This is a genomic window from Desulfobacter postgatei 2ac9 (assembly GCF_000233695.2).
Classification (GTDB): domain Bacteria; phylum Desulfobacterota; class Desulfobacteria; order Desulfobacterales; family Desulfobacteraceae; genus Desulfobacter; species Desulfobacter postgatei.
Genome location: NZ_CM001488.1, coordinates 446,595 through 561,937, shown reverse-complemented (window position 1 = coordinate 561,937; position 115,343 = coordinate 446,595). Strand labels below are relative to the sequence as shown.

The following is a 115,343-nucleotide window of genomic DNA, read 5'->3' as shown; positions in this document are numbered from 1 at the left end:
ACCATGCCCGCGCATTCGGTAGGTCAGGGTTTCCATAAATGTCGGCCCCTTTCCTGAACGGCAGTGTTCAAGCAATTCAAGGCTAAGATGGTAAACCGCCTCCACGTCGTTGCCGTCGACACTGTGACCCGGCATGCCGTACCCTTCGGCCCGTTTGTGAATTTGACGTACGGCGGAATGCTCTTCAGGGCGCTGGGCACCGGCCCACCCGTTGTTTTCGCAAACGAACAGAATCGGCAATTTCCAGATGCCGGACAGATTCATTGCTTCGTGCACGCTGCCTTCAGCCGCTGCACCATCTCCGAAAAACACAACGGTCACGCCGTTCAGGGCTTGATATTGCTGGGCAAAGGCAGCCCCAACAGCCAGAGGGGGTCCTGCACCAACCACGGTGGAGGTCATCAGGGCATTGATCTCAGGCACGGATAGATGCAGGGTGCCGGCCTTGCCATGATTTACACCGTCTGATTTGGCCATGATCTCGGCCATCAACGCATTTAAGTCGGCGTCTCTAGCCAACAAATGACCGTGACTGCGGTGATTGCTGACAATAATGTCCTCCGGCTCAAGGGCGGACACGACACCCGCAGCCACAGCTTCCTGGCCGTTAGCCAAAATCTGCATACCCGGCAGTCGGTATTGTTCCCTGCAGAGAGCCACAATCTTTTCCTCGAATTTTCGAATTAAAACCATACGGGTGAGAAGACTGACTTGAACGTCCGGAGTTATTTGTTTTTCTTTCATGGACCTCCCTTCTTTCTCCGAAGAGAACATCTGAATTTGGTTAGATACCAGCACAAGCTTGTATCACGCATTAGGGTGAATTCACCGTCCGGTAGAGTGCGTCAGCGAGACAAAGAATTTGTTCCTGAATTTTAATTTTTACGGGGCGTTACTTTAAGGAGTTGGAAAAAAGTAGATCTTGTGTTTTGATTATCTTTTTATCCCTATTTCTCTACTGACATATTTTGGACTGAATCAGGTCTTGATTTTATAAATCAAGACCTGACCCCATTTTTATTAAATTCTAATTAATATAACGTCACATTTAGCATAATTCGCCACACCATTTGCGGTTGAGCCGATTAAGGCATTAATGCCTTTTTTGGAATGGGTGCCGACAACAATTAAATCGGCATTCTTGTTTTCTGCCAACAAATAAATTTGTTCGTAAGGTTTACCAACTTTTACCGTTATATTTTTCATAGGTATCCCTAAAGAGGAAGCTTTTGATTCAAGTGAAGGTAACGCATTTTCTTTTAATTCCTTTTGGTAATCTTTTGGAAGTATCGCATAAGGAATGATATGAGTTATAAACAACTTAGCATCATACAGTTGTGAAAGCTCATATGCTTTTGAAAGTACTTTGTCACCCTCGTCACTGATCTCTATTGCGCATAGAATAGTTTTATACATTTCATATCCTCCAAATTTTATTAAAAACCATGAAGATTAATTTTCCGGTATATTCTTCATACACGTCATGGCTTTCATGATAAAATAAAATACTCAATAGGTCCATGGTCAAAATAAAGAGTTAAAAAAAAGCTGATCGGGCGTTTCTATACACCCCTGATTTGATTCAATTTTCGACGAACAATCGGCCAAGAGGATATGGGTGGAATACCAGTGGGGTGGAGCCGATAAGAAAACCTATGTCCGGACTACCGCAGGCCGATTAATCGTGGGAAGCGGCTACACGAAATAAAACACGGTTAAAAGCGGCCGGGTTTCACTGACAAAAAAAGCCAGGCGCGGGTCGAATACGCCCCGCGCCTTTTTTACGGTCGCCCTTCCAAGAAAAACCCCAAAAAGGTCAGGCAGATAGTGGGTACAAAGGCGATGTTCGAGCTTCAGACGGGCCGCCGTCCGGATTCAGTGGCGGCTCAGCTCAAGGCGGATAATCACCCTTTTTTCACCATGCTGCCCATGTAGTTGTCCAAGGCAGCCTGGATGGTGCGGGCGGCCAGGGTGGTGCAGTGAAGGTCGTCGTCGGGCAGCCGGCCAATGGCCTCAAGAATTTGGTCTGCGGTGATATCGGTCAACTCCTCCGGGGTTTTGCCCAGGGTCAGTTCGGCGGCAAAGGACCCGCTGACCATGGAAGAGGCGCATCCATCCGTAAAATAGGAGGCGTCGGCGACCCGGTTGCCATTGAATTTAAGATATATTTCCATGGTATCCCCGCACTCTCCGGTTACCCGGCCCCATCCATCAGGGTTTTCCATCCGGCCGTTGTATTTGGGGTTTCTCCAGCGATCAAAGCCCCTTTCACCCAGAGCCTGTTTTGCCTCATCAAATATTTCCTCCTGGAGCTTGTCCAGAAAGGCGTCAAGATTGCTCACTGTCATGTCCTTTCTACTTATGTTCAGATATGCAACCGATATCCTGTTCTTTATCGGGCGCAGGTTACGGAATTTAGCAAAAATAACCTGCTAAAGCAATCTTATATCCCAAACCTGGGATTGGGTTTTACGGCCTACAGGCCAAACTATAACAAACGACTCAATCCAGATGGACCCCTCATGAATGCAATGCCAAATATTTTTGATGAAACTGATCTGTCAGAAATTTTCAAAACTCTTGACGACCAGGAATATTCAGATATATTAAAAAACGGACACAGTGACGGATATTGCCGCAGAATATGGGCTAAATCTCAATCATCTGGTCGATCAGATTAACAGGGCCATTCAAAACACAACCATATCAACCAAGTCAAGAACACAAACCATAAAATAGGAGGGCGCGTATGAAAGCACGAAAGATCAAAGAAGAGGTTTACTGGATGGGGTCAGTGGATTGGGACCGTCGGCTGTTTGACGCCCTTGTTCCCCTTCCGGATGGGACCAGCTACAACGCCTATCTTATTAAAGGAAGTGAGAAAACGGCATTGATTGACACGGTTGATCCCCCCATGGCCAAAGAATTCATGGCTCAGCTTGAAGGGGTCAAAAATATCGATTACATCATCTCAAGCCATGCGGAACAGGACCATTCAGGAACGATCATGCAGGTCCTTGAAAAATATCCCAATGCTAAACTCATATCCACGCCCAAAGCCAAGGACCTTCTCAAGGATCTTCTGAATATCCCGGAAAATTTTTTCGTTTCCATAGAAGACGGGGAGACACTCTCTTTGGGGGATAAAACCCTGAAATTTATTTTTACCCCCTGGGTTCACTGGCCTGAAACCATGGTGACCTTTCTGGAAGAGGACAAAATTCTGTTCAGCTGTGATTTCTTCGGTTCCCATATTGCCTCAAGCGACCTGTTTGTTACGGATCAGGGCCGGGTGTATGAGGCGGCCAAGCGATATTTTGCCGAAATCATGATGCCCTTTAGAAGCATCATTAAAAAAAATATGGAAAAGCTGGCTCCCTATGATATTGAGATGATCGCTCCGGGCCACGGCCAGATTTTTCCCGATGCCGGTTTTATTCTTGATGCATATAAAAAGTGGACCGAGGGTGCCCCCAGGAACACCGTTGTTATCCCCTATGTATCCATGCACGAAAGTACAAGACGCATGGTGGAGCACCTTGTGGGGGCCCTGGTGGACAAGGGGGTCCGGGTGGAACAGTTTAATCTGGCTGTCACCGATATCGGAAAACTGGCCATGGCTCTGATAGACGCCGCCACCATTGTCGTGGGTACTCCCACCATCCTGTCCGGTCCTCATCCTTATGCCGCCTATGCCGCATTTCTGGCCAACGCCCTTCGGCCCAACACAAAGTTCCTCTCTGTGGTGGGCTCCTATGGCTGGGGTGGCAAGACTGTGGATACCCTTGCCGGGATGATTCCCAACCTTAAGGTCGAGGTAATTGATCCGGTTCTCTGCAAAGGCGTCCCAAATGCAAGCGTATTCAATGCTCTGGATGATCTGGCAGGCGCCATCGCCCGAAAACACAAAGAAAACGACTATAGATAAAAGCAACCTGTTTAATTTTATCCAAACCCGTACCATACCCCCCAAAAAGGAGCAATTATCATGTTTTGTTTTCAATGTCAGGAAACCGCCAAAAACATCGGCTGCACCGTAAAAGGTGTCTGCGGAAAACCCGAAGAGACCGCCAACCTTCAGGATTTGTTGATTTTCGTGCTCAAGGGAATCTCCGTTTATAGTGAAAAACTCAAAGAACTGGGCAATCCCGACCGGTCCAATGACGATTTTGCGACACAGGGCCTGTTTGCCACCATTACCAATGCCAACTGGGACGATGCACGATTTGTCAGTATGATCAATGAAGGCCTGAAGCGCAAAAATCTGATCCGGTCAAAGTTTTTGGCCGCATACAAAGAGAAAAACAATACAGCGTTTGACGGTCTATTGCCTGAAGCAGCTACTTGGACCGGGGATGTGTCCGATTTTGCCCAAAAGGCAAAAACCGTAGGCATTCTGGCCACGGAAAACGAGGATGTCCGTTCCCTGCGCGAACTGCTGATTATCGGCCTCAAAGGGGTGGCCGCTTATGCTGACCACGCCGCTGTCCTGGGATGTCAAAAAGATGAGATCAACGATTTTATCATGGAAGCGTTGGCCTCCACCACAAAGGATCTGTCCGTGGATGAGATGATCGCCATGGTCATGAAGGCTGGAGAAATCGCCGTCAATACCATGGCCCTGCTTGATGAAGCCAACACCACAGCCTACGGAAACCCGGAGATTACCGAAGTCAACATCGGTGTGGGTAAAAATCCAGGAATTCTGATCTCGGGCCATGACCTCAAAGACATGGAAGAGCTGCTCAAACAGACCGCCGGCACCGGCATTGATGTATACACCCACGGTGAAATGCTGCCGGCCAACTATTATCCGGCATTTAAAAAATACGATCATTTCGTGGGCAACTACGGGGGTTCATGGTGGCATCAGAACAAAGAATTTGAATCCTTTAACGGTCCCATTCTGCTGACCACCAATTGCCTGGTGCCTCTGAAAAAGAGCAACACCTACCTGGACCGTCTTTTTACCACCGGCGTAGTGGGGTATGAAACCGCGGTACATATCGCAGACCGGCCCGAAGGCGGGGCCAAGGATTTTTCAGCCCTGATTGAAAGGGCCAAAACCTGCGCGCCTCCCGAAGAAATTGAGACCGGCACCATTGTGGGCGGATTTGCCCACAACCAGGTTCTGGCCCTGGCCGACAAGGTCGTTGATGCGGTAAAATCCGGCGCCATTAAACGTTTTGTGGTCATGGCAGGCTGTGACGGCCGGCAGAAAAATCGTAGTTACTATACAGAAGTTGCTGAAAAGCTGCCCAAGGATACGGTGATCCTGACCGCCGGCTGTGCCAAGTACCGGTACAACAAGCTTGACTTAGGCGATATCGGAGGCATTCCCAGGGTACTGGATGCGGGTCAGTGCAACGATTCCTACTCCCTGGCGGTCATTGCCCTGAAACTCAAAGAGGTGTTCGGCCTGGACGACATTAATGATTTACCCATCTCCTACGACATTGCCTGGTATGAGCAGAAAGCCGTGGCTGTGCTCCTGGCCCTGCTTTTCCTCGGTGTCAAGGGCATCCGCCTTGGACCCACACTTCCGGCATTTCTGTCTCCGGCTGTGGCCAAGGTTTTGGTGGAAAAATTTGACATCAAGCCTATTGGTACGGTGGACGAGGATATTGCAGCCATGATGGCCGGCAATTAATCCTGCCCGAACTCGTAAAAAATAGAACCGGTATTGTTTTTTCAGCAACAGAAATGATGCCGGTTTTTTACAAACATATAAACATTTTTTGCCTGACGATAAATTGATCTAAGACTTGCCAAATGTATCCAAATTTTATACATCTTGAGGAGATCATGTAAATATGAACGACGAATTCATGGACAGCCTTATAGAGCAAAATCCCGATGCAATGATATTTGCCGATACAGAAGGGACAATACGTGTATGGAATGTGGCGGCTGAGCGTGTTTTTGGATTTACCAAAGAGGAAGCAATCGGATCAAACTTAGACATCATAGTTCCGCAAAATTTACGAAAGGCCCATTGGCGTGGATATGAACAAGCGATGCAAAGGGGGGAAACAAAGTATGTTGGGAAGTCCTTACCTACGAAATCTTTACATGCAGACGGGTCTGTCATTTACGTTGAACTCAGCTTTTCTATTATTTTAGATTCGGCAAAGAATGTGATTGGAGCGCTGTCAAGCGCGAGAGACATTACCACGAAATATAAGGAAAAACAGGCGTGAGGTTTCAAATGAAAAAAATAATCAAACCCGCAATTTTTGTCTTTATCGGCATTATTATCGCTTTCCCTGTATTTAGCCTGACCTACTATACGATGGTGAGAACATCAACACCCGGATTCTGTGCCTCCTGCCACGAAATTCAACCCGCCTTTAACGCTTGGAAGACCTCTACCCATGTAAACAACGCCCAGGGCTTTGTCGCTGATTGTATGGACTGCCACCTGCCTGCCCCGCAGGACACAATTAATTTCTTTTATACAAAGACGGCCCACGGCATCAAAGACGTATTCGTCCATTTTGCCTATGGGACCTATGATCGGGAAAAGAGTCGTGATCATACCTATGAAACCTTTAAAAATGCACAATGCCAAAAATGTCACCGAAACATTTTGAATATCCCGGATAAAAGGGGAGCCATGCTGGCCCACCGGACAGTTTTATACCCCAAAGAAGGATATGAAAAAAAATGTGTAGACTGCCACAGGAATCTGGTTCATATGGACAGTGAAATTTATAGGTATAAAGAAAAACAGCCGCCGTATAGAGGATTAGGGATTTAGGTTTTAGGTTTTAGGTTTTATAAACCTTGTAACGCTTACAAATAGAATAAGGGGATACCATGAAAAAGAAATTGAGTGCACTGCTGGCAGGTGTATTTATCACCGGTATATCCACATCCACGGTTTTATGTTCGGATGTCCAGATGAATATACCAAAATCAAAAGAGTTTAGAATTGAGCGGTCCATGTCACCGGAAGCCATGGCATGTATCGAATGTCATAAAAAGCAGCAGCCGGGGATCTTTTCTGACTGGGCGGCCAGCCGTCATGCCGCCGCCAATATTACTTGTTACGACTGCCACGCTGCCGAGGCGCATGATCCGGACGTCAGTCAATCCCATTTTAAAGAGTACGAGAAAAACGATACTAAATACGGGCAAAAAAAATACATGGTTCCGGTTTCTGCCGTGGTGACCCCCAAAGACTGCTCCCGCTGTCATCCCGATGAAGCAATGCAATACAGCAAGAGTAAACATGCCAACACCCTTGAGATCATCTGGAAAATAGATCCCTGGCTCAACGATGGCATGAACAGTGAGTTTGAGCGGATAAACGGCTGTTACCATTGCCACGGCACTATTTTAAGCTTAAAAGACAAAGAGCTTGATCCGGCAACCTGGCCCAATGTAGGTGTGGGACGGCTGAATCTTGACGGCAGTAAAGGCAGTTGTACAAGTTGCCATACAAGACATCGTTTTTCTGTTATGGAGGCCAGAAAACCCCAGGCCTGCGGGCAATGCCACCTTGGTCCGGATCATCCCCAGATTGAAATCTTCACAGAATCAAAGCACGGAGACATTTACGATGCCTTTGGAGATGAATACAACTGGACCGCCGCACCTGGTAACTGGAGTCCTGGCGTTGATTTCAGGGGCCCAACCTGTGCCTCGTGTCATATGTCCGGTGCCGGCAGTGTAATGACTTCCCATGACGTCACTGAAAGATTATCCTGGGAGTTGCAAGCCCCATTGACAATCAGGCCTGAAGATTTTAAAGCGTTTCCGGCCCAGACAAATTGGCAGGAGGAACGGACTAAAATGCAGGAAATCTGTATGCAGTGTCACGGAAAAAGGTGGACCGAATCCCACTACAGCCAGATGGATCAAACCATCAAAGAATATAATGAAGTATATTTCATACCTGCTAAGGCCAAACTTGATGAACTCTACACAAAAGGCTTGCTCGACAAAACCCGCTTTTTTGATGAACCCCTTGAGGTGGAGTACTATGAACTATGGCACCATGAAGGGCGCCGGGCAAGGATGGGGGCTGCAATGATGGCCCCTGACTACTCATGGTGGCATGGATTTTATGAATGTAAAAACCGGTTCAATGCGTTTATGGAAGAAGCCAACCATCTGATTGAAACCGGTGAAAAATCCTACAAAGCGGAAAATTATCCAAATGCCACCGGGAATAAGACAAAACCACCTGAACTATTTAAACAATAGTTAGCACCGAAAAGTAAATGCAGCCGTCCAATATTAATTTGAGCGGCTGCATTCTTATTGATTGTAAAGGAAAATTATGAAATGGGCATGGGATGCTGAAAAAGAAATATCAAAAGTTCCGTTTTTTGTAAGAAAGAAGGTTCGGAAACGGGTTGAGAAAGAGGCAACAGAACGCGGATGCTCCATGGTTTCATTGGATCATGTCCATGCAGCACGCAAACGCTTTTTATCCAACATGGAATCGGAAGTTAAAGGATATCAGATAGAGGTCTGTTTCGGCCAGGGGGGATGCCCCAACAGTTGCGTTGAAAAAGATACGTTGACGGCACGGCTTGAAGCACTGCTTGCGGCAGAAGACCTTTTGGGATTTCTGCAAAAAAGCGTTCCGGGCAAGCTCAGATTCCATCATGAATTCCGGATCAGCGTTTCCCATTGTCCCAATGCCTGTTCTCAGCCACAGATAAAGGATATTGGTATCATTGCCGCCATGTATCCCAGGACGGAAGAAACCTTGTGCAGCGGATGCATGGCCTGTGTCAATGTGTGCAAGGAAAAGGCCGTTGCCCTCTCCAACACGCCCTTTCCCCTGATTAATACCCGGGCCTGCCTGGGCTGCGGTGCCTGCGTTCGCGCCTGCCCAGCAGGTTGCATCCTGTCCGGAGAGAGGGGATACCGTGTTCTGCTCGGTGGCAGGTTAGGCCGCCATCCCAGGCTTGCCCGTGAGCTGCCACACCTTTTTACCGAAAGTCAGGTTCTTGAAGTGGTCAGAGCCTGTCTGGCGTATTACAAAAAGAACAGCCGCGCAGGCCAAAGGTTTTCGGCCCTGCTGGGCGACAACGATATCCCCCGGGAGATACTTCAAGCCGTTTTGCCGCAGTAATTTATTTTTCCCGCCGGGCTACTTCATCAGATTGGCGGGGCAATGGTGACGATGATCCGCATTTGGGTCTCTGCCATTACCCCGTGGGGTTCCCTGATTTCCGAAATCAGGATATCCCCCTTGGCGGCTGGAATTTTTGTATCATTCTCCCCGAGAAACCATCCCTTTCCTTCAAGAACCTGTATGGACAACTCCCCGTCCAGATCGTGGGAGTGAACCGGAAACGTCACTCCGGCATCCAGATTAAAATTGATGATTTTGAAAAATTCTGAAGTTTGAACTAAAAAAAATCTCTTCATCGCTCCAGGGGTAAATTCGTTGGTTTCTGTGAGCTTTAAAACTTTCATGGATTTTTCCTTTCACATTCTAAAAAATTTATTTTGCTGTTTGCCGGGTCAATGCATCCAAAACGCCATGCATGATCTTATTGATGTGGGAAAAATTTAATAATGGTGGTGTTTTCATTTGTTAGCCCTGCGTTAATTTATTGGCGCTAACCTTTCTTAACCAAAATCACAGTTTGTTTCATTGACATAGATCAAGTCTTGACTTTTTTTGTAAAAACTTGATCTATGTCAATGCATTACCGGCCGTAATTATCCATATTCTAACAACAAAGGCCAGAAACGTTAAGCAAAAACAGCGAAAGGAGAAATATGAACTTCAGCCGTATCAATGAATGCGTTCAGACCATCACAGACCAGGATGTACTGGAGGCGATGAAGGAAATTCCCGGATATCTGGATATTACGCCGTCTGACTTTATAGCGGTATACCGAATCGCTTTTGATCATGCGGTTAACCGAATTAAGACAGCCATTCTGGCAGAGCATGTGATGACTCGAAAGGTTATTTCCGTCCTTGAAGATGCCCCGCTTTTGGAGATCGCTGTCCAGATGCGGGATCACGACATTTCCGGTGTTCCGGTGCTCAATGAACAGGGCGCTGTGACCGGCGTCATATCGGAAAAAGATTTTTTGTCTAAAATGACTGAGAAAAAAGACCCGTCGTTTATGCAGGTGCTGATTCAGTGTATGGATGAAAGCTGTTGCCTTGCCCGGTCCCTTAAAACGCTGAAGGCCCTGGACATTATGTCTTCGCCGCCCGTTACTGTCCACAAGAGCCTCAAACTGCTGGACGTGGCCAACCTTATGAACCGGAAGAATATTAACCGGGTACCGGTGTGTGATGACCACAACATTCTGGTAGGGATCATTGCCCGGTCAGACCTTGTCCAGGCCATGTGCTGATAAAAAGGAGACTGACAATGATACCTTTTTTTAAAAAAATGGCCGGCGGCGGGCAGCGTCCTCCCAAAGTAAACCTCAGCGAAGTATTCTGGTCCTGGTTAGGGGCTTTTCTGGGAATCACTCCGGTGGCCTATTTGAATTACAATCTGTTATCCGGAAGTGATTTTGTTTATATCATCGGCTCATTCGGTGCGTCAGCAGTGCTGATCTATGGCGCAGTCAGAAGCCCTTTGGCCCAGCCCAGAAATCTTATCGGCGGCCATCTGCTGTCCGCCTTTGTGGGCGTCGCCTGCTGGCAGCTTTTCCATCCCTTTCCCTGGTTTGCGGCAGCTTTTTCCGTTGCAACGGCCATTGCCCTGATGCACGTCACCCAGACCCTTCATCCCCCCGGTGGGGCCACGGCACTGATCGCTGTGATCGGCAGCGAGAAAATACACGAATTGGGCTTCTGGTACATGCTGGTTCCTGTAGGGCTTGGTGTAGTAATCATGCTGATCGTCGCTTTGGCTATCAACAATATGGCAAGCAGAAGAAAGTATCCGGAGTTCTGGTTTTAACTTCAATTTTCTGGTGCGCGAAATTCAGCGGGGGATTCGTATCCAGGGCCCGGGCGGATAGTCCTCCGTGAAACTTGCCGAGAGCAGCATTCAGCATAAAGGATTGAGTAAGGCGGTCATCAACACCGACTTTCTCGTCAACGCCATCACCCTCGCCAGACCTTTTCTCCATTTGGTGATGAAGAAGGACTACGAGCAGATCCTCCAGAACTATCGCGAGGAGATCCGCTCCGGGCGTTGAGCCTCCGATACATCGCCAATGCTTCCGGTAATGCCATTTAAACCGCCGCCCATTGCCTGGTAAAAAACGGCAGTGTTGAGCAGCCGTTTGGCTTGCCCGTCTGTTAGATCAAGTTCGGTCTGAAGCCGTTGCTGTTGTGCAATAAGCAAATCGTAATAGCTGGCGGCTCCAAGCCTATACCGACGCTGTGTTGACTCTAAAAACTTTTCAGAAGCAAAATCAGCGGCAGAAAGAGCCTCCAGCCTTTTTGAATCATTCTCCAGTGCTCGCAATACATCTGCCACGTTGCGAAGCGCTTCCAGAACGACGGACTGGTAGTTTGCCGCAGCCGCATCAAAGGCGGCAAGAGCCGCTCTCTTTTCAGCGGGCAAGCCCGGATTGAACAGGGGTTGTGTAAGCTGCCCCACCAGACGCCAAACAGCAGAACCACCGCCGAACAATGCACCGGTCGTCAGAGCCTGCGATCCAAGATCGGCATTAAGGTTGAGTTGGGGATATAGTTTCGATATTGCAACCCCGTATTCTGCATTAGAGGCATGCAGCAGCGCTTCAGCACCGAGAATATCCGGTCTTGCATGTACCAGTTCAGAGGGAATTAACAGCGGCAACTCCGGCGGCAACGTGAAATCCTCCAGGGTAAACGACGGCAGCAGGCTCTTTCCTGGAGCTTTACCGACAAGAACGGCTAAAAAATGTTCGTTTTTTTCAAGTTGATACTGTAACGACGGTATTTTGGCGCGCGTTTGCTCCAACTGTGTTTGCAAGGCCAACGCATCGTCCGGTTCTTCATGACCAAGACGAATGCGTTCCTGGGTGAGTTCGAGTTGATTTTCCTGCGACTTTAAGATGTTTTCTATAATTTCAGCCTGCTTTTTCAGGCTTGCCTGAGTAATGGCCGTTGTTACGATATTTGCCACCAGTGTCAAGCGAGCGCCTTCTAATTGGAAGTGCTGATAATCGCTTCGGGCGGCCAGAGCTTCCAACGCCCTGCGATTACCTCCGGCCAGGTCAAATGTATATGTGACGCCTACACCGGCGTTGTAAAGACCGAATTCTCTGGCGTCGTCGGTCAGGCCCGATGAATTGGGGTTAAATCGCTGGCGCTGACCGGTGAGGTTGGCTTCGGCCTGGGGATAACGTGTCGAACCAGCCTTCGCCGCATAAATTTCCTGGGCCTGACGCAATGTAGCCTCTGCCGCCATCAGGGTTGGGTTATGTTCCAGGGCTTCACAGATGAGCGTATCTAATTGTTCGATGCCCATCTCTCGCCACCAATATTTATTTAAGCGTTCTTCTTTAATAATGTTTTGTGGATCACCCAGCATGGTGGGGGAGAATTTTAAATTTGCAGCCGGCGGGGTGGAAGTATAACCAGTCACATCAGGGGGCTCCGGACGCTGGAAGTCAGGCCCAACAGTACATCCTGTAAACGTCAGAAGAGACACTCCTATTAAAGCATAATGAACAATCTTATTATTATTTTCCATAAAAATGCTCCTTGAAGGTTTTTCTAAATGGCCTTTCTGGATTAAGCTCATTCGAAGCTACGCCCTTCACCTTCTTCTTCATAGGTTACCCCGTCACGGATATTATAAATGCGTTTAAAGGTGGGAATGATTTTTTCATCGTGGGTGACGACAATAATGGCGGTCTCAAATTTTTTGGCCATATCATTCAATATCCGGATTACAGCCAGGGCGCGCTCACTATCAAGCGGAGCGGTCGGTTCATCGGCCAGTATTACGGGGGGACGATTGACCAATCCCCGTGCAATAGCCACTCGTTGCTGTTCTCCACCAGAGAGTTGAGAAGGCATGGCCTTGGCGCGATGTTCCACATCAAGCGCTTTGAACAATTCTATGGCCCGTTTACGCGCCCCGGCGTTTGGCATTCCCGCCAGCATGGGCAGAAGGGCGACGTTGTCGGTGACGTCAAGGAAAGGAATCAGATAAGGTGCCTGGAATACAAAGCCGATCCGGTCCCGCCGCAAGGCACGAAGATCTTTGACCTTCCACCCGTCGTCATAAATGACGTCATCTCCGAGTATCATTTTTCCGGCGGTCGGCTCAATCACCGCTCCCAAACATTTAAGGAGCGTACTTTTGCCGGATCCAGAAGGACCTATCAGTCCAACGACCTCGCCCGGCGCAACGTGCATGTCTACCGCCTTCAGAGCATCAACGGCGGTATCGCCGCTTCCATAACGTTTTTTTAACCCCTGGATACGAATACCTTTAGCAGTCATGTCAGCCCCCTATGGCCTCGGCCGGGTCGACCCTGAGCGCGGCACGAATGGCGATAATGCTCGATAGTACGCAGATCATGACCACAGCCATAAAACCCATAACGGAGTCGAGTGGTTTCAGCAGGACATATTTGGGAAAAATTGGCGCCATCAATAAAGTTGCCGAGATCTTGCCCACCACAAAGCCGATCAAACCCAGAGCGATGGACTGTTGCATGATCAAGCCGACAATGGTGCTATTCCTGGTGCCAATCAGTTTCAAGACGGCAATTTCACGAATTTTTCCGAGCGTCAGGGTGTAGATGATGAAGGCGACAATGGCGGAGCTGACAATCGAAAGGATCACCAGGAACATGAAGATCTGTCTGGCGGAGGTAGCGATCAGCTTGCCAACCAGAATCTCCTCCATCTGGATGCGGGTGTAGACGGTTAAGCGCTTCCAGCGACGGATCGACTCAGCTACTTCTTCCGGGTCATGGCCTGCTTCAACCTGCACTAAAACAGCGTTGACGTAAGGGTTGGTGGTTTGCGAGGCAATAACCGCATCAAACAGACCCGGCACTTCTGGCCGGTTGAAGGCCGGGTTCTCGGCCGTGCGTCGACGCTGCCCCCGAATGGCGTCATTATCCTTGAGAAACTGGGCTTCCTGAGCATCTTTAAGCGGAATGAACACCATCGGGTCGCCATTGGAAGAGACCATCCTCCTGGTCAGCCCGACTACAGTGTACTGGCTACGGCGGATCTGGATACGGTCACCAAGTTTAAATCCGGAAGCGATGTCGGCGACGGCCTCGTAATGGCTTCGAGTCATCTGACGACCCGCGACGAGATAGGGAGGCCAACCGGGTGTTCCTGGCCCTCCGGGCGTGATGCCGGTAACCATGGCACGCACATCACCCTCTTGTTTGCCCACCTGCATGGTGAGATACGTGATGTTCGCCGCCTGTTCCACCCCCCCCATGCCTCGAATCCCCCGCCAGAGATCATCGTATAGACTTGATGACTCGGCGTAGGGTCCAAGTGTGTCCTTCTGAACCACCCAGAGATCAGCACCGCTATTGTCGAGCAACACTTTGGCATCGTCCACCATGCCACGATAAATCCCTGCCATGGACAGTGTGATGCCGATGAGCAAACCAAGGCCCATACCGGTAAAGACGAACTTTCCCCATGAGTGCATGATGTCTCGTCCTGCCAAACTGATCATGGCGTCACCCCCGGAATATGGTCAACGACGTGAATCCGGCTATGCTCATTCAAGGTGTTTTCGCTGTAGGCCACTACTTGGTCGCCAATCTGGAGCCCTTCTCCTATTTGCACACGGCCCTCCAAGTCTGCAATCCCCAGAGAAACGGGTGTAAAATGAAGAGCGCCATTGGTGACCTGCCATACGCCCAGTTTGCCATCAATGTGGTGGATGGCGGCATTGGGGGCAATCGGCGTTGCCCCAAGAGTCGGCAAGGTGACCGTGACTTCGACCAGTTCGCCGACAGGCGGCAGCGGATCAGGAATTTGATCGAAGACAACCTTGGCAAGGGTTTCCTCCGTTACCGCGTCTGCCAGGGGTTCGACCCTCAGTACACGTCCGGCCTTCTGTTCCCCTGCCTGGGAACGTAATGCGATCTGGGCGGATAGGCTTGGGGCGAGACCTTGCGCACGAATTTGATCGAAGCGGACATTGACCCAGAGCGTGTTCGGATCAATCAGTTCGACGACAGCCTGACCTGCGACCACGGTGGTTCCAGGTTCGGCATCACGCGAAACAACCAGGCCGTCAACTGGGGCAATAAGAGACAGATTACTGCGCTGCGCCGCTAACGCCTCTCGTTGTGCACGTACACGAGATAGCTCCTCCCGTGCCGCAGTCAGCCCTGCTTTTGCAACCAACAGGTCGTGTTGCTTAGTGGCTACCACTTCCTCACTGGTGGACCGCGCCTGAAGTAGCTGCTCGTAACGCAAAGCCTGTGTCTGCGCATAATCCCGACCCACCTGCGCTTGGTTTAATTGAGCGTCTGCTTGTTTCAGCGTGGCATCCTGAGCCCTGATATGTTCATCAAGATCCACCGGGTCCATTTCACCAAGCACTTGGCCAGCCTTAACACGATCACCTACGTGTACGTTCAGGCGCTTGACGCGCCCCGCAACCGTTGGACCAATCTTGTAGGTGTAACGGGCCTCAATGGTTCCAATCCCGAATAGTGCCGGTGAGAGGCTCTTATTCTCGATCGTGGCCAATACAACGGATACCGGAGCAAGCGGCCCGGAACGCAAGGTCACATAGACAAAAAGAGCAAGCAGAGGAACAAGTACAACTGTCAGCGCCAATGTACGTTTTTGGAAAGGCAATTTTTTCATGATGCACTCCTGATGCCTCTTTGATAGATGGCAAAGACTTTTGGGGCATTGCGTCGCATATGGCTCACATCTCCTGCTATCAACGATTGCATGACCAAGCCTTGAATGGTGCCGATGAAGAGCGTGGCCGCAGCCTGGTTATCAAAATTTTCATCAAGCTCACCGCAAATTTTTCCCTGTTCAAACAAACGATTAAGGCGCTCAGCATATCGGTGGATGAGCGTTTGCGTTATTCGTTTGGGCGCGGTTTCTTCAGAGCGTTGCAATTCCCCAAATAACATACGGGGAATACCGGGGTACTCTGTGATAAAATCCACATGCGCCATAAATATGCTTTCAAGTGCGGTAAGAGGAGATAGTTCTGCGTTTATTACTTTTTCGATGAGGGACATTAACCGTTCCGCCACCCATTCCATAACAGCCTGTAATATGGCATCCTTGTTTGGGAAATGACGAAAAAGCGCACCCTGAGTCAATCCCATGCGTTTGGCTATGCCAGCCGTAGTAATTTGGCTCGGGTTCTGTTCACCAGCCAACTCGACCACCGCCTCTATCGTCACCGTCCGTCGTTTCTCAGCCGGAAGATGTTTGTTTGATGAGCGCATTTGAACCCCTATAAAAGATAGTAATTAATTACTATCTTTTATATTCTTTAAACAAAATTTGTCAACCAGTTTTTTTGAAAACCTCTTGATGCTCAAGAAAGAGCCCCTCTGCAGTACCCCCGGGTTTTAAAGTCCAATGGTACGAAAAGTTATTATAAGGATTCCAACCCGGCCTAAAAAAAGGCGAATGAAAAATCCAGTCTATACAGCATACGAGGTAGGTGTCTGAATCCTACCTCCCCGGTTTTACAATCTCTAACTTGAAAACCAGAGCTGTGTCTGCATCAGAGCAGCAAAAACGAATATCTCCCTCTCGGCTTAACGGTAGTTTGCCGCCGTATCTTAAAATGTCAATATATGGGAAGGCGCAGTGCATTGCCATAGGGCATAAATTTCCTCTTTCCGAGTCAAAATCAAAACAATCGCCTAATTTATGTCCTCTGTGGCAACCTTTTTTTCCCAGCCTGTCGATGACTTTAATGAGTATCTTATCCTTCATATAGAACATATCTTTCCGCTCAGTGATGTCCGGTTAGGTTTTTGCATCACGTGATTTTATTGGTTCTTTGAAATTATTGTCCTCAATCGGTTCAGAGTTTCCTTGGCCGTTAAATAACTCATTATAAAAAATATAATTGCCTTCATACCCTGGACTAAATGACGTGCAGATTTATGCTCTTGAAGATGAAAATAGACCAAAGCTTTTAGCTCATCCTCAAAGGTCATTTTTAAAGGAAATGCTTTTAACATGGATTCAGAATTCTTTGCAACAGAACCGTGTAATTACACCCAATATTAGGAAAGCCAAACCCTATGACAGATTTCGTCCCAATGTGCAATTATACCCAAAATATTAATAATTGCGAAGGACAGGTATTAAAAAAAGTACCGCACTCGCAGTTCCAGTTTATTACTGCTCAGCTTCTCTCCATACTCTGAAAAAGAAGATCCTTGAAGATAGGTAAAACGCAGACGCAGTTCCCAGTTAGTGAACCCTGTATATATCATTTCAGGACTCAATGAATAACTGCTATCGTCAAGATTGAAAATGGTTGTGATACCGGGGGTGAAATAAAGAATGTCAAAGGGCTCCTTCTGGGTAAATCGGCCATAGAGATAGTTGCGCCCCGGCTGGGGTTTGCCATATCCTTTCAGGCTCATGTCCCGTGCTTTTTCAAGGAGAGTATCAATGTTTGCACAGTGGTGTTGAGTTTCTCCATCAACAACAAGTTGGAAAAAACGGTCCATCTCCTTTTCGGTGTAACCGGCGTCATTGTGGTAATATTCAACAATGCTGGTAATGTCGTTTTCTGAGAGATAACGCAGGCCAAGAAGATAGGAAAATACTGATTCGGTAATGGTCTGCACGGAATAATCGTCTTGCAGGGTGATCTTTTTGTGGTTCGGCATATATGCGGCCTCTCCGTGGATCTCAAAATTGGTGGCCAGGTTTCGGGAAAAATCAATCCCATATCGCCTTGAGCGGCTGTTGCCCGTATAGAGGATAAAATCAATGTCAGTATTCAAATAAAGAAGATAGAGCTTGGCTGCAATATTTATATTGTTTGTTTCCCCAAAATCATCATTAACATCCTCCGACACCGGCAACATCACAGTCGTTAATGCAGCTATCTGCAATGAACCCGTAAAGCTTCTTATCAGGTCCGCCTCAGTGGTAATGTAGCCCTCCATGGACTCCTCAGGATTGTTTGGGTCTTTGGTGCGGTTAATAAACCCCACGGGATTCCACGCATAGCCTTTACCCCATTTGTATGATTTTTTACCAAAACTGCCGGTGAAAGAAGGTGTGGGCTTAACGGATAAATAGGCTTCATAGACATCCGTCATGTCGTCCCAGCCAATGTTGTCCTGCTGGGCTGCAGCTTTAAGCAGCCAGTTGAAGCTGCTGAGTGCCTTATCATACCTGCCGTCTATCTGCAGACTGCCGGTGTACCGGTCCAGGGTGGACAAAGACTTGGACAGATTGAGTACGGTAAAAGCAGAACCCTGATCTATGTCCATATGTTCCCACTCAAGCTCAGTGTACCCTCCCCATTTGAGAGATTTTTTCTCAAACTCGTTAAGCTCAAAGGAAAACTCCTCTTCAGCGAAAAGAGGAAGGGCAGTAATCATCAGAAAGAGCAGTGACAGGGCTGAAGAAAACTTGCGTCTCTCAGGCATTTTCTTAGCGCAATTCATCGACCTTGGACATGTAATTCAAGGTGAATACCTCGTCGGCAAATTCTTTTTTATGAACTTTGGCAAAGAGCATCACCGAGCGATATCCATTGTGGAGTGGGCTGTCGGTTTCAAGTGTTGACGGTCTGACAAGACCATCGCCGAAATTTTTTATTTTGTCGTAGTGCAAGGTCTTAATCAGCATGCCGCTGACAGCGTAACATTCAATGGTGGTGGGCAGTAAGTTTTTTTTGTCCACCTCCATTTTCAGTCTGGCATAGGCCACTGACGGAGATTTAGCTGAGAGGTATAGCAGGTAGGATTCTCCCTGATCGGTGATTTGATCCGCATTATATTCCACGTTGTAGTCTAACCTGAGAATATCGGAGTTGTTAAAAATTCCACCCACCACTGACTGCAAACTGGTAATGCGCAGGGGTTTGCCCACATTGGGGATGTAGAGCCACATATTATCCCCCAGGCGCAGGGTTGCCCGGCCCTTCTCACTGGCCGGAGAGAGAAAAAGTGCCACCATTTTCTCCTGGCCTTTTTTTACAGTGTAAAGCACGAATTCTTTTTGTTTGCCGTCAGGCTCGATGTTGATCAGTTTGCGGTACATTTCATAGGACTGCGGCTGCATGTTTTCATCAACCTGGCGCAAAATTTCATTGCCATCCAGAGCAAAGGCTGATGGCGTTGCCCAAAAGCATAAGAAAATAATTACCAGTGAGATGATAAGGCTAACGTGTTTGGATGATTGTCTGGACTGCATCTTTTATAACTCCTGTTCTTTTGACATATTTAATATGACGAGCATTTAAAGCCTGTTCCATTTTAGCGCCGATATTATCTGCAATAATAAGGGTTACACCTTTGTCGACCAGCAAAGCGACCACAGTGCGGCTTGCTCCCCCGTATTGGTCTTTGGCAGGGTTTTTAATGGCTTCAATAAGTTGGCCTTTTTCATCAAAAAAGAGAAAGAATGGGGCCCTGCCTGTTTCCGGGCTGATGAGGGAATCTTGCTCCAGTCCCATAGTGGGCACTGCTATCTTCATTGTTTGGGCGGAAACTCCTGTTGCAAGGAAAAAGAACAAAAACAAAAGGGAGCCGACAAGGATGCTTCGTGTGTTTTGCGTTTTCATACATTCCTCCAAAAAGTGTTTATACATGCCTCAGAGCTGTAATCGGGTCCATCTTGGCAGCCTTCCAAGCAGGTTGCAGGCTGGCAAGAACGGCAATGGCAACGACAATGACGCACACGGTGATCACGTCACCAGCGGCAATGGTCGGCGAAAGCAGCAGGCCTTTCTGGCGACCGAAATCAAAACTGATCTGGGACGCATTCATGGTGGCAATGGATACCAGGCTGATGATTACGCCGATAAGTGTGCCGAAGACGCCGAGCAGAAATCCCTCCATCACAAAGAGAGAGAGGATTTTATTCGGAACCGTGCCGATGGCGGCAATGGTGCCGATTTCATTGATTCGTTCATACACTGCCATGATCATTACATTCATAATACTGACCAGCACGATTGCCACCAGCATGGTTTTGATAAATAGGGTCATCAGGTCGATCATCCGGGCGATATTAAAAAACGGTGACAATTTCTGCCAGGTATGCACTTCAAAGACAGGTTTGTCCATCTTGTTTTTAATTGGTCCCAACTGCCCCTGCAGATCGGCAAAAATCCTGTCCATGAATTTTATATCCTGCAGGCGGATGGCAATTTCGCTAATCTCATTGCCTTCAATTCGCAGCAGGCTTTTAGCGTCTTGCAGGTGGATGATGCCGTCGCGACCACCCGGCCCTGAAATCCCTTCGAGCACGCCGCGAACAATAAAGGGTTGACCGTTAACCGAACCTTCTTTGTTGGTTGCGACCAGCACAATGGTGTCGCCGATATTTACATTCATACCCTTGGCGATGAGTTCCGGTACAAGGATTTCACCTTTTGCAAGAAGTCCTTCCTTTTTGCCCTTGATGATACGCTCGGTGAGCATGGGAACGGTTCGCAGTTCCTGCTCAGGATTAACGGCATTTAAGCGAAGGTTGGTGGTTTCGGTGAAATTACTGAACATGGCGCCAAGTTTAATGCGCATGGAGTAGGATTCAATTGCTCTATTTTGATCCAGAATTTCCTTAACCTTGGCAATCTGTTTTTCTTGCAGGTTGCGGTCTAAAGGCAGGCTGTCGATTGAGGCGAGATAACCCTTTTGGTGGACCTGCAGATGCCCCAGCATGGAGTCTGTGATCTGGCCTATCATCAACGCTTTGAACGAGCCGGACACGGAAATAAAGAGGAGTACCGCCACCACGCCCAGGGAGATCAGCACAGAGGTGAGCAAGGTTCTCCGCTGGTAACGTCGGAGATTGCGCATAGCAAGTTTGAATATATTAAGCATTATTTCCTCCTCTGTCTTGCAGCAGTTTGCCGTCTTCTATGGTGAAAATAGTTTCTGCGTTTCCCACAACTTTCGGGTCGTGGGTGGAAAAGATAAAGGTGGTGCCGAACTCGTCACGCATCTCTTTCATCAGGGCAATAATGCGGTTTGCTGTTTTGCTGTCAAGATTGGCTGTGGGCTCGTCGGCCAACACCAGCTTGGCATTTGTCACCAGAGCCCGGGCCACTGCCACGCGTTGTTTCTGGCCTCCTGAGATCTGGCTGGGAAATTTATGGCCCTGGTCCTCCATCCCCACAGCTTTCAACATCTCTTCGACCCGTTCCTGGCGCTTTTGTCTCGGCCAATTTTGGACCATCTGCAAGGGGTATTCAATATTTTCAAAAACAGTAAGTACGGGGATCAAGTTAAAGTCCTGAAAGACAAAACCGATATGCTCGCCCCTGAAAGTAGCCGCCTGATGGCGGGTGAAGTGGGTGATCTCCTGGCCGGCAACCTGTAGGCTGCCGCTCGTTGGTGGATCAAGGCAGCCGATCATGTTCAGCAGGGTGGATTTACCGCTGCCTGATGGGCCGATGAAAGAGACAAAGGAGGCCGGTTCAATGGTAAAATCAACTCCTTGGATGGCTTTGACCGCAATATCACCGGTACTGTAGGTTTTTTTAAGCTGCGTGGCGGAAACAATTGACATAATTTTTCCCCTGATTTTTGAATGCCCGTCCCGTTTGTTGTTTGGTCGCTATTGTAGCCTATCAATTTTTCTAAGAGTATTCGAGCGTTGTTTTTTTCCTGAGTGCATAAAATCACCATAACACTAAAGCGACACTTTCTTTTTATCACACAAAAAGGGGTTTGGGCAGTAATGGAACAAAAAAACCGAGTTAAGGATTTACGCCGAGAACTTGACGGCCATGTTCCCGGAGTTCACCGTTTGGCCCAACATACCGATATAGGGTAGCGCGTGTGGTGGCCAGTTCATTGCATAGATCAGCCACGCTTGTATCTCGCTCTTTCATAGCAGCCTGTGCCAAGCGAACCTGAGCTCTGCTCATCGAAAATTTCCGTCCTCCCTTGCGACCTCGTGCACGACCCGCAACTAGGCCGGCGTTGGTAGGTTCCCGTATCAACTCACGTTCAAATTCGGCCATTTTGAAAAATTCTGACGTTTGAACTAAAAAAAATCTTTTCATAGCTCCAGGTTTAAACTCGTTCGTCTCTGTGTGTTTCAAGACTTTCATGTTTTTTTCTTTCACATTTATTGCCTTTGCTTTAAATTATCATGCTGACTCTTTCTTATCGAAAATACCAGGTTGTTTCATGTCATCCTTATCTTGGGTATTACGCTTTTGCATGATAAAAGTACTTTTAGTGATATAAATTTAATACTGCAAAGCAATGGTGGTAACGCTATCGATACAAAATTTACAGAGTCGTATTTTCAGAAATTTCGTTTGCTTCTGATTTCTGTCTTTATGTTAATTGGATTGGTACCGCTGGTATTTTTTGGGTTTAATGGGTTTTCCAAAGGCAAGCAGATGATTGAAGAGAAAGCGGCGTCCTATTTAGCCAATCAGGCGAAAAGAAACGCTGAAGCCATTAAACTGTTCATGATAGGGCGGGTGAATGATATTCGTCTGATCAGTAGTATTTGGAATATTTCAAAAATAAATTTCAACGATCATATTGGTCAAATAGCCAATGATCAGCATAGACCCTATGTAGACTTTTTCATCATGACTCAATCCGGGCAACTCGTCTTGAGTACAGGAGAAGGAAAGATTGATTCAAAAATTTTAGAGATGTCGGCATGCGAGACACTATCCTGGCAGGGAATAAACATGTCAAAACTATTCAATATTACTAAAAATGATAATTATATCCCTGTATTAATGCTGTCCAAACCCCTGTCATCGGGTAGAGCCACAAAAGATAGGTATTTTTTATATTGCCTGGTCGATTTCACAGCGATAAGTGTATTGCTCAGAGACAATAATATGGAGGCTACCGGTGAAGTCTATTTGGTTAACAACGAAGGATTGTTTTTATCCGCATCCCGATTTGGCGCCAAAACCCTTGAAACCAAGATTTCATTGAAAAAACAATTGCCCGAAGGTAATTTGGCTGCATATCAGGCCATTGACTATCGGGGTAAATCTGTTCTGCAGGCCAGACAGCATGTCGATCCGTTTGGCTGGATCGTAATGGCAGATCAGGACATGGTAGAGATACTGGATAGTATCAAGACGCTGGAAAAAAAAGCATTTTTTTATGCCCTCATAACCGGTGGGCTTGTTTTAGTTTTGGCTTTTTTTATATCAACGTCCATTGCAAATATGGTCAAGGAAAAATATCAGCGTGAAAAGCAAATGGAATTTCAGGCGATTCAGAAAGAAAAATTAGCAGCTATGGGTCTTCTAACCTCCGGCCTTGCCCATGAATTGAACACGCCTTTGGCAAATGCGTTGCTTTATACGCAAATTGCCCTTGAAGAGATGGAAGAGCAACCTTTTGACAAGGAGAGCATATCTCAGCATTTGTTAACTGTAATTGATGAAATTAAGCATGGCAGCAGTGTCATAAAAAATCTTTTGTATTTCTCAAGACACACACAAAGTGACCTGCAAACAGTCAATTGCAATAATCTTCTGACAAAATTGATGGAAATCACTATTCCTCACTGTGACGCAAAAAATATTCATGTTGAAATGACTTTAATGCCTGATATACCCGATGTTCTGGCAGATCCCAGCACCCTGCAGTCGATCGTTACGAATCTTGTGGCAAACGCCATTGAGTCCATGCCTGATGGCGGCATTCTTACATTGAGTACCCGCTATATTCCAGTCTTGAAACTGGTAAAAATTGAGGTGACAGATTCCGGTATAGGCATCTGCCGGGAAGATATGTCAAATATATTTAATCCGTTTTATTCAACCAAAAAACCGGGGGAGGGAACGGGTTTGGGACTTTTTATCAGTTATGAAATGGCAAGGAAACTGGGCGGTGATTTAAAGGTGGTCAGTTCAACCCGGGACGATGCGAGCAAACCCGGGACAAATTTTACCCTTGAACTTCCAACTGGGGATTAGGAAGATATGAGTGTAATTCCGTTTAAAATATTAATCGTAGAAGATGATGTGAATTTAAACAAAGGCTTAATGCATGTCATTAAAAAAATGGGGTACGAGGTATATTCCACAACGTCGGGAGAACAAGCCCTGAAACAGATCAAGCAACATTCATTTGATTTGGTGATTTCAGATTTAAAATTGCCCGGCATTGACGGTAAGCAGGTTTTAAAAGCAGCAAAACAATACGATGCCGGTATCATGTTTATCATGATCACGGCATATGGCACAGTAGATACAGCAGTTTCTGCCATGAAACAAGGCGCTGAAGATTATATTTTGAAACCCTTTGATATGGAAGAATTTAAAGTTGTAGTCAAAAAGACGTTGGAGAAGAAATCCCTGCTCATTGATAATATCCATTTAAAACGTCAGTTAAAACAAAAGTATACCTTTGATAATATCATAGGGAACAGCCCCTCAATGATGGAGGTTTTTAAAACTATCCACCATGTAAAAGATTCCAGAAGCACGGTACTGATTCGTGGCGAAACCGGTACCGGAAAAGAACTGGTGGCAAAAGCCATACATTATAATGGAGACAGGGCGGCAAAACCCTATGTCCCGGTTAATTGTGCCGCAATCAATGAAAATTTGATGAACAGTGAATTATTCGGACACGTTAAAGGTGCATATACCGGAGCGATATCGGATAAGCAGGGCTTTTTTGAAGCTGCCGACGGAGGCACCTTGTTCCTTGATGAAATCGGGGATATTGGCAAAGGGCTTCAACAAACCCTTCTAAGAGCCATTGAGAGTGGAGAAATCCGACCGGTAGGATCATTTAAACGGAAGATCGTTCAGGTTCGAATTATCGCTGCCACGAATAGAAATCTTGAGGATATGGTTGAAAAAGGGCGCTTCAGAGAAGATTTGTACTATAGACTTAATGTTGTCACCATCAGTTTACCGCCATTGCGTGAACGCATTGATGACATTGCGCTGCTGGGCTTTTATTTTTTGAGACGTTATGCTGCCCAGAACAATAAACAGATTGAGGAAATATCCTACGATGCCTTAAAATTAATGGAAAAATACAATTGGCCCGGAAATGTGAGAGAGTTAGAAAATATTATAGAAAGAGCCACTTTATTCGAAGAAAGCCCTGAGTTAACAGTAGCAAGCCTGCCCAGCATTTTCAGACACGCTGTTTCAAGAACCCCTCGCAGGAATATCAATTCATTGGATCAGATGAACAGAACGCACATTGAGGAAGTGCTGGAATCGACCGGAGGTAATAAAACCGAGGCCTCAAAAATTCTGGGTATCAATCGTTCTACACTTTATCGGATTATGAAACGATTCAAAATTCAATGATTATCCCAACGTTGGTTCGATCCCCGTTGGAAATTAATAAAATTATCAGGTCAATCCCCGCTAATGAAAGAAAGCCCACTCATCTAAAGTCAACTACACACCTTTGGGTGCAATATGCATCGGTGTTGCATTCTGCGACACCCATGCAACAGTTTTCAATATTCATATCAATAAAAAAATCTTTTTATTTCAAAATGTTACATAGAATCCAAATTTTGGTACACTCTTTGCTCTTACCATAATCAGAACAGTAAGCAGCGTTTTTATATGAAAGCTAAAATAATTAATTGAATTACTTTGATGCTTCGTTGTGAGTTGAATCTTGGTGCTGATAGACCAGGTCGGCCTATGGCCGTTAATACAAAAAAATCCGGGAGGCTGATAGTCAGTCTGTTTTTTAACTGGAGGGATGATGAAAGATCACATTTTTGGAAATCTAATCGACTGGGGTAGTACGCTGGATACGCTGCACCTTCTGAGAGATTCGGCAACCCTGGACGATCATCAGGAGGAACTGATCCGGCTGCTTCGCTATGACAAAAATTGGCGGCTGCGTGAAGCTGCTGTTGAAGCTGCCGTGACATTAAGAAAACCTTCCATTGAGATGGTAAATCAGATCGTTCAACTGATTAAACGGGATGATCTTTACTATAACATCCGCATTATGGCCACCGAGGTTTTATCAACGCTGCTTCCGGTGATAATGGAGAACAAAGAGCTCAACAAGAACCTTGTCCGCGTGTTCATCAATGAGGCGAACCACGAAGTATCGGCATTATTGTCTTCGCCGGTACCGCCGATTTTCCATGATGTGTTGGACATTACATATGAACAGATTCAAAAGTTTGCTGCAACGGTTTGATTGGCACGCACTTAGCGTTTTAGGGCAAAGGAAGGTGCCAGACGAATAATGATAATTAATGAAGCATTTAAATCAACAGCGTCCCATTCAGCTGGGGCTGAACCCAATTTTATAAACAATTAAAATTACAAGAAAACCTTTTTAGTTACTTAAAAAATAGCGTATAATGCAAGGAAATTGACATGGAAAAAGAACTATTGATAACGGAGTTTGATTTAGATCGTCTGGAAAGCCTTTTGGATATGTGCTGGCACCGTAGCGGTTTTGATGAAAAAAACTTAGAGCTTTTGCAAAAAAAGATATCCAATTGTATTGTTGTGCCACCTGAATTTATTCCGAATAATATTATTACAATGAATTCGACCTTCACAGTTGAAAATGAGGTCACTAATGAGAAAAAGACTTATACTTTGGTTTTTCCGGAGGATGCAGATATCAAAGGGAACAAAATTTCGATCCTGGCTCCCATAGGTGTTGCAATCCTTGGGCATAAAGTGGGGGAGTTCATAGAATGGGTTGCCCCCTCCGGGCTAAAAAAAATGAAATTCATACAGATTCATTACCAACCTGAAACCTGCGGACAGTTCAATTTGTGATCAAGAGGGTCCATAAACCGGGATCAAAACACGGCAGGAACCTCCAAAGTGATTCTGATTAAAAAAAAAGCTAACACAATGATCAAGTTTTTAGGGAATTTGTTCAAATTTTTTCCAACGCCGAAGTTGGGCAAATTAACAAAAACTTGATCATTGTGTCTAAGGAATATAAAAACCGTTTTCAAACAGACAATAAACACGGAGGAGGTTGATAATGACAAAATCCACTTACTGGGCAGATTCCTACATAGATAAACGTTGCAGTGCCCAAGAGGCCCTGAAACATATCCGGCCTGGTCAACGCATCTTTATAGGCTCATCCTGTGCTGAACCCCAGCACCTTGTTCAAGAGTTATCCGAAATCTCCACAAGATTCACCGATCTTGAAATCGTGCGTCTGCTCAGCATTGAAAATGGACCGTTGACGCTTATCGCTAATGAGTCCCCATCACATCAGTTCAAAATCAGGTCCTTTTATTTAGGTTCCTGCGGTTGCAACATTATAAAAAAAAATCAACGGTTTATTACGCCTATAAACCTATCCCAGATCCCGCACCTGTTCAAATCCGGACTCATGCCGTTGAATGCGGCCCTGATCCAGGCCACGCCGCCTGATGACTTTGGATGGATGAGTCTTGGGATTTCCGTGGACATTAATCTTTCGGCCTGCGAAACTGCTGATATTGTCATATGCCAGATTAACCCCAAAATGCCCCGGGTTCTGGGCAGAAGCTTTATCCATGTTAACGATGTTGATTTTATTGTGGAACATGAGGACCCGCTTTTAACCATCCAACCGATCCCTGAACATGAGTCAGGCATTGCTATTGCCAAACTTATTTCACGTCTCATCAAAGACGGTTCAACCATCCAGACAAGTCTTGGCTTAACTACTGAAATAATTAAAATGGCTCTGTCAAATAAAAATGATATTGGGGTTCATTCACAATATCTGTCAGATGCAATCATGCACCTTTTCTCCATGGGGGTGATTACGAATAAAAAGAAAGGATTTAATAACGGAAAGCTTGTTGCCGGCGCAGCCGTAGGCTCCACTCAGCTTTATGAATTTCTTGACGATAATCCCTCCATTGAATTTTACCCCTCAGATTATATCAATAATCCGGGAATCATCGGTCGCCACAATAAAATGGTAACCCTGAACACAGCCATGGCTATTGATCTTAGCGGCCAGGTCGCAGCCGATGCCCTGCCGTTGAATAATTACACAGGGATTAATGGTCTGCTTGATTTCACCCGTGGGGCAGCTATGTCCGAAGAAGGAAAATCCATCTTTGTGATGACATCTACCATGGATCAAGGGCAAAAAAGCCGGATAGTGCCCCTTTTAACAGAACACGCCGTGGTGGTGCCAAGGGGAGATGTCCAGTTTGTGGCTACAGAATACGGGCTGGTGAATCTTTTTGGCAAAACACTTCAGGAACGGGTTATGGCTTTAGTCTCCATTGCCCATCCGGATTTCAGGGATGAATTGTTTGCCAAAGCCAAAGAAATGGGTCTGGTTGACAGTAAACGCAAATTTAATCAGGCCAATAAAGGAGTCTATCCGTTTAAATATGAGGAAACCATTATTATAAAAAATATTCCCATTACCTTCAGACCGGCAAAGCCGGTGGATGAGCGCTTTATCCAGGAGCATTATTACACCATGAATCGTGGAGATATCATTTCCAGATTCTTTCATGAGAAAAAAAGTTTTGCCTATGATCAAATTGAAACCACCTATGACATTGATTATATCAATGACCAGACCATCGTGGCTACGATAGGCGAACTGGGATTTGAAAAAGTTATTGCCGTGGGCGAATATTTCAGAAACACCATCATTAACATGGCTGAAGTTGCCTATTCCGTATCAAAAGAATACCAGGGCATGGGAATTGCCTCTATCTTACAGAAAAAAATCAATCAGGCGGCCATTGACAACGGTATTAAAGGACTGATCGCCTATATTGCTCCGCATAACAAAAGTATGATCAGGCTTTTTCACAAACAGCCATATAAAGTCACAACTGAAAGAAATGAAGACGTGCTTATTTTAACCTGTATGTTCAATGAACCTAAACAAGATGACGATGACGGCGGCAAAGCCCTGGGCGACGCCATTCTATCTATGGGTTAAATTTTAAATTCTTGATTTGTACCTGAACCAAAATCTGTGTTTGGACCCAAATTTGCTCAGATGCAAATTTTTATGCAACGCCGCAGATGGATCGCTTTGGGTCCAAACACTATTTTTTTTGTTTCTTCTGTCGAAATGTAAAAATGGGAATGCACCTCTCGGAAGAAAACAGTTGCCTGAACGGGAAAATTATTCCTCTCTCTTTGTCTGAAAATCGTTAACATGTTGTAAAATTTAATATAATTTTGAAAGGCATGGTTTATGCTTGATGGTTTATGCTTGTAATATAGTTGTGCAGGCTGTTTTTTACTATTTGACAGGGAGAAACCCATGCTCCAGAAAATTTTTCCGGCCGCAGGTATTATCATTTTTATACTGCTGTCAGGAACCGTATCCGAACTATCGTCCATTGTTTTGAATATTAAAAGCAACTTGATCATCCTTAGCGGGGCATTTTTCTGCGCCCTGGTGTCGTATCCCTTGCGGCTGTTTTCAGATCTCTTCCTCAATGTCCGCAAAGCATTTTCCGGAGAGAAGACCGATCTGAACGGACTCATAAAACAGATTGAAGTGCTGGCAGCCATCCGGCGGCGGGACGGAAAACTTGTACTGGATGAAAAATCCAAAAACATTGACAATCCATTCCTGAAAATGGGCATTGAAATGATTGCGGACGGGTTTGACAGATATACGATTTTTAAAACCCTTGAGCGAAGATACGACAATTTCCTGCAGGCCCGGCGCTCCCAGGCTGATTTGATCAATACCTTTATCAAGCTGATGCCGGTGTTCGGTTTTGTGGGCACCATCATCGGCCTGATCAACGTACTGAGCAATATGGGCTCACCGGAACTGATCGGAAAAGGTGTGGCCACAGCACTTTTAACCACATTTTACGGATTGCTGTATGCCAACGTCATTTTTCTTCCCATTGCAAAGAAACTGGCTGAAAAAACCAAACATGACGCCATGGAACTGGCATTGATCATTGAAGGGATTCTGGATATTGCGGACAAAACCAATGCCAAGGCCATCGGGTATCGTTTAAGATACTGTATTGGCGATTATTTCCAGGAGGACTGGACCGTGGAGACAAAATCCCAGGCACCCCCCATGAGACTGCCCCGGCTTCAACCCATCCTAAAAAACAAGAACCCATGACAGGCTGATATCCATGATAATACCGGAAAATCTCATATCTGAGCTTGAAATCTCGGAATTAAAACGGCTGCGATTGAAACGCCAAAGCCTTCTGGAGGGAGATGAACCCGAAGATTCCAGTCTGTGGACCATGCTGGATATCATGACCCTGGTCCTGGCTTTTTTTATCATGCTTTACAGCAACCAGACACATAAGCTCCAAGCCGTAGAAACTAAACATGATCCCAGCCTGGCAGCCCAGACCGTTGAGACCGTTAAGGCACCGGCCAAACCAGCGAAAAAAGCTCACGAATCCGAACTGGATCTTCTGACCATTGAAGACCGGCTGCACCAGGTCATGGAAAAATCCGATATTTCAAATTACTCGATTAAAGTCGCAAATAACAGGCTCGTTCTGACCCTGGGCGAAGAGATCAGTTTTCTTTCCGGCCAGGCCAAACTGCTGGACTATATCAAACCGGCATTAAAGGATATGGCCGTATTTTTTATCACGGAACCCGGATACAGAATCATTGTTGCCGGTCATACGGACAATACCCCCATTCATACTGCCCAGTTCCCCTCCAACTGGGAGCTGTCGGCTGCAAGAGCCATGAGTGTTGCCGAATTCTTAATTGACTGCCGGGTGGCCCCGGAACGAATCAATATCGAAGGATTTGGCCAGTACCGGCCCATTGGGGACAACACCCATTTTCTGGGCAGGGAAGCCAACCGGCGTGTAGAAATCTCCCTGGTCAGGGAAGCGAAAAAATCGCAAAATTATTATGAATCTTTTTAGTTAAAAAACTCGCACCAAAGACACAAAGCGTTTATTTGATTTTATGACCCTTTGTGCCTTTGAGGCTTTGTGCGAGAAAAAAATTAGAATTGCTGTGGGGAGTCATACGTCCTTGACTTCCTGAGCCCGTTTCTTATATTGACGGATCAATAATTGATAAATCAATAACATTGACAGTACCGGGAGGGAGACATTAACAGCAGCAAAAACAGGCCCGGACCCCGAATCTCCACCAGCCACACCATATTTATTGTCTCCGTAGTCCAGTTTCTGGCACCGTTCATGATGTCTGCGGTTGGCGTGGCCCTTCCCACCATTGGCCGGTTTTACGGTGCCAGTGCAGTTTCTCTGGCCCTGGTGGAAATGGTTTATATGCTGGCCGTCACCCTGTTTCTTCTTCCCGTCGGCCGCCTGGCCGACATCACCGGAAGAAAAAAAATATTTGTGTCAGGCGTGGGCTTGTTTGCCCTTGCCACGATCCTGCTGCCCTTTTCTCCCTCCATCGGCATTTTCATTGCCATTCGTTTTCTGCAGGGCATTGGCGTGTCGTGTACGGTCTCCACTTCCGTGGCCATTCTTTCTTCTGTGGTACCAACGGAAAAACGAGGCAAAGCCATGGGTATTATTGTGGCCTGTGTCTATTTAGGACTGTCCGCCGGTCCATCCCTGGCCGGATTCATGATCGCATGGCTGGGCTGGCAGTGGATTTTTTTTGCTTCTGTACCCCTTGCCATGGCAGCCCTGATTTTGACCCTGACCCGGCTTAAGGGGGAATGGAAAGGTGCTGAAGGCGAATCCTTTGACCGGGTGGGCAGCCTCATTTATATGGCAGCGATCTCTTGTCTGATCGTCGGGGTATCCCACCTTAAAAGCGATGCCTGGGCACCAGGCCTGATGGCGGCAGGTATCTTGTGTATGGCGGGTTTTGCAATCTTTGAATACAGGCACCCCTCTCCCATCCTGGATATCCGCCTGCTGTTGGGAAACCGGGTCCTGGCCTTCAGCAACATTGCCACAGGGATCAACTATGCCGCCTCTTTTGGGCTCACATTTTTTTTCTCTTTATACCTTCAAGTGGTCAAAGGCATGTCTGCCCAGGCTACAGGTTTTGTGCTCGTTGTCCAACCAATAATTCAAGCGGTTCTGTCACCTTTGTCAGGCACGCTTTCAGACAAGATTTCACCGGCCAAATTATCCACGGCCGGTATGGTCATCTGCGCCGCAGGGCTTGGGTGTGCAGCCTTTCTCGAACAGGATGCAGGAATCCGGCAGGTGGTGGTGGTGCTGGTTATCATGGGTCTGGGATTTGCTGCATTTTCCACACCCAACATGACCACGGTCATGGGATCTGTGAGGTCAATACATTACGGCATTGCCTCCAGCCTTGTGGCCACCATGCGCAGCATCGGCATGCTCACGGCCATGACCATCACTACCTTGCTGTTAAGTATGTTCATGGGTGATGCTGAAGTCAGCACGGCCACAGCCCCGGCTTTTCTCAACACCATGCACACGGCCTTTATCATTTTCGCCCTGCTCAGTCTGGTGGGAATTATTTTCTCAATGGCCCGGATGGAACAGACACCGGGGCCGAAGCGAAAACGCTGATTATGTTTTTACCCACCACCCGAAAAGAACTTGAGGACCGAGGCGTTGATCGGCTTGACGTGATTCTTGTCACCGGCGATACATACATCGACTCCCCGTTCATTGGGGTCAGCCTGATCGGCCGGGTTCTGGAATCAAAGGGCTTTACCGTGGGCATCATTGCCCAACCGGACACGGACAGCGACAGGGATATCTCCCGTCTGGGGGAACCCCGTCTCTTCTGGGGCATCACCGGCGGAGCCGTGGATTCCATGGTGGCCAATTACACGGCATCAAAAAAACGGCGCAAACAAGATGACTACACGCCTGGCTCCGAAAATAACCGCCGGCCTGACCGGGCAGTCATTGTATACACCAATCTTGTGCGACGCTTTTTTAAACCAACCGTACCCATTGTACTGGGCGGTATTGAAGCAAGCCTGCGGCGTATTGCCCACTATGATTTCTGGTCCAATAAAATACGACGGTCCATCCTGTTTGATGCCAAGGCAGATTATCTTTTGTTCGGCATGGCCCATGCCGGTATCGTGGCACTTGCCCGGGCCCTGGATGACAAGCTGAAAACAGACAACAGGCAAGTAGCAATGCCGGAAGAGACACAAGACCCTGTCACACAGATTCGGGGTCTGGGATATATCGCTAAAACACCCAAGGGCATAGCACTGCCTTCCTATGAAGCGGTCATCAGGGATAAAAGCCTTTATCTCCAAAGTTTTAAAACCTTTTACGACAATACCGACCCCATGCTTGCCCAACCCTTAAGTCAGGCCCATGGGGACCGGTTTCTTGTTCTGAACCCGCCGGCACCTTTCAGCTCCACCCAAGAGATGGATGAAATCCACGATCTGAATTTTAAACGAGATGTTCACCCCTATTACCAGGCCTTGGGCCATGTCCGGGCCATGGATACCATCCGGTTTTCCATTCCCACCCATTACGGCTGCTACGGAGAGTGCAATTTCTGCGCAATCACCGTCCACCAGGGTCGAACGGTCAGATGGCGCAGCAAGGATTCCATCATTGCCGAAGCAAAAAAAATGACCCGGGACAAAGAGTTTAAAGGATATATATTTGACCTGGGTGGTCCCACCGCGAACATGTACGGGTTTGAGTGTGAAAAAAAATTAAAAAAAGGCGCCTGTTCCCACCGACGCTGCCTGTTCCCCACACCCTGCCCATCCCTTTCACCGGATCACGGCCCCCAGATGGCGTTGCTCAAAGAAATCAGCCGCATTGCCGGCGTCAAAAAGGTGTTTCTCAACTCAGGCATTCGCCACGACCTGATCCTTATGGACGAACAAAAAGGCCAGGCATACTTAAAACAGGTAATCGACGCCCATGTTTCCGGTCAGATGAAACTGGCACCGGAGCATTGTGTGCCCCGCGTGCTGGCGCTTATGGGGAAACCGGGCGTGGAGAGCCTTGTTGCATTCAAACACCGGTTTGACAGCATCTGCAAAATGCTCAATAAAAAGCAATACCTCACCTATTACCTGATAGCAGCCCACCCCGGATGCTCCATAAGGGAAATGAATGAACTTAAGGAATTTACCCGAAACCAGCTTCACATAACACCGGAACAGGTCCAGATATTTACGCCCACACCATCCACCTTTTCCACCTTGATGTATTATACCGGTATGGATCCGTTTGCCATGGTGCCCGTGTTTGTGGAAAAAGATCCCCAGGCAAAAGAGAAGCAAAAACAAATCGTCACCCGGAAAAAAGAACACGGAACCAAAGCCCCATCGCGCCAGAACCGGGAATTAAGCAAATTTTCCAAGCAGCCCAAAAAGCGCCTTCACCGAAAAAAATAATATTTTGGTTATCCGGGCGTACCCGGGACATTGGTCTTTTGCGCCCAAATCCTGCCGGCGGCCAGATAAAAAACCACGGACGCCAGAATAAGATATCCAAATATCTGGGTATTTTTAGTTTTTAGGATATAGGCTAAAATCACAATTATGGTCGCAGAAATCAGGAAAAAAATGGGTTTGGGGATCTGTTTGAGAATCACCCGGCCCAAATGGGCAAACCGGATATTGCTGACCATCAAGACCGTGGACACCGCAGTAAAAAACCAGAGCAGTATGGGACCGGACACAAGGGAGGTCCCTAAAACGATCAGGGCGCCGGCCGGACTTGGAAATCCGTTAAAAATACCGGCCGGCAGATCCGTGCGGCCTTTATCCTTGGTGACAAAGCGCACCAGACGGAATGCGACACCCACCACATAAATCACGGCAAAAAACAGGGCAAAGGTTCCGCCCCTCATGATCACCATATAGGCCGGGGCCAGGCCGAAGCTGACAAAATCAGCAATATCGTCCAACCAGGGACCGTACTTGGTACCCCCGTGTTTGAGTGCCATGCGCCCGTCAAACAGGTCAAAAAGCTGGCCCATAATGATGACGCAGATGGCCCAGGCATAAAAATGATGATAGGTCAGAATCAGGCTGGTGACACCGCACATGAAATTGAGCATGGACAGAATATCGGCATAAAGCCGATTGGGAACAAATTTAAAAATCATGGATGCCGCAGAAAGTACGATGCAGGACCAAAGGACCCCGTCACCAATGTTCAGCATTCCGGGATTGGCATCCATCAGGGCGCAAAGAATCACCAGGGCAAAGCAGATAATGGCCTTGATTTTCCCGAAGTTGTTGGCCGCCCCGGACACCTTGAGCCAGGCCAGCATCCTGCGGACAAAAAATTGTCCCACCAGTTCAATCGCCACAAGAATCCAGATCAATTTAGGGGAAAGAATAGGCACGCCTGTGAATGAATTGGGCGTATAAGCAAATCCCACCAGGGGGGGCAGATAGGTGAGTTTGTCGCACATGGGGTCCAGCCACTCTCCCAACCGGGACACCAGATTGCACCCCCTTGCCACAACCCCGTCAACCCCGTCAAGAATAGCAGCAAATGTGAAAATAAAGATGGCCAAAGATTGATAGGGCGAAAAAAAATAGAAAAAGAAACCCAAGAAAGCAAGACCTGTACGCCAGTAGCAGATGGCGTTGGGATGCATCAGCCACAAATGGGATTCAATAAACTGCCTGACGGACGCCTTTTTCTTCACGCTATGGGAAAACCAGAAAAAAAACAGGGAGCCCAAAGCACCGGATGCCATGATAATCAGAATTCGTTCCATGATTCGGCCTTAATATCAGTTAAAAAATTGCGGGTGAGATATCATTGCGATGCAATTTATCATCTTCACTCTATCCTGGAAATAAAAAATACGTTTGATTTCCAATTAAATCCACCGGAGGTATATCTTAAGAAAAGCATCATCCATAAATTCCATAGGACAGCAGGTTTGGCTATTATCGGGCGCCCTGATTTTTAATTTTGGCTTTTACGCAATATTAATGATAGCATAAAGGTACAAAACTGATTGAGACGCTGTAAACATAGAACCAGTCATGGATAAAACCTTAGAAACTCGTCAAATATTTAAAATTGCAGGCCTGGCATTTTTACTGAACCTAATTTTAACGCTTGTAAAGGTACCCCTTGCTATTCTTACCGGTAGCTTAGCCATTACAGCCAGTGCCATTGATTCTGGAACAGATGCCGTGGCATCTTTGGTTATTTACGGCGGCATCAAGCTCTCTACCCGCAAAACCCGGTCCTTTCCCCTTGGGCTTTACAAACTCGAAAATGTAGCTTCGGTAGCCATTTCCCTTTTTATTTTTATTGCCGGCTATGAAATCGTTAAACAGATCTTCTCTGCGAGCGACAGCCTTGTGAAAATCACGCCGATTTCCATTTATCTTTTGGCCGGCAGCAGCCTTTCAATATTCCTGTTTGGACAATATGCCCTCCGCGTCGGAAAAAAGACCCGGTCTCCGGTCCTTATTGCTGAAGGCCGCCATCGCCAGGTGGATGTCCTGTCATCCATTGTGGTCCTGGTATCTGTCCTGTTCAGCTATTTTGATCTGCAGACCGAGATTATGGGAATATCCATTGACCGACTTGGCGCAGCATTGATTATTCTTTTCATTGCAAAAACCGGAGGGGCCCTTTTGTCTGACGGCATGCGGGTCCTTCTGGATGCATCTATTGATTTTCCCACCCTGGAAAAAATACGCAGCCTGATCCGTGAAGAACCGGCTGTGGATGAGATCAAATCTCTGATCGGACGCAATGCCGGGCGATATCGGTTTATCCAGGCAGAGATCATTTTAAATATCAGCGATCTTGAAGCGGCACACAAAATCAGTGAGGCAATCGAAAATCGGATTATAGCTCAGATTCCGAATATCGAGAAAATAACCATTCATTATGAACCCAAAGTTCGGACCCATGATATTTGGGCGTTGCCCCTGTCGGATAAAAGCGGTCATATCAGCGCCCATTTCGGAGAAGCCCCGTATTTTGTCGTACTCCACCTTCGCACAGATAATCATACCATTGATTCACAAAAGTTCATGCACAATCCTTATTGCACCGTTTCCACGGCAAAGGGAATCCGTGTGGCAGAGTGGCTGGTTGATCAAAAAATCACCCATGCGGGAATCAAAGAGGATGTTTCCCACAAAGGCCCGGGATATGTGTTGTCCAGCGCAGGGATAAAAATCAGGCAGATTTCATCCAAAAACCTGAGTGGCGCGGTGCAGGAAATAACAGCCATGGGCTGAAGCACGGTGAAAAAAAACAGGTCAGCCCATGATTAATAATCATATCGACCGGCCCGCTTCTTCAGCCTCGGCAACGCAAAACATTAAATGCCTGGGTGTTTTGGCATCTCCGATCATATGGAATTTTGCCCGGCTTTGTTTTTCCAAGTGTTTGGCATCCCTGACCGGCTGATGTTTTTCCGAAATGACAACAGTATCAAACCCTTCAAGGGTTACGGGTTCTCCCTTGGATGTAAAGCTTACGCCATGATCGGTAAAGGATTTAACCGTCACCATCTTATATAAAACTACGCCGCAGGCCTTCAGGCGTTCACGCAGATAATACCGGTCATTGGAGGACATCTCTTCGGCAAAACTTTTTTTGCGGTTCAGGACCACTACCTCTTTTCCCATATCGCCCAATTTATGGGCCGTGATCAGTCCGGTGAACCCGCCGCCGAGCACAATCACCCTGTCACCGGCAGCGTGTGCATCGGTGAAGACATCCACACTGGTGATAAGCTTCATCTTGCTTTTAAACAGCCCCTTGATCACGGGCATATCCGGCATGGAACCCGTGGCCAGAATCACATGATCAGGATCAAAGAAGTTAAGAACTTCCGATGACAACGGAGTATTGTAATCCACGGCCACACCAAGACGCTCAAGCTCATTTCTAAAAAACCGTAAAATATCGCCCAACTCCTCCCTGCCGGGTGCAGTGGCAGCCAGGGCCAACAAACCGCCCTGCTCGGAACCTTTTTCCAATATTTTCACCTCATGCCCCCTTTGGGCAAACATCCTTGCGGCAGCAAGCCCGGAAGGCCCGGCCCCGGCCACAAGAATTTTCTGACTTTTTTCCGGTGCCTTTTCTTGGGCCAGTTTATATTCCCGACCCACATCGGGATTGACCACACAGGAACCTGGTTCCTTGGCAAGCACGGCATGGATACACCCCAGGCAGCACCCCACACAGGGCCGGATAAGGGAGGCTTTTCCGGATTTGGCCTTATTCGGATATTCCGGATCTGCAATAATGGAACGTCCCAATGCCACCATATCCGCTTTCCCATCCCTGATGACGGCATTGGCCATCTCAGGGTCCTTGATCCGTCCTACGGTGATTACAGGCACATTGACCACCTGCTTGACCGCCTCAGCCATATGAATAAAACACCCCTGGGGCGTATACATGGACGGGATAGTCAACTCCGTGGATCCATAAACACCGCCGGACACATGGATATAGGCCACCCCGGCCTTTTCCAAGAGGGGGGCAATGCGCAGGGTATCTTTAAGTTCCCACCCGTTTTCAATATAATCGTTGCCATTGATGCGGATTCCCACAGGATAGTCCTTACCTGCGGTATGCTTTACCGCATCAATCACCTCAAACAAAAATCGGGTGCGATTCTCGAAACTGCCGCCATATTGATCGGTGCGGATATTGGAATTTGGTGCCAGGAACTGGTTGATCAGATATCCATGGGCACCGTGCAATTCTATAAAATCAAACCCGGCCTCCCGACACCGCCGGGCCGCCTGTCCAAAGCAAATGGCAAGGTTTTTTATCTCCTCTATTTCCAGGGCACGAACGGGGCCCTTAACCACGGCAGGCGCCGGTATAGCCGAAGGTGCCACTTTTTCCGGCAGATAGGACTGCCGGCCGCCGTGAAGCAACTGAACCCCGAAACAGACATCATATTCCTTAATCCGGTTCACCATTCTTTTCAGGGAAGGAATACAAGAATCTTCATACATCTGGGGAAGATCCGGCAGTTCCTGGCCGCTGGGGTGAACCCCGCCACCGCCCACAAGTATCATGCCGACACCGCCTTTGGCCCGGGTCGCGAAGTATTCCGTAAGCTGGTCCGTGACATGGCAATTCTCATCCACGCCGAAATTAATACTCATGGCCGACATAAGCAGCCGATTTTTCACTTCCATGTGCTGGATTCGGATGGGACTGAAAAGTTCTGACAGCATAAGCACACTCCTATGATTTGAGACGGTTAAAATCCGGCCCCTATTTAATGTCAGACATTTAGGTTCAAAACAAGAGAATTTATACCAACGGCGTGAATAAGGAACACCGGCTCAATGATCTGGGGATAGCCATCGAAGACCTTGACATGTTTGAAAAAAAAATTGTTGAAAGCAGTTGTGAAGCCAACACCGGAATCGAAAACCTCGGAAAGAAGCTGACGCAGGTCTGACCAATACAGAAACATCCGCATTTATTAATTGGATAATTTAATTTTTATAATTTCGCCTTTTTGGTTTACATAAGCAACCCCTTGACCAAGGGGTTCTCCGGAGGAGGAGTCAACGATAACGATTTGTTTTTCATCCAATCCGTTCGTTAATAATTCTTTTTTACGGGCAAGCCTCTCTGAAGCATCTTTGGAGACAGAATCAATGCTTTGATTCGATGCTTCTGTTTTGCCTTTATTGTTTCCTGTTTCTTCAGCCAGCTGATAGCGCATCTTATTTCTATCAGCGATGAGCTTACCGACACCGGAGTAATTGTCGTCCTCGCTGTTACAGGCAGTCAATACAGCCATGAGAGAAACCAGAAAAGGGATCAAAAAAAAACGCATTGAGCTATCCTGCCTTTGAGACTATTAAGCCGCTTCCACGGTAAAACGGCGGTTCAGCCTCATGGTTGAAAATAGACCGTAAATATCCTGTGCAACATTGATGACCTTTAACTTACGATTGGAATGGCTCAGGGAATTATGGGCAGCAATAATCACGCCAATACCAACGGAATCGACCATGTTCACGCCGTCAAGATCAATAACCAAAGTACCCTGGGAGGAATCGACGGCGGAAAGCAGTTCCCCCTTAAAAGCTTCAGCCATGGACGCCACCACATCTTCGCCGGGCTTCACTATAGTCTGGTCCGCGCTATTGACTATTTCACTCATCTTTCTCTCCTTTTAAAATGACGAAGTTGACTTAAATTTACATACTAACTTAAAATCTATTTTTGTTCAAATCCAAAAATTATCTTCAAATTTAAAACCAATTAAAAATTTCACATTTATTTTCACCTTGAATTTTAATTTAAAACCACGTATAAAATAAAACTTCCCGACTGATCAAGTCGGGCGGATAATTCTGATCGGTCGCCTCGTAACCGAAGGCCATGAACCTCGTCAGGTCCGGAAGGAAGCAGCGATAAGTGATACCTTCAGTGTCGTGGATCGATCCCGGTCACGCAATTATCCGTCCTATTTGGTCAGCCGGGTTTTCTTTTTTTACCTCCCTTTTATATCTTGACATGTTTTCAAACAGACTTATTTTTCAGCCATAATTTATCATTCAATTAACTTTTAAACACTTAAAATAAGGGATTTTGGAGCAAATACATTGGTACTCAAAGAGAATAAAAACAAAGCTGACGGGAAAGAGGAAAAAACAGATTCCCCGGATACTCCTGAGACAGACGAGCAAAAAAATTCCGATGAAGGAAATAACCCGGAAGGAAAGGATGATCACAAAGGGGTTGAAGATCAATTAAATGCGGAAAAAGATAAGGTGCTCAGATTATCTGCTGAATTTGAAAATTTCAAGAAACGCAAGCAAAGAGAAATTGATGATTTCAAGAAATTTGCCAATGAAACCGTTTTTAGACAGCTTCTCTCAGTGGTGGATAACCTTGAGAGGGCCATTGGCTCGGCAACGGATGCCGTGGAGGAAACCAGCCTGCTTGAAGGCGTAAAACTGACGCACAAAGAACTCCTCAAGCTGTTTGAATCCTTCAGCGTAAAGCCGGTTGAGGCAGAAAATCAACCCTTTGACCCCAATTTTCATCAGGCCGTCACCCATGCACAGAATAATGATGTTCCGGACAATACCGTCACCGATGTCCTGCAAAAAGGATATCTGCTGCATGACAGACTGCTCAGACCAGCCATGGTGGTTGTCTCAAAAAGAGTTGAAACGCAGACTCAAGAACCTACTGAAGAAGAATAAAGATATTTAGAAAGGAATTGTTATGGGTAAAATTATTGGAATCGACCTTGGCACAACCAATTCATGTGTCGCGGTTATGGAACCCGGTGGAGAGGTAAAAATTATTACCAATGCCGAAGGCGGCAGAACAACACCGTCCATTGTGGCTGTCACTGAAAGCGGGGAGCGTATTGTAGGCCAGACTGCCAAGCGCCAGGCCGTAACAAACCCGGAAAATACAATTTTCGGTGTAAAACGTCTCATCGGCAGGAAATTCAACTCAAAGGAAGTCCAGAATGACATTCCCATACTGCCATATATAATAGAGGCAGCCGCCAACGGCGATACTCGGATCAACATCAGGGGCAAGCAGTACAGCCCTGCCGAAATTTCCTCGTTTATTCTTGCCAATATCAAGAAAACTGCCGAGGATTACCTTGGAGAGGCCGTAACCGAGGCCGTTATTACTGTCCCGGCCTACTTTAACGACAGCCAGCGTCAGGCAACCAAGGATGCCGGTAAAATCGCAGGCCTGGAAGTCAAACGTATTATCAATGAACCCACAGCCGCGTCCCTGGCCTATGGCCTAGATAAAAAAGGTGAGGAAAAAATCGCTGTTTTTGACCTTGGCGGAGGTACATTCGACGTCTCTGTCCTTGAAATCGGCGACGGGGTTTTTGAAGTAAAATCCACCCACGGTGATACGCACCTGGGCGGCGAAGACTTTGACCTGCGGATCATTGATTATCTGGCAAGTGAGTTCAAAAAAGACCAGGGCATTGACCTGAGAAACGATAAAATGGCCCTTCAGCGGCTGAAAGAGGCTGCTGAAAAGGCAAAAATGGAGTTATCAACCTCCACGGAAACCAGCATTAACCTGCCTTTTATTACAGCGGACGCATCCGGCCCCAAGCATCTGGATATTAAACTGACCAGAGCGAAACTGGAGTCCCTTGTATCCGATCTCTTAGACAAACTGGAAATGCCCTGTAAAACAGCGCTGAAAGACGCACACATGAAACCCGGCGATGTGGATGAGGTGGTTCTGGTTGGCGGCATGACCCGTATGCCTGCGGTTCAGGAACGCGTTGAAAAAATATTCGGCAAAAAACCCCATAAGGGTGTTAACCCGGATGAGGTGGTTGCCATGGGTGCCGCAGTCCAGGCCGGCGTGCTCCAGGGTGATGTCAACGACGTGCTTCTGCTGGATGTCACCCCCCTTTCCCTGGGCATTGAGACCCTTGGCGGCGTGATGACCCGGCTGATCGAAAAGAACACTACCGTTCCCACCAAAAAGAGCCAGGTATTTTCCACGGCAGCCGACAACCAGCCGGCCGTCTCCATTCACGTACTCCAGGGCGAACGACAGATGGCCGCAGACAATAAGACCTTGGGTCAGTTTGAACTATCCGACATCCCCCCTGCACCCAGAGGCGTTCCCCAGATTGAGGTAACTTTTGACATTGATGCCAACGGTATTGTTCATGTATCTGCCAAAGACAAGGCCACAGGCAAGGAGCAGTCCATCCAGATTACCGCAGCCTCCGGCTTAAGCGAGGATGAAATCCAGCGCATGGTTAAAGATGCTGAACTGCACGCTGACGAAGATAAAAAGAAACGAGAACTGGTGGATACAAAAAACCAGGCAGAAGCCTTGGTGGACCAAACCAAAAAAACCCTGAAAGAACACGGGAGCAAAGTCGATGAAGCCACCAGAAAATCCATTGAGGACGCGGCCGAGGCGCTGAAGCAGGCCAAAGACTCCGACAACCTTGAGGATATCAAGGCCAAAATCGAAACCCTGTCCCAGGCCTCCCACAAGCTGGCCGAAGTCATGTACCAGCAGGCGCAGACAGACAGCCAGGCCGGACAAGCCGCCGGTACGAATGCCGGATCTACCAGTGACGATGATGATGTAGTTGATGCGGATTTTGAAGAGGTCAAAAAAGATAAATAACAATGCTCGATAGGTCCCGCCCCGAATTATAATTGCTGATTGAGGAGGGGCTTTTGATGTTGAATATAATCCTGCCGTAATCTATATTGACCCGGCAGGATTTTTATTTACAGGGTAAATTAACTTTAAAAAATTATTTAAACTCATTTATACATGATAATTACTGATATCCTCCGGCAGAACAACGCTCTTTATCCGGAAAAAGCAGCATTAATTGAACGAACCCCGGCCACAGGCCGGCGAACACAAATCACCTGGTCCGACTTTTACGGGCAAAGCGTTCAGACAGCCAATGCCCTGCAGGCAAAGGGCGTTAAAAAAGGGGATAAAGTGGTCCAGCTGATGACCAATTGCCTCGAATGGCTGCCCATCTATTTCGGTGTATTATATACCGGGGCCTGGATCGTTCCCCTGAATTTCAGGTTTGAATCAGACAAAATCCGTTTGTGCACCGTAACCGCAGAAGCCAAGATTTTTATTTTCGGACCGGAATTTGTGGACCGGCTGGAAGAAATCAGGCAGGAATTATCCCAATTTGTGGAATTGTGGATATATACAGAGCCGGAAAACGATTGCCCGGACTGGGCCTGTTCTTTTAAACAATTTATCTGTGAGGCGGACAGGCTCACACCTCCGGACGTGGAAATAACCCCTGAAGACGATGCTGCCCTGTATTTCACCTCCGGTACCACCGGCACCCCCAAGGCGGTTCTGCACACCCACAGGGCCTTGAGGCATGCATGTGACGTGGAAAATGACCACCACCGCCAAACCCATGATGATGTATTCCTGTGTATCCCGCCCCTTTACCATACCGGTGCCAAAATGCACTGGATGGGTTCTTTTCTGGTGGGAGGGAAATGCGTCCTGCTCAACGGCGTCAAGTCGGAATGGATCATTGAGGCAGTCTCCGAAGAAAAGTGCACCATTGTGTGGCTGCTCGTGCCCTGGGCCCATGACATTGTCATTGCCATTGACAGTGGGCAAATCAAACCAGCCGACTACAACCTTTCCCAGTGGCGCCTCATGCACATCGGGGCCCAGCCCGTGCCCCCAAGCCTGATCCTGAACTGGCGCAAACATTTCCCGGGTCAGGATTACGACACCAATTACGGATTAACCGAATCATCAGGCCCCGGATGTGTCCATTTAGGCGTGGAAAATGCGGACCGTATCGGCCCCGTCGGCCTTCCCGGATATGGATGGCAAGCCCGAATTGTAGACAAGCAGGGCAGCCAACTGCCCTTTGGTGAAACCGGAGAGCTTATTGTCAAAGGCCCCGGGGTGATGAAAGCGTACTACAAAGACCCGGAAGCCACGGCCAAAACCATAAAAGACGGCTGGTTGTTTACAGGGGACATGGCCAGGTACGACAAAGACGGATTTATCTGGCTTGTGGACCGCAAAAAGGATGTGATCATCTATGGCGGGGAAAACATTTTTCCTGTGGAAATTGAAAATTTCTTTCTCAAACATGAAAAAATCCGGGATATTGCGGTAATCGGTGTGCCAGACGAACGTTTAGGAGAGATCCCTACCGGAATTATCAGCCTTAAGCCCAATACCATGATGTGCGAACAGGATGTTCTTGATTTCCAGAGCAAGCTTCCCAGGTACAAGCAACTGAAAAAAATATTTTTCGGCGATGTACCCAGAAACCCCACCGGTAAAATAGAAAAGCCGAGACTGCGAAGAATTTATGCGGAAGACAAACGTAAATCCATGGATCTACTGCTCAAATAAAGGAATACCAAAATGAAATATATGCTCACGCGTCTTACCCCATGCGCAATGACGATTTTTATCTCCATGTTACTGGTAACCGTGCCCTGCAATGCAGCCCAGTCCCTTGATGCCCAAACCGCCAAAATCGTCTCCGGCATTGAAGCAAAATACGCCAACAAAAGCTTTATTGCCGACTTTGAACAGGCATCCCGTCTGACGGCCCTGGATGTGACTGAAATTGCCAAAGGCAGGGCCTGGTTCAGCCATCCGGGGAAAATGAAATGGGTATACGACAGTTCAGACAACCATGAAATCATCACCAATGGAAAAAATCTGTGGATTTACCGTCCCGAAGAAAACCAGGTGATGATCGGAGATGCCGCCCCGTTTTTCCAATCCGGCTCCGGCGGCGCCTTTCTGGCAGATATTCACAAAATCAGGAAAGAATTTACCGTTGAACCGGGCAAATCGGGAAAAAACTTTGCACAGCTTGTGCTGACGCCTAAAAAGGAAACCCCGGAGCTTGCAAAAATACGTATCACAGTAAATCTTCCAGGGTATGAAATTCCTGTGGTTGAAACTGAAAATATTTACGGAGATATCACCAAATTCATATTTACCAATATCCAGTTCAGTACCTTTGACGAACAGATATTTGAATTTACCCCCCTGCCGGGGACTGAAATTATCGAAATGGACTAACAGCCATGGGCTGCCTGGCCTATCTACACCCAGACTCAACCTACAACAAAACATCAAAGTAATTTAACTACGTATTGAAGTTTTAATATAAAATGACGACTAAAAATTCTACACTCCACCAGAAAATCCGGGACCTGGCCAAGGCAAAAAAGGCCATTATCCTGGCCCATAATTACCAGTCTGCCCCGATCCAAGACGTAGCGGATCTGTGCGGCGATTCCCTTGAGATGAGCATAAAGGCGGCTGCCACGGACGCGGACATTATTATTTGCTGCGGGGTCCGCTTTATGGCTGAAACCGCAGCCATCCTGTGCCCGGACAAAATAGTGCTGATGCCCAACCCCGAGGCCGGGTGTCCCATGGCAGACATGGTGACTCCCGAGGCGCTGGTCAGGCGCAAGGGCGACCTTGGCGGCATCCCTGTCATCACCTACGTCAACTCATCTGCCGCAGTAAAGGCGGTCTCAGATATCTGCTGCACCTCCGCCAATGTGATCAAGGTGGTGAACGCATTAAAAGAAAAAGAAGTACTCATGACACCGGACCGTAACCTGGCCCGGTATGCCGCGGCTAATACCGACAAAAAGATCCATTTATGGGACGGCTACTGTCCCTTTCACAACGATTTAAGTATTGAAGCGGTCAAGGCATCAAAAGCCGCCCACCCCAAAGCCCTGTTCGTGGTCCATCCGGAGTGCCGCCCCGATGTGCTTGAACTTGCCGACAGCATCCAGTCCACATCGGGAATGATCCGGTTTGCCGGTGAAAGCTCGGCAGACCAGTTCATCCTGGGCACAGAAATAGGCTTGATCCACGCCATTTCAAAGGCACTCCCTGAAAAAAAATTTTTTCCCGTATCAGATCAACTGGTATGCCCGGACATGAAAAAAACGCAATTGCAGGACATTTGGAACTGTCTTGAAAAAATGTCAGGAAGGGTGGTGGTCGAAGAAGCGATCCGTATCAAAGCCATGAATGCGGTTAAAACAATGATTAATATCAAATAGACAGCAGAGAAGCATGGCTATAATTATGGCATAGTTTTAAGTTTTGTCGCTATTGAATCAATCAGCAGATCCCATATATTCAGGCTGAATATTGCCAATATAAAGGCAAGTATCGCCAATATTATGAGCCAAATAAAATTACCTGTAACGCTCTGCCAAACACCATACCAGAAGCTTGGGCGCATAGACCCTTCATACTTTTCGAGCATGGCGGTTGCTTTGTCTTCTACCAATGCCTTGAATTTAGGTGAATCCTCAGGTTTGATTTGACCTTCTTTGAGGATATCATACTCAATACCAGCGCCGATTGATTTTATTATATCCTGTCGAGTAGCCTTGCTCATTTAGACGCATTGATTAATTTACTGATGTTGGGTGCCATGCGTTGCACAGCCCTATCAATAGCGGCTTGAAATTCCTCATCCTTATGAAGCTGCGAGTGGGAAACATCTTCATTTTGATATTTTGCGTCTTCTCTACGACCGTATGTGTTCCCAGATTTGGTATTGAGTGAAAACAGGCTTAATTGAGCAATCCTGCAACCTGGTTTTATTGTTACGGATTTACCTGAGTGATTAGTAATTGTAAGCGGCATATACCCTGTATAGCCAGGGTTCATAAATACTGGAATGATCTGAACGCCTAACCTCGTAATGCTACTCCTTGGAAAAACATAACCCATAGCATCGTAAGGTATGGTAAGCTTTTCAGCTATTCCTATATATACTGATTCTCCGTGTTCTAACGTGAGATCTAAAAATTCTGTTTGTACAACATCTTTTTCTGAGTCAATCTCAGATCCGAGTATATAATTTTCAAAATTATACTGATATTGTTTATTGCCTAGTGTCAGGTCAATGGAAGCAGGGTTTATCTTACTTGGAAAAGGATCTACAACAAAGCATCCTTCATTCCAAAGCCTTTTGATGTCATTATCACTTAATGCAGTCATAATATACCCCCTATTTTAACCAGTTCACCCTTATTGGGGCGTTATATACCGCATTATAGGCCAATGCAAGCAATTTCAAAACCGTTTTAAAGAGTTGGATTCCATCCAGACCATTCCTTTTCAAGAAGCCGTGCATATTCGCCACCGGCCAGGGCAAGCTGTTCATGGGTGCCTTGTTCAATGATCTGTCCATCCCTCAACACCAGTATGTGATCACACGATTTGACTGTTGAAAGGCGATGCGCAATAATAATGGACAGGCGACCTTTCATCAGTTTTTTCATGGCGGCATGGATTTTTACCTCGGATTGGGAATCCATATAAGAGGTTGCCTCATCAAAGATGATCAGATCCGGATTAAATGAAAAGGCCCGGGCAATGCAGACCAGTTGTTTCTCCCCCGAAGACAGAGGGCGGCCGCCATCCTGCAGCATGGTGTCAAGTCCTGAATATTTATCGAAAAGAAAAGCGCAATCGGCATTTTTCAGAGCGCTTTCAAGACCTTGATCATCCTGGCGGATGTCACCATCCAGAGGGCGTGCAATATTCTCCCGCACCGTTCCTGAAAACAGGATGGGATCCTGCATGACCAGGGCAGTGTGATGCCGGATGCCGGCAATATCCATGTGCACATAGTCCTGACCGTTAATGAGGATGCGTCCACCGGTGGGGCTGTAAAACCCGGCCGTGAGATTGATGATGGTACTTTTTCCTGCACCGGTCTGACCCACAATGCCCATGGCCCGGCCCTTCTCAAGACTGAAACTGATATTTTTCAATACCGGAACACCGGGTGTGTATGAAAATGCCACGTTTTCAAATACCAGATGCCGGATACCGCCGGGATCCGGCCCCTTGAACGTCGTATCCTGTCGGATTTCGGGTGTGTTCAATACCGTAATTATCCTTTCGGCTGAGGCCAAGGCATTCTGCAATAGATTAAATTTCTCGGACAACTCCCTTAAGGGCCTGAAGAACAATTTCATATAGGTCAAAAACGCCGCAAGCTCACCAATGGTCAAGACCTGACGCTGCACCATAAAAGAGCCGTTCCAGATAATGACAGCCACGGCTAAGGTACCCATGAGCCCCACGACAGGCATGAACACGGAAAACACCCGGATGTGGGCCATGGCTGCCCTGAAGTGAGCCAGGTTCAGACGCTTGAACTCATGGATAAAATGCAGGCCGGCCATACAGGTCTGGATGGCCCGGATACCGGTAATGGCTTCGGAAAAACGGTGATTGATCTCGGCATTTTTCTGCCGCAACACACGAAACACCCTGCGCAGGATACCCGAAAAATAAACCACGCCCACAAAGACCACGGGAACAATCAGGCTTAAATAAAAGGCAAGGCGGCGATTGGTTAAAAACAGGATGACAAATACGCCGGTCATGAGCAGAAGATCCCTGAAAATAAAAACAAGAACGCTTGTAAACATTTCGTTCATATTTTCAATATCCCCAGCTACCCGGGCCACAAGTCTTCCCGAGGAATTTTTATCAAAATAGGCCACGGGCAGGTCCGTCATATGGTCAAACAGGCGGCACCGAAGATTGAGCATAATTTTCTGGCCCGTGTACTCCATGAACATGGCCTGGCTGAAATCCAGGACAAACCCCGCCAGGATCACCACGCCAAACCAGATGCAAAAAACGGAAAACTGCTCGATTTCAAGACCCATGATATGAAGTCCCGGGGTACCGGAAACGAGGATGAAGCCATCAATGGCCTGCTGGATGAGCCAGGGCTGAAACAGTTCAAACCCCGTGACCATGAACACCAGAACCGTTGTTAAAGCAAGCATCCAGGCATAGGGCCGAACGTAAGGGATCAATGCTTTAAACAGGGTCGGATTCGCCAGACTGACCTTTTTCTCCTCGTCGGAAAAGACGTGGGACTGGTTCATAGCCGGTCTCCTAATGGCTCACCCTCTGACTGCTGGACATTAAAGGATGTACGGTAAAAGGCATTGGATGCCTTTAGCTGCTCATGGGTGCCCTGGTCCGCAATTCTGCCGTTGTCCATGACATAAATCCGGTCACAGTCGGCAAGGGCCGAAAGCCTGTGGGAGACCATGATCATGACGGCATCTCGATTCATCCGGTTGATGCCCCGGATCACCCGGTCTGCGGTGCGGGTATCCAGCTGGCTGACCGGATCATCCAGAAGGATCACGGATTTAGGGGACACCAGGGTTCGGGCCAGGGTCACCCGCTGCTTCTGCCCGCCGGACAATGTCACCCCCCGTTCCCCAACCAGAGTGGCAAGACCGTCGGGCATCTGATCAACGGTTTCTTCCAGGGCGCAGATTTTAATGACCTGGTCCAGAATGCCACGGTCGTTACTGTCGGAAACGCTCTTCCCCATAAGGATATTATCTTCCAGCGTCCCTGAAAACAAAAACGGTTCCTGGGCCATGAAGCTGATATGGCGCCTCAGAAATTGAGGATCAAAGGTTTTCAAATCTTTCCCGTCCAGGCAAACCCGGCCGCTTGTTGGGTCATACAGGCGCGAGATCAATGAAAGCAGGGTAGTTTTCCCGCAACCCGGCGGACCGGTGATGCCGATCCTGGCCCCGGCCGGGATATTCATGGAAATACCGGAAAGCGCGTTCATCTTTTTATCATAGGAAAAACACACCTTTTCAAACCGGATATTGCCCTTCACAATGTCCGGCATCACCGTACCTTCAGGGAAAGTGATTTGGGACCGGGTGTTCAAAAGAACATTTATTCGTTTCAGGGATGCCATTCCCCGCTGGATCAGATTGGTCATCCACCCGATGGCAATCACCGGCCAGGCAAGAATCCCCAAGTATTGAATAAAGGCCACAAACTCTCCGGGACTTAATCGGTTTTCCATGACCAGGGTCCCGCCGTAAAAAACAATGATCAGGGTGGATATATTAAAAAAAAGTCCCAGTAAAGGATGCAGCAGGGCATTGATATAGGCCCGTTTCAAATTCTTTCTAAAATAGTCCCGTGCGTGGTTTTCCGTCTTTTTCCGGACCTGGGGCTCAAAGTTGAACACCTTGATCACCCGGATACCGAAAAAACTTTCCCGGATCTGTTCGGTGAGTTCGGAAAAAGCCTCCTGGGCTGTGTTGTGATACTTATGCATCCTGTTGCCCAGATTTTTTGTAACCAGAACCAGAAAAGGAAGGGGGATCAGACACAGGGCCGCAAGCTTGGGGCTTGTCCAGACCATGATGCCGATGCAGGCACTGCCGAGAAGCAGGGTGTCCACCAAGGCGATGATGCCGAAACCAAATGCCATACGCACATGAACAATGTCCGACGTGGCATGGGCCATGATGTCCCCGACCCGGGTTTTGTCATAATAGGCCGTGTCCAGGCTGAGCATATGGGTGTACAGTTCATCCCGAATGCCCCGCTCAAGATCCCAGGCCGAGCCCATTAAAAGCATGCGCCACCCGGAACGGAGCAGGGCCATGATAAGCCCGGCCCCCACAATCACGGCGCATTGCGTTAAAAGGACATGACGGTCAAAATCTGCATCCGCCAAAATGTCAACAGCCCTGCTGATAACCTGGGGAACCACAAGCTGAAGCAGATCCACCACAATTATACAGAAGACACCCGCAGCGATCTTTCTTAAGTTTTTTTTGAAATAGTAAAGGATCAACTTCAACTTTTGACTCCGGTCAATGGGCTGCGGCAGCAAACCGATTCACATGTTTGTAAAAAATAAGCATCCGGAAAAGAGTTTCAATATTGTAAAAACCAGACAGGCCCCAGTGATGTACGGTTAGGTTTTTGCAACGTAACTCCGATAGCATTTACCCTCTACCATTATACGACCCTGAAGCGCAACATGAGCCTGCCTCTTTTGCCGAATCTATAGGTTTCACCAAATTCATCGTTAAGCTTTTTGTGCTGACACCTATTTTAATGGTATTTACTCTAACTGATAGGCTGGCAATTATGATATGATGATGGTCGCAATCACATACGGATGACCCCTTGAATATTCCAAATTAGGGAGTAAAACCATGGAAAGCATTGACCTTGTCCAAAAATTACCCACACGTCTTGACGCATTCCGCCGCCTGCACAGACATACGCTTGACCATCGTGAACAATTCTGGGCTGCAATAGCAGAACAGCTGCAATGGCAGACGCCTTTTTCTTATGTGGTCAAGGAGGATTTTTCTATTCCCCTGGCATCCTGGTTCTGGGACGGACAGATCAATGCCGCCCAAAACGCACTTCACAGAATAATTGAAAAAGGGAAGGGAGACGCACGGGCCCTGGTCTTTTATCAAAAATCCGGCGATGCCTACACCCTGACCTTCAATGAACTTAAAGACAAGGTACTCAGATTGGCAGCGGCTTTTCACCGGGCCGGCCTGACTCAGGGGGACTGCATCGCCTTAAACCTGCCAAACTGTCCTGAATTTGTCATCAGCGCCCTGGCAGCCGCCTATCTTGGGATCACCTACCTGCCCATAGGGTGCCATCTGCCCTCTTCCATTGTGGCAGAGGATATTACCGCATCAAGGGCAAAACTTGTCATCATGGCAAACAGCGACGCTTACGAAGAAAAAAAGAGCCATGCCCGGACGGTCCGTGCCCTGCTTGAAGATCTCTCCATACTCATTTCAGGTGAAACGATTGAAGGTATCCCAACGCTTGAAGAATACATGGCTAAGGCAGATCCTTCCGGACTGGAGCCGGCTTGTCCCGAGGCGAATCATCCCCTGTTTACTGTTTATGAAAACCGCCTGGCCGGTAAACATGTGGGGTCTGTTTTCCCAACCGGCGGATTCCTGGTCCAGGCCCACGCCTCCTTTGACGATATTTTCAATAAAGCCCTTGATCAGGACAAACCCCAAATGATCGTCAACACGCTGGATATCTACAAAGCCCCTGCCCAGGCATACGGCCTGTGGGGACCTTTGACCAATGGCACAGGTATTATCCTCATTGATGAGGATCTCCGGGTGAATACCATTGAAGATATTCTCAATGAGCAACCCAATCCGGCGCTGCTGTGCCCTCCGACGTTGATTTCAGAAGTTAGGGAACAACTGGGTCAGGGGCAGCTGAACACATCCAAACGGTTTTCCGTCATTGCCTCTTGTGGAAACGCCCTCCCCCCCCGGCTGGTTAAATATGCAGACAGTATACTGGTAAAGGGTCCGGAACGGGTGGTAAACCTCTGGGTGCAGAGCAAAAGCGGTATCGCACTGCTCAATTCATACCCGACCCCGGAACTGAATCGGCCCGGCACCCTCGGATTTGGTGCTTTAGGGGTGGAACCCATAATTATAAACGATTTTGGAGAGCCCTGTAAAACAAACATCAGCGGCAACCTGGTTTTTTCGCAGTCATGGCCGGCTATGCCAATGGCCACCCCGGGCACAACCGAACATTTTAAAAAGACCTATTTTTCAAAATTCAAAGGCTATTTCTTCACCTACGACGGGGTAAGAAGCGATAAAGACGGTTTTTTCTGGTTCATGGGACGGCTTGATGACAGCATTAAGGTCAAAGGACAGAGCCTGGGCGCATCCTTGATCGAAGGTGTGCTTACCTCCCATCCCCTGGTTGAAGAAGCGGCTATTATCAGCACCCAGAACAAATCCGGTGAGGATATTGTAATCTTCGTGGTGCCCCGTAATAAGATTCAGGATGAACAAAAATGTGTTGACCAGATAAAAGATTATATTACGGATAAAATCGGGCGTTTTGCCGTACCGAAAAAAATCATCATCACGGACCAGCTGCCAAAGACCGCCACAGGAAAACTGTTCCGGTCTGTTTTGCGCCGCATTGCAGCCGGGGAGGAACCCCTTGACTGACATGCCATCCCAGGGGCCATTAATGGACTCAAAAAAATGATTGACGATAAATAAAAGGGACCTAAAAAGTGAATGCCAACCTTCGTAATAAAATAATTGAAGCAGTGGCTGAAATCGGAAAAATCAATGTTTCCATGTCCGCCTTTGAAAGAGATTTGACCGTGACCAGTGAAGCATGGTTAGCTGATCTTTCAGAACAGATAAAACAAGGTATGGAAACTTTGGATGCCAGGATCATGCAAAGTGATCTTTCAGCCGTCATCGAGGTCCTGATTAAATCCCCCCCTTCCCCCGGAATCAATACCATTGTGGGCAACGCCCTGTCCATGATGCTGGAAATGGAACGTGCCGGTCAGAAAAAATCCCCCGCGATACGACGTCTTCTCGGTCCTTCCCTGGCCCAGGAAGCGCAACAGGGAGATATACGATTTCTTCTACTGAATCCGGGTACTGTTTCCACCCGGATTGCCGTATACCAGGGTCTGGAACAGGTGCACCGTTTTGAAATACATCTCCTTCCCGATGAGGATGACAGCATAGACCACAGGATAAAAGCTGTGGCCGCCCATCTGGACCGCGCCGGAATCCCCCTTGGCTCCTTTGACGGCATTGCCTGCCAGGGAGGATTTCTCAAACCCATTCCGTCCGGAACCTACCGGGTGGTCCCGGAAATGGTCAGGGACCTTGTGGAGGCGCCGTTGAGGTCCCATGCCAGCAATATGGGTATTCCCATGGGTATGGAGCTGGCCCGGATGGCAGGCAGTCAAAAGGACCTGCTTTTGACGACCACAGATCCCTTTGTCTGTGATGAACTGGATCTGGTGGACCGGGTTACAGGATTTGTAAAAATCAAGCGCAACGGTGCCGGAGCACATTATTTAAGTCACAAGGCGGTATGGCGGATTGTGGCCTCTTTGATGAATCAGGCACCGGAACATGTGAACGCCGTCACCGCCCATTTAGGCGGGGGCACCTCCCTTGCCGCGCATCGACGGGGACAAGTCACCATGCTCATAGACGCCTATTCCGGTCTGCCGTCAACAAGCCGAAGCGGTGCCATCGACATAGACCGGGTTGTCAAATCCATCAAATCCAAGGAGCTCTCCATCCGGGACCTTGAACAGATCCTGGACAGCCGGGGCGGTCTTCTCTCCCTTGTGGGCACCAATGATTTCTATGCCATGATCGGATTCCTGCGCCAGGGGGCCACCCCGGTACAGCGCAAAAAAATAGAACTGGTTCAAAACTTTATGGCAAGAAAAATTGCCGGCGGCATGCTCAAGCTTACTGCCGACGGGGCAGATGTGAGGGTAATGGCAATCACCGGCGGACTTGCCTCAAATCCGGACATGATGCACCGGGTCAAGCAGAATATCGCAGGGCGCTACCCCGTGGTGGTCATGCCCGGTTACTTTGAACATGACGCCCTGGCTGCCGGACAGATCCGGGGATATTATGCCCCTGAGTCTCTCAAAGATTACGAAACCGAACGGGATGCCCTTAAAAAAAGAAGGCATGATGAAGACACATTGATTGACACCCCCGTATTCAAACGCGAAATCAGGTTCAAGAAAAAAGGCGCGCCATTGACCACCCTGGACGATATCATTGATGCGGCATACCTGACAGTCGAAGCAAATTATGCCCCAACCATCGCCATTGTGGGCGCCAGCAACGAAGAGGCAATCCAGGCGGCTAAAAAGGCCAATGAAGAAGGCCAGTTCCGCATCTCCAAATTTGTTCTCCTTGGTGATTTCCAGGAGATCAGCCAGATGGCCTATGAATACGACCTTGTCATTGACAATGACAACTACACCATCATTGATACCGAAACACCCGTAGAAGAAGCTGTCAGCCTTTTGGACCAGGGCAAAGTTGATATCCTGATGAAAGGGAGCATCCATACAGAAGATCTTCTCAGGGGGGTTTTTAAATACCTAAAATCCAGTGGTCTACTCCAAAAAGGCCAGGTCATGAGCCACACGGCCATTGTGGACATCCCCACCCGGAACAAATTGCTGGCATTTTCAGACGGTGCGTTAAACACTTACCCTGACGAACAAAAACGTATGGCCATCCTTGAGAATGCATTAAAAGTGGTGCATAACCTGAATATCAAGGTACCCAAGGTGGCAGTTATTTCTGCCGTTGAAAACGTAAACCGCAGCGTGGACAGCTCCATGGAGGCAGAACGTATTGCGGCCCGTTTTGCAGACAGGGACGACTGCATTGTGGAAGGCCCCTTATCTTTGGATGTGGCCATGGATGTTGGCATTGCCGAAGAGAAGCATTACACGGGCCGGATTCGGGGCAACGCCGATGTGCTGATCCTGCCGGATATTGATTCGGGCAATATTTTGTGGAAAACCCTGACGACTCAGTCCGGGGCAGCCCTTGCCGGGGTTATTCTGTGTGGTGATATGCCCCTGATTCTGACATCAAGGGGGGATTCCATACGGTCAAAACTGGCGTCACTGTCCCTTGCCGTAAAATTTTACTTTGATCTTAAAAACCAGAGCAGGGAGTCGTCTTAAGATTACAGATGAAACCTTGTAGAAAATGCCAGCACGAAATTTCCCATATCCCCCAGCTTTTTTTGAACTAATAAGATTCTAACAATTTGCTGCTATTCTCAAATTTAAGTAGCCGTACAGAATTCAACCGATCCGACTATGAGATGGTTTAAAAATATGTATTTAACGGTCCAAACACAGAACGTTACTTCAATGCGTTCAGATAGCAAAACAAGAAACGGAGGGTGCCTTTCAATTATGGATGGGCACAAGGCAGTTTGATACATCTCAATACAGTAAAAAATTTGAGGTTGCGATATCTTTTCGGGCTCAGCGCCATTGCACTTCTGGCTACCGCCTCATATATCACCATGTATACGGTCGTATCCAAACAACGCGACTTTGCAAAACTGATTAATCTTGCCAGCCACCAATCCGGATTGACTAATAGGATAGCTTATTTTTCAAGTTTAATGGCATCCACTTCAGATCAGTCGGAATTCGATCTGGCCCGTTCCCAAGTGGGAAGAACCATTCATAAAATGAAATCTGCCCATGATGATCTGCGAAACGGAAATCCACATAAAAAAATTCCCATGGTCACCAATATGAACCTGATGACCATATATGACGATCCCATGGTTGGGCTAGAAATGGCTCTGACCCGGTTTCTGGAGCACGCTCAGCAGATCTATGACTCGGATATCCAGACATTGAACATTGATTCTGCTGCATACATTTTTCTGACAACCTACGGCCCTCATGCTTTAGAACCGCTTCTTGATGCAGCTGTTGAAGAATATGAAAATATTAGTCATGCTGCGATTTTAAAAATTGAAAAATTTGAGATGATTATCTGGCTCACGGTCATGACAGCCCTTCTCATTGAACTGATGTTTATATTCAGGCCCTTTGAATTACAAATGAGAAAAACGCTCCAATCCCTTGAATCCTCAATAAATCAGCTGACGAAAACCCAAACGCGCCTTTTAACCGCCCAGAAACTTGCCATTGTTGGTGACTGGGAATTGAATCTAAAAACCGGAAAATTGACATGGTCGGATCAGGTCTACGACATATGCGGTGTTTCCCAAGAAAATTTTGTTGTTACCCGAAAATCATCCATGGAGGTTGTTCATCCAGAAGACCAGGCGGTTATAAAACAGGCGTTTCACACCCTTCGTAACTCTGATGAACCCGTGAACATGGAATACCGTATACTTAGGCCCGATGGCCAGGAGAGAGTGGTATTTCAGCATATCGCCATTTTAAATAAGACCGGAAACGAGGTTGAAACAATCGTCGGCACGATCCAAGACATTACCGAGCGGAAAAATTCAGAAAACAAAATAAAAAGAATGGCATTGTATGATTCTTTAACCGGCCTTGCCAACAGACGCCTTATCAAAGACCGCCTGGCCCATGCCATTACAACATCAAGACGGACCAAAAACTATGGTGCAATACTGATGCTGGATCTGGATAACTTCAAAAGTCTGAATGACACAAGGGGGCATAATGTGGGCGATGCCCTGTTGGTGGAGGTTGCCCGAAGACTGCTTGGTTGCGTCCGTGAAACAGACACCGTGGGAAGGCTTGGCGGCGATGAATTTGTGGTTGTCCTCGAATTGCTCGGTTCGGATGAGGCAACGGGGGCCCAGAAGACCATGCAGATCGCAGAAAAAATAAGGCTTGCACTGGGCCAGGCATATATACTCGGCCGAGAAGAGCATACCCACCATTGCTCTGCGTCAATCGGTATGACCCTTTTTAAAGATGCCGATTCAAATGACAGCGATGTGCTGAAAAGAGCTGATGTTGCCATGTATGAGGCCAAGGATCTGGGGCGCAATCGATGCTGCTTCTACAATGAATCACGTCAGGCACTTGTCAATTCCCAGACGGAGATGGCCCATGCACTGAAACGGGCGATTGACAACCAGGAATTTTCACTTTACCTTCAGCCTCAATTTCTAAACAACGGTAGTCTATGTTCGGCTGAAGCACTGATCCGCTGGTTGCCTCATGAGGGGGGAATGATATCCCCCGGATCCTTCATCCCCATTGCAGAAAACACCGGATTAATTATCCCCATAGGCGAATGGGTTCTGGAAAGGGCCTGTCAATATCTGAAAGAATTAGATAGGTATCGCCGGCCGTTCATGTTTTCGATCGCTGTAAACATCAGTGCGAGACAATTTATGGATGACAAGTTTATGGATAAAGTTATGGCCATCATCAATAGAACCGGTGTTGATCCGGGACACCTTAGATTTGAATTAACAGAAACATGCCTTGTCCAGGATATTGACCGGGCCAAGGTTATATTAAATCAACTGTGTGATATCGGGCTCAAAATAGAACTCGATGATTTCGGAACCGGGTATTCCTCCTTGAATTCAGTCAATAATTTCCCACTTTCAGCTTTGAAATTAGATCGTTCTCTTATCAGCGGGATTGAAAAAAAGAAATCTAAAAAAGCCATTGTCAAGGCGGCACTGGCCATGGCCAAGGCCATGGGCATGAGCACCATTGCAGAGGGCGTTGAAACAAAAGGACAGATTGAATTTCTCATAAAAGAAGGCTGTGATATGTTCCAGGGATTTTACTATGCTCGCCCCATGCCTTTTAAGGAATTTACCGCATATCTGTCAAAAAACTATCTTCAAGCCAATCTACCTGCGGAAAATGCTAAAACTCGATGATCCAGTTTTTAAAAATTGACATGGAACGTATCTACCAGTTATTATCCCCATGTTAACAGAATGCTTTATATTTTAATGATGGGGAGGATTGATAATTTCCCCAAGGTTTTAGATTCATGTGTTTTTTGGAATCATTTGACTTTACAAAATGCTCTTTTAAAAATACCGAGATCTGCTTGAAATGGGATTCTGGGTCATCACTGTGAATGATTTGTTCGACAAAGGATAAGATGCTGTCAACTTTGACGATATCACATAGGCTGCCAACAGTTTTTGCGGGCAGTTTGTTATTTATCGAGGCCACTTGGTCCGGATGAAGGAGGAGACAATGATCAACCAACAGGCTCAGGGTCAAACTTCTGTAAGACCCATCTTTACCAGGTTGTTTGGTCAAATTTCCCCACCCTTCATTACCCTTGTGGTCTTGAATAAAAACCTCTACTAACCATCTGAGTGTAAAAGCATCTATTATATCAGCATATCGCCAGGTCAGGTCCGAAGCGACAAGGTACCGATAGTCCTCTTCTCCAGTGTATTTTATTGCAATGACAAATCGTTTTTTTCTATGGGCACACACATGTATTCTGGCACTTTTAATAAGTACAACAACCCCTTTGCCTCCGCGTATATGTATGGTTTTTTGAATCGGTTGAATATTTTCAAAATATTTTTCCACTGATTTTTTACTGTTTTTGAATGAAATATTTTGATTGTACCTTATTTGACTAATGACTTGAGCGCTTCCTGCAATTTTTGAAGCCTCATCCATGAACTCAGCATTACCATACAAGGCATCTGCAACAATTGCTTCTATTTTTATTTCAGGGTGTTGCTGTACAAAGGTTTTTAAAAGAGCTATAGAAATACTTGAAATAGTTGGATATTCATCTGATCGCATCGGCTTTTTCGGGCGTTCTGATTTTGGAACTCCAGCCTTTTTAACCTTTTATCCTCCTTGACCCATTCGCTGATTTTTGGATCAGGAACATGAAAGCCATAGCCTATTGGAATGGTTATTTTCGGTGTTATCAATACCAAAAATACCAAGCCTTGACCCATGCAAAAACCGCCTGTTGATTTGTCTTTTATTTTGTTGGACGCCAAAAATTTTTGTTGTGCATTTACTGCGCTTTTTATCGGAATCATCAATACTGACAACGCCTTTGGTGATACCATATACTTTGAAAATAATTTTGAGACTGAAGTGGAACAGATGCTCCCAAGCAATTTTAGAATGGCGAAACATCCAGGAAAGTGCTGTTTTTTTATACCGTCCTATGCTGATACGGGAAAAAGCAGTCCAATTGATGCTGTTGGTTAAAATGATTCCAGTGATGCAGAAACCCAGCCAGAATTTTTGTGATTTACTTAAGGTCATCCCAGGGGAAGACTCTGTTAACTCAGTATTCAGTGACTCGGTATAATTTTCAACAAACGGCAACAGCTTCTCTATTAACACATCCGCCTCATTTATTATTTGCAGAAATGAAGCATATATCGCAATGGAACCCTTGTATTCAAGTAAAACTTATTTTATTCTGCTCAGTGGAGGCTGGCCAACCGATGGGTGAGATATCAGCTGGAATAGTTGGTATTATACCATCGACTTGACCAGCCTTTACATTTCCCAATATTGTGACATTGTCTAATCCCAAAAAACTGGATCATCGAGTAAAATAGTTCATCTGGATTCCCTCGGATAGCCCGCCTACATAGTATCTGCTGATTTTCTCCTATATGAAGAAGATAGCCTTGACCCCCTTTTAAGACCTTCATTAAAAAATCATGGTAAAAAAAGACTTGTTAGGGGTTTAGAGCGTTTTTTAAGGCAATTTCTGATCAGCGTCAATTATAATTCCCGCCGAACGACAATTAAAATTCCCGAAATTTAAAGAATCAAAAAAATGGTAAAAGCATCCAAATTTTACTGAAGGAGTGATTTGGATGGTAACAAACCAACAAGTGAGGAGGTTGTTCAAGTTGATTCAATCTGAGAAGGATTTCGGGATCGCAGCAATGAAAGCAGGTATGGATGAGAAGACGGCTCGAAAGTACCGTGAAATTGGTAAATTACCAAGCGAGCTTCAACAGGAGCACGACTGGCGTACACGTAAAGATCCGTTTGAAGAGGCATGGGATAGTATCAAAGAAATGTTATCAATAAATCCGGGGTTGGAAGCCAAAACCATTTTTGAGGATATGCAGCGCAAACAGCCCGGCCGATTTGCCGATGGTCAATTAAGGACCCTGCAGCGACGGATCAAGCATTGGCGCGCCACAGAAGGTCCCGGCAAAGAAATATTCTTTGCACAAATACATAAACCAGGCGAACTATGCCAGTCTGACTTCACGCATATGGATAAGCTGGATGTCACCATAGGCGGCGTTCCCTTTGATCACATGATCTATCATTTTGTTTTAACCTTTTCTAACTGGGAAACCGGGAGCATATGTTTTTCTGAAAGTTTTGAAAGCCTGAGCCATGGCCTGCAAAATGCCTTATGGAACTTGGGCGGTGTTCCCCATCGTCACCGTACAGATTGTTTGGCGACGGCTGTTAACAAGGAGACCCATCCGGAAGAGTTCACCCGCAGGTATCAGGATCTTATGGACCATTACGGTCTGACACCTTGCAAAACGAACCCATCCAGTCCCAATGAAAATGGTGATGTGGAGCAGCGCAATTATCGATTTAAAAAGGCTGTTGACCAGTCCCTTCTGTTAAAAGGCCACCGGAATTTTAAAGACCGGGAGGAATATGAGTGTTTTCTGTCCAAACTGTTTTGCCAACTGAATGCCGGGCGAAAAGACCGCCTATCAAAAGAACTTGAAATTTTGCATCGGCTACCCAAAACCCGAATCGACTCATGTAAAAAACTGGATCTCAAAGTCGGTCCCGGCTGTACCATACGAGTTAATCACAACGTATACTCAGTGAACAGCAGGCTTATAGGAGAAAAAATACAGGTCCGCCTTTACATGGAATACCTGGAAATCTGGTACGGGCAAAAAAAGGTCGATACCTTGCCGCGGTTACGGGGGGAAGGGAAGTACAAAGTCAATTACCGGCATATCATTGACAGTTTGGTCAGAAAACCGGGGGCGTTTGAAAATTATCGATATCGTAATGACATGTTCCCCACCAGCCGTTTTCGGATCGCGTATGATTACTTAAAAGAGCGCTATACCGTTCAAAGCGCTGCGTCAAGATATCTGAAGATTCTATACCTTGCCGCAAAAGACAGTGAAGTGGCTGTAGACAATGCCTTGACGATTTTAATTAATGAAGGCCATGAGATCAGCAAAGATGCGGTCCAGCGGCTTATGAAATCTAATGCCCCTGTTGCCGGGCCGGATGATATCCATATCCCGGCCATTGATTTAAGCAGTTATGACCAACTTCTCAAAATGGTGGAGGCATGATGAGCGACAGAGACCAGATTGTAAACCATCTTAAAAGTCTGCACATGCCGACCATGCGCCGCAGCTATGAAGAAATGGCAGATCAGGCCCGGGCTGAGTCATGGGGGTATGAGCACTATCTTTTGCAGTTGCTGAATCTTGAATGTGAAGGGCGCTGGCAAAACCGGATAGCACGGAACCTGAGGGCATCCAGGCTGCCACCCTCGAAAACCTTTGAGAATTTTGATAAAAAGCGTCTTCCCATAAAGGTCGCTAATCATTTGAATGTACTGATCGACGGCTCTTTTTTAAATCAATCTGAAAACATTTTGGCCTTTGGAAATCCTGGAAGCGGGAAAACCCATCTGTTATGTGCCATTGGTCATGAATTGATTGCACAAGGAAAACAGGTCCTTTTCATCCCATGCAGCCATCTTGTCCAGGATCTGCTGATCGCCAAAAGGGAACTTGAGTTGACAAAAAAGCTCAAAAGTCTTTCCAGATTTGATGCCGTGATTATCGATGATATCGGATATGTCCAGCAAAGCCGGGAAGAGATGGAAGTTCTGTTCACCTTCCTGGCAGATCGGTATGAACAAGGCAGCCTGATGATCACCAGCAATCTTCCCTTTTCTAAATGGGAACAGATTTTTAAGGACCCTATGACAACTGCTGCGGCTATTGACAGGCTTGTTCACCACAGCATTATCTTCGAATTGAATGTTGAAAGCTATCGTATGGAGCAGGCCAAAAAGGAGGCAGAATCATGTTAGTGCATGAAATGAATACTCCGTATACCCGGGAAGAGATCGTAGAAATTGTCAAAATGATACGGCTACATTTATACAATAATGGGCTTCATTGTGGTGCCCGTGTTATCAGGGAGGACATGGAAGATGAGAATGTCCAGCCATTACCTTCTTTAAGCACTATTGGGCGTATCTTGTCACGCCATGGCTTAACACATGGCAGAACCGGATTTTATAACAATCCCGTTTAAAAATAGGCGGATAATAAATAGTCATTTTTTTTATGCGAAAATCACCTGTATTTTTTGTAAAGCGTAATACATTTATCTATGGTTCTTTCATAGCAGAGCTTTCGGGTGTTTTTCAAAGGAGACTGTATGCGTGGCGGATATAGAGGAAAACCAAAACCCAAATTGCCGACACATCTAAAGCGGGTTCCTGTAAATGCACGAATCCAGCAGTGGATGCTTGATGAACTCAAAAGAAGAGGTGAGGTTGGGATAGTTTTGGAATATATACTGATTGAAGCGGGTTTTAAGTACCAACCAGAAAAATGAAGAAAGGCCCAATGCCTCCGGCGGCCCTACGGAGTATTTGTTTCGCGCTAGGGCGCGAGGATTTTACGCATTAAAGACAAAAACATGGGGGAAGGACAGCATACAGTAAAGTGCATACTGCCCCCCATGTCTTCGTCACCAGTCACGGCGCTCGGGGTGCTTCCCAGCAGTTGCCCTATCCTCCGGGCTGGGGTGGGGGATATTATCAATGTTACAAAAAATAGCAAGGGAATAATGGAAAACAAATACAAAATAAACAGGTTATAAAGAATGGGGAACGGGAATTTTAATTGTCGTTGAGGGAAAAAAATAATTGTCGTTGATCAGCAATTTCATCGTATTTTAGCCGCAATCCACCCATCTCGATGAACTGCAGGTAGTCAGATCGCTGAATAAGGGTGATCTAAATCAGCCCAGTAAGCCGAGTCTCATCAGGCTTTCTTCACTGATTTTTTCATCATTATAGAGCTGAAGAAATTTTTTCAGGTTATACGCGGTCTGACATAAAAGAGACCAAATACGGTTTCCATCGCTTCCCTGATAAAGGCTGCAGCCAAAACCGCGAATATTTTTTGAAATTGCGATAAAGCCTTCCGTTGCAGAACGGGCTTTTTGACAAAAGTCCCGCTTCTCTTTGCCAACATCCTGGCTTTTGCCAAGAAAGATGTGTGGACAGCCTTTGGGGATTACCTGATTTAACCGGCTGCGGTAACCTTGATCCCCGATAGCATGTTCAGGAACACCTTTCATTCTTTTTTCAAACAATTGAGCTGTCCCGGGCCATAGGGTTTTATCATTAGGCTTTCCGATAAAATTTTCCATTGTAATCATAAAACCCTGTCGGTTGAACGAAAGTTGAAGTGTACTTCCAAATTCACAGCTTGGATGTTTTTTGCCTTTTTTAATCGGGCGGGAGTCCGGTTCATCAAAGGAGACAATCCGATTTGGAATATGTCTTTCGCCCCCAAGTTTTAGTGCATTCTGATCTTGGAATAACATCAGGAGAGCCAAAAGCTGCTGAGCTTTTTTTCTGTCTTGATCAGGACCCTCAAGGCTTTTCACTATTGTTTTAAACTTCCGCAATCCAGCGGAAAATATCAAGAGAGCATCGAAAAATAAATCTTCAATTTCAGTCTTTTTTCGATTCAAATTATATTCGCGCCGTAGCTGCCTGAGCTCCTTCCTGTCCCACCAGATAGGAATATAATACTGTCGAGCAAACTGCTCCATTTTTCTAAAGGCTTTGAAAATCAATCCGACATCTGTTGGATAAATGATGTTATCGGGCAGTACAGTGGAATCAATCAACATGCTGTCTGTATCAATTACTTTGGCAACTCTCAATATATTAAAAATGATTGATTCCACGGTCTCTATCCCCTTAATATCAAAACGTTTTCGCAATTTGCTCAGGTTGCTGTGATGCATGAATGTGAATAAATTTTCATCTGGGACATTGCAAAAATATTGAATATACCGATTTTCTTTGATCTGGCTAACAATCGCCCGATTACTGAGCAACCGGAGCTTTGCGGCAATAAAAACAGCTATAATTGTTCGGATTGGAGTTCCTGTCCGTCCCGTTTTGTCACTATAATAGTGTACCAGTTTGTCTGTAATTTTTTGCCAAGGGATAATCTTACGTAAAATAACGAATGTGTTGGTTGGATCATGAATATTGTCTTTTATCCATTCTTCACTGAGAGCCTCAGAGTTTTTTTTCTATCATTTTCAATCCTTTATTTACAGCTTATTAACATAAGACCATTTTTTCAAATTTTTGTACAATAGAAGTAGGGTGACATTCAATAGTTTCTATAAAGCCAACAAAATAGAAAATCAGCAGATACTACATATACTTGAGAGAAAGTGCCTCAAAGTTCTCCTCCCGAACGCTTTTTAATTCCGACCAGATCCGTTTGGCCAGGCCAGGGTGTTCAGTATAGAATTGACGGCTGAATATCAGATAGTTGGGCTTGGTGTTTATGGCAGGAAAGATTTTAACAATATCTTTCAATGCTGGATTGCTTTTGATGATAGGATCGGCCGTAACATCCTGGGCTGCAACCGCACGCACATTGCCGGCTTTGAGTTTTATCAGGTTCTGCAAAGTTGTCTGAGCCGTGTCGTCCACCTCAAAGCCATCTCTTTTAAGATCCCTTATAATGGAGTACCCGGTAGGAATACCAATAGTACCCTTCAGCCCCCCTTGATAACCATCCAAGGTAGATGGATCGCCCTCAATGACATAGAAATAATAAGAGAGAAAAACAAGGCATCGAACGCCATCCGGTTCGCTATTATTAAAAGGATATACACCAATTTTCATCCTGGACACATTGAAACTGCCTGGAAATATGGCGTCTACCAAACCCTCTTTGAGCTCTTTTTGACATCTGTCCCAAGGAATTCTCCGAAAATTGATTGTAATTTCATGAATGTGCTCATCAACCTGCTTCAAAAGTTCAATGGCGATGCCCGGTTTTGCCGGCACCTCTTTGCCTTCCCCTAAATAAAACGGCGGTAAGGCGGTATCTTCGTATGCCATCGTCAACTTAAAAGGTTGAGCATATGCCGATGCAACGGTGATAAAAATAGCTATTAGATTGATATGTAGGATATATTTCATGAGCCTTTTTCCTTTTTTTACAGGCAGGAAAATTTTAATTCCAGTAAAAATATCTTTTTGCCGGACCACCTCATTCAGAGTGACAAGGACTTCGAGCATGCCCATGACGATTTGACGATTTCGTAGTCCTTGTCAAAAAGATATTTAAAGCTTAATTCACGCATGCTTGCCGAAAGGACACAAAGCATTGGACTTGAAAATGTTCGTGAAGCGCTTGAAAGTCTTTCCATGGACCGTAATCCAGTAAGGAAGGATGAACCGGATTATGACAAACTTACGTTTGGTCTGTAATAAAAAAACATCCAAGGAAGACGTAAACTGCCTGAATAGCCTATGTAAAGTTGTATAACTTGTTTTTTTTTGATGGTGATCCCACCGGGAATCGAACCCGGGTTTCCGGCGTGAGAGGCCAGCGTCCTAACCGCTAGACGATGGGACCACATAATCATTATATGCGGTGAATACTTATTATGATTGGATTTAAAAGTCAATCAAAATTAAAATTAAAGCATCTTACTTAGGCCGATAGGACATCCATGCTAAACACGTTTTTCTATGCTATTTACTATGAATCAAACTTTTTACGGGTACCCTTTTTAGCGCCCAGGGCAAAATAGAAAAGCCAGCCGATGACCGGAACAATGGCCACAAGGTGCCAAACAAATTTTTCTTTTGACGTGGGGAAATCTTTTTTTAGCAGGTCGATCAAAGCAAGCATAGTCAATACAAAGGAGAGGCCGACAATGAGAAGAATGTACAAAAGAAGTTCATTGGGTGTCATTTAATTTTCCCCCGATATTTATAAACCAATTGATATTGGTCTCACGTTTTGTTGCAGGTCAAGCATTTGCCGTTATTTCAACTTATCTGAAATCTTAAGCAGTGCATCTACATAATAGTTGGAATGATTATACTGGAACAGGACTTGGTGCTGGCGCTGACGAGTGAGACCTGATTTCCAGCCATGGTGTTTTAAATAGTTGGCTACGGAAAAAATGGCGTCCTCATGGTCAAACAAATCCACCCGCCCGTCGGTATTACCGTCCTTTGCCAGCGAGAGCGCGTTGGAGGGCATAAATTGAGGAATACCCATGGCTCCGGCGTAAGACCCTTTAATGGCAACAGGGTCGATTCCTTCACGATTGGCATAGCTGATCAGAGCCTTAAGCTCCTCATATCCCCATCTGCTTTTCTGATCCACCTTTTTATTAAAAGTGGATCGCTCGGGTCTTTTATTATTTGATATAGCCCGCCAGACCCTCTCGGCAAGCGCCTTATCCGCAAGCGCTGCCATAGTGGCCAGGGTGTTTAGCACTGCACGATTGCCAAGGTATGTACCCAAGCGTGTTTCCACCAAAAGGATGGCTGTAATGATGGTTTTGTCTACTGTAAATTCTTCCTGGGCTTTATTAAGAATCTCTTTATGAGTCTCCATATACATTTGGGCATCGGCTATAGATTTCGGAGAAGAAAACTGATCATAGTTGAGACTGGATTCCGAATGGATAAAAAATAAAGAGACACCCCCTGGATCAAAGCAAACCGTTTTATTACCGAACAAGGCTTTGGTCTTTTCCTGATCAAACCCATCCTGGACAAGCCGCTGGGTAAGAAATTCAAATTCATTGGCATCACCGGCACTGTCCGCTACATCAGCCTGCCGGGCATAACAAAAATTAACAGAAAAACAGATGATCAGCGCCACAATAACTTTCAGGATGAGTTTGGGGGATGGGTCGGAATTTTTCATATTTGCGGTATCTGCTCCTGTGCTATGATAGTTTGAGGCAGGATATTTTTTCCTGTTCCAGGTCCTGTTTTGCTAACGTTTATATAACGCATTTTGTTTTTGATTGCATCAAAAAAGTGCCGATTTCAAGATGCTTCACAGACGGAGAAATATAGCAAAAAAACGGGCTCGGGAAACAACCAAGGCTTCCCGAACCCGTTTGTCAGGCTACCCCCCAACAAAAGGCTGTTTTTTTAAATATCAAAATACAGATAGAATTCATGGGGATGCGGACGGCTGATAACCGGTTTAACTTCGTTTTCCATTTTATAGTCAACCCAGTGGTCAATAACGTCCTTGGTGAAAACATCGCCCTTGAGCAGGAATTCATGATCTGCTTTAAGGGATTCCAGGGCTTCTTCAAGGCAACCCGGTGCGGACGGAATAGTAGCCAGTTCTTCAGGCGGCAGATCATAGATGTTTTTATCCATGGGATCTCCGGGATCAATTTTGTTCTGGATGCCGTCAATCATGGCCATGGCAATGGCAGAAAAGGCCATGTAACCGTTGGCGCTGGGATCGGGAGTACGGAACTCAAGACGTTTTGCCTTGGGTGATCCGGAGTACATGGGCAGACGAATAGCGGCGGAACGGTTCCGGCTGGAGTAAGCCATTTTGATGGGTGCTTCAAAACCGGGGACCAGACGTTTGTAGGAATTGGTTGTGGGGTTGGTGATAGCACACAGGGCTTTGCAATGCTTCATGATGCCGCCGATGGACCACAGGGCATTATCGGACAGGCCGGCATATTTGTTGCCTGCAAAGGTGGGCTCTCCACCTTTCCAGAAACTCATGTGGGTATGCATGCCGGTACCGTTGTCACCGAAAAGGGGTTTGGGCATAAAGGTCACGCAATGTCCGTGTTTTGCAGCCACATTTTTCAGTACATATTTGAACCAGGCAAGCTTGTCACCCATATTCAGCAGGGAGTCAAACCGAAGGTCAATCTCAGACTGTCCGGCGGTAGCAACTTCGTGATGCTGGCATTCCATGTCAATGCCCAGATCCTGCAGGGTCAGCATCATTTCAGTTCTAATGTCCTGATAGGTGTCCATGGGCGGCAGGGGGAAGTAGCCGTGCTTGGGTCTGATTTTGTAGCCAAGGTTAGGCTCGGAACCGTCACCGGTGTTCCAGTATGCTTCCCGGGAATCAATTTCAAAAAAGGAAGCATGGGGCTCAGAAGAGTAACGGATGTTGGAGAAGATAAAGAACTCGGGCTCAGGGCCTACAAAGATGGTGTCGCCGATGCCGGTGCTCTTGATGTAGCTTTCCGTTCTTTTGGCAATACCGCGGGGATCTCTGGAGTAGGCTTCACCGGTGATAGGATCATGAATATTGCCGATAACAACCAGGGTCGGAACTTCAAAAAACGGATCAATTTTTGCCGTACCTGCTTCAGGGATTACGTTCATATCGGAGTTATCAATGTTCTGCCATGCTCTCATAGAAGAACCGTCAAAACCAAATCCATCTTCAAAGGAAGCTTCTGTCAGTTCTGACACAGGCACACTAAAGTGTTGCCAGGTGCCGATGAAGTCCATGTAGCGGATATCAACGACTTTAACATCGTTTTCTTTAGCCATTGCCAATACATCTTTTGGTGTCATTTTTTTACCTTTCTATCTATATAAAGTTATTATGGGGGGTACCCCTGTTTTTGGGTTTGAAATAATGGGGCGCAAAAGTACCTTAACCATTAAATTGCATCATCTCCGCGTTCACCGGTTCTGACTCGAATGGCCCCTTCAACCGGCATCACAAAAATCTTACCGTCACCGATTTTACCGCTATTGGTCGCAGACCGGATAGTTTCCACGGTTTCGTCAAGTCGGTCGTCGGTCACAACAATTTCAAGTTTTATTTTCGGAACGAAATCAACAACATATTCCGCGCCACGGTAGATTTCCTTGTGCCCTTTTTGCCGGCCGTATCCATTAACTTCCGTAACGGTCATGCCGTAGATGCCTATCTCGCTCAAAGCCTCTTTAACATCATCCAGCTTAAAGGGTTTAATAATTGCCTCAATTTTTTTCATTTATGACCTCCTTTGACTGTATCTGTGGAAGACGGTTAATAATAGCTGTTTTGATTTGGTCTAATTTCTCTTCGGATTCTATTTTTTGATCCCCTTCAATATTTCGGACGTAAAAAACGTCAATCACCTGATCCACCTTCGTGGCCACCATGGCGACATTAACGTTGATGCCGGACCGGTACAAAGTATTGGTCACGGCAAACAAAAGTCCGGGGAAATCATAGGTTAAAACTTCAATAATTGTAAAAAAGCTGGATGTCTCATTGTCTATGCGAACCTGACTGGGCTCAGGCCGGCTACCGCTGGATATGGTCACTACAGTGGGGATTTTCTCAAGTACATTGTCCAGATAGTGATCGTCTTCAAGGGCCATGCTTAAATCCTGCCCGGCCTTTTCCCATTTTTCCTTTTCAAAGAGACGGTCCTGGGGAGGACGCACATTAAAGATATCCAGAAAATGACTGTCACCCAGAGAATAGGCCTGGGAGCCGACAATATCGATGTTATTCTGAAAAAAAACCCCGGAAACCTTGGAGTAAAACCCGGGCTTGTCCCTGCCGCAAATGGAGACGGTTCTCATATCTGACTCATTTTCCTTTGTGATCTGCCAGATATACTCCCGGTCACCGAGGTTTCTGAATAGATTGATATGATCCACAATATTTTGTGGCGGCACATAAAGCAGGTAGCGCCGGGACATGTTGGATAACTGACTGGCAACCTCTTCTTCCCGCCAGCTTTCCCGCAACAGGGCCAGGACCTCTTTTTTCTTTTTTTCAATAAGACGTTGGGTTTTCTTGGACACCAACTCCCCTGTTTTGATGATACTCATGGTTTTAAAAAACAGGTCCTTAAGCAGATTTTCCGTCCAGTCGTTCCAGGCCTTGGGTCCGGTGGCCTTGGAATCTGCCACAGTGAGTAGAAAAAGCATGCGTAACAACCGGAGTTTTCCGATCTTATGGGCTGTGTAAACGGCCGTTTCCTCGTCAAAAATATCCCGGCGGGTGGCGGTTTTTGCCAAAAACAGATGGTTTCTAATAAGGAAAAGAATGTCTTCTTTTTCCGAAGGGCTGAATCCGAGACGGTCAACAACAGGTCCGGCTATTTCGGCGCCCCTGCGAGAGTGCTCCTTGGCAGGGTCGGCTTTCCCGATGTCATGGAGAAGGCCTGCTACAAGCAATACATTTTTATTTCTTATCTCCTTGAACACCGAGTTATAAAGGGTTCCCATCATCGTGTCGCCGGGATCCTTAAAGTTGTTAAGGATCTGTACGCAGCGGATGGAGTGCTTATCGACAGGAAACAAATGGTACTGGTTGTACTGAATTTTGTGTACGAGCGGCGAGAATTCGGGAATAAACTGCGCCAGGATGCCGGTGGAAAGCATGACATTAAGCACATTGAATTTCCACAGGGACATCCCCAGAATCCGCTTGAAAATTTTGACACATTCGGGATCCGTGCGAACATCATGATCCACAAGGTGACGGAATTCCGATGCAACCCGCCTGGCCTCAATGGAGAGGGGAATCCGGGTCTGACCACTTTCAAGAAAAATGCGGAGCAGTAAATCAGGGTGCTGGATAATTGTAACGGTATTGGCAAAGCAAAGCCGACGTTTTTTTACAACCAGCCCCTCAGTCTTGGTGGGGCGTGGGCCGACAGCTTCCTTTTTAACTCGGCAGGTGGATACGATATCTTCAAATGTGATCCGGTAAATCTGCTTTAAAAAATCCATTTTCTCATGCAGCTCACCCAGGAAAACCTCCACCTGGGGTAAGCCGGACATATCCGTATAATCCATCAAACCGGCCACTTCTGCCTGGTTCTCAAAATGCAGGGTATCGTTTTTGCGATGACTGATATGATGCAGGCGATTACGCACATCCCAGATATAGGTTAACGCTTCTTCCAGGCTCTCGTATTCAAAATGGGAAAGAAACCCGTAATACTCAAGATCCCGACGTATTTTGATATTGGATTTTATTTTGGCATACCACAGCAGTGTGTGGTAATCCCGAAGACCGCCAAATCCTGATTTTAAATCCGGAGAAACCAGATAGGAAGAGTCCCCAAAATCCTCCAGACGCTTTTCTCCGTTTTCGTACAAATAATTGAGCGTGGGCTTCAAGTGCTTTGCGGATAACTGCTGCCTGAAATTTTCCATGAATGCGGAATAGATCAGGGAAGCGCCACAGATAAACCTGGCATCAAGAACTGTGGTCAGGATATCAAAACGCTCAAAGGACATTTTAATACATTCATTGATGTTCCGAACTGCATACCCGACTTCAAACCTGGCGTCCCATAAGGGATATAAAAGCTCTTGAACAAAGGCTTCCACCTCCGGCGGAATGACTTTATCAAAAAGAATGAGCAGGTCAATATCTGAGTGAATACACTGTTCTTTCCTTCCATATCCACCCAAGGCAATAATGGCAAAAGGATTGCCCGAAATAACCATTTTCCTGGCGGCAATACTTTTTTCAAACACCCGATAAAAGTATTCATCAAGACGCGTGGTCATCTTTTCCAGAAAGTTGGGTTCTTGACCCTGGAGGTACTGATCTATCAGCTCTTGTTTCTGTTCAATTAATAATTTGGTTTCAGGACTGTCCATGTCTGTTCAATATCTTTAATTTTGACCTTTTAATATATGTCCGTCTTTTCGGCAAACCATCTCATACGCCCGACCAATACCATAAAATGCTTCTCATTACTGCTTGCAACTCATTGCAATAGACTGCAATGGATGTGCCAATCTTTTATTTTCAACAAGTTACAACACGCACACGCAGTTAAGCCCCGAAAACAAACGAAAACGACGAACTTTGTTACAGTAATGTCTATTTTAAAAGGCGGTATATTACTTTTTTGTAACTACCGCCAAATAAGATCTTAAAAACCAACAGGCGAGTATATGATATGTCGAATCTTTGAAAAGGCATGAATAAGCCGCCAGGCACATGGCGTGCTTGGCTGTGGAATGCTGAAAGAAGCGAATAACAATCACCACTAATTTTTATCTATTTTTTCAGGCTCCTTTTCCTTGTCGTCATCAATGGGCTCTTTTGTTGCTTTTTTGAAATTTTTAATACCTTTTCCTAAACCGGCACCGATTTCAGGCAACTTACCCGCACCGAATATAATAAGGATAATTACCAGAATGATTATCAACTCCGGCATTCCTATACCACCAATCATGATTCAAGCTCCTCGTTTTGTTCATGGCATTAGCATAAAATTCACCAAATCAGGTCATTAGCATTTAACCTGCACAAAGTCAATCATTAAGGATTTATGTGAACAGATCATGATATTTCAATTTTGTGACAAACTGTTTGCATTTTATTATACGCAGACCTTGTTCACGCATTTTGCTTTTTCCTGAAAAGTACAAAATTGTGAACAGGCTCTATTTATCCGGCCAGGCCGGATCCACCGGAATATTATAAAGATCCAGGGTATTTTTAAACACGGCAGAGGCCAACTGATCCGGGTCTTCTCCGCGCACTTGGGCAAGGCATTCCATCACAGACCGGACAAAAGCAGGTTCGTTGCGCCGGTGTTTGTTTTTCTGGGGTGTGGGCGTCAGATAAGGGGCATCAGTCTCTATAAGCAACCGATCCCGAGGAATCAAAGGGACAATGCTGCGCAGGTACTCACCACGCTGAAGAATGGTGAGAATACCTGTAATGCCGATATAATACCCAAGGTCAAGGTATTTAAACATCTCTTCTTTTGTACCGGAAAAACAGTGAACCACCCCTTTTCTTGACTTGGGCCCGTCTGATTTCAATATCTCATAAAACCGCCCCTTGGAATCCCGTTCATGGAAAATCAGCGGCAGGTCGAGCTTCCCGGCCAGGGCAAGCTGAGCAGAAAAACAGGCCTCCTGGTCTTCCTGGGGTGAAAACATGCGGTTGAAATCCAGCCCGGTTTCCCCCCAGGCCTTGACACAGTCATGGGTCAGGGCAAATTGTCGAAGTTCATTGAGTACCTGGGCGGAACATTGAACCGCATCATGGGGATGAACCCCCACAGAGGTATAAACATGATCGAACCTGGATGCGATATCTATGGCCTTTTTGGAGGTGGCCCTGTCAATCCCGACTACCAGCACAGCCTTCACCCCGTTTTGGCGGGATCTGTCCATGACCTGGGTCAAATCATTATCGTAGCATTTATCGTCAATATGGCAATGGGAATCAAAAAGAATCATCTATATATTCCTATGGTTTTTTCCTTTCCTCTTCCTGAAAAGCAAAGCAAATGTAAGTTTGCAGCAAAACAACCAAGGCGTCAAAGTTTAAAGCCTTCACTGATTTGGAAGAAGCCGATTTACGGGTTCAGTGAAGGCTTTGTGTAAGAAAAACTGTTTGCAGCACTCCTTGACACAGGCGGTTTATATCAGTAAATTCAATCTCAGTCAATTATCCCTAAAAGAGTACAAGGCAAATGTTATATGAGCGCCAGCAGCGGCAAAGCTAATATTATCAGGCTGTTTAACGTAACCAAGCGTTATGGCGGCAAGTTAGCTCTAAATAACATCACCTTTGATATTGAGCCCGGCGAGTTTATTTTTATTTCCGGACCTTCCGGGGCGGGCAAATCCACCCTGCTCAGAGTTTTATACCTGGCCGAACGGGTATCCGAAGGACAAATTCTGATTGACGGCATGAACCTGGCACGGATTTCATCGGCAAAACTGCCTTTTTTACGCCGGCGTTTCGGCATGGTGTTTCAGGACTTTAAGCTGATCCCCAGCCGCACGGTTTTTGAAAATGTCGCCCTGGTGCTCAAGATTGCCGGAGAAAAACCGTCCTACATAAAAAAAAAGGTGATGCATGTACTCAGGGTCACGGGCATGGAGAAAAAGGCCAATCACCTGCCGCCGACGCTATCGGGCGGAGAACAGCAGCGGGTGGCCGTGGCAAGGGCGGTGGTGGGAGGACCTTCCATTATCCTTGCGGATGAACCTACGGGCAGTCTGGACAGTGAATCTGCCCAGCGTGTGCTTGATTTACTTTTAGGGTATCATCAAAAGGGAGCCACCATTCTCATGGCCAGCCATAATATAAAGCAGATGGACTGCTTTAGTAAAGGACGAAATATCGCCCTGGAAGACGGGAAGCTTAAAGGGATATCAACCATTTTATGCTGAAAAACTGAAAAAGATTAATTGCGATATGATGCGATTTCTAAGTAAAGCCTTGACGGATATCCGGTCCAACCGGTTTTTAAACATCATCACCATCATGACCATCATGACCATCGCCCTTTCCATCCTTCTGGTATCGGTTTTCATGCTTTTTTTTGAAAACACCGGACGGGTTCTTTCTGCCTGGAATCAAGGCGGACGGGCCATGGTTTACTTAAGTGATGCGTTCACGCCTGCCATGCTGCCCAATGTAAAAGAGCAGCTTGTATCCATAGGCGGCATCGAAAAAATAGTATTTATACCCAAAACCCAAGCCCTGGAACGGCTGAAAAAAGAGATGGGCGCCAAAACCAGTTTTCTGTCCACCCTTCAGGAGAACCCCCTCCCCGACGCCCTTGAAATCACCATGACCGACCATTCAAACTTTGACCGGATTCAAAAGAGAGCCGACCGGATTAAGGCGTTAGAGATGGTGGATACCGTAGAGTATGGACAGGGATGGCTGGGCCGCTTCTTCAAGCTGTTCAATCTTTTCAAAATGACCGGGTATGCGATGAGCGGTCTGTTTTTAATGATTGCCCTGTTCATTACGGCCAATACCGTGCGTCTGGCCTTTTATGCAAGACAGACTGAAATAGAAATCATGCGTCTGGTGGGCGCCACTGACGGGTTCATCAAAACACCTTTTTATGTTGAAGGGCTCCTCCAGGGATTTTTAGGCGGGGTGTTGGGTATACTCATTCTTCTATCAGGCTACCTGACACTGGCTTCCGGCATTTCCCAGAACCTGAGCGCCTATGTTTATCTGGATATTCATTTTCTTTCCTGGCAGGCTGTGGCAATAGTTTTATTTTCCAGTACATTTTTAGGTTGGTTCGGATGTTTCATCTCCCTGAAACAAATTTTAAAATAGGGCCTTTCTTTTTTGCCGGAATTATGGCTATTGCCGTCGTTTTTAGCCTGGCAAATCCATGTTACGCACAAGTCCTGTATAAGGGAAAAATCAATGCGGCCACGCTCATAAAGAAAACACCTGCCCCCTCAAAGACCGCCGGGGCAGATCAAGCCGGACAGGCGGTCATTGCAAGGCGGATTCGGCAAGAGAAGCGGAAAGTCAAGGAATTCTCTCAGCAGGAGATGCAGATTCTTGACGAACTTAACGAAATTGAGATGGCCCTGAGCCGCGCACGGCTAACCGCCCGGGAGCTCAGGCTTGATGCCCTTGCCATTGCCCAGGAAATTGAAAGGACACAGGCACACATTGCAGAGCTGAACAAATCAATGGAGGCCACACGGGACTATGCAGGAAAACGCCTGAATGCCCTTTTCCGCATGCACATGATGGGCCGCCTTGAAATGGCGGGTCCCCCGTCGTCTTTGTTTCATTTTGTCACCACCCAGAACGCGCTTAAAAAAGTGGTGACATCGGATTTTACCCTACTGGATAAACAGGCCCGGAACATGAAGGAACTTAGCGAACTTGAACAGAATCTGAATGTTCAACAGAAGCTGAAATCAGACCTGCAGGAACAATTGGACAATAAAATTGAACTGCGCAAAAAAGAAACCCTTAAAAAGGAAAAAACCCTTAAAGAGATAAGACGGCGAAAGAGCCTATCCCTGGCAGCCATGGATTCCCTTGACGCATCGGCCCGGGCTCTGGAGCAGACCATATCCGCCATCACGCCCCCGGCCGGTGCCTCCGGTGTAAAAAACTCCTTTGACCGACAGAAAGGCCAACTGCTGACTCCGGTAAAGGGTGAAATCATTTCAAATTTCGGCACCAAACGCAAAGGCGATTACAACGCCTTCACATTTCAAAGCGGAATTGATATAAAGGCGGAACGGGGTGCACCCGTAAAAAACGTTTTCAACGGAGAGGTCATCTTTGCCCAGTGGCTTAAGGGGTACGGCAACCTGATGATCATCAACCATGGAAACAATTATGATACCCTTTACGCCCATGTGGAAGAGTTGTACAAGAAAAAGGGCGAACGGGTGGACACTGGAGAAATCATCGGCACGGCAGGAGATACCGGCTCTATGAAAGGGCCGTGCCTTCACTTTGAGGTCCGTCACCACGGCAAACCCGTCGATCCCCTCAAATGGCTGAAAAAAGGAGCATGACAGATGAAAAAAATGAGTTGGGCCGGGTTGATGGGGTTCTGGCTGACTGCGGCTGTGATCCTTATGCTGACTGCAGGTTCAGTGCATGCGGCGGACGAAAAAACCTATCAATCCCTGAAACTGTTTGCGGACGTCCTGGAAGAACTTAAAAATAATTATGTGGATGAGGTCAAACCCGAAGAGCTCGTACACAATGCCATAAAGGGTATGGTGGGCAATCTTGATCCCCATTCCAGCTTCATGCCCCCGGATGCCTTTGATGAACTTCAGGATGATACCAAAGGGGAGTTTTCCGGTATCGGGATTGTTATTACCATGAAGGACGGCATTCTCACCGTAGTCTCCCCCATTGAAGGCACCCCTGCCTACGAGGCGGGTATCACCGCCGGGGACATCATCGTCAAAATTGATGATGCATCCACCAAGGACATGGCCATGTGGGAAGCGGTCAAAAAAATGAGAGGACCACGGTATGAGGAAGTTAAAATCACCATCATCCGGGAGGGGGCGTCAGCCCCGCTGGTCTTTACGGTCAAGCGTGATCTGATCCCCATGACCAGTGTGCGCTCGGCCATGCCGGCACCGGGGTTCGGATATTTAAGAATCACCAATTTCAGAATGAACACCCTGGATGATGTGATAGAACAATTGTCAAACTTGGAAAAACAGGGAAACGGCCTTAAAGGTCTGATCATTGACCTTCGGGATAATCCGGGAGGGCTGCTGGACCAGGCCATTCGAATTTCTGATCTGTTTATAAACGAGGGGACTATCGTGTCCATTAAGGGACGCATTGAAAAAAACAACCAGGTGTTCAAGGCCAATCCCAATTTTCCGGAACGTAACTACCCCATTGTGACCCTGATCAACGCTGGGTCTGCGTCAGCGTCAGAAATTGTGGCAGGCGCCCTTAAAGACAACTCCCGGTCCCTTATTTTAGGCACAACATCCTTTGGCAAAGGGTCGGTGCAAACCGTGCAGCCACTAGATGAAGGATTCGGGCTTAAATATACCATTGCCCGGTACTACACCCCCAGCGGGCATTCCATCCAAGCCAAGGGCATTGAGCCTGACATCCCTGTGGAGCCGGGAACGGTTGAAGAAGTCCCGAAAGATAATTCTGACTTTGAGCTGATGCTCAAGGAAAAAGATTTAAAAAACAGTCTTAAACCCGAAGAAGACGAGACCAAAAACAAGAAAAAATCCCAAAAAGATGCTGAAATCGAAAAGCTGAGCAAAGATGTCCAGATAAAACGTGCCCTTGATATTCTCATCAGCTATGGTGTGTTCAGTAAAATAAATGTCACCAACTAAATCCACGGGCGGTACAAAAAAAAACCAGAGCAAAACGACTAAGGTTCCTGCCCTAAAAAAAGCCGCCCAAAAACCGAGTCCTAAACCGAAGAAAAAACCGAGGGCAACCAGAAAGACCGGAACAAAGCAACCTGATAAGAAAAAAAACCCCGGAACTTTCCATGAAGTGAAAAAAACGGTTTTAGGTATTGCCATCCTTTTGGCGGTCTGCCTGACCACGGCCATGCTGGTTGATATTTTTCTAAAAGCCGGTCGCCCTGTGGCACCGGAAACCCAGACGGACAAAAAAAAGGCGCCTGTGGCACCGCCTCAGGCCCCGGCCCCGACGCCACCAGAGGACAATTCCCTGCCTACCCCAAAAAAGGACCGGTCGGCCATTGAACCCAAACTCATAACCAAAGCAGAGGGCCTTAAGGAAAAACAGCATCCCCCGGATAAAAGCACTATTACCAAAACACAGGTACATAAAAAAGGTTCGGCCATTGTTTATGAAGTGTATGATGATGTAACGCCGACACCCCCCAAAAAGGTTGTGCCGCCGAAAAGGAATGATTTTGTTCCTCAAATTGCTATTATCATTGATGATATCGGATATGACAAAGAGCTGACCATGGACCTGCTCAACATAGATAAGAATATCACCTTCGCCATTCTGCCCTTTTCTCCTGCCGGAACCCAACTTGCTCACAGCCTGTCGGCAAAAGGGGCGGAACTGATGCTGCATCTTCCCATGGAACCGACCCAGTACCCCAAAGTCAACCCCGGGCCAGGGGCGTTGTTGTCTGAGATGTCCCCGGACGAACTGTTAAGCCAGCTTCACAAGGATATCCATGCGATTCCCGGCACCGTAGGGGTAAATAACCACATGGGCTCCAGGCTTACGGCCGATTCAAACAAAATGAATCAAATTTTCACGGTACTGAAACAAAACAATCTCTTTTTTATTGATTCCAGGACATCTGCTGAATCCAAAGCAGAGCAGTGCGCCCGTATGTTTCAACTCAAATTTTCCCACAGGGATGTGTTCCTGGATAACTTCCAGAATGTTGAGTACATTTCAGGGCAAATCAAAAAACTTATCAAAGAGGCCAAGGAAAATGGCAGTGCCATTGGTATCGGCCACCCCCACCAGGCCACCCTGGATGCGCTGAAACGAGAGCTTCCCAAAACAAGAGGCAAGGTCCGGCTGGTCCCGGTCAGCAGGCTTGTGGAGGTCCCTTCGGGTTAACCCTGCAATTTTTGCAGGGTTCAGGATATTTCAAGATCCTGATATAATTCCAGAGCCTGGTCCACAGGTATCCGCCCGGGCAGGGGGCCTTCAAAGCAGGCGGTAAAATGGTTGTTTACAGCAGTTAAAAGGGTATTCATCCGGTCAAGATCCAGCATATCAGAACGATCCAGTTTTTTTACGCCCTTGAAATTTTTAGGGCAAAAATCCACCATGGCCCTGCCCTCTTTTTCCATGTACAGGGGATATCCGTGGGTTCTGCAGATAATAGGGCGGGCCTCATAGACCATACATACATGGTCCACAAGCAGGGGGCATGTGCGATCGGTCTGCTGTGCCTGCCGAATAATCCTTTCCCGGCATGGGGCCTCCAGGCGACTGAAGGCCCGTGACAGGACAAGGGCCTCAACCGGAAACAAAGACAAGTGCCTGCAGCACGCATCACACCCCTTTTTGCAGGCAAGCCGGTCTTTATGGACCCGGGCAAGCCTTTGGATATGCTCATCCACCCGTGAGATCAGATCCATGTAATTTTTCAATAGATTGTCAAGCAGATCCTCAGTCATTGAGCCTTCCCTCCCTTCGTTTATTTTCAGCACCTCTTATATCTTACTTGCCATGAAATGCAAATGACCGTGAAAGCAAGGGGTCAAACCTTGATTCTTGTCAGCAATTCTAAATATGAATCTTTTAGTTGAAAAACTCGCACCAAGACACAAAGCTTTTATTTGGTTTTCTGACCCTTTGTGCCTTTGAGACTTTGTGCGAGAGTAAATTTAGAATTGCTGGGTTCTTGTATTACAAATTGACTTGGATTTCAGATATTGATAATCTGACAATACGCACAGAACTTAAAGAATAAAATTCGACGATGCTTATCAGCGTAATCAAGGTAAAAAGGCAATCATCAAGGTTTGACCCTCCATAAAATGGAGAAGAATATGCATTTTGAATGCAGAGGCATGACTTTTACCTACCCGGCGGCGGATAAACCGGTCCTGGAAAATCTTAATTTTTCCATGGCATCTCCGGGATTTAATGCTGTTTTCGGGCCATCAGGTGTCGGTAAAACCTCCTTTGCAAGAATCCTTGCCGGGGGCAGCAGCGGCCCCGGTGGCAATGCCTTGATTTATGAAGGCATTACCACCATTTTATATTCTTACAATCAGGAGCGTCTGCCCGGCTGGTCCAGCACCGGCACCCATCTGGAAAAGGTGTGTCCCCCCAAAAATTCAGATCTTAAAAAGGAACTTGTCAAAATTTTCAAGCTTGAATCTCTTTTGGGATCACGATTTTCCCAGTTGTCCATGGGTCAGCAGAACCGGATGAACCTTATCCGCTACCTTATCCAGGACTTTGACCTGTTGATTTTAGACGAAAGTCTTGCCAATGTGGATGAGGCCTTACGGGAGACCATTATCTTATCCATAAAAGAGATGTTTCCAGCCAAGCTGTTTCTTTATATTTCCCACAATCTCATGGAAGTGGCCCGATTCTGCAAAGAGATCCTGGTGTTAAGCCATCCGGGTAAAAATAAAGGCGCCGTCGTGGTGCAGGGTCAAAATTATAAAACAGGATATACCTCAGATCCCCAGGCCATTGACCGGTCCATGCTGGAAATTATGAATGCTGTTTAGACGAATCTACCAGTTTCTGATTGTCTATTGCATAGGCGTTGTCGGCCTTTTAACCGTCAAATATGCTGCGGGTCTCTCCAATTATGTTATCCCCGGTTTAGCGGTGATCTTTGATACCGCACACCGTATGCTCGGCGGCTATTTCTTTGACGTACTCAATACCCTTTCCGTAACTGTGCTGGGGCAGATGATCTCGATTTTCATGGCCTTTTTGGTGGGAATCATCGGCCGCAAATCATCCTGGGCAGGCTCATTTATCAAAGTCATGGCCTATAACATACAGGCCTATCCCATTGTGGCCCTGGCTCCGATTATTTTCATTCTCCTGGGGGACGGATTTTTATCCCGCCTGCTCATTGCCTCCATGATCTGTTATTTCCCTTTGCTGCTGTCGGTTTTAGGAATCATGGCATCGCCCATAAAAGATATTGAACATTTTTACATTGCCACCGGCCGGATGCGCTGGCAGCTGGAAGTCAAGATCAGGGCCTTTGAAAATTTAAACAAGCTGACCACGGTGATTTCAGGATCCGCCACACTGGCCATGGCCGGCACCATTGTGGCGGAATTTATTGCAGCAGATCAAGGCATCGGTTACAGTATACGCATTGCCCTGTACCAGAGCGATCTTGCCTGCATTCTTGTGGCCCTGTTTTCCATCGGCATTATTATCTCGGTTTACCAGGGCATTCTGGAAACCGTGGGCGAACAAATGAAAACCAAATGGTTCGCGCCAAAGGGAGAATATCTGTTATGAATAAAAAGTTTAAAACCAACACCATAAACGGGACAGGACTTATTGTCCTTTGCATGATGTTTTTTGCTCTCACACCTGCCTTTGCCGGCGATACGCTTAATTACCGTCTAAAATGGCTGTTCAACACCTCTGTGGCCGGTGACATCATTGCGGATACCGGCGGCTTTTTTGAAAAAGCAGGGCTGGATGTTTCCGTAAATGAAGGCGGGACCGGAAAAAATGCCATCAAGGAACTTGAGCTGGGATATGCAAACTTTGGCGTGGCATCTGCCGACCAGGTCATCCGGGCCCTTGAAAAAGGCGCCGACGTGGTGGTGTTGGCCCAGCTGTTCCAGGTCAACCCCATGCAGTGGATCTACCGGTCGGACCTGCTTGAAATCAAAGGCCTTTCAGATTTAAGGGGCCGACATATCGGGGTCACCTTCGGGGGGAATGATGAAACCATCATGACCACCCTTTTAGCCAAAGCAGAGCTTACATTAAAAGATATCCGCATCTCCAGCGTCAGGTTTGACTTTACCCCGTTTCTGAAAAAAGAAGTTGAGGTGTGGCCGGTATATCGCAACTCCCAGGGGGTTATCTTAAAAGAGAGGCTGGCCGCAGAAGGCGAGCAGGTAAAATTCCTGAACCCTGCGGACTATGGCGTATCCTTTGTGGCCAACTCGGTCGTGACGTCAGGCACCATGATGGAAAAACATCCGGACACGGTAAATGCTTTTATGGCGGCGCTGCTGTCGGCCTGGGAATTTGCCCTGGATCCGGCCAACGAAGCCGAGGTTTTAGCCCAAATCAAAAAAAAGAATAAAGGCACCAAAGACGATATCCGCCAAAAACAACTTGAAGCCACCCGTCCGTTGATCAAACCGGACAAAGGGACAAAAATCGGTATTATTGATGCCGGAGCATGGCAGCAGACTGAAAGCATCATGGTCAAGGAAAAACAGATCGTGGCCCCGGTTGATGTAACAAGGCGCTTAGTTGGGCCCCAAAAATAGCGTAAGCTTGAGTGTGATGATTGTTTTGTGTATTCAAGCCCAAGAGCAGGTCCGGTCCTATGACTTATTCATAGATTTCCAGAATTTCTTGCTCCAAGGCAACTACGGCAACGCTCCGGGCGACACAGCTGAAACCGGCCATGCGCTCTGATGAGAGAGAGGCGCTGCCAGATCTGTCACGGTGCCTATAAAGTCTTTTTCCAGCTTTGCCGTAAAATTCTCCCATTCCAGGCCGAACCGGTAAAAGGCCGTGGCCGCCAGTTTTTTGGTGATGATGGCGTTCCGGTATTCCTGCATGGGATCGGTATTGAGGATATCTGTGATCCGCTTTTTCCCGATTAGTTTGACCAACGTCTCGGGGATATATGCCGCCAATATTTTCCAGACCAGGGTTTTCTGCTTTAATATGGTGTTGAGTCTGGTTCGCAATGTTTCCTGAAGGGCCAGGATCTCTTCCCCTGCCTTGTCCGATTGGGCAAAAAGCGGAATGGACGGGTCTGCTTTACTGCGGCTGATTATTATCTTTGTTTCCGCTGCCGCATGGGTTTCAACAAGACCTATAATCTCTCGAATCAGGGCACCGCACACTTTAGAATCTTCAAGTATGGCGCCCTCGTATTGGTCCCCAAGAAGGAAACCCGGGAGGACTTCGGCCATGACTGAGGAGAATAGGCCGCCCTTGTTGGCAGTACTATCCTTGAGGTGACGGATGCAGGTGTTTGTCGCAATATACCGCCGGGCGTCGTTGTCGAAAAAAAGGCCGGCACCTTCCACGATGAATTCAAGTTCCTTGAAATTTTTCAGAAAGGATGTGACGGTTCTTCCGGTGACCCCACCTTTGAATCCGCCGCAGGGCAGACAGGCCCGGATGCCGGCCCTGCGAATGTAGGCTCTCATTGCCGGATCAAAGAAAAAGGCCCGGTGGAAAAGGGCACTGTCTTCGATCACGGTACCGTCGGGCAGAAAGATGCGCGCAGCCGTCGCCGGTACCTTGAATCCCTCCGGGGATAGCATGTCCGCAGGAAAGGCCATAGTGCCCGCGGCGATGCCGGTACGGGCGGCTAAGACCAATTTTTCCAATTCACCTGGATCCAGGCCGGTGGGATCAAAGAGGACACCTTCGTTGTCTATGGCCAGGCAAATCCGGCTCCGGCAGCAGATCAGTTCATTTCCCGCCAACCGGCCGCCGGGTCCGCCGATGACCATAAGATTAAGATCTTTTTCCCGGATATCATGGTGGTGGATCAGGGTGCGGAATGCCGCCATCATAGCCGTGGTGGTCATGCCCAGGGTTTTAATTTTCCCACTGATATTTTTCCTAACTCTCTCCAGATCTTTGGTGACCAGCTGGGACTTTCCATCGACTTGCAGGTCGCTGAGGCCGTTCCCGGCCGGAAGCAGCGCGAACAGCTTGCCGTTGTCCAGAAGACCGTAATTATCGTGGAGGATACCGCAGCCCTTTTCGGTGGCAATGGTCCGCCAGTGGGGATAGCCCCGCTCCTTTGCCCGGAGGGCCACGGTATACATGAGACCTGCCGTGCCCCGATCCGGTTCGAAAAAAAGTATTTCAGGGCGGCCGTAATAATCCATTACATGTTCATTGGGGAGGGTGATATCCAGGATACCTTCGATGAAATCCAACACTGCATCCCTGGAATATTCACAGTAGATTGGATGGAGAACGATTACACCTGCAGCGCCGTCCTCGCAGATGTCCTTATGCTTAAGCCGCCGGTCCCGGGGCCCCAGGATAAAGCTGAGCAGAGCCGCATTTTCGATCTGCCTTTCGTGGGCCGCAGCCCCACCTGTTACCAGGCGCAGACCGCCCCGGGCAATGTCGGCAGACCGCATGTGGATGCCTGCAGCATAGTGGCCGTTGATAAAAAAAATCCCGTAAACAGGCCGATTATATACCAGGGGGTCCAGGATACCGCTGTCCAGGCGAAAGCTGTAAGCCCGTTTACCCGGGGTATAAAAATTGGTCTTTTGGCAGTTGGTCACAAGCTTTGTCATGAACCGGAAGACCTGCAGCGCTGTGGGGTGTTCTGTGAGGCGGCTCCGGCACATTTGATGGAACGTCTCAAGTTGTTTTGTGAAATCCGCTATCGACCGAAGCGAGGCCGTGGTCGGATCAAAACGAAGGGCAAATAATTCATATAAGGCTTTAAGCAGGCCGGGGTGGGCCGTAACAGCGGCCTCAATGGTTCGGATGTCAAAGGCGGCGCGGGCGGCCTCGTGGATCCGGGCGGCAAAAGCCTCTTCACAGGCCCTGTCATCCAGGCGGGACATAATGGCAGAATCACTTTGGGCCTTGCTTTCCGAGAAGATGAATATCCGTGCAAAATCAATTGCATTGCCGGCAAAAAGCATTTCCTTGTAGGTCAGCTTTCCTTCCACATAAAGTTTAGTGACAGGGCCCACATCAAAGGCCAAAAAATCCTGAATGTCCCGAATCAATTTATTTTCCTGGGTCCGTGAAAGTTCTCCCCGGATATATATGGAGCAGATAGACGTGGGAACATCGGTGCCGCCCCAATAGGGTTCCCAATAGGCCCGCATGAGGCTGAAGCCGTGGTCTTTGAGTAACTGCCGGAAAATTGGGATTTGGGGGGTGGCGAAATCCGAGTTGAACATGATCCGGGTTTCCGCAGTGGCCGGCAGATTGAAGGCTTCCACCAGGGGCGTCACCGATATCTTGCAATCCCTTAGAAAGTCTTCATACCGCATGCGGGTGGATTCCGGGGTTGCGGTGTAATCTCCGGCAAGGTTGAAAAGAAAGGGAGATGCCTTAAACTCATGTTTGGTGAAATCGTTTACCGTCTCCGGCCGGAAAATATAGGTGTAGTATTCATTTTCCAGGCTGTAGTAATATTCCCTGCGATGGCCGGATATCATGTTTTCCATAAGTTTTTCCATAGCGTCCCGGGTTTCCCGGGTGGCGATGCGGACCCGCTGGACCTCACTGCCCTGCCCCAGGTCAAAGTCGATGTGGGCTACCCGTCCCACCAGGACGACCCGGCCATCCTGGACGGCGATACTGGAGGCAATGGAGGATAGGATCTGCTTGAGGGAGTCCTTGGTGATATTTTCGAAAAAATAGCTGGGGAGCCCCAAATCATTGAGCAGGATACCTGCGGCCATATTGATGCAATGGGCCGTAATCAGACCCTGGGCGGAAAGATCAATGACCGCCTCGTAGAGAATCCTGATGCTGAGGTTGAGTGCGTCGGCGCGGTCAATAATATGGGGGGAGTGGCTGATGTCGGGCAGCAGGTTGCCCATGGGTGTTCCTCCATGCGGATTACAGGCCGGACAGGTAAGATGTCAGGTTAATTTTTTTATTGGTGATGCCCAACTTTTTGCGGATGTGGTTTCTATAGGTTTCCACACTGCGGTAGGAGATGTTGAGCATTTTTCCAATCTCCTTGGAGCCCAGGCCGGCGCGGATCATATTGCAGATTTCGCTTTCCCTGGGCGTGAGGCGTTGGTTGAAGTGACCGATTTTGGAACCAAAGGAAGAGGTCAGCTGGGCGATGTTTTCTTCCAGCAGTCGCAGGTATTCTTTATCCAAGTGCGATCCCCGGTCTCCCATTTTTTTGACCAGGGGCAGCAGCAGATTTTCCACATTGGCCAGAACCCGTTCTTCCAGATCGGCTTTTTCCTCACGCAGTTGGCTCATCACTTCCCGCAAGGCAATATTTTTTTCCTTGAGCTGCTGGTTCTGTTCCTTGAGCTTGCGCCGGGATTCCCGCAGTTCGTTTTCCGCCATTTTCCGCTCTATCGTCCGGCCGAGATGTTCGGCTATAGCATTGATCAGCGACCGTTCTTCGGCCAGAAATGCGCCTTCGTCAAGGTCGGGGCGCTTTTCCAGGTAACAGACCGTAAGGATGCCCATGGGTTCACCGTAGGCAATGATTTCGGTCTGCTGTTTCCAAAAGGTGTTTTTGTAATTTTTGGTTCGGAAACTCTGGTCATTGATGAGGAGCTGGGCGCATGTGATCTCCGGGTACTGCCAGGAGGGAGGAATGATATTGACCACTTTCTGGAAGGTCTCTTCCAGGGAGAGGCCGGTCTGTTCCAGGATCTTGGAAATACCGTACAGGCAGTTGATTTCCTTCATACGTTCCTGGAGATTATGGGCCTGCTGCTTGAAGATTAACTCCATGCGCCGGTGCTCCTGCTCCAATTGTTCAAGCTCCCGGTTGCGGCGGACCAGGCTTTCGATATCTGGCTGCTCCACAGTATGCCCCACTTCCTCCCTCCTAAATTTTTCCAGCCGCCCGATACTGACAGGGCGGCTGATACTGATATAAATTGTGATATACCAGGAATTTAAGGGCTATACAAGACCCTGATCCAGCATGGCGTTGACCACTTTTGTAAAACCGGCAATGTTGGCCCCGGCCACGTAGTTGCCCTTCTCGCCGTATTCGTCACAGGCGTCCACGCAGGATTTATGAATGGATTGCATGATGGCATGCAGGCGCCGGTCCACCTTTTCCCGGGTCCAGGCCCGACGTACGGCGTTTTGTGACATCTCCAGGCCGGACACGGCCACTCCGCCGGCATTGGCCGCTTTACCGGGGGCATAGAGAATTTTGCGTTCCACAAAAAGGTCGACTGCTTCCGGGGTAGATGGCATGTTGGCCCCTTCGGAGATTAAAAAGACCCCGTTTTCAATGAGGTTACGCCCATCCTTGGCGTTAATTTCGTTCTGGGTCGCAGAGGGGAAGGCGCAGTCGGCCTTGATGTTCCACAAGGGATTGTAATCCAGGGCAGCATCTGTTTCAGTGTATACCGCTTCCGGATATTTTTCCGCGTATTCCTTGATTCGACCCCGCCTGACCTCTTTCAACTCCATGACCCAGGCCAGTTTTTCCCGGTCAATACCTGTTTCGTCGTAGATGAACCCGGAGGAGTCCGACAGGGTCACAACTTTCCCCCCCAGGTCCAGAATTTTTTCCACGGTGTACTGGGCCACGTTACCGGAGCCGGAAACCAGACAGGTTTTGCCTTCCATGCTGCCATTGCGGGTGGCCAGCATTTCAGCTGCAAAGTAGACCGCACCGTAGCCCGTGGCTTCGGGCCGGATGAGGCTGCCGCCCCAGTCCAGGCCCTTGCCGGTGAGCACCGATGAGAATTCATTGGTCAGTCGTTTATACTGTCCGAAAAGATAACCGATTTCCCTGCCGCCCACGCCGATATCCCCGGCGGGTACGTCGGTGTTGGGGCCGATGTGGCGGTAAAGTTCGGACATGAAAGACTGGCAGAAGCGCATGACTTCATTGTCGGATTTTCCTTTGGGGTCAAAGTCTGACCCGCCTTTGCCGCCGCCTATTGGCAGGGTGGTCAGGGCATTTTTAAAAACCTGCTCAAAAGCCAGAAATTTGAGTATGGACAAATTCACCGAAGGGTGGAAACGCAGCCCGCCCTTGTAGGGACCGATAGCCGAATTCATTCCGATGCGGTAACCGCGGTTAATCTGGACTGTTCCGGTGTCGTCCATCCAGGGCACCCGGAACATAACCACCCGTTCAGGCTCGGCCAGGCGCTCTATAATTTTGGCTTTGCGGTATTCGATGTTCCGGTCCAGCACGGGCTGTACGCTTTCGAGCACTTCCCGGACGGCCTGGTGGAACTCTTTCTGATCGGGGTCTTTGGCAATGATTTTATTCAGTTCTTCTGACATGGTCTACCTTTCCTTTGAAATGTGAGTATTGTAAATTGAATTAATGAGATCGAATTGTTAGGTATTATCCGTAAAAAAATCAGCGGAGGGGGAACTCATTGATCCTGTATGTCATTGTCTGCTTTTCCGGCGTCAATGATGACACCGCGGGAATGTTTTCCATCGATTTTAATCAGCAGGGGACGATTCAAGCGCATGTGACGGATGAATCCCTCATCCCGGACAGTGCGGCAGCCGGCCAGGTTTTCCAAGTCGATGCGGTCGCAAGTTCCCGAATTCACGGTGATATAGGGAACACCGTGGGCAGTGATGGTGTTAAAAAAATGGGAGCCCCATGAGGCATCGGCATGGATGGTGCCGTCCCGGATTTCCACGATGGCACCGGCACCGGAGATCTGCTGCCAGTCCACAGGGATGCCCAGCCAAGGATCCGATGACCCCCATCGCCCCGGACCGGCCAGCAGAAACCGGCGGTTGGTTTTGGCCAGTTCCGCATTAATGCGGCTGATCTGCTGTGCCATATCCGGGGTCTTACCCCCCTCAAAAACTTCCGGGTTGACATAGATGATGTCCCGGATGGTGTCCAGGGTGCCGTTTCCCAGAGCCGAGGTGGAGACGCAGACGGCTTCGTCAAGATCTGCTCTGGTGATCAGGCTGGTGTCCCGTGGACTTGACATGGGCCGGACCTGGAGCAGGGAAATTTTCCAGGGTCCGCCTGATCTGTCCGGGAGGTCGGCGGTAAACTCCAGCTCTATTGGGCCGCCGGCAGCATGAGCCAAAGCTGTCATGAGATCGTTCACCAGGGCGGTAAGGGGCGGGGCCCCGTATTTCAGAACCTGGGCAAAAGTGATCACTTTAGGGCCTCGACAGTACCAAGTATCTCGAATTCGGTCCTCTAAAGGCATATAGGTGGAGGCCAGGGTTTTGACCGGGGCCTCATTTAAAGCCTGGGACAGATCCCGACGTTCCAGGTTGGAACAAATCCCGAAGCACAGGGTCTCGGGGTAGCCTGTCATTCTGAGTGCATAAAAACGATTTTGTGTTTTTTCCAGAAAATCACGGGTTCCGGAAAATTGGGGCGTGGCCTGGGGATGCTTGGGGAAAACCCTGAAACTCTGCTCCCCCTGGGCCAGGGTATGGCCTAAACCCAGTGCCAGGTTCAAGACACCCTCATCGGCTTTGGCATTGGCCGCAGGGTAAAAATTCAAGGAATGGGCCGTGCCCGAAATGGCCGGGTAGAAAAAATCTCCGTGCCGGCTGCCGGCTGTTTCCTGGATCATAACGGCCATACTGTCCCTGAAGGGGTGAGTCGTTGTGCTGCGTATAAAAGCCCTCGCATTTTTATAGTATGCAGAGGCATAGACCAGCTTGACTGCGGTCGCAAGATGGGACAACCGGAGATCAGGGTCGGCATGGTTGTTGGGGATCATGTAAGTTTTGTACAACCCGGCGCAGGGATGGGTCACGGCATCTTCCAGAAGGCTGGAGGAGCGAACTGCCAGAGGGGCACACGTACCGGCCAGATAGGTTTGCAAATGCCCGAGCACCTCCCCGGTCAAAGGGGCGTCAATGAATGCCTGGACCAGATCCGCCAGGGGGCGGCCGGTAAATCTTGCCAATCCGTTGTCACGGACAAAATCCTCAAAAATGTCTGTGCAGAGGATCAGAGAATCAGGGATGTTGACGGTCATTTCCGAATAGACAGCTACAAGGTCGGGACGGCGGTTAAGGGTCTGGGCCAGAAAGGCCAGGCCCCTGGCCTTACCACCGATGGATCCGTTTCCGATTCTGGTAAACCCGGCAGGGCATGTTTGCACAGGATACGGGTCTTTGGGAAGGGTGTTTCGCCCCCCAACCGGGCGGTTCGCTGTCAGGCTGCGGAAAAACTCATGGAGGTTGGGGCCCAGATGTTTGGCATTTTTATCCAAAAAAGGCGCCGGGATGCTTTCCGCCCTTGTTTTGTTTGCAGATTCCGCACTCATGAGCATAATGGGAAGTTCGGGCATTTCCCTGTGAATGGTTGACAGGATGTCAATCCCGGCCCCGGACGCTTCTCTTCCCTGCCAGGGAAGCCGGGTATCGGAAAGGACACATTCAAGGCGGTTTCCCAATTCACGGAACCGGGCCATGGCTGTTTCATGAGACCCGGCCAGGACAAGCCTGGGAGGCCTGGCCCCCGGAAAAGCCGTATCTATGCCTTTGTATACCGCGGGAAGGAAAAACGAGGCGTATTCAAGGCTGTCCTCCACCAGTAGAACTGCACGGCGGGTGGTATCCTTGCAGCGCTGGTCCTCAATGAAGCGGACCATGGCATGGAAAACCTCAGGTGTCCCGGACCAGATAAAGATGTGATCCGCATCCCGTTCCAAAGACCGGTTTTTGCAGTGGCCCGGTGGCGCCAGAAGAATGACCGGCAGGCCGGGGCAAAGTCCCTTGAGGTGCTGTATCGTGATCTCTGTTTTGTGATCCAGAGTCTGCATTTCAATGAAAACGAGGTTAAAATCTGCCTTGCCGAGCAGTGCGGCAGCCTCTTCCATGGAAACAGCGTAGGTGATCTTCCAGGGGGATGGGTGAATATCCGCTTTGAGTCCCGGCAATTGGTAAGGCGCGGAAACAAATAGAATACTCCTGACCTGAATACCAGGGGAGTGTGAATTTTCAGGTCTGACTTTTATTTTTTCGGTAATTTTATCCATTTTCTATTCGCTTCGGCCCATTTAAAAACCCTAACCACGATAAAAATGCGATGTTTTGCATTTGGTTTATATTAAAAGTGTTTATTTGAATATCAAAAATAAAACAACGCGATAAAAATCATATAAAAATGCGTATAAAATAATAGTGGTTGTAAGGTTTTGCAGGCAAAGCAAACCGGTCTAAAGCCAGGCCGAACGGCGATCTTGGAAAGCATACGAGGTTTTGCTGAAAGGGACTGAATCGGCTGCTCAGGCAGCCTCCCAGCCTGAAAAAGGAGCAAAAAAAATCAAACAGTCACTACCCGGTTCAGTATGATTCGTACCCATGGAAGCTTTCCAATACCGTTATGCCATAGCCTTCACCGATACCTGCGAGCTGCAAATAGCATGGCTCATGATTCTTTAAATCAGGGAAAAGGCAATTTAACAGGGCATAAAATTGACTGTTGCAATTTTCTACAGGGAATGTTTAAGCTCCAATGTTCCTGGAGAACACACAGATTTTAAGGGCATGGTGCAAGCACGATAACTAAGGATTTATAGACATAAAATGGATAAAAACCAATTAAAAGCATTAGCAGTTAAATACTGTCTTGAAGATTTGACTGATTCCTCAAAACCTGGAACTTTCCTTTCTAACCTAATTCGCCGCTTAGAATTGGCTCCGGATTTTATACCTGAAATAACAAAAGAATATTTAGAAAAGGCTAAACTCAAGAGTCTATTAAGATATGCTTGTAAACAACTTTCATTTGATGAATATTTGGAAAATGCCCGATCTGAACAAAAAAAAAGGGTTAAGCAAGAAACAATAAAGGCTGAAAAAAATAGAAAACGAACATTAGTCAAAAGATTATTTCAAAAGTATGATTTGCCTGTGTCATCAGTCGAGAAGGCTGATTACCAAAAATTGAAAACCATCATTGAAAAAGTAGACCAGGGTTCAAGACTTGATCAAAAGGAAATCATATGGCTTATGATAGCTCGGAAAGGGAACTACTATGGGTACTACACTCATAGACTTCGAGAAAAATATCATAAAAATGAAGCAGATTTTTTTTCAATGGAATTCAAAAAAACGAAAAACCCTTGGGATGCAATAAATGCAAGCAGCCACTTTCGAAAGTGCGGTCAATCAAAAAAAGCAAACACGTTTTTGGAGAAGATCAATGATACAATTTTAAAAACAAAAAAAGTAAACTCCGCGTTCAAAACGACTTTCGGAGGAGTGAAAAGAGATTTAAAAGAATTTGATGAAGCTTTGTCTTTTGGAAATCAAGCCCATATTCTTACACCAAATAATTTTCGACCTTGTACTCTTTTAGGAGCTGTCAATATGGAGCTTGGCAAATATGAAGAAGGACAATCATGGTATGAAAAGGCCAGAAAGCTTGGTGCTCCTCAAAAATTAATAGATGATGATCTCCGCAGTATCTTGATGCGATCCGACAAATCTAAACGTAAGGATTTGGCTAAATTTTTGTATAAGAATGATCCTGATAGATATAGTTGGGTAAAAAATATATTAAATAGTTCGCAGTCTTCAAAAATCAATTCAATAACGGATAAAATTGATTCTGACGCTCAATAGAGATTATTATCCAACCGTTTAAGCATGGGATGGTGAAAATTATACTGGTCTCTCGCACGTTCTGTATATGTGGTAAAATAATAGTTGCGAACAATTTAACGGGAGACCTGAGATTATTTTTTAAATCAAAATTGTCATTATCAACGAAAGGGGGGTGGCAATTTTCCTTCAAGCACCAATTAAAAAAACAGGAGTAGATTATATGGCAAACAAAAAAGAAAACCATATTCAGAAAGTATTGGAAGAGCAACAGTCCCGACAGGCCGGTTACAGGGAGCGTGCACTTAAGATGTTCCCCTGGGTCTGTGCCCATTGTGGCCGTGAGTTTGAAGGCAAACGAGTCAAGGAACTCACTATTCACCATAAAGACCATAACCACGACAACAACCCGCCTGATGGGAGCAACTGGGAATTACTGTGTATCTATTGCCACGACAACGAACATTGCCGGGACCAGGTCGCCGATGCCTATTCCGATGAAGTGGCCGGGAGCACCTCAGACTCCTGGGGCACCACCAATCCTTTTGCCGGGCTTGGCGACATGCTCAAAGGCAAATTGTAATTTTACTGTCTGCCTGGGGATTGGGATGACTGTAGATATTACCGGACACGTTCCCGGGTCGGTCATTTTATGCGAGGGAAAAATCAGGGGCCATGAACCATTTCACACAAAAAATTGTATCATCTCTGGGGAATTTTGAAAATTCGCTCTCCCCCGAATCATTAGGTGTGAGCTTTGTTCAAATTTTTCCCCACCCAACAAGCGCTAAGACTTGCAAACCCTTTTAAATTTGTATACGTTTAACCTGGGGTGTCTAAAGCATTCCGGTCAATTTCAGCAGGCCCAAAAATTGAATAAAAAACTATTGACCATAAAAGAAATTATCAAGATTTTGTATTCTATTTTCGGTTGAAATTAAATGGTTTGACAATGATGACGGCCCCACAGACCTAAAACTGAAATGACGAATGCGACTTAGAGCTTTCCATGAGATAAATGAAATTCAACTGACCTAAATGAAGGACTTTATGTTTGAATCTGCCGAATTGGGACATAAGATACCAAAATCAGAATACAAAAAAGAAGAGCCTGCCCTGCGTGAAGAACTTCTCAACGTGCAGTTGGAATTGAACGAATCATCCTCTTTTCCAGTAATTATCCTGGTCGGCGGATTGGACGGTGCAGGGCGCGGGGCCACAGTGAATCTGTTGAACGAATGGATGGATCCGCGCTTTATTCAAACTCACGGCATGGGCGACCCCACGGACGAGGAACTGGATCGACCTATGATGTGGCGGTTCTGGAGAGCCCTGCCGCCAAAAGGTAAAATTGGTGTTTTCCTGGGGTCATGGTACACATGGCCGATTCTGAACAGGGCCTATGGCAGAACAAATGATGCGGATCTGGAACAGAGCATGGGCCGGGCAATAAAGTTAGAAAAGATGTTGGTAAATGAGGGTGCACTGGTCATTAAATTCTGGTTTCATCTTTCCAGGGAAGAGCAGAAAAAACGACTGCAATCGCTTGAGAAAGACCCATTGACCCGTTGGAAGGTCACTAAGCGTGACTGGAAGCATTTCAAGAACTACGACAAGTTTCGTGAAGTTCACGAAAAGGTTATTCGTCAGACCTCAACCGCTGAAGCGCCCTGGCTTATCATTGAAGGATCGGATGCCCGCTACCGCAACTTAACCGTCGGCAAGCTTATCCTTACCGCGATTCGGGAACGATTGGACAGGGATGCTCAGCCTTCTCCGGAAATCCTCTCGCCTCCTCTTATGCCGTCCATTGATAATGTCAACGTGCTGAAAACATTAGATATGACGCAATCCCTAACGAAGGAGGAGTACCGGGAAAAGTTGATAAAATACCAGAGAAAACTGAACCTGCTGATCAGGGATCCAAAGTTTAAATACACCTCGGTCATAGCCGTGTTCGAGGGAAATGACGCCGCAGGAAAGGGAGGGGCCATACGTCGTATCACAGGGGCGCTTGATGCACGCGGGTATCAGGTTATCCCCATTGCCGCACCGACAGAGGAAGAAAGAGAGCAGCCCTATCTCTGGAGATTCTGGCGGCATCTGCCCCGTAAAGGCCGCGTAACTATATTTGACCGCTCCTGGTATGGCCGAGTACTGGTGGAACGGGTGGAGCAATTCTGTTCGGAGGCTGACTGGATGCGGGCCTACAATGAAATCAACGAGTTTGAGTTACAGATCACCCGCCATCGCATGGTGGTGGTCAAGTTCTGGTTGGCTATCACTCAAGAAGAGCAGCTGGAAAGATTTCATACCAGAGAGCAAACCGGCTTCAAGCGGTTCAAAATCACGGAAGAAGACTGGCGTAATCGAAAAAAATGGGAACAGTACGAACTGGCGGTTACGGATATGGTGGACAGGACCAGCACAGATTATGCCCCATGGACCCTGATAGAGGCCAATGATAAATATTTTGCCCGTATCAAAGTACTCAAGACATTGTGTACAGCAATTGAGGCCAAGCTCAAGGACCTTTACGAGGAAGGCGTCGATTATCTGGAAAAGCCAAAGAAAAAAAAATGAGAAAAAAGAGAAGAGGTTAAAATTATTCATATTTAGCCCGGCCCTAAAACGCCCGGCATTTATATCGTCGTACTCCGGGGTGCGGGCCATTATAAATACGGTTACCGCATGACCTGGTTTTCCATGGCCGGGGTTATGTTGTCCCTCAGCCTCAATCGGTACTATGAACCCCTCCGACTCCCAATACAGCCATGGAATTTCGGATATCCTTATATCCATCAGTTAACGGCCCTTCACCGTAACCGCATTGGGTCTCCCGCACTGCACTGCAATTCTTCCGACACATGCCATCCCTGCTACCCCGGAAGATCACCTGAAAGGATTTGCGTTTTCTACTCCCAGGCACTACGGCCTTCCCTTGATGTCCAAAAGGTCGGCATCTTCAATTAGTTGACGAGGCTACATATAGGTTCACTTTCGTTACGGCCTGCATCTTTGCCCATAAGAAACTTACAACCCCTGGTTACCCAGACGCTGCTTCCCGGTGCTAAGAAGGCGTACGGATAATTCCTCCTTCAGGACTTTAACCTGTTAGAACTACAGTTGTTACGGCATACGGACACCTTACTCATTGTTCTTTCGACCAGTTTTTTTTGCGCCTCAGCCGCCTGTCTAAAATAGCTTCCAAATATTTTACAAAAGTCGTTTGAACGGTCAGTCGGTCCGTTCATGTTTTCTGAATAATTCAATTTCAGATTTATGAATATCAGAAAATAAAAACTCTCTCCAGGGGATATTGACAATCTCAAGCAGGGTGATCAACGACAATTATTTTTTTCCCTCAACGACAATTAAAATTCCCGTTCCCCATTCTTTATAACCTGTTTATTTTGTATTTGTTTTCCATTATTCCCTTGCTATTTTTTGTAACATTGATAATATCCCCCACCCCAGCCCGGAGGATAGGGCAACTGCTGGGAAGCACCCCGAGCGCCGTGACTGGTGACGAAGACATGGGGGGCAGTATGCACTTTACTGTATGCTGTCCTTCCCCCCCCATGTTTTTGTCTTTAATGCGTAAAATCCTCGCGCCCTAGCGCGAAACAAATACTCCGTAGGGCCGCCGGAGGCATTGGGCCTTTCTTCATTTTTCTGGTTGGTACTTAAAACCCGCTTCAATCAGTATATATTCCAAAACTATCCCAACCTCACCTCTTCTTTTGAGTTCATCAAGCATCCACTGCTGGATTCGTGCATTTACAGGAACCCGCTTTAGATGTGTCGGCAATTTGGGTTTTGGTTTTCCTCTATATCCGCCACGCATACAGTCTCCTTTAAAAAACACCCGAAAGCTCTGCTATGAAAGAACCATAGATAAATGTATTACGCTTTACAAAAAATACAGGTGATTTTCGCATAAAAAAAAATGACTATTTATTATCCGCCTATTTTTAAACGGGATTGTTATAAAATCCGGTTCTGCCATGTGTTAAGCCATGGCGTGACAAGATACGCCCAATAGTGCTTAAAGAAGGTAATGGCTGGACATTCTCATCTTCCATGTCCTCCCTGATAACACGGGCACCACAATGAAGCCCATTATTGTATAAATGTAGCCGTATCATTTTGACAATTTCTACGATCTCTTCCCGGGTATACGGAGTATTCATTTCATGCACTAACATGATTCTGCCTCCTTTTTGGCCTGCTCCATACGATAGCTTTCAACATTCAATTCGAAGATAATGCTGTGGTGAACAAGCCTGTCAATAGCCGCAGCAGTTGTCATAGGGTCCTTAAAAATCTGTTCCCATTTAGAAAAGGGAAGATTGCTGGTGATCATCAGGCTGCCTTGTTCATACCGATCTGCCAGGAAGGTGAACAGAACTTCCATCTCTTCCCGGCTTTGCTGGACATATCCGATATCATCGATAATCACGGCATCAAATCTGGAAAGACTTTTGAGCTTTTTTGTCAACTCAAGTTCCCTTTTGGCGATCAGCAGATCCTGGACAAGATGGCTGCATGGGATGAAAAGGACCTGTTTTCCTTGTGCAATCAATTCATGACCAATGGCACATAACAGATGGGTTTTCCCGCTTCCAGGATTTCCAAAGGCCAAAATGTTTTCAGATTGATTTAAAAAAGAGCCGTCGATCAGTACATTCAAATGATTAGCGACCTTTATGGGAAGACGCTTTTTATCAAAATTCTCAAAGGTTTTCGAGGGTGGCAGCCTGGATGCCCTCAGGTTCCGTGCTATCCGGTTTTGCCAGCGCCCTTCACATTCAAGATTCAGCAACTGCAAAAGATAGTGCTCATACCCCCATGACTCAGCCCGGGCCTGATCTGCCATTTCTTCATAGCTGCGGCGCATGGTCGGCATGTGCAGACTTTTAAGATGGTTTACAATCTGGTCTCTGTCGCTCATCATGCCTCCACCATTTTGAGAAGTTGGTCATAACTGCTTAAATCAATGGCCGGGATATGGATATCATCCGGCCCGGCAACAGGGGCATTAGATTTCATAAGCCGCTGGACCGCATCTTTGCTGATCTCATGGCCTTCATTAATTAAAATCGTCAAGGCATTGTCTACAGCCACTTCACTGTCTTTTGCGGCAAGGTATAGAATCTTCAGATATCTTGACGCAGCGCTTTGAACGGTATAGCGCTCTTTTAAGTAATCATACGCGATCCGAAAACGGCTGGTGGGGAACATGTCATTACGATATCGATAATTTTCAAACGCCCCCGGTTTTCTGACCAAACTGTCAATGATATGCCGGTAATTGACTTTGTACTTCCCTTCCCCCCGTAACCGCGGCAAGGTATCGACCTTTTTTTGCCCGTACCAGATTTCCAGGTATTCCATGTAAAGGCGGACCTGTATTTTTTCTCCTATAAGCCTGCTGTTCACTGAGTATACGTTGTGATTAACTCGTATGGTACAGCCGGGACCGACTTTGAGATCCAATTTTTTACATGAGTCGATTCGGGTTTTGGGTAGCCGATGCAAAATTTCAAGTTCTTTTGATAGGCGGTCTTTTCGCCCGGCATTCAGTTGGCCAAACAGTTTGGACAGAAAACACTCATATTCCTCCCGGTCTTTAAAATTCCGGTGGCCTTTTAACAGAAGGGACTGGTCAACAGCCTTTTTAAATCGATAATTGCGCTGCTCCACATCACCATTTTCATTGGGACTGGATGGGTTCGTTTTGCAAGGTGTCAGACCGTAATGGTCCATAAGATCCTGATACCTGCGGGTGAACTCTTCCGGATGGGTCTCCTTGTTAACAGCCGTCGCCAAACAATCTGTACGGTGACGATGGGGAACACCGCCCAAGTTCCATAAGGCATTTTGCAGGCCATGGCTCAGGCTTTCAAAACTTTCAGAAAAACATATGCTCCCGGTTTCCCAGTTAGAAAAGGTTAAAACAAAATGATAGATCATGTGATCAAAGGGAACGCCGCCTATGGTGACACCCAGCTTATCCATATGCGTGAAGTCAGACTGGCATAGTTCGCCTGGTTTATGTATTTGTGCAAAGAATATTTCTTTGCCTGGACCTTCTGTGGCCCGCCAATGCTTGATCCGTCGCTGCAGAGTCCTTAATTGACCATCGGCAAATCGGCCGGGCTGTTTGCGCTGCATATCCTCAAAAATGGTTTTGGCTTCCAACCCCGGATTTATTGATAACATTTCTTTGATACTATCCCATGCCTCTTCAAACGGATCTTTACGTGTACGCCAGTCGTGCTCCTGTTGAAGCTCGCTTGGTAATTTACCAATTTCACGGTACTTTCGAGCCGTCTTCTCATCCATACCTGCTTTCATTGCTGCGATCCCGAAATCCTTCTCAGATTGAATCAACTTGAACAACCTCCTCACTTGTTGGTTTGTTACCATCCAAATCACTCCTTCAGTAAAATTTGGATGCTTTTACCATTTTTTTGATTCTTTAAATTTCGGGAATTTTAATTGTCGTTCGGCGGGAATTATAATTGACGCTGATCAGCAGGGCTTGTTTTGACAAGAATCTCATCCTTTTTATCCATATGTGTGCCCCGACACTGCTCCATTTCCAATCATCAGGATATTTTGCAAGACCGGGGCGGTGATCAGGACCATTCCGACATCAAGGTTCAGATAGGCTTCGAACTCCTGATCGCTGAAAAATGTCTGTTGCCGTCTATTCCCTGTTTGTGTAATGTGATGAGGGAAAGTCGGAGCCACTGCACTGATCCGTGCAATGGTATAAATTTAAACAAATGCTTTAATTTCTGCCAATAAATAAGGTGTCCTCGAAATTTCTATCAGGAACCATTATCACCGCTTTGAATAGATTGGAGGGAGATTGTCATGACAGTGGGGTGGGCATATTTCAGAAAAGGCTGAGTATCATGCAAAAAAGCTCAAAAGTTTTTTGACGATAATCAGATTGAGGTAGGACAGGTGACGGATGCCGGGAAGGAAGGAATTGATCTGGAATCAGCTTGGGAGAGAATCAAACAGTATGACATCGTTCATATTGGGAAGGGCAAGAAGGTACTGACTTTTTCACCGGATGAAACAAATCGTGAAGAGATATTGAAATCGGCAATAGGCAGGTCAGGTAATCTTCGAGCACCAACCATAGAAATCGATAAGATGCTAATGATTGGTTACAATGATGAAATGTATCAAAGGGTTATGGATTAACGTATAAAAAGGGCCCGGCCTGCATTTTTTTCCAGATCTTTGTTGGTGGCCACAATCACACGCACGTCAATATTTTTAATCTCTGCCGACCGGGCTGAACTGAGTGGATTGACGGCAGGAACAAACCCTGATCCCAAGAGAGCCAGGGCCCTGTCCGAAAATATCAGCAAGACCCAGAGTGAGCTGAGAGCCAAGGCACAGCCGTACAACATTTCATTCCCATGGGCGGACAGACATACGGCCGGGGTGACGGGTATTGTGGCGGCCGGCAACGCAATCACGCTGCCAGATGCTGGTAGATCCTGTATGTAAACGAAAAGGGCAGGCGGATCGCTTGATCCGCCTGCCCTTTAATTCCTTTAATGGGAATACGTTCCAGATACGGAACGTATTCCGAACACCTATGGAACCAAAACCCGCTCCAGACGTTCCACCATGAAATCCATCTCCTCGTCATTGATGACCAGGGGCGGAGAAATACGAATGGTGTGACCGTGGCTGTCATTCACAACAACTCCTTCCTTCATCAGTTTGCGGCAGAACTCCATGGCATTGTTGTCTTTAACTTCAATGCCGATGAAAAGACCCAACCCCCGCACCTCTTTGACATAGGGAGAACGTTTGCCGATATCTTCAATGCGTTTCTTTAAACGGGCACCCTTTTGTGCGGACTGTTCATCCAGTTTTTCTTCCTGAAATACCTTCAGGGCTGCGATACCGGCCACACAGGCCAGGGGGTAGCCACCGAATGTGGAACCGTCAGACCCCTTGGAAAAAATCATATCCATAATTTCGGCGTTGGTCATGAAGACGGACAAGGGCACCAGTCCCCCGGAAAGGGCCTTGCCCAGAATTAAGCCGTCGGGCACAATGCTTTCGTGCTCAAAGCAAAACCGTTTGCCGGCACGACCCAATCCTACCTGGATTTCGTCACAGACCAGGAACAGGTCTTTTTCATCAGCCAGGGCCCTCAATCCTTTGAGAAAACCCCTGGGCGGGATAATCATACCGCCTTCACCCTGAAGGGGTTCCACAAGAATACCGCAGGTGTTGGGGGTGACCGCTTTTTCAACCGCGTCCAGATCCCCAAAGGGCACAGAGACAAAGCCCGGTGTTAAAGGACCGAATCCTTCACGGTATTTTTTGTTGGAAGAAAAGGAGACCACAGAAAGGGTACGGCCATGGAAATTTCTGTCAAACACAATGATTTCCTGCTTGCCGTCTTCAATTCCTTTTTGTTTGAATCCATAGTAGCGCATGGCTTTTATTGATGTTTCAACCGATTCCACACCACCGTTTTTGGCCAGGACCTTGTTGCCGTGCGCACCGAATCTGGGGCCAAGCTGAGGGGCAAAGGAGGCACATTCGGAAAGAAATATGCCCAAAGGGTCAGTGAAAACCACGTTGGAGATAACCGATGCATAATTGCCGGTCAGCGCGTTGATCAGGGCATTGGTAATCGTGGGATGATGGTGCCCCGGGTTGGCAGCCGAGTAGGCGGCCAGGCAGTCCAGGTATTTGTTTCCCTTATCGTCGGTGAGCCAGCAGCCTTCGGCGCGTCTGATCACCAGATTTATCCTGGTATAGTGATGGGCGCCGAAGTTGTTTTCCAGCTTAAAGATGGAATTGTCTGATTCCGTGGAGAACCCCCTGTAATTATGTATTTTCCTCATACTTGTCATGGGAACTCACCTTCATTACCGGAAACCTATATGACTGAAACGGTAAACGTGTGGACGCCTTCAATATTTTTCCGGGGCTCAAATTTTAACACTTCTCGTGTTGTGCGATTTTTAAGAAGCTGACGGATTCTTATCTTAGGAACGCTCTGCTTGTCTGTGTCCACTTTTGTCATCTTAATGGTGATGTTGTTTTCGTTTTTACGAAGACCACCGATCACGACCCCGGACCAACTCGCGGTGACCGGCTCCTGGGGGACCCCGTTGACCGTAACCTGAGCCTGGTAACCATAGCTGAATACATCAAGCAGAGCGGATGAATACGGCTTTGAAACTAGGGCCGGGGGCGGTTTTACATTCCCGTCCATGGCACACTCCTGTCGCAGATCTGACAGATAAAATCCTGTTTTCCGGCCATCATTCTGATACATTGGCTTGTCGCAATTCATGGTGGCGTCCACTTTCCATCCTGACTCCTTGACAAATTTAATGGCGCTGAAGGTCGCCATGGGGTTTCCGGAGGCGTCTTTTTTCCCTGAATCCCTGACATAGACAAGACTTGCATTGTCCCCTTTTTCAAGCACCCCGGCAAATTCCATTTTGGATATATCCGGGCTGTATTTTGCAAAACCTTTTATGATTTCAGGCGTTAACGACCGTTGTGCCGAAGCCAATTTGTTTTTTAAGCTGCAAAGGCTGAAGGAAGACATTGTCTTTTCAAGTTCCGATTCATTTCCTGACCTGCTGGCCTGAAGATAGTCATTCCAGGCCTTTTCCAAAGTGGGCTTTAAAGACTGGGCAAAAGCACAGTCAGCGGCCAGAATCCAAAGGCCTGTAAAAATTACCAGAAGAAGTGTGTTTATTCGTAACGCCATGTTTTAAATCCTCCATTTCCAAAGTTTTTTTTGTATCAAATTTTTTTTTATCGCCAAACTCATCCGACCATCAATTTTAAGGATAGGCACCCCCTTTTGTCAACCAAAGCATAAAATATTCAACTATTACAACAGTCCCGGCAGAAAGGTAATAATCCAGGGACACATCATAAGTAGAACAATACAAACCAGATAGGCCGGAAGAAAAAATGTAACACCCTTAAATACTTCATTTAAAGTACTGCCCTTGGCCATGCCCGCCACCACATAAGTAGTGGCACCCACAGGGGGTGTAACCGCGCCAAGGGTTGTAACCACGGTAATGAGAACGGCAAACCAGATGGGGTCGCAGCCGATCTGAGAGGCCACTGGGAAAAAGATGGGGATGGTGATCAGCAAAAGGGCCAGGGCATCCATGATGGCACCGCCAATGGCGTACATACCGAAAATTACAGCCAGGATCACGGGATCGGGAACGTTCAGATCCGCCACCCACGAGGCCATGTTAAATGGAATGCGGGTAATCGTTAAAAATTTACCCAGGATCATGGCCCCTGTGATAAGCATGATGACCATGCAGGAGACCCGCAAGGTATCCATGATAGCCTTTTTGAAATTTTCCCAGGAGAGTGTCCGCTGGACAAGGCTGATAACCAGAGCAAAAAAGGCCCCTGCCCCGCCGGCCTCTGACGGTGTGAAATATCCGGCGTACAACCCGGTCATGATCAGGAAAAACAGAATCAACATCTCAATGGCACCGGAAAGAGACCGGATGCGTTCGCCAAAACCCGACTTTGGACCGGCCGGGCCCCATTCGGGATTCAGACGGCAGACCACATAGACCGTGAGCAGCATCAACAGACACAAAAGAATGCCGGCCCCGATGCCACCGTAAAAAAGCCGGGCAATGGACTGTTCCGTGGAAAGGCCGATGATGATAAGCACCACGGAGGGCGGGATCACAACCCCAAGGGTGGAGCCGCAGGCAATCGACCCGCACGAGAGCATGGGTTTATACCTGAAATTGGACATCTGGGGAAATGCCACCGTGGTCATGGTCGCCGCCGTGGCCGTGTTCGACCCGCAGATGGAGGCAAAGGCTGCGCAGGCCATGATGGTGGCCATGGCAATGCCCCCCCGGATATGCCCTATCCATTTATACGCCGCCTTATAAAGGCGATCGTTGACCCCGGAATAAAAAGCGATCTGTCCCATGAACACAAACAAAGGGATCACGGTGAGCCCGTAATTGGAAAATACCGCCCAGAACTCCTGGCTGATCATGTTTACACCCGCATTAACGTTGAGAATATAGGAAAAGCCGCCAAAACCCACCAGGGCCATGGCAAAGCTTACGGGCATGCCGAACACGAACAGCAGCAACATCAGGCCGACGATCCCGAGGATGCCCACCAGGGTCAGGCTCATTTGGAATCCTTTAGAATAAACAGTTTAACCAGATCAATAAACAGCATGGCAGCCAGCAGAAAGCAGCCGAATGCCACGACAAAAGCAAAGGGATAGTATACCATTCTAAGGGTTTCCGATACCTCTCCTGTTTCAAAAAGGGTCATGCCCCGTCGGCCCACAAACCACGCAGCGGCAAAAAAAAAGAGGGTGCATAATCCGTTGTTCACGGCAAAAACGGCCTTTTTGACCCCCCGCGGAAACCGGCTTATCAAAATGTCCACATGGATATGCTCTCTTTTTTTCTGGGTAAAGCCCATGGCAAGGGCCGTGATCACGGCCCCTGCAAATCCCATGATTTCATAGGTGCCCCGGATGGGCACCCCGACCCTGCGCAGCACAATATTGCCCATGGTCAAAAGGATCATGAAGACCAGAATGATCCCGGCAATGATCCCGGCCCACCGGTTAAGCAAGTCACTTATTTTTTCAATGGTTTCCATGGGTATATTGCTATTTTGCGGCGTGTTTTTCAATAAGCGTTTTAATATCTTTTACAATCCGGTCTCCGGGCAGACCTTTTTCTTGGGCTGTTTTAATCCAGCTCTCCGTAATGGGGGCAAGCCGCGCATTCCACTCGGCCTTTTTCTCAGCAGAGAGCGTAATCACTTCCACCTGGTGTTCTTTCTTTGACCAGGCAATGGAATCACTGACATGCCGGTCCATGTATTCGCCGGTCCAGGCAGACTGCTCTTGGATCATGCCGTCCATGACCTGTTTCACATCGTCGGGCAGCTTGTCCCAGCTGCCTTTGTTCATGATTACGGCAAAAGGATAGATCACGGTGTCGGTGATGGTGATGTATTTGCAGATTTCAGCAAATTTAAGATCCTTCATCACCTCCAAAGAGGAAAACAGTCCCTTGACCACACCTTTCTGCAGGGCTTCGGGGGTGTCGGACATGGGCATACCCACCTGGTTGGCGCCCCAGGCTTTGAGAATCTGGGCCGCACCACCGGATGCACGCAGATCAAGGCCCTTGAGGTCGGAAAGTTCGGCCACCGGCGCTTTGGACATGATATTGGCAGGGGCTGTGACAAACATGGTCAACACCTTTACCTTGTCAAAAGCCTCGGGCTGGTATTTGTTATACAGATCTAAAAGCACAAGGCTGCCGGTCTTGGCGTCGGGAATGTTCAGGGGAAGACTTGTGGCATTGGTCACGGTGAAGCGGCCGGGCTGATAAGCCATGCAGATACAGCCGATGTCGGCCTGGCCGTTGATGACCCCGTCCATCATCTCTTTGGCACCCAAAAGCGTTCCGCCGGGAAAGGTGTTGATCTGTACGGCACCGTCGGTACGTTTTTCAATTTCGGTTTTCCATCTTTCCATCTGTACGCAGGGAAAGGTGGGGGCTGGGGGAAAATTGGCATAGTTCAGGCTCACTTTTTTGGCCTGGGCCGGGACAGGGCTTGTTCCGGAAACAAACGCAATTGCTGCCAGAACACAGAAAAATAATGATGCTTTTTTCATTGTAACTCCTTTGTCTTTCCCCGCAGGGAGTAGTAAATTTATTCAGATGGACGGTTATCAAACACCCGCTTGCTTTTTTTTTCAGTCCGGGGCAGGGTGCCGTAATCCACGATTTCAACCCGGGATCTGACCAGCAGTTTTTTACGAATCCGGCCGGACACCTGGTCGGCCAGGCCGCTCTCTTCTCCTGTGGCGGCATCATTGGTGCGCTCCACCCGGATGGTCATATAATCCCTGCCGTCGGCATCCTGGTTCAGGTGAATCTGGTACTCGCTGCCCACCCCGTCAATACCGCTTAGAATATCATCAATCTGGCTGGGATAGATGTTTACCGCCCTGAAGATAAACATGTCATCTGTACGCCCGGAAATTCTGGCATGCCGGGGAAAGGGGTTGCCGCAGGCGCAGGCCCCGGGAATCAGCCGGGTGACATCATGGGTGCGGTAGCGAATTAAAGGCGTACCCTGTTTTTTCAGGGTGGTGACCACAAGCTCTCCTTCTTCCCCGACGGGTAGGGGCTTGAGGGTTACCGGGTCAATCACCTCAAAAATAAAATGGTCGGCCCAGTAATGGATACCTGCATGCTCTGTGCAGTCAAGGCCGGTGCCGGGTCCGTAAAGCTCGGTCATGCCGTAGATGTCATGGATATGTTTGGCCCCGGTAATCTCCTGGATACGTTTGCGCATGGACGCGCTGTGGCGCTCGGCCCCTAAAATGATGGTTTTTAATTTGATTTTTTCCGTCAGTTTGCGCTTTTCAAGCTCTTCGGACAGGAGCAGGGCCATGGAAGCAGTGGCGCAGAAGACCGTGGATTCAAGATCCAACAGCATGTCAATGTGCATGTCCACATTAGCCGGACCTAGAGGCACAGCCATGGCGCCTAAACGCTCGCACCCGTTCTGAAAACCAACACCTGCAGTCCAAAGCCCATAGCCTACGGCAATCTGGACCCGGTCGAGTTTGGTGACACCGGCCAACTCATAACACCGGGCAAAAATATTGGCCCAGTTGTCCACATCCTCTTTTGTGTAGCACAAAATTTTTCTTTTACCCGTGGTTCCCGAAGATCCGTGGATTCGTACAATGTCGGACATCGGCACAGACCGCAAGGGAAAAGGATAGTCCTTAAGAAAGTCATGCTTGTCCGTAAAAGGCAGGTTTTCAAGATCATCAAGAGTTTTGACATCTTCGGGCCTGCAGCCTGCGGCTTCGAGCTTTTTTTTGTAATAGGGGCTGTTGTTATAGGCGTGGGCCACGGTCCATTTCAGACCCTGTTGCTGAATATCGGCGATCTGTTCGCCGGTTATGTTTAAAGGGATAAAACTCATTAAGTTACCTTTTTTGATATAGTTGCATGCCTGCCTCAAGCAGGCTTAGTACAGTTGTCGCCACTGCTGGTTTTGCCTGGAATTTCTCCTTGATCATTCGCGCAAGAGTGTCCGGGTTGAACAGATGGGTGTCATCTTTGATGGCACCCATGAAAAATCCCAGCATGGCTACATTTTCGCTGCGTACATTGCCGGCCTCTTCAGCCAGGGCAGTGGCATTTCCACAAAACACCCTGTACCTGTCATCTTCAACAGGATCCGGGCTGTTCACCACGGCCAACCCCCCGGGTTTGAGAAAATAGGAATGGTGGGCAAAACTTTCGGCTTTCAGGGCAATCAGCGCATCGGCAGTGGCAGGTCGGATCAGCGGTCCTGAGAAATCACCGATTTTAAGATAGGAAATTACATTTCCACCCCTTTGGGCCATACCGTGGGTTTCCGAGGTGAGTACGGGAAGATTGTCGGCCATGGCAGCGCCGGCCAGCAGTTTTGTAATAAAAAGAACACCCTGCCCGCCCAGACCTGAAATGATAATCTGCTGATTATTTAACATGATATTTACTCCTGATTTTCAAGGACAAGTGCGCCCTTGGGGCAGACAAATGAACAAACCGCGCATCCGGTGCAAAGGCCGGGGTCAATGCAGATCTGTTCAGTCTCTTTGTCCATGTTTAGGGCCGGGCATTCAAACTGGCTTATGCAATATCCGCAGCCGTCACAGACATCCCTATTTACGATTACTCGTTTAAAGGATGCTTTGAGTTCAGCCCTGTCCAAGTTAAGCAGGCACGGGTGTTCGGCAATCACCACGGCCGGACCGTTTTCTTTGCAATATGCGTTTGCCTCTTTGAGAATATCGATAAATGCCGGCAGATCATATGGGTCTGCAGTTTTAATGAAATTTACCCCGCAGCCTTTGACAATGGCAGGGATATTTACGGCAATGCAGGGATCTCCTGATGCGTCCCTGCCCGAGGCCGGTGTTGGCTGGTGGCCGGTCATGGCCGTGGTCCGGTTGTCCAGAATCACCAGGACATAAGGAATTTTTTTGGTGACGGTTTCAATCAATCCGGGAATACCGGAATGGAAAAATGTGGAGTCGCCAATGGTGGAAAAAACCGGCGGTTGTTTCTCGTTTTTGGCATAGGCAATGGTGAAACCGGCAGCCTGGCTGATACCTGCCCCCATACAGGTAACCGTGTCCACGGCCCCGAGATTGCAGCCCAGGGTGTAGCATCCGATGTCGCTGGTGAAGATCCCCTTGGGCGCGGCCTTTTTAATGGCAAAGAAGCTGGCACGGTGGGGGCAGCCTGCGCACAGGGTCGGACGCCGCCCGGGCAGCATGGTGATTTGCGGCGCCTGGTAATCTACACCCACAAAGGCGCAGATCCGTTCTTCCACATTTTCCGGCAATAGTTCGCCAGCCGGAGAGATAAAGCCCGTATTTTTCCCCTTCACCCGATTTTTATCTGCCAGCTGCATTTCAATGACGCCCCAGGTCTCTTCCAGCACCAGAATTTCATCGTAGCCGTCCATCTCATGGATAAAATCCGTGTGAAGGGGGAAAGGCTGAACGACTTGGTAGAGAGGAATATCCATATTTCTTTCTTTAATAATGTCCCGGGCATTGGCCGCCGCCACACCAGCTACGACAATGGCCTGTCCACGACCTTTGGCCGAGCCGGACACCAGCCGGGGGCGGGTGGGTTCGTAGTGTGCAATTTTGGCCAGTTTGGCCTCCAGTTCCTTGTGGAGCTGGAGCCGAAATTTTGGTGTTGCCGCCCATCTGCCCGGATTTTTTTCAAAGGCTGCCTGACGCAGCGTCATTTCAATTTTTTCCACATCCATACTCTGGCGGGAATGGCACACCCGGGTCGTGGGCCGCAGCATCACCGGAATCTCAAAGGCTTCGGACAAGTCAAAGGCGATACCGGCAAGTTCCGCAGCCTGGACCGGGGAGTCCGGATCCAGCACCGGCAGTTTGGCCATGACCGCCATTAAGCGTGAATCCTGTTCGGTCTGGGATGAGTGGGGGCCGGGATCATCGGCACTGATCACCAGAAAACCACCTTTCACGCCTAAGTATACGGAACTCATCAATGGGTCGGCAGCCACGTTCAGTCCCACCTGTTTCATGGCAACCGCGGTTCGAAGCCCTGCCTGGGCCCCTGCGTAAGCGGTTTCAAATGCCACTTTTTCATTCACTGCCCACTGGGCGTGAATATCAAGCTTCATCTCTTTTTTCAGGGAAACAACGGCGGACAGAATTTCCGAAGACGGGGTGCCGGGGTAGGCGCAGGCCATCTGGCAACCGTTTTTCAGCAGCCCATAGGCCAAAGCCTCGTTTCCCAGCATTAGTCGTTTTGTATTCATTTATTATATTTAACCTCAAATAGTTTTATTTTGTGTTTCTGCGCACAGCAACATGCCAAAAAATCAGATAAAAATCAATTTAAAAAACTTTCCGAACGGGCACCTCGTGACCGATCTTATGACCAGGCCCTGACCATCAAGCCTGATGAAAAGTAAGGGTTGGTCCTATACACAACGTGTCTATCGAAGCTTAGGTTCCCGATTTTAGGCTGCGCAACATATAGGGTGGACCCTTACAATTTAAAAATTAAGGATTATACTTTATTAAATTCCAAATATATTGATAAAATAAACGAGTGACTTTAAGTATAAACAAAAAGAATCGTGAAAAAAAATGATAGATAAGCTTTTGCCTCTGGATCTGACCCCTGCAACAGAAATCAGCCAGCGGATACAAACCCTGAAAGAGAAGATGGCCCAGGCCGGTGTGGACGGTGTATTTCTGACCCACAGACCGGATTATTACTACTTCAGCGGTTCAGCCCAGGATGCCTGGCTATACGTGACCCTCGAACATGAGCCCATTTTATTCGTAAAAAAATACCTTCCCAGAGCGGTTGCCGAAAGTCCGTTGACCCAGATTATCCAGGTTTTTTCAGTCACGGAAATCCCCCAGATTATCCAGGACAGCCACGGTGGTTTTGCCAAAACCATGGGCATCGCCTTTGACCTTGTCCCGGTCAGGGATTTCAGGTTTTATCAGTCTTTGTTTTTTGGCTGTACCTGGCAGGATGCCTCGCCCCTGATCATCTCCTGCAGGGCAATAAAGTCAGAATATGAAATCGGCATCATGCAGGATGTGGCAAAAATATCCAGCCGGGTATTTGACTTTATAGCCGAAAACCTTGAACCCGGCATCCGGGAAACAGATCTGGCCGGACGCATTGAGGCCTTTGCCAGGACCCAGGGGCACTCGGGCCGCCTACAGGTACGCCATTACAGATCCGTCGGGTTTACCTTCCACATCATGGGCGGTGCAAGCGGGGGGCAGTCAGGTGCACTGGATTCTCCGGTATGCGGCACCGGTATGTACACCGCCTTCCCCTTTGGTGCCGGCACCCGGGTGATTGAAAAAAATGACCCCGTACTCATTGATTTCGGCACCATGGCATTTGGCTATCACATGGATGAATCCCGGATGTTTGTGACCGGAAAAATGGACCGCCGGGCCGATGGTGCAAGCCGGGCAGCCATTGACATTCTTTTCCATGTCAAGGAAGCCATGAAACCCGGTGTTGCCATGAAGACGATCTTTCAGATCGCCGTGACCATGGCGGACAGGTTTGGATATGGGGAACAATTCCTAGGCTTTCCCGGATTAAAATCCAAATTTATAGGACATGGCATTGGTCTCGAACTGGTCGAAGACCCCATTATTTCAAAGGGTCGGAGTACACTGCTTGAACCGGGAATGGTGTTTGCCGTGGAGCCGAAATTTATTTTTAAGGACCGGTTCGCCGCAGGCATAGAAAGCGTGATCCAGATAACGGAAACCGGCAGCCGTTTTCTGAGCACAATACCCAACAAGGTATTCATGGTTTAAGAAACGAAGTTGAAAAAGATGTAAAACAGCTTTGCCGGGAACAGCAAAGCAAGGCGGTATTCAGGGCTGTTCTTGATTTAGTGCTGATTTGCAATTTAAAATTTTCAAGGTCGTATTTTTAAAAAAGTCGGCAACCTCCTTAATAAGCTCCGGATCGTCCAGTGAATTTTTCACAATACCGAAGCCCTCTGACAGGGCAAAAATTTTGGCGGAAGCTCTTTTTTTATTTTCTACACTGGCTAGCCCGGTCTCTTCCCAGCCCGCGATCTCTTCAATCCCGAATTCAATGAATTTAAGCATCATGTCCCGGATTCTTTCCCTGATGTTCTCATCCCGGAATCCCATGGCATAGCAGGACCAGAACACAGCATCCCGCTGGGGCCAGGTGCCGCTGGCGTCAAAAAGAATTCCCAGAAGGGTCTCCATGCGTTCCTTGGAGCTGGTGAGCGCCTCCAACTCCTTGAGGTAATTGTTCATGGAAGTTTCATAAAGGAAATCTACCATTTCCATGATCAGGCCTTCCTTGCTCTTAAAATAATGAATAAGCAGACCTGAATTGACGCCCATTCGCTTTGCGATTTTACCGATGGTCATACCCTTGAAGCCTTCTTCTTCCACAACCTTGTAGGTATGCCTCAGTATTTCAGGTTTTCTGATATGAGATATGCTTTTTCTTCCCATAAATTATTCTGCCTGTTTTTATTGTTTATATGCTAATCAATTTATAATATATAAGGGTACTGCTTTTTTTTGTCAATTTTTATTGCAGAAGCCTCCTCTTTTATGTTTTATCAACACAAGCGTCATTTTTTTTAGATACACAAATTCGTCAACAGGAACAAAACAAGCTATGAAAATATTAGTGACAAACGACGACGGATACCAGGCCCCGGGCATTCGGGCCTTATTCAATGCATTAAAATCAGACCATGAGGTGACCCTGGCAGCCCCGGACAGGGAGAAAAGCGCCGTGGGTCATGGCATCACCCTGCACACGCCGCTGAAACACCAGAAAGTGCGCCTGGGACACAACGACTTTGGGCATGCGGTTGCCGGCAACCCGGCCGACTGTGTAAAACTGGCCCTGTTTGATATCTGTGACCAGACACCGGACCTTGTAATTTCAGGAATCAATGCCGGGTCCAACACCGGATTAAACATCAACTACTCCGGTACCGTAGGCGCGGCCCGGGAAGCGGCCATCAACGGAATTCGCGCCATTGCCGTATCCATCCAGTACGGTGATGAGATGGACTTTCACGGCATGGCAAGCTATACAGCTTCCATTCTGGAGAAAGCCATGGCCCTGAATCTTCCTCCGGGGATTTTCCTGAACATCAATGCTCCGGCCGTTTCATTTGACCGGATCGCCGGCACAAAGGTAACCTCCCAGGCAGATAACAACCTGATTAATGTATTTGACCGCCGCCGAAATCCCAGGGACCTGACATATTACTGGTACGCCGGCATGGCGCCGAATGAGCCATGTGAAGGGTCAGATGACAGTGCATTGCTTAAAAATTTTATATCCATCACACCGCTGCAGTGCAACATGACTGCCCATGCAGCCATGGATCTGGTTGCAAAGGCTGATTTTTAAATGACAATACCAGATAAACATTCGGCCAAGGCGTCCGAATTTCAAGCATCCGAACGTCAAGCATCTGAATTTCAAACATCCAGGGTCACCACCATTGCATTTGCCCATTTTGTCCATGATATTTACACAAGCTTCCTGGCACCCCTGCTACCCCTGATCATTGAAAAGCTTTCCATCACCCTGAGCCAGGCAGGTCTTTTATCCACGGTGATGCAGATCCCATCCCTGGCCAACCCGTTCATTGGTCTGTTTGCAGACAACAAAGGGCTTGCCCGGTGGCTGGTGATTCTGGCCCCGACCCTGACCGCCATTCCCATGAGCCTCATCGGCATTGCCCCGTCCTATGGCATGCTGCTGATCCTGGTCTTTGTGGCCGGCATCTCGGTATCCCTGTTCCATGTCCCTGCCCCGGTGACGGTGGCAAGGTATTCGGGCAAATTCAAAGGCCGGGGCATGAGTTTTTTCATGACCGGCGGAGAGTTTGCAAGAACAATGGGGCCCATCCTTGCCGTTGCGGCGGTATCTTACCTGGGGCTGGCCCGGTTCCATTTTGTCCTGGCCCTGGCCCTGGCCACCTCCGTGCTGTTGTTCATAATCCTGGAACCCTCACAGGAAGCGGTAAAAGCAAAGCGTCGGGGATCTTTAACCCAGTCCTACAAAGAGATCCGGCATGTACTCAATCCCCTGGCGGGCATTCTTTCAGCCCGGGCCATGATGCACGGGTCCATGGGCATGTTTTTAACGGTGTATGTCGAACAGGCCACAGGTTCGTTGTGGCTGGGGGGCACGGCACTGACCCTGTATGAGGCCACAGGCGTTGCAGGCATCCTGTCCGCAGGTATCCTGTCCGACCGTCTGGGGCGAAGGAGAGTGCTGTTCTGGGCCTTGGCCGTAGCCCCTGTGACCATCTTATTGTTTGCCCTAACCACGGGGGTAATCCAGATACTTTCACTTTTGATAACAGGGTTCACCGTATTGTCAACCACCCCTGTGATGCTGGCTCTGATCCAGGAGAATGCCAAGGAAAGTCCCGCAGCCGCCAATGGGCTTTTCATGATGCTCTCCTTTGCCGTAAGATCCATAGCTGTTGTGGCGGCAGGGGCCATTGCAGACGCATTCGGCCTGAACATGATGTTTATCATATCCGCCCTGGCAGGTTTTACGGCAATCCCCTTTCTGATTAAATTAAAAAAATGAGGTGCATATCATGTTAAAAACAAATAAAGATAAAGTGGTTGAACTGTTCCTGGCCTGCAAACCCGGCATGCCCCGGGCAGGAGCCGGCTGGAAAGTGGACCATAAAGGAAATCCCTTTCTGCTGCCCGGCATCGGCGGCATCACCCTCAATGTTCAGGTTGGGGACCCGGCATTCGGACTTGCCGGCGACCATATCGAACCCGGGGTATCCTGCACGGCCAATATGGAAAACCCCAATGATTTTCCCAACAACACCCTCCAGCTTTTCTCGTGCGTGGGCAACCAGGCTAAAATCATTTCCGGAGAAGCCCAGGGAGAAACCGGTGTGGTCATCGGCCACCACGGGGGCTCCGAACATGTGATTGTGGAATTCCCCCGCAAAATCAAAGAAAAAATGAGCTATGAGGACAAAATCCTGATCCGGGCCAAAGGCCAGGGCCTGGCCCTGACCGACTATCCTGAAATTAAACTGTTCAACCTGGACCCCGGCCTGCTGGAAAAAATGAATATTGTTGAAACCGATGCAGGTATCCTCCAGGTGGCCGTGACCACCATTGTACCTGCGCCCTGCATGGGATCAGGTGTTGGACGTGCCCATGTGGGGGCAGGTGATTATGATATCATGACTTCAGATCCCGAGACCGTAAAAAAATACAACCTGGATAAAATCCGATTCGGGGATTTTGTGGCCCTGATGGACCATGACAACGCCTATGGCAGGGCCTATGTCCAGGGCGCGGTCACCATCGGCATTGTGGTCCACTCCGACTGTCTGCTGGCCGGTCATGGACCCGGGGTATCCACGCTTTTAACCTGTGCAACCCCCCAGATTGAACCTAAAATTGATCCGTCTGCCAACATCGCCGATCTTCTGGGGATCGGCAGTGCGGCCGGCGGATACGAATAGCGATTAAGGCTGTAATCAGCATATACCTGGTCTGGGGCCTGGGAACGCTTGGATTCCAGGCACTGGACCGGATATTGCCTGAAACGGCCCGGGCCGGATTTGATTATATTATCATTGTGGGGCTCATTGCTTGTCTGGCCTGGATGACCCGGATTTATCAAACACGAATTGAACCGGCCATCGGTACGGACACGGTCCGGCGTCTGTCCTGGATGGGGGCTTTGACACTGATCTTGGTAATTCTTTACCTGCCCGTCCAGGCAGGTCTGAAAAGCAATTTCATTACGGTCCTGTCCACGGCGACCCTGGTGCTTTTCGCCTGTGTGGCAGGCCACTGGCTGGCCATCCCGCTAAAGCGCCCCGCTGAGTTTATTCCCATTGGATTTGCCGTGGCCCTGTCCGACATGTTCAGTGTCTTTATGGGCCCCACCCGCAAGTTTGCAGAAAATATTTCCGGATATTACCGGGAAGGCATGACAGGCCCGGTGCCTGTGGTGGATTTTTTCCTGGTCAAAATGCCCATGCCCGGCAATGATTATTTTTTGCCTGTGTTCGGCATCACCGACTGGGTCGTGGTAGCCTTATTGTCGGCAGGCGCGCGGCGATTCGGCATAAGCGACAATATATTCAGCCTTGCCGGATCAAAACAGGCGAAAAACACGTCCCGGGTATTTTTCCCCGTGGCAGGTATCGGTCTGGTTCTCTCCATTATGGCGGCAAGATCGATGAACCTGTACCTGCCCGCCCTGCCTTTTATTGTCATTGTTTTTCTGAGCGCCATGGCAGCAAAATATCCGGCAGTCCGAAAACTTGGGGCAGAGGAGATCCGGGCCATGGTTTTTAT

100 protein-coding genes, 1 tRNA gene, 1 other RNA gene and 2 pseudogenes (2 of these 104 cut by a window edge) are annotated in these 115,343 nt (G+C 47.6%); 50 read left to right on the top strand and 54 right to left on the bottom strand.

All coding sequences use genetic code 11. The features are described 5' to 3' along the window. The 3 genes from DESPODRAFT_RS02635 to DESPODRAFT_RS02625 form a co-directional block, all read right to left on the bottom strand. A protein-coding gene (locus DESPODRAFT_RS02635) for a thiamine pyrophosphate-dependent dehydrogenase E1 component subunit alpha (RefSeq protein ID WP_004071136.1) crosses the window boundary here: on the bottom strand, positions 1-744 show its 5' portion. 243 nt of this gene lie to the left of the window's left edge; 744 of the gene's 987 nt are visible here — the first part of the coding sequence; it begins with the start codon at positions 742-744; its stop codon lies beyond the left edge, outside the window. Positions 745-1,020: 276 nt separating this feature from the next. Further along, on the bottom strand, positions 1,021-1,416 hold the full coding sequence (locus tag DESPODRAFT_RS02630; RefSeq protein ID WP_004071135.1) for a universal stress protein: 396 nt from the start codon (positions 1,414-1,416) through the stop codon (positions 1,021-1,023). A gap of 488 nt (positions 1,417-1,904) precedes the next feature. Beyond that, complete coding sequence (locus tag DESPODRAFT_RS02625; protein ID WP_004071134.1) at positions 1,905-2,348, bottom strand: iron-sulfur cluster assembly scaffold protein; 444 nt, start codon at positions 2,346-2,348, stop codon at positions 1,905-1,907. Positions 2,349-2,749: 401 nt separating this feature from the next. Between DESPODRAFT_RS02625 and DESPODRAFT_RS02620 the strand changes: the two genes are divergently transcribed. The 6 genes from DESPODRAFT_RS02620 to DESPODRAFT_RS02595 all read left to right on the top strand — a co-directional run bounded on the left by DESPODRAFT_RS02620 (position 2,750) and on the right by DESPODRAFT_RS02595 (position 9,091). Next, complete coding sequence (locus DESPODRAFT_RS02620) at positions 2,750-3,928, top strand: FprA family A-type flavoprotein (RefSeq protein ID WP_004071133.1); 1,179 nt, start codon at positions 2,750-2,752, stop codon at positions 3,926-3,928. Positions 3,929-3,988: 60 nt separating this feature from the next. After that, positions 3,989-5,650: a hydroxylamine reductase gene (gene hcp, locus DESPODRAFT_RS02615; RefSeq protein WP_004071132.1), complete on the top strand. Its 1,662-nt coding sequence runs from the start codon at positions 3,989-3,991 to the stop codon at positions 5,648-5,650. Between the two features lie 163 nt (positions 5,651-5,813). Next, positions 5,814-6,200 carry a PAS domain S-box protein gene (locus DESPODRAFT_RS02610; protein WP_004071131.1) on the top strand — a complete coding sequence of 129 codons (387 nt, stop codon included), beginning with the start codon at positions 5,814-5,816 and terminating at the stop codon, positions 6,198-6,200. 8 nt (positions 6,201-6,208) lie between these two features. Continuing rightward, a complete protein-coding gene (locus tag DESPODRAFT_RS02605) occupies positions 6,209-6,760 on the top strand; it encodes a cytochrome c3 family protein (protein WP_004071130.1) in 552 nt (183 codons plus the stop codon). A gap of 59 nt (positions 6,761-6,819) precedes the next feature. Beyond that, positions 6,820-8,211, top strand: a complete 1,392-nt coding sequence (locus DESPODRAFT_RS02600; protein ID WP_004071129.1) for a multiheme c-type cytochrome — start codon at positions 6,820-6,822, stop codon at positions 8,209-8,211. A 76-nt stretch (positions 8,212-8,287) separates the two neighbouring features. After that, on the top strand, positions 8,288-9,091 hold the full coding sequence (locus DESPODRAFT_RS02595) for a 4Fe-4S dicluster domain-containing protein (protein ID WP_004071128.1): 804 nt from the start codon (positions 8,288-8,290) through the stop codon (positions 9,089-9,091). Positions 9,092-9,117: 26 nt separating this feature from the next. On the opposite strand, the gene DESPODRAFT_RS02590 is transcribed toward DESPODRAFT_RS02595, so the two are convergent. Then, entirely contained in the window at positions 9,118-9,438 is a 321-nt protein-coding gene (locus DESPODRAFT_RS02590) for a cupin domain-containing protein (RefSeq protein ID WP_004071127.1), read from the bottom strand. A 309-nt stretch (positions 9,439-9,747) separates the two neighbouring features. On the opposite strand from DESPODRAFT_RS02590, the gene DESPODRAFT_RS02585 reads away from it, so the two are divergent. From DESPODRAFT_RS02585 to DESPODRAFT_RS19215, 3 genes are all read left to right on the top strand, one after another. Next, positions 9,748-10,341 carry a CBS domain-containing protein gene (locus DESPODRAFT_RS02585; protein WP_004071126.1) on the top strand — a complete coding sequence of 198 codons (594 nt, stop codon included), beginning with the start codon at positions 9,748-9,750 and terminating at the stop codon, positions 10,339-10,341. Positions 10,342-10,358: 17 nt separating this feature from the next. Then, positions 10,359-10,898 (top strand): HPP family protein, encoded by a 540-nt coding sequence (locus DESPODRAFT_RS02580; protein ID WP_004071125.1) that lies wholly within the window; start codon positions 10,359-10,361, stop codon positions 10,896-10,898. 67 nt (positions 10,899-10,965) lie between these two features. Next, positions 10,966-11,139, top strand: coding sequence for a hypothetical protein (locus DESPODRAFT_RS19215; RefSeq protein ID WP_245531999.1), 174 nt, complete (start codon positions 10,966-10,968; stop codon positions 11,137-11,139). On the opposite strand, the gene DESPODRAFT_RS02575 is transcribed toward DESPODRAFT_RS19215, so the two are convergent. From DESPODRAFT_RS02575 to DESPODRAFT_RS02515, 12 genes are all read right to left on the bottom strand, one after another. Next, complete coding sequence (locus tag DESPODRAFT_RS02575) at positions 11,109-12,626, bottom strand: efflux transporter outer membrane subunit (protein WP_004071124.1); 1,518 nt, start codon at positions 12,624-12,626, stop codon at positions 11,109-11,111. The genes DESPODRAFT_RS19215 and DESPODRAFT_RS02575 overlap by 31 nt on opposite strands. 47 nt (positions 12,627-12,673) lie before the next feature. After that, a complete protein-coding gene (locus tag DESPODRAFT_RS02570; protein WP_004071123.1) occupies positions 12,674-13,384 on the bottom strand; it encodes an ABC transporter ATP-binding protein in 711 nt (236 codons plus the stop codon). A 1-nt stretch (position 13,385) separates the two neighbouring features. Next, positions 13,386-14,591, bottom strand: coding sequence for an ABC transporter permease (locus DESPODRAFT_RS02565; protein ID WP_004071122.1), 1,206 nt, complete (start codon positions 14,589-14,591; stop codon positions 13,386-13,388). Then, positions 14,588-15,739 (bottom strand): efflux RND transporter periplasmic adaptor subunit, encoded by a 1,152-nt coding sequence (locus tag DESPODRAFT_RS02560; RefSeq protein ID WP_004071121.1) that lies wholly within the window; start codon positions 15,737-15,739, stop codon positions 14,588-14,590. Before DESPODRAFT_RS02560 ends, DESPODRAFT_RS02565 begins: the two co-directional genes overlap by 4 nt. Beyond that, complete coding sequence (locus tag DESPODRAFT_RS02555) at positions 15,736-16,344, bottom strand: TetR/AcrR family transcriptional regulator (protein WP_004071120.1); 609 nt, start codon at positions 16,342-16,344, stop codon at positions 15,736-15,738. Before DESPODRAFT_RS02555 ends, DESPODRAFT_RS02560 begins: the two co-directional genes overlap by 4 nt. Before the next feature lie 232 nt (positions 16,345-16,576). After that, positions 16,577-16,843 carry a TIGR04076 family protein gene (locus tag DESPODRAFT_RS21570; RefSeq protein ID WP_040016144.1) on the bottom strand — a complete coding sequence of 89 codons (267 nt, stop codon included), beginning with the start codon at positions 16,841-16,843 and terminating at the stop codon, positions 16,577-16,579. A 377-nt stretch (positions 16,844-17,220) separates the two neighbouring features. Beyond that, positions 17,221-18,525, bottom strand: a complete 1,305-nt coding sequence (locus tag DESPODRAFT_RS02540; protein WP_040015806.1) for a hypothetical protein — start codon at positions 18,523-18,525, stop codon at positions 17,221-17,223. 4 nt (positions 18,526-18,529) lie between these two features. Continuing rightward, positions 18,530-19,294, bottom strand: a complete 765-nt coding sequence (locus tag DESPODRAFT_RS02535; RefSeq protein WP_004071117.1) for an outer membrane lipoprotein-sorting protein — start codon at positions 19,292-19,294, stop codon at positions 18,530-18,532. Continuing rightward, positions 19,263-19,664, bottom strand: a complete 402-nt coding sequence (locus DESPODRAFT_RS02530; protein WP_004071116.1) for a NifB/NifX family molybdenum-iron cluster-binding protein — start codon at positions 19,662-19,664, stop codon at positions 19,263-19,265. The genes DESPODRAFT_RS02535 and DESPODRAFT_RS02530 overlap by 32 nt, the downstream gene beginning before the upstream one ends. A 19-nt stretch (positions 19,665-19,683) precedes the next feature. Then, a complete protein-coding gene (locus DESPODRAFT_RS02525; protein WP_004071115.1) occupies positions 19,684-20,928 on the bottom strand; it encodes an ABC transporter permease in 1,245 nt (414 codons plus the stop codon). Further along, complete coding sequence (locus DESPODRAFT_RS02520) at positions 20,921-21,616, bottom strand: ABC transporter ATP-binding protein (protein ID WP_004071114.1); 696 nt, start codon at positions 21,614-21,616, stop codon at positions 20,921-20,923. The genes DESPODRAFT_RS02525 and DESPODRAFT_RS02520 overlap by 8 nt, the downstream gene beginning before the upstream one ends. A gap of 190 nt (positions 21,617-21,806) precedes the next feature. After that, positions 21,807-22,178 (bottom strand): helix-turn-helix domain-containing protein, encoded by a 372-nt coding sequence (locus DESPODRAFT_RS02515; RefSeq protein WP_280985106.1) that lies wholly within the window; start codon positions 22,176-22,178, stop codon positions 21,807-21,809. Positions 22,179-22,460: 282 nt separating this feature from the next. Between DESPODRAFT_RS02515 and DESPODRAFT_RS02510 the strand changes: the two genes are divergently transcribed. The 9 genes from DESPODRAFT_RS02510 to DESPODRAFT_RS02465 all read left to right on the top strand — a co-directional run bounded on the left by DESPODRAFT_RS02510 (position 22,461) and on the right by DESPODRAFT_RS02465 (position 34,335). Continuing rightward, on the top strand, positions 22,461-24,014 hold the full coding sequence (locus tag DESPODRAFT_RS02510) for a sensor histidine kinase (protein ID WP_245531998.1): 1,554 nt from the start codon (positions 22,461-22,463) through the stop codon (positions 24,012-24,014). A 6-nt stretch (positions 24,015-24,020) separates the two neighbouring features. Next, entirely contained in the window at positions 24,021-25,370 is a 1,350-nt protein-coding gene (locus DESPODRAFT_RS02505; protein ID WP_004071112.1) for a sigma-54-dependent transcriptional regulator, read from the top strand. Between the two features lie 409 nt (positions 25,371-25,779). After that, positions 25,780-26,232: a hypothetical protein gene (locus tag DESPODRAFT_RS02500; protein ID WP_245531997.1), complete on the top strand. Its 453-nt coding sequence runs from the start codon at positions 25,780-25,782 to the stop codon at positions 26,230-26,232. Between the two features lie 182 nt (positions 26,233-26,414). Further along, on the top strand, positions 26,415-26,828 hold the full coding sequence (gene rnk, locus DESPODRAFT_RS02495) for a nucleoside diphosphate kinase regulator (RefSeq protein ID WP_004071110.1): 414 nt from the start codon (positions 26,415-26,417) through the stop codon (positions 26,826-26,828). Positions 26,829-27,042: 214 nt separating this feature from the next. After that, a complete protein-coding gene (locus tag DESPODRAFT_RS02490) occupies positions 27,043-28,971 on the top strand; it encodes a bifunctional acetyl-CoA hydrolase/transferase family protein/GNAT family N-acetyltransferase (protein WP_004071109.1) in 1,929 nt (642 codons plus the stop codon). Positions 28,972-29,301: 330 nt separating this feature from the next. Beyond that, complete coding sequence (locus DESPODRAFT_RS02480; protein ID WP_004071108.1) at positions 29,302-30,132, top strand: motility protein A; 831 nt, start codon at positions 29,302-29,304, stop codon at positions 30,130-30,132. 13 nt (positions 30,133-30,145) lie between these two features. Beyond that, the gene (locus DESPODRAFT_RS02475) at positions 30,146-30,910 is read left to right on the top strand and encodes an OmpA/MotB family protein (protein WP_004071107.1); all 765 of its coding nucleotides are present in this window, start codon (positions 30,146-30,148) and stop codon (positions 30,908-30,910) included. 192 nt (positions 30,911-31,102) lie between these two features. Then, complete coding sequence (locus DESPODRAFT_RS02470; RefSeq protein WP_052314656.1) at positions 31,103-32,518, top strand: MFS transporter; 1,416 nt, start codon at positions 31,103-31,105, stop codon at positions 32,516-32,518. Positions 32,519-32,520: 2 nt separating this feature from the next. Then, complete coding sequence (locus DESPODRAFT_RS02465; protein WP_004071105.1) at positions 32,521-34,335, top strand: YgiQ family radical SAM protein; 1,815 nt, start codon at positions 32,521-32,523, stop codon at positions 34,333-34,335. Between the two features lie 8 nt (positions 34,336-34,343). Here the strand turns inward: DESPODRAFT_RS02465 and DESPODRAFT_RS02460 are convergent, their stop codons facing one another. Beyond that, positions 34,344-35,675, bottom strand: coding sequence for a CDP-alcohol phosphatidyltransferase family protein (locus DESPODRAFT_RS02460; protein ID WP_004071104.1), 1,332 nt, complete (start codon positions 35,673-35,675; stop codon positions 34,344-34,346). 274 nt (positions 35,676-35,949) lie between these two features. Between DESPODRAFT_RS02460 and DESPODRAFT_RS02455 the strand changes: the two genes are divergently transcribed. Further along, positions 35,950-37,167 (top strand): cation diffusion facilitator family transporter, encoded by a 1,218-nt coding sequence (locus DESPODRAFT_RS02455; RefSeq protein WP_004071103.1) that lies wholly within the window; start codon positions 35,950-35,952, stop codon positions 37,165-37,167. 39 nt (positions 37,168-37,206) lie between these two features. On the opposite strand, the gene DESPODRAFT_RS02450 is transcribed toward DESPODRAFT_RS02455, so the two are convergent. Then, positions 37,207-39,132, bottom strand: coding sequence for an oxidoreductase (locus DESPODRAFT_RS02450; RefSeq protein ID WP_004071102.1), 1,926 nt, complete (start codon positions 39,130-39,132; stop codon positions 37,207-37,209). 92 nt (positions 39,133-39,224) lie between these two features. On the opposite strand from DESPODRAFT_RS02450, the gene DESPODRAFT_RS19830 reads away from it, so the two are divergent. Continuing rightward, positions 39,225-39,362, top strand: a complete 138-nt coding sequence (locus DESPODRAFT_RS19830) for a hypothetical protein (RefSeq protein ID WP_157488393.1) — start codon at positions 39,225-39,227, stop codon at positions 39,360-39,362. Positions 39,363-39,386: 24 nt separating this feature from the next. Here the strand turns inward: DESPODRAFT_RS19830 and DESPODRAFT_RS02445 are convergent, their stop codons facing one another. Together DESPODRAFT_RS02445 and DESPODRAFT_RS02440 are read right to left on the bottom strand one after the other, a co-directional pair. Continuing rightward, on the bottom strand, positions 39,387-39,746 hold the full coding sequence (locus DESPODRAFT_RS02445) for a hypothetical protein (protein WP_004071100.1): 360 nt from the start codon (positions 39,744-39,746) through the stop codon (positions 39,387-39,389). Between the two features lie 24 nt (positions 39,747-39,770). Further along, positions 39,771-40,076 (bottom strand): STAS domain-containing protein, encoded by a 306-nt coding sequence (locus DESPODRAFT_RS02440; protein ID WP_004071099.1) that lies wholly within the window; start codon positions 40,074-40,076, stop codon positions 39,771-39,773. A 196-nt stretch (positions 40,077-40,272) separates the two neighbouring features. Between DESPODRAFT_RS02440 and ffs the strand changes: the two genes are divergently transcribed. The 6 genes from ffs (at position 40,273) to nadA (ending at position 46,497) form a co-directional block, all read left to right on the top strand. Continuing rightward, positions 40,273-40,367: signal recognition particle sRNA small type (gene ffs, locus DESPODRAFT_RS18975), an RNA gene on the top strand. A gap of 154 nt (positions 40,368-40,521) precedes the next feature. Then, positions 40,522-41,127 carry a nucleotide exchange factor GrpE gene (gene grpE, locus DESPODRAFT_RS02435; RefSeq protein WP_004071098.1) on the top strand — a complete coding sequence of 202 codons (606 nt, stop codon included), beginning with the start codon at positions 40,522-40,524 and terminating at the stop codon, positions 41,125-41,127. Positions 41,128-41,149: 22 nt separating this feature from the next. Then, positions 41,150-43,063: a molecular chaperone DnaK gene (gene dnaK / locus DESPODRAFT_RS02430; RefSeq protein ID WP_004071097.1), complete on the top strand. Its 1,914-nt coding sequence runs from the start codon at positions 41,150-41,152 to the stop codon at positions 43,061-43,063. A 153-nt stretch (positions 43,064-43,216) separates the two neighbouring features. Next, a complete protein-coding gene (locus tag DESPODRAFT_RS02425) occupies positions 43,217-44,806 on the top strand; it encodes a class I adenylate-forming enzyme family protein (protein ID WP_004071096.1) in 1,590 nt (529 codons plus the stop codon). Positions 44,807-44,818: 12 nt separating this feature from the next. Next, complete coding sequence (locus DESPODRAFT_RS02420; RefSeq protein WP_004071095.1) at positions 44,819-45,490, top strand: LolA family protein; 672 nt, start codon at positions 44,819-44,821, stop codon at positions 45,488-45,490. 92 nt (positions 45,491-45,582) lie between these two features. After that, positions 45,583-46,497 carry a quinolinate synthase NadA gene (gene nadA, locus DESPODRAFT_RS02415; RefSeq protein WP_004071094.1) on the top strand — a complete coding sequence of 305 codons (915 nt, stop codon included), beginning with the start codon at positions 45,583-45,585 and terminating at the stop codon, positions 46,495-46,497. A 23-nt stretch (positions 46,498-46,520) separates the two neighbouring features. Here nadA and DESPODRAFT_RS02410 read toward each other — a convergent pair whose 3' ends face one another. From DESPODRAFT_RS02410 to DESPODRAFT_RS02395, 4 genes are all read right to left on the bottom strand, one after another. After that, entirely contained in the window at positions 46,521-46,841 is a 321-nt protein-coding gene (locus DESPODRAFT_RS02410; RefSeq protein WP_004071093.1) for a hypothetical protein, read from the bottom strand. Beyond that, on the bottom strand, positions 46,838-47,449 hold the full coding sequence (gene dcd / locus DESPODRAFT_RS02405) for a dCTP deaminase (protein WP_004071092.1): 612 nt from the start codon (positions 47,447-47,449) through the stop codon (positions 46,838-46,840). Before dcd ends, DESPODRAFT_RS02410 begins: the two co-directional genes overlap by 4 nt. Positions 47,450-47,535: 86 nt before the next feature. Then, entirely contained in the window at positions 47,536-49,362 is a 1,827-nt protein-coding gene (locus DESPODRAFT_RS02400) for an ABC transporter ATP-binding protein (protein ID WP_004071091.1), read from the bottom strand. Next, entirely contained in the window at positions 49,359-51,107 is a 1,749-nt protein-coding gene (locus DESPODRAFT_RS02395; RefSeq protein WP_004071090.1) for an ABC transporter ATP-binding protein, read from the bottom strand. Before DESPODRAFT_RS02395 ends, DESPODRAFT_RS02400 begins: the two co-directional genes overlap by 4 nt. Before the next feature lie 361 nt (positions 51,108-51,468). On the opposite strand from DESPODRAFT_RS02395, the gene DESPODRAFT_RS02390 reads away from it, so the two are divergent. The 3 genes from DESPODRAFT_RS02390 (at position 51,469) to DESPODRAFT_RS02380 (ending at position 58,498) form a co-directional block, all read left to right on the top strand. Next, a complete protein-coding gene (locus DESPODRAFT_RS02390) occupies positions 51,469-53,280 on the top strand; it encodes an AMP-binding protein (RefSeq protein ID WP_004071089.1) in 1,812 nt (603 codons plus the stop codon). A 68-nt stretch (positions 53,281-53,348) separates the two neighbouring features. Further along, positions 53,349-55,814, top strand: a complete 2,466-nt coding sequence (locus DESPODRAFT_RS02385; protein ID WP_004071088.1) for a phosphate acyltransferase — start codon at positions 53,349-53,351, stop codon at positions 55,812-55,814. 284 nt (positions 55,815-56,098) lie between these two features. After that, positions 56,099-58,498 carry a putative bifunctional diguanylate cyclase/phosphodiesterase gene (locus DESPODRAFT_RS02380; protein ID WP_245531996.1) on the top strand — a complete coding sequence of 800 codons (2,400 nt, stop codon included), beginning with the start codon at positions 56,099-56,101 and terminating at the stop codon, positions 58,496-58,498. Between the two features lie 52 nt (positions 58,499-58,550). On the opposite strand, the gene DESPODRAFT_RS20860 is transcribed toward DESPODRAFT_RS02380, so the two are convergent. Together DESPODRAFT_RS20860 and DESPODRAFT_RS20855 are read right to left on the bottom strand one after the other, a co-directional pair. Continuing rightward, entirely contained in the window at positions 58,551-59,396 is an 846-nt protein-coding gene (locus DESPODRAFT_RS20860; RefSeq protein WP_004070694.1) for a hypothetical protein, read from the bottom strand. Positions 59,397-59,477: 81 nt separating this feature from the next. Further along, positions 59,478-59,957, bottom strand: a complete 480-nt coding sequence (locus DESPODRAFT_RS20855) for a hypothetical protein (RefSeq protein ID WP_004071086.1) — start codon at positions 59,955-59,957, stop codon at positions 59,478-59,480. A 524-nt stretch (positions 59,958-60,481) separates the two neighbouring features. On the opposite strand from DESPODRAFT_RS20855, the gene istA (DESPODRAFT_RS02370) reads away from it, so the two are divergent. From istA (DESPODRAFT_RS02370) to DESPODRAFT_RS02355, 3 genes are all read left to right on the top strand, one after another. Continuing rightward, entirely contained in the window at positions 60,482-61,921 is a 1,440-nt protein-coding gene (gene istA, locus DESPODRAFT_RS02370) for an IS21 family transposase (RefSeq protein WP_083843614.1), read from the top strand. Next, a complete protein-coding gene (gene istB / locus DESPODRAFT_RS02365) occupies positions 61,918-62,673 on the top strand; it encodes an IS21-like element helper ATPase IstB (protein ID WP_040015801.1) in 756 nt (251 codons plus the stop codon). Before istA (DESPODRAFT_RS02370) ends, istB (DESPODRAFT_RS02365) begins: the two co-directional genes overlap by 4 nt. A gap of 353 nt (positions 62,674-63,026) precedes the next feature. After that, positions 63,027-63,206: a hypothetical protein gene (locus DESPODRAFT_RS02355; RefSeq protein WP_004071059.1), complete on the top strand. Its 180-nt coding sequence runs from the start codon at positions 63,027-63,029 to the stop codon at positions 63,204-63,206. Between the two features lie 408 nt (positions 63,207-63,614). Here the strand turns inward: DESPODRAFT_RS02355 and DESPODRAFT_RS02350 are convergent, their stop codons facing one another. From DESPODRAFT_RS02350 to DESPODRAFT_RS02305, 11 genes and pseudogenes are all read right to left on the bottom strand, one after another. Next, positions 63,615-64,574, bottom strand: coding sequence for a hypothetical protein (locus DESPODRAFT_RS02350; protein WP_245531939.1), 960 nt, complete (start codon positions 64,572-64,574; stop codon positions 63,615-63,617). A 36-nt stretch (positions 64,575-64,610) separates the two neighbouring features. Next, a pseudogene (locus tag DESPODRAFT_RS21830) lies at positions 64,611-64,883 on the bottom strand (transposase); the annotation flags it as partial. A 172-nt stretch (positions 64,884-65,055) separates the two neighbouring features. Further along, a complete protein-coding gene (locus tag DESPODRAFT_RS02345; RefSeq protein WP_172635715.1) occupies positions 65,056-65,835 on the bottom strand; it encodes a substrate-binding periplasmic protein in 780 nt (259 codons plus the stop codon). A 364-nt stretch (positions 65,836-66,199) separates the two neighbouring features. Further along, a tRNA-Glu gene (locus tag DESPODRAFT_RS02340) sits at positions 66,200-66,274 on the bottom strand. Between the two features lie 126 nt (positions 66,275-66,400). Then, a complete protein-coding gene (locus DESPODRAFT_RS02335; protein WP_004071083.1) occupies positions 66,401-66,616 on the bottom strand; it encodes a PLDc N-terminal domain-containing protein in 216 nt (71 codons plus the stop codon). Positions 66,617-66,688: 72 nt separating this feature from the next. Further along, complete coding sequence (locus DESPODRAFT_RS02330; protein ID WP_004071082.1) at positions 66,689-67,585, bottom strand: lytic murein transglycosylase; 897 nt, start codon at positions 67,583-67,585, stop codon at positions 66,689-66,691. Positions 67,586-67,818: 233 nt separating this feature from the next. Further along, positions 67,819-69,231 carry a type I glutamate--ammonia ligase gene (glnA, locus tag DESPODRAFT_RS02325; protein ID WP_004071081.1) on the bottom strand — a complete coding sequence of 471 codons (1,413 nt, stop codon included), beginning with the start codon at positions 69,229-69,231 and terminating at the stop codon, positions 67,819-67,821. An 89-nt stretch (positions 69,232-69,320) separates the two neighbouring features. Beyond that, positions 69,321-69,659 carry a P-II family nitrogen regulator gene (locus DESPODRAFT_RS02320; protein WP_004071080.1) on the bottom strand — a complete coding sequence of 113 codons (339 nt, stop codon included), beginning with the start codon at positions 69,657-69,659 and terminating at the stop codon, positions 69,321-69,323. Continuing rightward, positions 69,646-72,279 carry a [protein-PII] uridylyltransferase gene (gene glnD / locus DESPODRAFT_RS02315; RefSeq protein ID WP_004071079.1) on the bottom strand — a complete coding sequence of 878 codons (2,634 nt, stop codon included), beginning with the start codon at positions 72,277-72,279 and terminating at the stop codon, positions 69,646-69,648. The genes DESPODRAFT_RS02320 and glnD overlap by 14 nt, the downstream gene beginning before the upstream one ends. A 395-nt stretch (positions 72,280-72,674) precedes the next feature. Next, positions 72,675-72,863, bottom strand: coding sequence for a twin-arginine translocase TatA/TatE family subunit (gene tatA, locus DESPODRAFT_RS02310; protein ID WP_004071078.1), 189 nt, complete (start codon positions 72,861-72,863; stop codon positions 72,675-72,677). Positions 72,864-73,074: 211 nt separating this feature from the next. Continuing rightward, positions 73,075-73,881 carry a TatD family hydrolase gene (locus tag DESPODRAFT_RS02305; RefSeq protein ID WP_004071077.1) on the bottom strand — a complete coding sequence of 269 codons (807 nt, stop codon included), beginning with the start codon at positions 73,879-73,881 and terminating at the stop codon, positions 73,075-73,077. A 243-nt stretch (positions 73,882-74,124) separates the two neighbouring features. Between DESPODRAFT_RS02305 and DESPODRAFT_RS02300 the strand changes: the two genes are divergently transcribed. From DESPODRAFT_RS02300 to DESPODRAFT_RS02280, 5 genes are all read left to right on the top strand, one after another. After that, entirely contained in the window at positions 74,125-74,823 is a 699-nt protein-coding gene (locus tag DESPODRAFT_RS02300) for a cell division ATP-binding protein FtsE (RefSeq protein ID WP_004071076.1), read from the top strand. 25 nt (positions 74,824-74,848) lie between these two features. Then, positions 74,849-75,733 (top strand): permease-like cell division protein FtsX, encoded by an 885-nt coding sequence (gene ftsX, locus DESPODRAFT_RS02295; protein WP_004071075.1) that lies wholly within the window; start codon positions 74,849-74,851, stop codon positions 75,731-75,733. Further along, on the top strand, positions 75,700-76,947 hold the full coding sequence (locus DESPODRAFT_RS02290) for a murein hydrolase activator EnvC family protein (RefSeq protein ID WP_004071074.1): 1,248 nt from the start codon (positions 75,700-75,702) through the stop codon (positions 76,945-76,947). The genes ftsX and DESPODRAFT_RS02290 overlap by 34 nt, the downstream gene beginning before the upstream one ends. Before the next feature lie 3 nt (positions 76,948-76,950). Beyond that, complete coding sequence (locus DESPODRAFT_RS02285; RefSeq protein ID WP_004071073.1) at positions 76,951-78,261, top strand: S41 family peptidase; 1,311 nt, start codon at positions 76,951-76,953, stop codon at positions 78,259-78,261. 166 nt (positions 78,262-78,427) lie between these two features. Further along, complete coding sequence (locus DESPODRAFT_RS02280) at positions 78,428-79,489, top strand: divergent polysaccharide deacetylase family protein (protein WP_245531995.1); 1,062 nt, start codon at positions 78,428-78,430, stop codon at positions 79,487-79,489. Between the two features lie 20 nt (positions 79,490-79,509). On the opposite strand, the gene DESPODRAFT_RS02275 is transcribed toward DESPODRAFT_RS02280, so the two are convergent. Continuing rightward, the gene (locus DESPODRAFT_RS02275; protein ID WP_004071071.1) at positions 79,510-80,055 is read right to left on the bottom strand and encodes a YkgJ family cysteine cluster protein; all 546 of its coding nucleotides are present in this window, start codon (positions 80,053-80,055) and stop codon (positions 79,510-79,512) included. A 375-nt stretch (positions 80,056-80,430) separates the two neighbouring features. On the opposite strand from DESPODRAFT_RS02275, the gene DESPODRAFT_RS02270 reads away from it, so the two are divergent. The 3 genes from DESPODRAFT_RS02270 to DESPODRAFT_RS02260 are packed head-to-tail and all read left to right on the top strand — an operon-like array spanning position 80,431 to position 82,878. Then, positions 80,431-81,126, top strand: a complete 696-nt coding sequence (locus DESPODRAFT_RS02270; RefSeq protein WP_004071070.1) for an ATP-binding cassette domain-containing protein — start codon at positions 80,431-80,433, stop codon at positions 81,124-81,126. Then, a complete protein-coding gene (locus tag DESPODRAFT_RS02265) occupies positions 81,116-81,883 on the top strand; it encodes an ABC transporter permease (RefSeq protein WP_004071069.1) in 768 nt (255 codons plus the stop codon). Before DESPODRAFT_RS02270 ends, DESPODRAFT_RS02265 begins: the two co-directional genes overlap by 11 nt. Continuing rightward, positions 81,880-82,878, top strand: coding sequence for an ABC transporter substrate-binding protein (locus DESPODRAFT_RS02260; protein ID WP_004071068.1), 999 nt, complete (start codon positions 81,880-81,882; stop codon positions 82,876-82,878). Before DESPODRAFT_RS02265 ends, DESPODRAFT_RS02260 begins: the two co-directional genes overlap by 4 nt. A 102-nt stretch (positions 82,879-82,980) precedes the next feature. Here DESPODRAFT_RS02260 and DESPODRAFT_RS02255 read toward each other — a convergent pair whose 3' ends face one another. The 4 genes from DESPODRAFT_RS02255 to DESPODRAFT_RS02240 form a co-directional block, all read right to left on the bottom strand. Beyond that, positions 82,981-86,160 (bottom strand): NAD-glutamate dehydrogenase domain-containing protein, encoded by a 3,180-nt coding sequence (locus tag DESPODRAFT_RS02255; protein ID WP_004071067.1) that lies wholly within the window; start codon positions 86,158-86,160, stop codon positions 82,981-82,983. A 19-nt stretch (positions 86,161-86,179) separates the two neighbouring features. After that, on the bottom strand, positions 86,180-87,130 hold the full coding sequence (locus DESPODRAFT_RS02250) for a helix-turn-helix transcriptional regulator (protein ID WP_004071066.1): 951 nt from the start codon (positions 87,128-87,130) through the stop codon (positions 86,180-86,182). 87 nt (positions 87,131-87,217) lie between these two features. Then, on the bottom strand, positions 87,218-88,567 hold the full coding sequence (gene gdhA / locus DESPODRAFT_RS02245; RefSeq protein ID WP_004071065.1) for an NADP-specific glutamate dehydrogenase: 1,350 nt from the start codon (positions 88,565-88,567) through the stop codon (positions 87,218-87,220). Between the two features lie 95 nt (positions 88,568-88,662). Then, positions 88,663-91,263 carry a PEP/pyruvate-binding domain-containing protein gene (locus DESPODRAFT_RS02240; protein WP_004071064.1) on the bottom strand — a complete coding sequence of 867 codons (2,601 nt, stop codon included), beginning with the start codon at positions 91,261-91,263 and terminating at the stop codon, positions 88,663-88,665. Between the two features lie 550 nt (positions 91,264-91,813). Between DESPODRAFT_RS02240 and DESPODRAFT_RS18510 the strand changes: the two genes are divergently transcribed. From DESPODRAFT_RS18510 to pap, 3 genes are all read left to right on the top strand, one after another. Beyond that, positions 91,814-92,854 carry a tetratricopeptide repeat protein gene (locus tag DESPODRAFT_RS18510; protein WP_004071063.1) on the top strand — a complete coding sequence of 347 codons (1,041 nt, stop codon included), beginning with the start codon at positions 91,814-91,816 and terminating at the stop codon, positions 92,852-92,854. Between the two features lie 202 nt (positions 92,855-93,056). Further along, a complete protein-coding gene (locus DESPODRAFT_RS02230) occupies positions 93,057-93,416 on the top strand; it encodes a YajD family HNH nuclease (protein ID WP_004071062.1) in 360 nt (119 codons plus the stop codon). Between the two features lie 467 nt (positions 93,417-93,883). Further along, positions 93,884-95,416, top strand: a complete 1,533-nt coding sequence (gene pap, locus DESPODRAFT_RS02225) for a polyphosphate:AMP phosphotransferase (RefSeq protein ID WP_004071061.1) — start codon at positions 93,884-93,886, stop codon at positions 95,414-95,416. Positions 95,417-96,500: 1,084 nt separating this feature from the next. On the opposite strand, the gene DESPODRAFT_RS02220 is transcribed toward pap, so the two are convergent. From DESPODRAFT_RS02220 to istA (DESPODRAFT_RS02205), 3 genes are all read right to left on the bottom strand, one after another. Next, a complete protein-coding gene (locus DESPODRAFT_RS02220) occupies positions 96,501-96,680 on the bottom strand; it encodes a hypothetical protein (RefSeq protein ID WP_004071059.1) in 180 nt (59 codons plus the stop codon). Between the two features lie 354 nt (positions 96,681-97,034). Then, on the bottom strand, positions 97,035-97,790 hold the full coding sequence (gene istB / locus DESPODRAFT_RS02210) for an IS21-like element helper ATPase IstB (protein WP_040015801.1): 756 nt from the start codon (positions 97,788-97,790) through the stop codon (positions 97,035-97,037). Then, positions 97,787-99,226, bottom strand: a complete 1,440-nt coding sequence (istA, locus tag DESPODRAFT_RS02205) for an IS21 family transposase (RefSeq protein WP_083843613.1) — start codon at positions 99,224-99,226, stop codon at positions 97,787-97,789. Before istA (DESPODRAFT_RS02205) ends, istB (DESPODRAFT_RS02210) begins: the two co-directional genes overlap by 4 nt. A 543-nt stretch (positions 99,227-99,769) precedes the next feature. On the opposite strand from istA (DESPODRAFT_RS02205), the pseudogene DESPODRAFT_RS02195 reads away from it, so the two are divergent. After that, positions 99,770-100,057: pseudogene (locus tag DESPODRAFT_RS02195) on the top strand (ArsC family (seleno)protein); the annotation flags it as partial. A gap of 45 nt (positions 100,058-100,102) precedes the next feature. Beyond that, the gene (locus DESPODRAFT_RS19825; protein WP_157488392.1) at positions 100,103-100,369 is read left to right on the top strand and encodes a hypothetical protein; all 267 of its coding nucleotides are present in this window, start codon (positions 100,103-100,105) and stop codon (positions 100,367-100,369) included. An 89-nt stretch (positions 100,370-100,458) separates the two neighbouring features. Here the strand turns inward: DESPODRAFT_RS19825 and DESPODRAFT_RS02185 are convergent, their stop codons facing one another. From DESPODRAFT_RS02185 to DESPODRAFT_RS02150, 8 genes are all read right to left on the bottom strand, one after another. After that, a complete protein-coding gene (locus DESPODRAFT_RS02185) occupies positions 100,459-101,739 on the bottom strand; it encodes an aspartate aminotransferase family protein (RefSeq protein ID WP_004071048.1) in 1,281 nt (426 codons plus the stop codon). A gap of 26 nt (positions 101,740-101,765) precedes the next feature. Beyond that, entirely contained in the window at positions 101,766-102,611 is an 846-nt protein-coding gene (locus tag DESPODRAFT_RS02180) for a hypothetical protein (RefSeq protein WP_004071046.1), read from the bottom strand. A gap of 126 nt (positions 102,612-102,737) precedes the next feature. Next, complete coding sequence (locus DESPODRAFT_RS02175; RefSeq protein WP_004071044.1) at positions 102,738-104,039, bottom strand: TRAP transporter large permease; 1,302 nt, start codon at positions 104,037-104,039, stop codon at positions 102,738-102,740. Beyond that, positions 104,036-104,521: a TRAP transporter small permease gene (locus DESPODRAFT_RS02170; protein WP_004071042.1), complete on the bottom strand. Its 486-nt coding sequence runs from the start codon at positions 104,519-104,521 to the stop codon at positions 104,036-104,038. The genes DESPODRAFT_RS02175 and DESPODRAFT_RS02170 overlap by 4 nt, the downstream gene beginning before the upstream one ends. A 10-nt stretch (positions 104,522-104,531) precedes the next feature. Continuing rightward, positions 104,532-105,551 carry a TRAP transporter substrate-binding protein gene (locus DESPODRAFT_RS02165; RefSeq protein ID WP_004071040.1) on the bottom strand — a complete coding sequence of 340 codons (1,020 nt, stop codon included), beginning with the start codon at positions 105,549-105,551 and terminating at the stop codon, positions 104,532-104,534. A gap of 38 nt (positions 105,552-105,589) precedes the next feature. Next, positions 105,590-106,879: a phenylacetate--CoA ligase family protein gene (locus DESPODRAFT_RS02160; protein WP_004071038.1), complete on the bottom strand. Its 1,290-nt coding sequence runs from the start codon at positions 106,877-106,879 to the stop codon at positions 105,590-105,592. A gap of 4 nt (positions 106,880-106,883) precedes the next feature. Further along, positions 106,884-107,432 (bottom strand): 2-oxoacid:acceptor oxidoreductase family protein, encoded by a 549-nt coding sequence (locus DESPODRAFT_RS02155; protein WP_004071036.1) that lies wholly within the window; start codon positions 107,430-107,432, stop codon positions 106,884-106,886. 5 nt (positions 107,433-107,437) lie between these two features. Then, entirely contained in the window at positions 107,438-109,252 is a 1,815-nt protein-coding gene (locus DESPODRAFT_RS02150; protein WP_004071034.1) for a thiamine pyrophosphate-dependent enzyme, read from the bottom strand. A gap of 334 nt (positions 109,253-109,586) precedes the next feature. Between DESPODRAFT_RS02150 and DESPODRAFT_RS02145 the strand changes: the two genes are divergently transcribed. After that, complete coding sequence (locus DESPODRAFT_RS02145; RefSeq protein WP_004071032.1) at positions 109,587-110,795, top strand: M24 family metallopeptidase; 1,209 nt, start codon at positions 109,587-109,589, stop codon at positions 110,793-110,795. 60 nt (positions 110,796-110,855) lie between these two features. On the opposite strand, the gene DESPODRAFT_RS02140 is transcribed toward DESPODRAFT_RS02145, so the two are convergent. After that, positions 110,856-111,476, bottom strand: coding sequence for a TetR/AcrR family transcriptional regulator (locus tag DESPODRAFT_RS02140; RefSeq protein WP_004071030.1), 621 nt, complete (start codon positions 111,474-111,476; stop codon positions 110,856-110,858). 169 nt (positions 111,477-111,645) lie between these two features. On the opposite strand from DESPODRAFT_RS02140, the gene surE reads away from it, so the two are divergent. The 4 genes from surE to DESPODRAFT_RS02120 all read left to right on the top strand — a co-directional run. After that, a complete protein-coding gene (gene surE / locus DESPODRAFT_RS02135) occupies positions 111,646-112,395 on the top strand; it encodes a 5'/3'-nucleotidase SurE (RefSeq protein WP_004071028.1) in 750 nt (249 codons plus the stop codon). Beyond that, positions 112,396-113,592, top strand: a complete 1,197-nt coding sequence (locus tag DESPODRAFT_RS02130; RefSeq protein WP_004071026.1) for an MFS transporter — start codon at positions 112,396-112,398, stop codon at positions 113,590-113,592. A 10-nt stretch (positions 113,593-113,602) separates the two neighbouring features. Continuing rightward, positions 113,603-114,499, top strand: a complete 897-nt coding sequence (locus tag DESPODRAFT_RS02125; RefSeq protein ID WP_004071024.1) for a DUF4438 domain-containing protein — start codon at positions 113,603-113,605, stop codon at positions 114,497-114,499. Between the two features lie 74 nt (positions 114,500-114,573). Next, positions 114,574-115,343 carry the 5' portion of a hypothetical protein gene (locus DESPODRAFT_RS02120; RefSeq protein WP_004071022.1) on the top strand. The gene runs 52 nt beyond the window's last position, so only the first 770 of its 822 coding nucleotides appear in the window; the start codon lies at positions 114,574-114,576; the stop codon falls past the right edge of the window.

What these genes read in the sequence shown, in the direction of transcription:
- DESPODRAFT_RS02390 (WP_004071089.1), top strand. Translation starts at nt 51,469, where the DNA reads ATGGAAAGCATTGACCTTGTCCAAAAATTACCCACACGTCTTGACGCA.
- istB (WP_040015801.1), bottom strand. Translation starts at nt 97,790, where the DNA reads ATGATGAGCGACAGAGACCAGATTGTAAACCATCTTAAAAGTCTGCAC.
- DESPODRAFT_RS02450 (WP_004071102.1), bottom strand. Translation starts at nt 39,132, where the DNA reads ATGCTGTCAGAACTTTTCAGTCCCATCCGAATCCAGCACATGGAAGTG.
- DESPODRAFT_RS02265 (WP_004071069.1), top strand. Translation starts at nt 81,116, where the DNA reads ATGCTGTTTAGACGAATCTACCAGTTTCTGATTGTCTATTGCATAGGC.
- DESPODRAFT_RS02575 (WP_004071124.1), bottom strand. Translation starts at nt 12,626, where the DNA reads ATGGAAAATAATAATAAGATTGTTCATTATGCTTTAATAGGAGTGTCT.
- istB (WP_040015801.1), top strand. Translation starts at nt 61,918, where the DNA reads ATGATGAGCGACAGAGACCAGATTGTAAACCATCTTAAAAGTCTGCAC.
- dcd (WP_004071092.1), bottom strand. Translation starts at nt 47,449, where the DNA reads ATGACTGCATTAAGTGATAATGACATCAAAAGGCTTTGGAATGAAGGA.
- DESPODRAFT_RS02625 (WP_004071134.1), bottom strand. Translation starts at nt 2,348, where the DNA reads ATGACAGTGAGCAATCTTGACGCCTTTCTGGACAAGCTCCAGGAGGAA.
- DESPODRAFT_RS21570 (WP_040016144.1), bottom strand. Translation starts at nt 16,843, where the DNA reads ATGAAGGATAAGATACTCATTAAAGTCATCGACAGGCTGGGAAAAAAA.
- DESPODRAFT_RS02540 (WP_040015806.1), bottom strand. Translation starts at nt 18,525, where the DNA reads ATGCCTGAGAGACGCAAGTTTTCTTCAGCCCTGTCACTGCTCTTTCTG.
- DESPODRAFT_RS02400 (WP_004071091.1), bottom strand. Translation starts at nt 49,362, where the DNA reads ATGAACCAGTCCCACGTCTTTTCCGACGAGGAGAAAAAGGTCAGTCTG.
- DESPODRAFT_RS02440 (WP_004071099.1), bottom strand. Translation starts at nt 40,076, where the DNA reads ATGAGTGAAATAGTCAATAGCGCGGACCAGACTATAGTGAAGCCCGGC.
- glnA (WP_004071081.1), bottom strand. Translation starts at nt 69,231, where the DNA reads ATGACACCAAAAGATGTATTGGCAATGGCTAAAGAAAACGATGTTAAA.
- DESPODRAFT_RS02330 (WP_004071082.1), bottom strand. Translation starts at nt 67,585, where the DNA reads ATGAAAAATTCCGACCCATCCCCCAAACTCATCCTGAAAGTTATTGTG.
- DESPODRAFT_RS02475 (WP_004071107.1), top strand. Translation starts at nt 30,146, where the DNA reads ATGATAATACCGGAAAATCTCATATCTGAGCTTGAAATCTCGGAATTA.
- surE (WP_004071028.1), top strand. Translation starts at nt 111,646, where the DNA reads ATGAAAATATTAGTGACAAACGACGACGGATACCAGGCCCCGGGCATT.
- hcp (WP_004071132.1), top strand. Translation starts at nt 3,989, where the DNA reads ATGTTTTGTTTTCAATGTCAGGAAACCGCCAAAAACATCGGCTGCACC.
- DESPODRAFT_RS02305 (WP_004071077.1), bottom strand. Translation starts at nt 73,881, where the DNA reads ATGATTCTTTTTGATTCCCATTGCCATATTGACGATAAATGCTACGAT.
- DESPODRAFT_RS02130 (WP_004071026.1), top strand. Translation starts at nt 112,396, where the DNA reads ATGACAATACCAGATAAACATTCGGCCAAGGCGTCCGAATTTCAAGCA.
- DESPODRAFT_RS18510 (WP_004071063.1), top strand. Translation starts at nt 91,814, where the DNA reads ATGGATAAAAACCAATTAAAAGCATTAGCAGTTAAATACTGTCTTGAA.
- DESPODRAFT_RS02170 (WP_004071042.1), bottom strand. Translation starts at nt 104,521, where the DNA reads ATGGAAACCATTGAAAAAATAAGTGACTTGCTTAACCGGTGGGCCGGG.
- DESPODRAFT_RS02465 (WP_004071105.1), top strand. Translation starts at nt 32,521, where the DNA reads ATGTTTTTACCCACCACCCGAAAAGAACTTGAGGACCGAGGCGTTGAT.
- DESPODRAFT_RS02565 (WP_004071122.1), bottom strand. Translation starts at nt 14,591, where the DNA reads ATGATCAGTTTGGCAGGACGAGACATCATGCACTCATGGGGAAAGTTC.
- DESPODRAFT_RS20860 (WP_004070694.1), bottom strand. Translation starts at nt 59,396, where the DNA reads ATGCGATCAGATGAATATCCAACTATTTCAAGTATTTCTATAGCTCTT.
- DESPODRAFT_RS02160 (WP_004071038.1), bottom strand. Translation starts at nt 106,879, where the DNA reads ATGAGTTTTATCCCTTTAAACATAACCGGCGAACAGATCGCCGATATT.
- DESPODRAFT_RS02290 (WP_004071074.1), top strand. Translation starts at nt 75,700, where the DNA reads ATGTTTCATCTCCCTGAAACAAATTTTAAAATAGGGCCTTTCTTTTTT.
- DESPODRAFT_RS02155 (WP_004071036.1), bottom strand. Translation starts at nt 107,432, where the DNA reads ATGTTAAATAATCAGCAGATTATCATTTCAGGTCTGGGCGGGCAGGGT.
- DESPODRAFT_RS02500 (WP_245531997.1), top strand. Translation starts at nt 25,780, where the DNA reads ATGATGAAAGATCACATTTTTGGAAATCTAATCGACTGGGGTAGTACG.
- DESPODRAFT_RS02420 (WP_004071095.1), top strand. Translation starts at nt 44,819, where the DNA reads ATGAAATATATGCTCACGCGTCTTACCCCATGCGCAATGACGATTTTT.
- ftsX (WP_004071075.1), top strand. Translation starts at nt 74,849, where the DNA reads ATGATGCGATTTCTAAGTAAAGCCTTGACGGATATCCGGTCCAACCGG.
- DESPODRAFT_RS02320 (WP_004071080.1), bottom strand. Translation starts at nt 69,659, where the DNA reads ATGAAAAAAATTGAGGCAATTATTAAACCCTTTAAGCTGGATGATGTT.
- DESPODRAFT_RS02510 (WP_245531998.1), top strand. Translation starts at nt 22,461, where the DNA reads ATGATTGAAGAGAAAGCGGCGTCCTATTTAGCCAATCAGGCGAAAAGA.
- DESPODRAFT_RS02490 (WP_004071109.1), top strand. Translation starts at nt 27,043, where the DNA reads ATGACAAAATCCACTTACTGGGCAGATTCCTACATAGATAAACGTTGC.
- DESPODRAFT_RS02610 (WP_004071131.1), top strand. Translation starts at nt 5,814, where the DNA reads ATGAACGACGAATTCATGGACAGCCTTATAGAGCAAAATCCCGATGCA.
- tatA (WP_004071078.1), bottom strand. Translation starts at nt 72,863, where the DNA reads ATGATTGGTGGTATAGGAATGCCGGAGTTGATAATCATTCTGGTAATT.
- DESPODRAFT_RS02425 (WP_004071096.1), top strand. Translation starts at nt 43,217, where the DNA reads ATGATAATTACTGATATCCTCCGGCAGAACAACGCTCTTTATCCGGAA.
- DESPODRAFT_RS02535 (WP_004071117.1), bottom strand. Translation starts at nt 19,294, where the DNA reads ATGCAGTCCAGACAATCATCCAAACACGTTAGCCTTATCATCTCACTG.
- DESPODRAFT_RS02345 (WP_172635715.1), bottom strand. Translation starts at nt 65,835, where the DNA reads ATGAAATATATCCTACATATCAATCTAATAGCTATTTTTATCACCGTT.
- DESPODRAFT_RS02185 (WP_004071048.1), bottom strand. Translation starts at nt 101,739, where the DNA reads ATGACAAGTATGAGGAAAATACATAATTACAGGGGGTTCTCCACGGAA.
- dnaK (WP_004071097.1), top strand. Translation starts at nt 41,150, where the DNA reads ATGGGTAAAATTATTGGAATCGACCTTGGCACAACCAATTCATGTGTC.
- rnk (WP_004071110.1), top strand. Translation starts at nt 26,415, where the DNA reads ATGGAAAAAGAACTATTGATAACGGAGTTTGATTTAGATCGTCTGGAA.
- DESPODRAFT_RS02505 (WP_004071112.1), top strand. Translation starts at nt 24,021, where the DNA reads ATGAGTGTAATTCCGTTTAAAATATTAATCGTAGAAGATGATGTGAAT.
- DESPODRAFT_RS02355 (WP_004071059.1), top strand. Translation starts at nt 63,027, where the DNA reads ATGCGTGGCGGATATAGAGGAAAACCAAAACCCAAATTGCCGACACAT.
- DESPODRAFT_RS02255 (WP_004071067.1), bottom strand. Translation starts at nt 86,160, where the DNA reads ATGGGCAACCTGCTGCCCGACATCAGCCACTCCCCCCATATTATTGAC.
- DESPODRAFT_RS02555 (WP_004071120.1), bottom strand. Translation starts at nt 16,344, where the DNA reads ATGCGCTCATCAAACAAACATCTTCCGGCTGAGAAACGACGGACGGTG.
- DESPODRAFT_RS02230 (WP_004071062.1), top strand. Translation starts at nt 93,057, where the DNA reads ATGGCAAACAAAAAAGAAAACCATATTCAGAAAGTATTGGAAGAGCAA.
- DESPODRAFT_RS02560 (WP_004071121.1), bottom strand. Translation starts at nt 15,739, where the DNA reads ATGAAAAAATTGCCTTTCCAAAAACGTACATTGGCGCTGACAGTTGTA.
- nadA (WP_004071094.1), top strand. Translation starts at nt 45,583, where the DNA reads ATGACGACTAAAAATTCTACACTCCACCAGAAAATCCGGGACCTGGCC.
- DESPODRAFT_RS02605 (WP_004071130.1), top strand. Translation starts at nt 6,209, where the DNA reads ATGAAAAAAATAATCAAACCCGCAATTTTTGTCTTTATCGGCATTATT.
- DESPODRAFT_RS02275 (WP_004071071.1), bottom strand. Translation starts at nt 80,055, where the DNA reads ATGACTGAGGATCTGCTTGACAATCTATTGAAAAATTACATGGATCTG.
- DESPODRAFT_RS02455 (WP_004071103.1), top strand. Translation starts at nt 35,950, where the DNA reads ATGGATAAAACCTTAGAAACTCGTCAAATATTTAAAATTGCAGGCCTG.
- DESPODRAFT_RS02300 (WP_004071076.1), top strand. Translation starts at nt 74,125, where the DNA reads ATGAGCGCCAGCAGCGGCAAAGCTAATATTATCAGGCTGTTTAACGTA.
- DESPODRAFT_RS02220 (WP_004071059.1), bottom strand. Translation starts at nt 96,680, where the DNA reads ATGCGTGGCGGATATAGAGGAAAACCAAAACCCAAATTGCCGACACAT.
- DESPODRAFT_RS02285 (WP_004071073.1), top strand. Translation starts at nt 76,951, where the DNA reads ATGAAAAAAATGAGTTGGGCCGGGTTGATGGGGTTCTGGCTGACTGCG.
- DESPODRAFT_RS02620 (WP_004071133.1), top strand. Translation starts at nt 2,750, where the DNA reads ATGAAAGCACGAAAGATCAAAGAAGAGGTTTACTGGATGGGGTCAGTG.
- DESPODRAFT_RS02525 (WP_004071115.1), bottom strand. Translation starts at nt 20,928, where the DNA reads ATGCTTAATATATTCAAACTTGCTATGCGCAATCTCCGACGTTACCAG.
- DESPODRAFT_RS02270 (WP_004071070.1), top strand. Translation starts at nt 80,431, where the DNA reads ATGCATTTTGAATGCAGAGGCATGACTTTTACCTACCCGGCGGCGGAT.
- DESPODRAFT_RS02125 (WP_004071024.1), top strand. Translation starts at nt 113,603, where the DNA reads ATGTTAAAAACAAATAAAGATAAAGTGGTTGAACTGTTCCTGGCCTGC.
- DESPODRAFT_RS02335 (WP_004071083.1), bottom strand. Translation starts at nt 66,616, where the DNA reads ATGACACCCAATGAACTTCTTTTGTACATTCTTCTCATTGTCGGCCTC.
- DESPODRAFT_RS02150 (WP_004071034.1), bottom strand. Translation starts at nt 109,252, where the DNA reads ATGAATACAAAACGACTAATGCTGGGAAACGAGGCTTTGGCCTATGGG.
- DESPODRAFT_RS02165 (WP_004071040.1), bottom strand. Translation starts at nt 105,551, where the DNA reads ATGAAAAAAGCATCATTATTTTTCTGTGTTCTGGCAGCAATTGCGTTT.
- DESPODRAFT_RS02595 (WP_004071128.1), top strand. Translation starts at nt 8,288, where the DNA reads ATGAAATGGGCATGGGATGCTGAAAAAGAAATATCAAAAGTTCCGTTT.
- DESPODRAFT_RS02240 (WP_004071064.1), bottom strand. Translation starts at nt 91,263, where the DNA reads ATGGATAAAATTACCGAAAAAATAAAAGTCAGACCTGAAAATTCACAC.
- DESPODRAFT_RS02600 (WP_004071129.1), top strand. Translation starts at nt 6,820, where the DNA reads ATGAAAAAGAAATTGAGTGCACTGCTGGCAGGTGTATTTATCACCGGT.
- glnD (WP_004071079.1), bottom strand. Translation starts at nt 72,279, where the DNA reads ATGGACAGTCCTGAAACCAAATTATTAATTGAACAGAAACAAGAGCTG.
- DESPODRAFT_RS02410 (WP_004071093.1), bottom strand. Translation starts at nt 46,841, where the DNA reads ATGAGCAAGGCTACTCGACAGGATATAATAAAATCAATCGGCGCTGGT.
- DESPODRAFT_RS02585 (WP_004071126.1), top strand. Translation starts at nt 9,748, where the DNA reads ATGAACTTCAGCCGTATCAATGAATGCGTTCAGACCATCACAGACCAG.
- DESPODRAFT_RS02480 (WP_004071108.1), top strand. Translation starts at nt 29,302, where the DNA reads ATGCTCCAGAAAATTTTTCCGGCCGCAGGTATTATCATTTTTATACTG.
- DESPODRAFT_RS02140 (WP_004071030.1), bottom strand. Translation starts at nt 111,476, where the DNA reads ATGGGAAGAAAAAGCATATCTCATATCAGAAAACCTGAAATACTGAGG.
- DESPODRAFT_RS02570 (WP_004071123.1), bottom strand. Translation starts at nt 13,384, where the DNA reads ATGACTGCTAAAGGTATTCGTATCCAGGGGTTAAAAAAACGTTATGGA.
- DESPODRAFT_RS02460 (WP_004071104.1), bottom strand. Translation starts at nt 35,675, where the DNA reads ATGGAACGAATTCTGATTATCATGGCATCCGGTGCTTTGGGCTCCCTG.
- DESPODRAFT_RS02590 (WP_004071127.1), bottom strand. Translation starts at nt 9,438, where the DNA reads ATGAAAGTTTTAAAGCTCACAGAAACCAACGAATTTACCCCTGGAGCG.
- DESPODRAFT_RS02445 (WP_004071100.1), bottom strand. Translation starts at nt 39,746, where the DNA reads ATGCGTTTTTTTTTGATCCCTTTTCTGGTTTCTCTCATGGCTGTATTG.
- gdhA (WP_004071065.1), bottom strand. Translation starts at nt 88,567, where the DNA reads ATGTCAGAAGAACTGAATAAAATCATTGCCAAAGACCCCGATCAGAAA.
- DESPODRAFT_RS02260 (WP_004071068.1), top strand. Translation starts at nt 81,880, where the DNA reads ATGAATAAAAAGTTTAAAACCAACACCATAAACGGGACAGGACTTATT.
- DESPODRAFT_RS02530 (WP_004071116.1), bottom strand. Translation starts at nt 19,664, where the DNA reads ATGAAAACGCAAAACACACGAAGCATCCTTGTCGGCTCCCTTTTGTTT.
- DESPODRAFT_RS02630 (WP_004071135.1), bottom strand. Translation starts at nt 1,416, where the DNA reads ATGTATAAAACTATTCTATGCGCAATAGAGATCAGTGACGAGGGTGAC.
- DESPODRAFT_RS02175 (WP_004071044.1), bottom strand. Translation starts at nt 104,039, where the DNA reads ATGAGCCTGACCCTGGTGGGCATCCTCGGGATCGTCGGCCTGATGTTG.
- DESPODRAFT_RS02180 (WP_004071046.1), bottom strand. Translation starts at nt 102,611, where the DNA reads ATGGCGTTACGAATAAACACACTTCTTCTGGTAATTTTTACAGGCCTT.
- DESPODRAFT_RS02145 (WP_004071032.1), top strand. Translation starts at nt 109,587, where the DNA reads ATGATAGATAAGCTTTTGCCTCTGGATCTGACCCCTGCAACAGAAATC.
- DESPODRAFT_RS02580 (WP_004071125.1), top strand. Translation starts at nt 10,359, where the DNA reads ATGATACCTTTTTTTAAAAAAATGGCCGGCGGCGGGCAGCGTCCTCCC.
- DESPODRAFT_RS02520 (WP_004071114.1), bottom strand. Translation starts at nt 21,616, where the DNA reads ATGTCAATTGTTTCCGCCACGCAGCTTAAAAAAACCTACAGTACCGGT.
- pap (WP_004071061.1), top strand. Translation starts at nt 93,884, where the DNA reads ATGTTTGAATCTGCCGAATTGGGACATAAGATACCAAAATCAGAATAC.